Origin of the sequence: Serratia sp. root2, assembly GCF_031931805.1 — a bacterium.
Taxonomy (GTDB): Bacteria; Pseudomonadota; Gammaproteobacteria; order Enterobacterales; family Enterobacteriaceae; genus Serratia; species Serratia inhibens.
Genome location: NZ_JAUJXB010000001.1, coordinates 1 through 112,813 on the forward strand (window position 1 = coordinate 1; position 112,813 = coordinate 112,813).

Sequence of the window (112,813 nt, forward strand, 5' to 3'; positions counted from 1 at the left end):
GAGTTGCTTACGAGAGGACATTGATAACTCCAAAATAATTACAGTTCAGCGGCCAGCATGTCTTCCAGCTTTTGCTGGTCGACGGCGAACAGACGGATACCTTCGGCCAGTTTTTCAACCGCCATGGCGTCCTGATTATGCAGCCAGCGGAATTCGGCTTCGGCCAGTGGGGCGGGCTGATGGAAACCTTCGGTGGACGGCGTCAGTTTGCGCTCGACCGGTTGCTCGCTGTGTTTGAGCTGTTCCAGCAGGTTCGGCGCTATGGTCAGGCGATCGCAGCCGGCCAGGGCCAGGATTTGCTCCACCTTGCGGAAGCTGGCGCCCATGATCACCGTCTGGTAGCGGTGCTGCTTATAGTATTCATAAATGGTGCGCACCGATTTCACGCCCGGATCCTGCTCGGCGTCGTACTCGGCGGCAGGCTGTTTGGCCTGATACCAGTCATAGATACGGCCCACAAACGGGGAAATCAGGTACACGCCGGCTTCGGCGCAGGCGCGGGCCTGGGCGAAGGAGAACAGCAGCGTCAGGTTGGTGTTGATGCCTTCTTTTTCCAGTTCCTCGGCGGCTTTGATGCCTTCCCAGGTTGATGCCAGTTTGATCAGGATGCGGGACTTGTCGATGCCCTGTTCCTGATACAGGCCAATCAGTTTGCGCGCCTTGGCCACGCACATGCCGCGATCGAACGACAAACGGGCGTCCACTTCGGTGGAAATGCGGCCCGGCACGCTTTTGAGAATTTCGACGCCGATGTTGACCGCCAGTTTATCGCTGGCGTTGATCAGTTGGGTTTCTTTGCTGCCGCCCTGTTGGCGGGCATAGTTCAGCGCTTCGACGATCAGTGGCTTATATTGCGGCAGCGCCGCGGCTTTCAGGATCAGTGAAGGGTTGGTGGTGGCGTCCTGGGGTTCGAACTGGCGGATGGATTCGATATCGCCGCTGTCGGCCACAACCGTGGTTAGCTGCTTGAGTGCATCTAATTGGTTCATTTATAAGCTCCTTGATCAGTGCCAAACATGTAGGGAAATGAGAACCTTTTTCATCGTAGGCTGAACACACTGCATCAGAAGCCCGATGATTAAAATGCGCTTTTTCTGATTGTTGCGATGGATAAGAACAATGGATCCTGCCCCGAACCAGGCCGGCTGCGGGTTGCACCCGCGAGAATAGGGTTTTTGGCTTGGGGTATGCGGCGAGTAGAATAGGGGGGACAGCGATAAAAAAAGGGTTCAGCACCCGGCTGAACCCTGTGGTATTCCCCTCCTTATTATTTGCTCAAGTTAACGTCAATCGCCTGGTAGAAGGCATTGGTCGTATCTGCTACATCCCACACGGCGAGGATGACGTGCGAACCACTGCGGTCTGCCGGTATGTTGCACTGGTGGGTGACCTGCGCGGCTGGGATCGCGCCGCCGTCGTTGTATTGGCAGAATGGCGTCAGATCAAAGGAGGCCCGAGTCAGCGGCTGCGACGCATCCCAGTTTGGTTTGGTAATGAAATAGCGCCAGCCGGTGGTGCTGTGACGGGCGGTCAGCCTCCAGGTAAAGGAGTTGGCGCCGGTATGCAGGTTGAGCTTGTTCCAGCGGGTTGGCGTTTGCTGATCCAGTTCGAAGAAGGTGCTCTTATCGGCGCTGGCGATATGACCGTCCGCCGGACCGTTTTGCGGGAAACCCTTCAGACCTTCGACGCTTTGCGGCTCGTACTGCACGCTGCCGCACTGGGTATTGAGCTGCAGTTTGCACTGGTAGGAACGGCTGGCCGGTGTCTCGACATAGCCGTGGGCGTTAGCCTGTTGGGATATGCCAAACAGGGCGGCGCTCAGCAAACCGAAAGACATAAGGGTACGAGAAGTATTGTTCATGAGTCACTCCTGACTGAAGTTATATTGTAAGTTGAGTGTATTTTCACCACTGAAATGAGAGGTCATTAACGAAATTAAAAAACATCATTATGGGTGGCTTGTTTTATTTTTATCATTCGTGTCAGGGATTGGGATGGAATGTTTTATAGGCTATTAACTGAAATTATTATGATGAATGTCTTTTATTCTTTGATTGAATTTATTTAAACGCTGCTGTCTAACGTCGCAGCATCATGATGAATTTTACTTAATGGATTGATGAATACTCTTTCAGATGATGCTCTCCGATATGGAGTATATTGCTTGTGGTTTTGCTTACTCTTGTATGACTTGAACGTTTTTTACGCGCCAGTTACCTGGGAATTTAGTGTCAATTTTTCTTATTTTATGTCAAAGAGGAATTAGTATGACTAGATTATCCCTGGATGCGATTAAAATAATCAGCACCATAAAAAGTACCGGTTCTTTCTCTATGGCGGCGGAGGCGCTGCATAAAACGCCTTCGGCGATATCTTATCGGGTTTCCAATATTGAAAGTAAACTCTGCGTGAAATTATTTCATCGAAATGGCCCGATGATTACCCTAACGGATGAAGGGGAATTCCTGCTGCAAGAGGGCAGCTGGATTTTAAATGCGGTGCAGGATCTCGAGAGCCGAGTGAGGAATATCCCGAAACTCGATAATAATATCCGTATCGTCGTCGATAAGTTCTTTCCGTTGGAAACCATCACCCAGGATATACGCGACTATATTCAGCACAGCCCGAACGCCAACATTTCGGTACAGCGGGAAGCGCTGAACGGCACCTGGGATGCGCTGAAGAACAATCGGGCGGATTTGATTATCGCCATTGGCCAGATCCCGGACAGCGTGCAGGCCAAGACACTGATGCTCGGCAAGCTGAATTTCGTGCTATGCGTTTCGCCTTCGCATCCCTTTGCGGCACAGAAAAAACCGGTGGATAAAAATCAGCGGTTGAATGACATCGTGGTGGTGATCGCCGACAGCAGCCATGAGCTGCCAAAGCGCAACCACGGCACGATGCCGTTGCAGCGCCAACTGGTGGTTTGCGACGTCGAGAGCAAGCTGGCGCTGTTGAAACGCGGTATCGGCCACGGTTTTCTGCCACCTTCGCTGATCGAAAAAGAGCTGGCGAGCGGCGAACTGGTGACGGTACCGGTCGATATGCAAAAAGGTGACGAAATGATTTGGCTGGCCTGGCACCCGGCCAGCAAGGGAACCGGTTTTACCTGGTGGCATGAACGTCTGACGCGTAAAAGCGACGTTTTCAGCCTGATGGGGCGCGAAGTGGTGCGGGATGGGGGTTACCCTTGGTGTAACAACTGAGGGAATAACAACGAAGGGATGCGAAAATTAAACGTTTAAAGCAGTAAAAACCCCGCAGCGCGAGCCACGGGGTTTTTTTATGCCGTTAAACGACACGGCCCACTTTCAGCCAGGCGCTGTCGGAGCCTGGTACGGAAGTGATAAAGCCCCACTTGGTCTGCCAGACGTAGCCCTGATAAGACACCAGCGCGCCCTGTGGGTAGGTCGTGCCCGCCACGTACGCCGGTGCGCTCATGATCGGCAGATTGCCGGGGCCGACGCCGGTATAGCGCAGGCCGGTGCCCATATCCAACTGGCTATCGTCATAATCGGCCGCGTTGAAATAGCGGTCCAGCGAGGCCAGCAGATCGCCGTTGCGGTTGTCCTGCCCCAGGTGCCAGAACATTACCCCGCCCAGTTGCTGCTGCTTGATATATTTTGCCTTGTACTTGAAGCTTTCGACGTCGTCATAAGTCACGAACAGGCCGTTGGCCGCGTGGTACAGGTACGGCGTTTTGGTTTTGTCGTTCCACAGGCGCTGATAGCCGTAGTTGCCGAGCAGCATCTGTTCCAGTTGGCGGTAAGAGGCGATGCGTGGGTCCTTGTCGCGGATGCACTCTTCGCAGCCCACCAGCCAGTAATCGGTGCCTGGGAACGGATCTTCCCCCGGCGTGCTGTGGCTGCTGTATTGGCCGCCGTTGCTGCCGCTGACCCCCTTGAACGCACGGCCGTAGAACGGCACGCCCATCACGATCTTGCTGCTTGGCACGCCTTCCAGCATCAGGTGTTGCTGTACGGCAGCGTCCACCGTCAGGCTGAACGGGCTCGGGAAGGCGCGGGTCAGCTCTTCCCAACTCCAGCCCAGATTGGCTTCGCGCAGCGCGTTATAGAAGGTCGGCCCGGCGCTATCGCCAAACAGCGCCGCCTGATGGTTGGTGATTTTCTCCCATGGGCCGGCCAGATCGTAAGTCATCAGGTTGATGTAATCGAGTGAGGCGACGATCTGCGGCAGCTTGCTGTAGTAGCGCGACAGGAAGAACGCGCCGCCGGCCCCGGCGATGGTCAGTTGGTATGGCAGCGCCTGGCGGCCATCGGTCTGGGTCTGTTGATCCAGCAGGGTGCGGATCTCCTGCAGCGCGGCGACAAAACCGTCCACCTCGCTGCTCTGCGGGTATTCCCAGTCGATATCTACGCCGTCAAAGCCATAGTCTTTCATGATGCGCACGCAGGATTGCGCGAATTTGGTACGCGCAGCCGGGGTTTTCACCGCGTTGACGTAATTGGCATGGGAAACGCCCAGGTCGTTGGAATAATACCAGCCGCCAATGGAGAACATGATACGCAGGCTGGGGTTGTGCGCTTTCAGCGCGGTCAACCGACCGACCACATCGCGTGCCTTGGCATCTATCGTTGCCGGATCCCAGGCACATTCCAGATTGCTGTTAATGTCGAGGAACGAGAAATTAATGTGGGTCAGCTGTTTGGCCTTGGCCGGCGTGATATTGGACACCGGGAAAGGCACGATTGAGGTATCGGATTCGGTATAGTTATTAATTTGGTTGGTCGGAATGAAATAATAACCAATGACCGCTTTACGTACAGACATAGTGTTTCTCCAGAGTTAAGGTTTTTGTCATCGAGAGTGATTCTCTCGGTGCTATTAAATGTTTATTTCTCTGGTAAAGAAAAGTCGAAATAAATCACAGTAAAGATGAGTTTTTTATTCGATGCCCGCCGTTATTCACGGGAGTTGTTGTGCCAGTATTGAGCGTGAATGAATTTGACCATAGACGCTATTTTTATTCATTTGCTTTGTTATAGCATCCTTAACTAGATTCTGACTGTACCGATATCCTGCCGGCGGTGATTGGCATTTAATTAAAATTAAAAATAGGAGAGTAGCTATGTCCAGCTTAGAGCCAGACGCTGTTGGCTTAATTATTCAGCGAGCCTGTGAATACCTTCAGCCGGCAATGAATGCCATTTTGGCCGGCATCATGGCACTTTTGCATGGTGCCTATCGCAACGTAGGGATGCGACGCCGGTTATTAAATGCAGGTATGTGCGCGTTATTGGCCTGGACGGTGCGTGATGCATTGGCGCTGGCAGGCCTGGAATTAAAATGGGCGAATCTTGCCAGCGTGCTGATTGGCTTTCTGGGTGCTGATTATATTAGCGCATTAATTAAAAAAATCATTGGCAAGAAGACGGGGTTAAAAAATGTTAAATGAAATTCAGGAAATGCGCTTTACCGCACGCAGTGAGGACAATTTAATTGGCGTGCATCCGGATCTGGTACGGGTGATGCGGTTGGCGTTGAATTATTCGCTGGTGCCCTTTTCCATCAGCGAAGGCGTGCGCAGCATGGCGCGGCAGCGTGACATGCTGCGCACCGGCAAAAGCCAGACGCTGAGGAGCCGGCATCTGACCGGGCACGCGGTGGACGTGGTGGCGATGCCGGCGGGCGTGGTGTCCTGGGAGTGGGATTACTACGCGCAAATTGCCGTGGCGGTACGCCGCGCAGCGCGTGAATGCGCAGTCAGCGTCGAGTGGGGCGGCGAGTGGCGCACGCTGAAGGACGGGCCGCATTTTCAGCTCTCCTTCAGGGATTACCCGGCATGAGCGGTTGGCTGAACAAGATCATGCAGGGCGGGTTGCTGCTGCTGTTGGCGGTGGCGATTTGCCTCGGCGGTTACAGCTCGCTGCTGTCGCACCGGCTGGAGCTGGCGCGGCGGCAGGCGGCCGAACAGCAAAAGACCTTGGCGCAGCAGGCCGGGCTTATCGCCACGCTGCAAACCCAGGATGCGCAGAACCGTGCGCTGATGGCCGCTCAGCAGCAGCAGGAACAGCAGTTGCGCCGACATAGCGACGTTTACCAGAGGAAATACCGTGAAGCGATTAAAAATGATACCTGCGCTGGGCAGCCTATTCCTGGCGCTGTGCTTGAGCTCCTGCGCCCGGCCGCCGGCGGCGCCGACGCCCATGGTGCTGCTGCCCCCTGAATCCGTCTTCACGCCCTGCGAGCAACCCCGCTTGCAGGGCGACACCTGGGGCGATGCCGTCAGCTATACGCTGGCATTGCAAACCGCATTGCAAATTTGCGCGGGCCGGGTGGCGACGCTCAACGCCTGGCGAGCAAAACTGCCGTTGCATTGACGGCAGTATTCTTATTCCCCGTCCTGTGGGACTTTTTTTTACTTTTATAAAATTATTTCGATCAAGGTTATGGCCCGCTTCAAAGTTTGTGACGTTTCTCTCACTATACTGGTCTAGCCTAAAAGCCTTACCTCAACATAAAAGCAAAAAGCAAAGGAACCCATAATGGACGAACAGCTCAAACAGAGTGCCCTTGATTTCCATCAGTTTCCGGTCCCAGGGAAGATCCAGGTCTCTCCAACCAAACCCCTGGCGACGCAACGCGATCTGGCGCTGGCCTATTCACCGGGCGTTGCCGCCCCTTGCCTGGAAATTGCCGCCGACCCGCTGGCGGCCTACAAATACACCGCCCGCGGTAACCTGGTAGCGGTGATTTCCAACGGCACGGCGGTACTGGGGCTGGGCAATATCGGCGCATTGGCCGGTAAGCCGGTAATGGAAGGTAAAGGCGTTCTGTTCAAGAAGTTTTCCGGTATCGACGTGTTCGATATCGAAGTGGATGAACTTAACCCGGACAAGCTGATCGACATCATTGCTTCCCTCGAGCCGACCTTTGGCGGCATCAACCTGGAAGACATCAAGGCGCCGGAGTGTTTCTACATCGAGCAAAAACTGCGCGAACGCATGAAAATCCCGGTGTTCCATGACGATCAGCACGGCACCGCCATTATTACCACCGCCGCAGTGCTGAACGGCCTGCGGGTAGTGAAAAAGAATATCTCCGACGTGCGGCTGGTGGTTTCCGGTGCCGGTGCGGCGTCGATAGCCTGTCTGAATCTGTTGGTGGCGCTGGGGCTACGCCAGCAAAACATCACCGTTTGCGACTCCAAAGGGGTGATCTACAAGGGGCGCGACGCCAACATGGAGCAAACCAAGGCGGCTTATGCCATTGAAGATAACGGCCAGCGCACGCTGGGGGATGCGATCCCCAATGCCGATATTTTCCTCGGCTGTTCCGGCCCGGGCGTGCTGACCCAGGACATGGTGAAAACCATGGCCAGGGATCCGTTGATCATGGCGTTGGCCAACCCGGAACCGGAAATTCTGCCGCCGCTGGCGAAAGCCGTGCGTCCGGACGCCATTATCTGTACCGGCCGCTCCGACTACCCGAACCAGGTGAACAACGTGCTGTGCTTCCCGTTCATCTTCCGCGGGGCGCTGGACGTGGGCGCCACCACCATTAACGAAGAGATGAAACTGGCCTGCGTGCATGCGATTGCCGATCTGGCGTTGGCGGAACAGAACGACGTGGTGGCTTCCGCCTATGGCGATCAGGACCTGTCGTTTGGCCCTGAATACATCATTCCAAAACCTTTCGACCCGCGCCTGATCGTTAAAATTGCCCCGGCGGTGGCCAGGGCGGCGATGGAGTCCGGCGTGGCGACGCGTCCGATCGAAGACTTCGATGCCTACGTCGAGAAACTGTCCGAGTTCGTCTACAAAACCAACCTGTTCATGAAGCCGATCTTTTCCCTGGCGAAGAAGGACATAAAGCGCGTGGTGCTGGCGGAAGGCGAAGAGGAAAGGGTGCTGCATGCGACCCAAGAGCTGGTGTCGCAGGGCCTGGCCTATCCGATCCTGGTCGGCCGCCCGAGCGTGATTGAAATGCGGTTGCAAAAGCTCGGCCTGCAATTGACGCCGGGCAAAGATTTCGAAGTGGTGAACAACGAGTCCGACCCGCGTTTCAACGAATACTGGGGCGAGTATTACCAGATCATGAAGCGTCGTGGCGTCTCGCAGGAGCAGGCGCGCCGTGCGGTGATTGGCAACCCGACGCTGATTGCCGCCATCATGCTGCATCGCGGCGAGGCGGACGCGATGATCTGCGGCACCATCGGCAGCTACCATGAGCACTACGAAGTAGTGAAAAACGTGTTCGGTTTCCGCGAAGGCGCGCACGTCGCCGGGGCGATGAATGCATTGCTGCTGCCAAGCGGCAACACTTTTATAGCCGACACTTATGTCAACGACGATCCGACGCCGGAACAGCTGGCGGAAATTACCCTGATGGCGGCGGAAACCGTGCGCCGCTTCGGCATTGAGCCGAAAGTCGCGCTGCTGTCCCATTCGAGCTTCGGTTCCTCTGACTGCCCGGCGGCGCGCAAAATGCGCAAAACGCTGGAGTTGGTGAACCAGATGGCGCCAGAACTGGAGATTGACGGCGAGATGCACGGCGACGCCGCGCTGGTTGAAAGTATTCGCCACGATCTGATGCCGGACAGCCCGCTAAAAGGCGCGGCCAATGTGCTGATCATGCCGAATATGGAAGCGGCGCGCATCAGCTACAACCTGCTGCGCGTATCCTCTTCGGAAGGGGTGACCGTGGGGCCGGTGCTGATGGGGGTATCGAAACCGGTACACATCCTGACGCCAATCGCTTCGGTGCGCCGCATCGTCAACATGGTGGCGTTGGCAGTGGTGGAAGCGCAGACTGAACCGCTATAAGCCTTGAGTGACGACAAGCCCCCTGCGTTCCGGCGCAGGGGGCTTTTTTTACGCCTTGCAGCGTGCGGCGATCTGGCGGATATCCTGCGGCGTAGTGCGGCAGCAGCCGCCAATCAGCCGGGCTCCCGTGTTTTGCCATTCCCCAATCTGATCGATAAGGTTGCCATTCTCGCCCCCGCAGGCATGCCAGGTTTTGCTCACCGCGTCGTAATGTTCGCCGGAGTTCGGATAGACCAGCAGCGGTTTGTCGGTAAGTGTAGCCAACTGCCGCAACGCCGGGGTGACGTTTTCCAGCGCAATACAGTTGATGCCGATCGCCAACACCTGCGGATTGCCGTGCAGTGCTGCCAGCACCTGCGTCAGCGGCGTGCCGTCGCTGAGATGTTGGCTGTCGCGCAGGGTGAAGGCGAACCAGGCGCCGAGCGTCGGGAACTCTTGCAACAATGCCAGCAACGCCTGCAGCTCGCTGAACGACGGCAGGGTCTCACAGGCCAGCAAATCGACCCCGGCCTCGGCCAGCGCGGCAATGCGCGGGCGATGGAAGGCGATCATCTCGTCCTGCGGCAGCGAATAATCGCCGCGGTATTCGGAACCGTCGGCGAGGTAGGCACCATACGGCCCCACAGAACCTGCGATCAACAGCGGTGCGGCCTGCGGATGTTGCGCCAGATAGTCGCTGCGTGCCTGTTGCGCCAGTTGTACGCTTTTGGCGATCAGCGCCAGCGATTGCTGCTGGTTCAGACCGCGGCGCAGGAAGCCCAGCGGCGTCGCCTGGTAACTGGCGGTGATGGCGCATTGCGCCCCGGCGTTGAAATAGTCGAGGTGAACCTGATAAATCAGCTCGGGGTTTTCAATCAGCACTTTTGCCGACCACAGCGGATCGCTGAGATCGCAGCCGCGCGCCTCCAGTTCGGTGGCCAGCGCGCCGTCTAAAATCAGCGTGCGGTTAGCGGCCAATAAGGCGGCGACGGTATTGTTAACTGACATGATTCTCTCCCAACGAAGATTTTTGCCCGGCGCGGCGGGTCAGATAATAGGCGAAGTAGCACAGTGCGACAAACGGCAACCCGCAATAAAGCGCGATGCGCTGCGCCGGATCGAAAGCCAGTCCTACGCAGGCCAGCAGGCACAGGACGAAGCCGAGGATCGGCGTCAAGGGGTAACCCGGCGCACGGTATTTCAGGCCCTCGATCGGCTGACCGCTGCGCAGATAATGGCGGCGGAAGGCGTAATGCGCCGCGCAGATGCTCAGCCAGACCGCCACCACAGCAAAGCCGGAAATGGCCGACAGGGCGACAAACACCGTGTCCGGTGCGATAACGCTGGTCAGAAGCGCCAGCACGCCGCCGAGCATGCTGAAGGTCAATGCATTGATCGGGATGCCGCGTTTATTGACGCGGGAAAAATAAGCCGGCAGGGTGCGCTGGTTGGCCAATGACCACAACATGCGGCCCGAGGCGTACAGACCGGAATTGGCGGCCGACAAGATGGCGGTCAGGATCACGAAGTTAAATATATCGGCGGCATAAGGTATGCCAATGCGTTCAAACACCAGCACGAACGGGCTTTTCACAATACCGGCTTGATCCATCGGGATCAGCGCCGCCAGAATAAATACCGTGCCGATAAAGAACAGCATCAGGCGGATCACCGTGGTGCGTATCGCCCAGGGCACCACCTTTTCCGGATTCTCGGTTTCGCCGGCCGCAATGCCGATAAGTTCGGTACCGGAGAAAGCGAAGTTCACCGCCACCATGGTCATCAGGATCGGCAGCGTTCCGTTCGGCAGCCAGCCGGAGGCGGTCAGGTTATGCAGGAAGGGGGCTGGCGTGCCGTCTTTCATCGGCAGCAGGCCGAACATCGCGGCGCCGCCCAGGATGATAAAGGCCAGAATGGTGACGACCTTGATCAGCGAGAACCAGAATTCGCTTTCGGCAAAGAAGCGGGTAGTGATGACGTTGAGCAGGAAAATCGCCGCGCAGAAGATTAAGCACCACAGCCACACCGGCGACTGCGGGAACCAATACTGCATGCAAAAACCGGCGGCGGTCAGGCTGGAGCCCAGCGCCACCGTCCAGGTCAGCCAATACAGCCAGGCGACGGTATAGCCGGTAGCCGGGCCAAGATAACGTGAGGCGTAGACGTGGAAGGCACCGGTTTCCGGCATCGCGACGGCCAGTTCACCCAGGCACAGCATCACCAGATAAACCACCAATGCGCCAATCAGATAGGCCAGCAGAGTCCCGAGAGCGCCGGTAGTAGAAATGATATAGCCGGTGTTGAAGAACAACCCGGTGCCGATCACGCCGCCCAGCGACAGCATCACCAGATGCCGGGCTTTCATGGTGCGTTTGAAGTGCCCTTCGGCGGGTTCAGGTGAGTGCATGGTATTCCATCCGTATAGACGTCTAAGCAGCTAAATGGCTATTGGTTATACCCGTAATACTTTATGAAATCAATGTAAGAGCGGGCGTCATAAACTAAAAAATAGTTGGCGCTGTCTCAGGGCGGGGGGATACACATATGCAAATGATAATTATTATCTATAATGCTTGCACTTTTTATTGCAGGGGGCAGCATGAGAATTCTGATTTTACTGGCCGCGCTGGCACTGGGCGCTTGCAGCCAGACCCCGGTGTCCGTACCGAAAAACACCCTTGACGGCCTGGGGAAAATTACCGATTTACGCAGCGGCGAAACCTTGTCGCCTGACCAGCTTCTTGTCCGCCTGGCCGCCCAACCAAGGGTGATGGTCGGGGAAAAGCACGACAACCCCTACCATCATCGGATTGAACTGTGGTTGGTGCAAAACCTGGTGCAGCAGCGGCCGCAGGGCAGCGTACTGATGGAGATGCTTACCCCGAACCAGCAGGCCAAAGTGGACAAGAGCAAGCAGGCACTGCAGGGCAATCCTGCCATGCGTGATGAGCGCGTGGCGCAGTTGATTGACTGGCAGAAAGGCTGGAAATGGTCGCTGTATGGCGAAGTGGTGATGGCGGCGATGCGGGCGCCATATCCGCTTTGGTCAGCCAATCTGGATCGCGATGAAATCATGGCGTTTTACCGGCAGCCTGTGTTTCCGAAGGGGCAATTGTCGGTACGCCCGGCAGTACAGAAGGCGCTGGAAGACACTATTCGCACTTCGCACGGCGGAAAAATCGAACCCCAACAGCTGCACGCGATGTTGGCAATCCAGCAGCAGCGCGATCGGCGCATGGCCGAGCGCCTGCTGGCTGCCCCAACGCCGGCGTTGTTGATTGCCGGTGGTTATCACGCCTCAAAATGGGTGGGTGTGCCGCTGCATGTGCAGGATCTGCAACCGGGCGCGCAGCCGACGGTGTTGATGTTGGCGGAGCAGGGTGCGCAGGTTGATGGCCAGATGGCGGATTACCTGTGGATCACGCCGTCGGTAAAATGACGGCGTGCCAAGGGAAAGCGGCGCAGTTACTGCGCCCGTTTCGCCTGTTGCAGCCACTTGTCCAGCTCGTTGGCGAACTGCTGACGGTCGCGTTGGTTCAGGGTATTCGGGCCACCTGTCTGGATGCCGCTGGAGCGCAGGGTATCCATAAAATCACGCATGTTCAGGCGTTCGCGGATGGTATCCGGCGTATAGCGTTCACCGCGCGGGTTCAACGCCACTGCGCCTTTTTCTATCACTTCGGCCGCCAGCGGAATATCGGCGGTGATCACCAGATCGCCTTTTTCGCAGCGGCGGACGATTTCGTTATCCGCCACGTCAAAACCGGCCGCCACCTGCAGGGTGTGGATGTGTTTTGACGGCGGCGTTCTCAGCGGTTGGTTGGCCACCAGCGTCACCGACATGGCGGTGCGCTCGGCGGCGCGGAACAGCACTTCTTTGATCACGTTCGGACAGGCGTCCGCATCGACCCAAATCTGCATTACTCAGGCTCCTTCAGCCAGTCGCGCACCGGCAGAAAATCACGGTACAACGCCGCTTCCGGGCTGCCTTCCGCCGGTTGATAGTTATATTCCCAGCGCACCAGCGGTGGCATCGACATCAAGATGGATTCAGTGCGGCCACCGGTTTGCAGGCCGAACAGCGTGCCCCGATCCCACACCAGATTGAATTCGACATAGCGGCCGCGGCGATAGAGCTGGAACTGACGTTCGTTGTCGCCCCAGCTCAGCGCTTTGCGTTTTTCCACGATCGGCAGGTAGGCCTCGAGGAAACCTTCGCCCACCGCGCGGGTGAAAGCGAAGCAGCTGTCAAAGTCCGGGGTGTTGAGATCGTCAAAAAACAGGCCACCGATGCCGCGCGCTTCGTTGCGGTGCTTGATAAAGAAGTAGTCGTCGCACCACTTTTTGTATTTGGGGTAGACCTCGTCACCGAAGGGCGCACAGAGCCGATCGGCGGTACGGTGCCAGTGGACGGCGTCTTCTTCGAAACCGTAGAACGGCGTCAGATCAAAGCCGCCGCCAAACCACCACACCGGCTCTTCGCCCGGTTTTTCCGCAATGAAAAAACGCACGTTGGCGTGGCTGGTGGGGATATAAGGGCTGTGCGGGTGGATCACCAGTGACACGCCCATCGCCTGGAAGCTGCGCCCGGCGAGCTCGGGGCGGTGTGCGGTAGCGGAAGCGGGCAGGGTGGCACCGGAGACGTGCGAGAAGTTTACCCCCGCCTGTTCAAACACCGCACCGCCGGTCAACACGCGGCTGCGGCCACCGCCGCCTTCTTCACGCGTCCAGCGGTCCTCGTTGAAAACGGCGCCGCCGTCTGCCTGTGCCAGTTGCGTGCAGATACTGTCCTGCAGCGACAGCAGGAAGGATTTTACTTCTGCGATGGTCGGTAAGCTCATACGGATAATTCACGCGTCTGACGGAACAAGGCGCAAAGTATACCCGCATTCGCTGCCGCTTATCAGCCGGTTTTTCGTTGGTGCGCGTCGTAGTAGCTGAAGAAACTGATCACGCCGTCGGCGATGGCGCGGGCGATTTTCTCGCGAAACGCGGTAGTGCCGAGCAGGCGTTCTTCCTCCGGGTTGGTGATGAATGAGGTTTCCACCAGCACCGAAGGAATGGACGGGGATTTGAGCACCGCAAACGCCGCCTGCTCGGTGCTGTCGCTGTGCAGGTGATGCACCGGGCGGATCTGGCCAAGCACGTGGCGACCGAGCGTCAGGCTATTGTTGATGGTATCGGTCTGCACCAGATCGAACAGTACCTGTTGCAGGTAGTTATCCTGATTTTTATATTTGCCGCCGGCCACGTCATCGGCGGCGTTCTCGCGGTTGGAGAGATAACGAGCCATGGCGCTGCTGGCGCCGCGGTTGGACAGGGCGAAGACCGATGCACCCGAGGCGTCGGGGCTGGTAAACCCGTCGGCGTGAATCGAAATAAACAGGTCGGCTTGATGCTGGTGGGCAATTTCAACCCGCTGGAACAGCGGGATAAATTCGTCTTCTTCCCGCGTCAGCCGGGCTTCGACGTGATCGTGCTCATGCAGAATGCGGCGTACGTGGTTGGCGATCTCCAGCACCACGTGTTTCTCTTGCGAACCTTCGCTGCCGATCGCGCCGGAATCGATGCCGCCATGGCCGGGATCGATCATCACCAGCCGTTTGCTGCCGGTCGGTTTCGCTGCCGGTTTGGCGTGTTGATTGCGCAGCATGCCGCCGGACTCCGCTTTGGCTGGTTGACTTTTGCAGCCGAGCAGCGCCAGCGCCAGGCCGGAGAGCAGTAACTGACGTCGCGTGGAGGAGGCGGAGAGCGGTTTAAAATTGAGGAATTGTTTAACCTGTTTTTTCATAACGCGACGCTCCATCGAAAAATTCTATTTTGCGATGTTATATCGTATTGATAATCATTAATCGAACGGTTAACTATGTCCATTTATTACGCGAGTTACCGCAGTTTTCTGCCTGTTTGGCGTGGGAAATCGCAGTTTGATATTGCTTAAGTGAATAATCCCGCGATAATCAGATAAACACTTTAATTAACAGCGGCGAACATCGATGGAAATTCGCGTATTTCGACAAGACGACTTTGAAGAAGTCATTACCCTGTGGGAGCGCTGCGATCTGTTGCGGCCGTGGAACGATCCTGAGATGGATATCGAGCGCAAACTGAATCACGATCCGGACCTGTTTCTGGTCGCGGAAGTGGGCGGTGAAGTGGTCGGTTCGGTGATGGGGGGCTACGATGGCCACCGTGGTTCGGCGTATTACCTGGGCGTGCACCCGGATTATCGTGGGCGCGGCATCGCCAATGCGTTGATTAGCCGTCTGGAGAAAAAGTTGGTCGCGCGCGGTTGCCCGAAGATCCAACTGATGGTGCGCGAAGACAACGATACGGTGATCGAGATGTACGAAAAACTCGGTTACGAGATCCAGAGCATCACCAGCCTGGGCAAGCGGCTGATCGAAGACCAGGAATATTGAGTCAATAAGGCGGTGAACCTTCACCGCCCGTCAGTGAGCGTTACGGCAGCTTTTTGATGTTTTTCACATCGACTTCCACGCTGCTCCAGTCTTTATCCACTTTCCCTTCCAACTGCACTTTATCTTTCGGGGTAATGGTCTGGCCGTTCCAGCGTTTTCTGTCGATCTCCACCGTCAAGGTGCCGCTGGCGTCGCGGAAGGTATAGGTATCGTCGCCGACGCGCTGCTCAATGTTGCCTTGCAGCATGACCCAGGTGTCGTCGCTCATCGACTTCACCTTATCCACAGTGGTCAGTGCGGCGCTGGGGCCGGAGAAGCCGCCCTGCGGAGCGGTTTGCGTCTGCGGAGCGGAAGGGTCAAGGAATCCGCCTTGTTGTGCCAGAACCGGTGCGCTGCACAGCGCGATCAAAGCGGCCAGGGTATATTTTTTCATGTGAAGCTTCCTTATCTCAATCGAGAATCAAAGCCCTGCCAATCAGGACTGCTGTGTTGATGAAGTAAGTAAAACATAAAGATCTTAAGAGCTTCTTAAGCGGGTGTATTGAAAACCATCATTAGGGCTCCCATTTGTAGGAGTAATGATAAAACAGGCAAGGAACCGACCTTGAAGCCGCATCCACACCGATTTTCCCCCGACGATTATGATCATCATGGCGTGCTGCGCCTGCCGCTGTGGTTTTGGGGCGTACTGGTTTTGCAGGCCCGCACCTGGATCCTGTTTGTGATGGCCGGCGTCTCGCAGCAACAGGGGGGAGGACTGTTGCAACTGTTTTACCCGGATACCCAAAGGTTCTGGTATGGCATCCTGCTGGGGTTGCCGGCCGCGCTGGCTTTTTTGATTGGCCCGCGTCGGCATTTGTGGCCACGGTTGTGGCGGGCCTGGCGTTGGGTACTCAGCGCCTCGGTGCTGGCGGCGTTGGGCGGCTCCCTGCTCAACCTGTGGCAGCAGGACAGCAATCTGCCGGCGCTGGATAGCGTTTTAGCGTTGCTCGATGCTTTGGCGCTGGCCTACCTGCTGTGGAACGCGCGGCTGAAGGCTTGCTTCACGCCACAGGAAGAGGCGGCTTAATTGCCGCGCGGTGCGGCACTTTTCTCATTTTCCGCACTCCAATCTCGCAACCGATGGCGTAGCGCGGGCAGTTGTGAGAGGCTGGCACGCAGCCTGACTGACCCATGCCTTTGATGTTAAGGAGCTATAAATGAATATTCGCCCACTGCTGTTAGGGCTCCCGCTGTTACTGACCGGCTGTTCGACGATGTCCAACTTCTCCTGGTCGAGCCTGTCGCCGTTTAACTGGTTCGGCAGCAGCCTTGAGGTCAGCGCCAAGGGCGTTGGCGATCTCAACGCCGGCACGCCGATGTCGGAAAGCGCGATCAACGACGGGCTGAACGGCGATTACCGTCTGCGCGGCGGCATGGCGACCAACAAGGGCCAGATCGTTTCTTACTACCAGGCAATGGACGGCAATGACGTGAAACTGGTGATCACCGGTGAACCGAAGGGCCACGTGCAGCGTGTGGACGTGATGGACAACAAAGTGGCGACCGAGTGGGGCAACAAGCTTGGCACACCGTTCAGCGACATGTACAGCAAGGCGTTTGGCGCTTGCAAACCGGCCGATGGCGACGATGCCGGCAAGGTAGAGTGCGTGGCGGAGCAGAGCAAATACGTCACCTATATCTTCAGCGGCAAGTGGGCGGGCCCGCAGGACATCATTCCGCCGGACGACACGCTGAAAAGCTGGACGGTCAGCAAGATTATCTGGCACGCCAAACCGCAGTAAGCCGCTTTCGGGCGCTCTGCCTGGAGCGCTCGTGATTAACCCTGTTTTCTTTGCGTTGCGCTAAGGCAATCTGGCACGCATGCGTTATTATACCGCGCGTTTGTAACAGGAAATCCAAGTGTAAACAGCGGCCTGTTACCCTATTTTGCTATTGAGGATAACGACATGACACAGGTTCAGAGCGGCATTTTGCTGGAGCACTGCCGTTTCGCCATTTTTATGGAAGCTACCGTACAGGGCGAATTCGCTGATTTGCGTCAGGGCTGCAAGCATTTTTGCCAGACGCTTACCGAGCTGCAGCAACAGTTCCCTGATGCGCGCCTGGGGGCGGTCATCGCCTTTGGTTACGACGTCTGGCACGATCTGTCCAGCGGCCAGGGGGCAAATGAGCTGAAGCCGTTTACCCCACTGGGTAAAGGACTGGCGCCGGCCACCCAACGCGATCTGTTGATCCATATCCAATCCCTGCGTCATGACGTTAACTTCTCGCTGGCGCAGGCGGCGCTGGCGGCGTTCGGCAACGCCATCAAGATTGAAGAGGAGACCCACGGCTTCCGTTGGGTGGAGGAGCGCGATCTGAGCGGCTTTATCGACGGCACCGAAAACCCGCAGGGCAACCAACGCCCGGAAGTGGCGGTGATCGCGGAAGGCGAAGAAGACGCGGGCGGCAGCTATGTGTTGGTACAGCGTTACGAACACAATCTGCGTCAATGGCAGCGCTTTACCACCGAGCAGCAAGAGCAGATTATCGGCCGCACCAAGCACGACAGCGAAGAGCTGCCGTCGGATCAGCGGCCAGAGACGTCGCACGTCAGCCGGGTTGATCTGAAAGAAGACGGCAAGGGCCTGAAAATTCTGCGCCAGAGCCTGCCTTACGGCACCGCCAGCGGCAAGCACGGGCTCTATTTTATCGCCTACTGTGCGCGTCTGCATAATATCGAAAAACAGCTGCTGAGCATGTTTGGCGATCTGGACGGCAAACGCGATGCCATGCTGCGTTTTAGCCGTCCGGTGACCGGCAGTTATTACTTTGCTCCTTCGTTGACGCGCCTGATGTCGCTTTGATGCATCCACCGGGGTCGGCCATGTCGCCCCGGTACGCTTTCCCGCCCCAGCGAAACCGCTCCGCTCCTGCCTTATAGCGTTTGATGCTTGAAAATCACTAAACGGTATATAAAAGCGTTACAGCTCCGCACCTAGTTATAAATACACTGGTCAACATCAGGGCGAAAGCCCGACGGATTGACTCAGTTAGCTAAGGTGCAGAATGAAACAAACCCGGGTTAAAAATATCGTGCTGAAAGGATGGTTGGCTGCGGCTCTGTTAGCCAGCGGCACCGTCTCGGCAACTGAATTGCTGAACAGCTCCTATGACGTTTCCCGTGAATTGTTTACCGCGCTGAATCCTGGTTTTGAACAGCAGTGGAACCAGCAGCACCCGGGCGACAAGCTGACCATCAAGCAGTCCCACGCCGGTTCTTCCAAGCAGGCGTTGGCGATCCTGCAGGGGTTGCGTGCCGACGTGGTGACTTACAACCAGGTGACCGACGTGCAGATCCTGCATGACCGCGGCCAACTGATCCCGGCCGACTGGCAAGCCCGTTTACCGAACAACAGTTCACCCTTCTATTCCACCATGGCTTTCCTGGTGCGCAAGGATAACCCGAAGGGTATCCACGACTGGAACGATCTGGTCCGTGACGACGTGAAACTGGTGTTCCCGAACCCGAAAACCTCCGGCAACGGCCGTTACACCTATTTGGCCGCCTGGGGCGCCGCCAGCCAGGCCGACGGCAACGATCAGGCCAAAACCCGTGCCTTCATGACCCGTTTCCTGAAAAACGTGTTGGTGTTTGACACCGGCGGGCGCGGCGCGACCACCACCTTTGTGGAACGAGGCCTGGGCGACGTGCTGATCAGCTTTGAATCGGAAGTGAACAACATCCGCAAACAGTACGGTGAAGACAAATACCAGGTCATCGTGCCGCCGGTCGATATTCTGGCGGAGTTCCCGGTGGCCTGGGTAGACAAAAACGTCGAGAAAAACGGCACCGAACAGGCAGCCAAAGACTACCTCAATTATCTCTACAGCCCGGCGGCCCAACAGGTGATCACCAGCTACTACTATCGCGTTTACGACAAAAAGGCGATGGAAGCGGCTAAGGGCCAGTTCCCGGACACCAAGCTGTTCCGGGTGGAAGATCAATTTGGCGGCTGGCCGCAAGTGATGAAAACGCATTTCTCCACCGGCGGCGAGTTGGATCAACTGTTAGCAGCAGGACATAAGTAATGTTGTCGTTGTCCAGTAAACGGGTTCTGCCCGGATTCGGCCTTAGTCTGGGGAGCAGCCTGTTTTACACCTGCCTGATTTTGCTGCTGCCGCTCAGCGCGCTGGTGATGCAATTGGCGCAGATGAGCCTGGCTCAATACTGGGAAGTGATTTCCAATCCGCAGGTGGTGGCGGCCTATAAGGTGACGCTGCTGTCGGCGGGCGTTGCCAGCCTGTTTAACGCGGTGTTCGGCATGCTGATGGCCTGGATCCTGACCCGCTACCGTTTTCCTGGCCGCACGCTGTTGGACGGCCTGATCGATCTGCCGTTCGCGTTGCCGACGGCGGTGGCCGGCCTGACACTGGCCGGGTTGTTTTCCACCACCGGCTGGTATGGCCAATGGCTGGCGCATTTCGACATCAAGGTGACCTTCACCTGGCTTGGGATCGCGGTGGCGATGGCGTTTACCAGCCTGCCGTTCGTGGTGCGCACCGTTCAACCGGTGCTGGAAGAGTTAGGGCCGGAATATGAAGAAGCGGCCGAAACCCTGGGCGCAACCCGCTGGCAGAGTTTCCGCCGTGTGGTGATCCCTGAGCTTGCACCGGCGCTGCTGGCCGGCACGGCGATTTCCTTTACCCGTAGCCTGGGTGAGTTTGGCGCAGTGATTTTTATCGCCGGCAATATCGCCTGGAAGACCGAGGTGACGTCTCTGATGATTTTTGTACGCTTGCAGGAGTTCGACTATCCGGCGGCCAGCGCGATTGCTTCGGTGATCCTGGCGGCGTCGCTGCTGCTGCTGTTTAGCATTAACGTACTGCAGAGCCGCTTCGGCCGACGCATCGGGGGGCACTGATGGCGGATATCTCTGAGTTCAATGGCGTCGAACGCCCGCGCGTCAATTGGGGTAAATGGACGCTGATCGGCATCGGCGTGCTGTTCTCGGTGCTGCTGCTGGTGGTACCGATAATTTCGATTTTCGCCGAAGCCTTTTCCAAAGGCGTTGGTGCGATGTGGAGTAACCTGGTCGATCGCGACATGCTGCACGCCATCTGGCTGACGGTGTTGATAGCGTTGATCACCGTGCCGTTCAACCTGATTTTCGGCACGCTGCTGGCGTGGCTGGTGACGCGTTTCACCTTCCCGGGTCGTCAGTTGCTGCTGACGTTGGTCGACATTCCGTTCGCCGTTTCACCGGTGGTGGCGGGGCTGATTTATCTGCTGTTTTACGGCAGCAATGGCCTGCTGGGCGGTTGGCTGGATGCGCACAATATCCAGGTGATGTTCTCCTGGCCGGGCATGGTGCTGGTGACCATTTTCGTGACCTGTCCGTTCGTGGTGCGTGAGCTGGTGCCGATGATGCTCAGCCAGGGCAGCCAGGAAGACGAGGCCGCCATTTTGCTGGGGGCGTCCGGTTGGCAGATGTTCCGCCGCGTCACGCTGCCTAACATCCGCTGGGCGTTGTTGTACGGCGTGGTGCTGACCAACGCGCGCGCCATCGGCGAGTTCGGTGCCGTCTCTGTGGTGTCCGGTTCTATTCGCGGCGAAACCTTCAGCCTGCCGCTGCAGGTGGAGTTGCTGCAACAGGATTACAACACCGTCGGCTCCTTTACCGCCGCCGGGCTGTTGACCCTGATGGCGATCATTACCTTATTTTTGAAGAGTGGCCTGCAATGGCGTCTGGAACGCCAAAATGCGCGCCTCGAGCGGGAGGAAAATCATGAGCATTGAGATTAGCGGCATCAATAAATTTTTCGGTCGTACCAAGGTATTGAACGATATCTCGCTCGATATTGCCTCCGGTGAGATGGTAGCGCTGCTGGGGCCGTCCGGTTCCGGTAAAACTACGCTGCTGCGCATTATCGCCGGGCTGGAAAGCCAGAGCGGCGGCAGGCTGGGCTTCCACGGCACCGACGTCAGCCATGTGCACGCACGCGATCGCCGCGTAGGCTTCGTGTTCCAGCATTACGCGCTGTTCCGCCATATGACGGTGTTCGACAATATCGCTTTTGGCCTGAGTGTGCTGCCGCGCCGTGAGCGCCCGAACGCTGCGGCGATTAAACAGAAAGTGACCCAACTGCTGGAAATGGTGCAGCTCGGTCATTTGGCCAACCGTTACCCGTCGCAGCTTTCCGGCGGCCAGAAGCAGCGTGTGGCGTTGGCGCGTGCGCTGGCGGTAGAGCCGCAAATCCTGCTGCTGGACGAACCCTTCGGCGCGCTGGATGCGCAGGTGCGCAAAGAACTGCGCCGCTGGCTGCGTCAGTTGCACGAAGAGCTGAAATTCACCAGCGTGTTCGTGACCCACGATCAGGAAGAGGCGATGGAAGTGGCCGACCGCATCGTGGTGATGAGCCAGGGCAATATTGAACAGGTGGGCTCACCGAACGAAATCATGCGTGAGCCGGCCAGCCGTTTCGTGCTGGAGTTTATGGGCGAAGTGAACCGCCTGAGCGGCGAAATCCGCGGCTCGCAGCTGTTTGTCGGCGCGCACCAGTGGCCGCTGTCGTTCCAGCCGATGCATCAGGGCAGCGTAGATCTGTTCCTGCGTCCGTGGGAAATGGAAGTGGCCACCGAGAGCAGCGAGCGCTGCCCGCTACCTGTGCAGGTGCTGGAAGCCAGCCCGCGCGGCCACTTCTGGCAGTTGATCGTACAACCGATCGGCTGGCATCAGGAACCCATCAGCGTGGTGCTGCCGGAGGGCAACCAACCCCCGGTACGCGGCGGCCGTTACTACGTTGGCAGCCTGAATGCGCGTCTGTACGCCGGCGATCAACTGCTGCAACCTGTTGCGTTAGCCAAAAGCGCCTGATAGTTTTTAGCGGCCAATATTATTTTAAAGGCAACCCCAGGGTTGCCTTTTTACATTACGCACTTCAACACACAGGCAAAGATCGTGACAACGCTCGAACAATGCATCGGCAATACCCCGCTGGTAAAGGTACAACGTCTGGCCGCAGGACTGGGCAGCGAAGTCTGGCTCAAGCTGGAAGGCAACAACCCGGCGGGATCGGTAAAGGATCGCGCCGCGCTGGCGATGATTCAGCAGGCGGAGCTGCGCGGCGAAATAAAACCCGGCGACAAGCTGATCGAAGCCACCAGCGGCAACACCGGCATTGCGCTGGCCATGATCGCGGCGCTGAAAGGCTATTCTCTTAAGCTGCTGATGCCGGAAAACATGAGCCAGGAACGCCAGGCGGCGATGCGCGCCTATGGCGCCGAACTGATTTTGGTCAGCCGTGAACTGGGGATGGAAGGCGCGCGCGATCTGGCGCTGGAAATGCAGCGCGAAGGGCAGGGCAAGGTGCTGGATCAATTCAATAATCTGGATAATCCTTACGCCCACTTTACCACCACCGGCCCGGAAATCTGGCAACAGACCCACCAGCGCATTACGCATTTCGTCTCCAGCATGGGCACCACCGGCACCATTACCGGCGTAGGCGGTTACCTCAAAAGCCAAAATCCGCAGGTGCAAATCATTGGCCTGCAGCCGGCGGAAGGCAGCAGCATCCCCGGCATCCGCCGTTGGTCACCGGCCTATCTGCCGGGCATATTCCGCCCGGAGCTGGTGGATCAGGTACTGGATATCCAGCAAACCGACGCCGAGCAGACCATGCGCCAGTTGGCTCAGCGCGAAGGCATTTTCTGTGGCGTCAGCTCCGGCGGTGCGGTGGCCGGTGCGTTGCGCATTGCTGCGGCGAACCCGGGGAGCGTGATTGTGGCGATTATCTGCGATCGCGGCGATCGTTATCTCTCCACCGGCGTTTTTGACTGAACGCTATTCCCTTTCCAATGCATGTATCGGATCCATCCCGGCGGCGCGTTTCGCCGGGAAAAAGCCGAAAATGATCCCGATCAGCGTCGAACAGACAAACGCGGCGACGATCGAGGCCCCGGAATAGATCATGGTGAAGTTGCTGCTGAATTGGCTGAACAACACGCCGATCCCCAGTGATAACGCCACCCCCAATGCACCGCCCAGCAAGCACACCAGCACGGCCTCGATCAAAAACTGCTGCATGATGTCCCCGGCGCGGGCGCCTACCGCCATGCGCACGCCAATTTCACGCGTGCGCTCGGTGACCGACACCAGCATGATATTCATCACCCCAATACCGCCCACCACCAGCGAGATCAACGCGATCATCGATACCAGTAGCGTCAGGGTGGCTGTGGTCTTCTCAATGGTTTGGCGGATGCTGTCGGTGTTCATGACGAAGAAATCCTTGGTGCCGTGGCGCTGGCTCAGCAAACGGGTGACGCCGTCCTCGGCGCTGCCGAGATCGACATCGTCGTTGACCCGTACGGTAATGCTCTTCAGGTAACTCTGGCCCAGCATGCGTTTCATGACGGTGGTGTAGGGGAGCCAGACGTTCAGGTTTTCATCGCTGCCGAAGCCGCTCTGCTTTTTTGCGGCGACGCCGATAATCCGGCACGGCAGCGAACCGAGCAGGATCACTTCGCCGAGCGGATTGGCGCCGTTGGGGAACAGCTTATTGCGGGTATTCTCGTCGATCACCGCTTCCTGCATCAGGTTGTCGACGCTATGGCGGTTAAACGCCATGCCGCTGTCGATGCTGTAGCCGCGTACCAGAAAATATTGCTCGCCAACGCCATTGACCGTACCGCTGACCGACTGATTGCCATAGCGAAAGGTGGTGCTGCTTGAGAGGGTCGGCGTCACGCTATGGACGTATCCCTGCTGCGCCAGCGCGTCGGCGTCGGTGGAGCGCAACGTTTGGATCGCCGCAGAGCGCATATCGCCGAAATCCTTGCCCGGGTAGATTTCCAGTGTGCTGGTGCCCATGGCGCTGATGTTCGCCAGCACCTGCTGCTGCGAACCTTTGCCCAGCGCCACCACCGACACCACCGAAGCGATGCCGATGATAATGCCGAGCATGGTCAATAGGGTGCGCAGACGCTGTGACGCCATCGCCAGCAACGCCATTTTGAAGGCTTCGTAAAAGCGGTCGCGCTGCGATTGCCAGCGGCTGCCGGCACTTTCCGGCACCTTCGGCAGCAGTGCCTTGGTCTCGACGGTTTTTTGCCGATCGGCGACAACTTCGCCGTCGCGCAGCTCAATAATGCGCTGGGCATGTTCGGCGATCTGCATGTCATGGGTGACGATCACCACCGTATGACCGCGTGCATGCAGGTCTTTCAGAATGTTCAGCACTTCTTGTCCGCTGTGGCTGTCCAGCGCGCCGGTCGGTTCGTCCGCCAGGATCACTTCACCGCCGTTCATCAACGCGCGTGCGATGCTGACGCGTTGCTGCTGGCCGCCGGAGAGCTGACTGGGTCGGTAGTTCAGACGGTCCGCCAGCCCGAGCCGCTGCAACAGATCGGCGGCACGCTGGCGGCGTGCGGTGCGCTGATGCCCGGCGTAGACCGCCGGCACCTCGACGTTGTCTTGCGCAGTGAGTTCCGCCAGCAGGTGATAGCGTTGGAAGATAAAACCGAAATGCTCACGGCGCAGTTCGGCCAGATTATCGCGATCCAACTGCCCGGTGCTGCGCCCGGCGACCTGATAATCCCCTTCGCTGGGGCGATCCAGGCAACCAAGAATGTTCATCAGCGTCGATTTGCCGGAGCCGGAAGCGCCGACGATCGCCACCATTTCGCCCTGGCCGATGGTGAGATTGATATTGTCCAGCACCGTCACGCTTTGTTCGCCGGTCTGAAAATGACGGCTGATGCCGCGCAGTTGCAAAAGAGGGGGATGGTTCATCGTTACATCCCCATCGGCGGCGGACCCATGCGCCGCGTGCCGCTTTGCGTCGCCGCGTTGACCTGGCTGACAATGACTTTTTCGCCGGCCAGCACGCCGCTGATGATCTGCGCGTCGACGTTATTATTGATGCCGACCTTCACCGGGCGGCGGGCGATATTGCCCTGTTCGTCCACCACTTGTACCCAGTCGCCCTGCAGCGCGGTGGCGGGGATCACGACCGCGCCTTTCGCCTTGGCCAGCACGATATACACCTGCGCGGTCATGGAGATGCGCAGCGCGCCGTCCGGGTTTGCCACGTCGAACAGGCCGTTGTAGTAAATCGCGGTGCTGGAGGTGGAAGAACTGCTGGAACTGGAGCTGCTGGAGCTGGAGGTGGTGGTCTCATCATTGATCGAGTCGGGCGCCGGCTCTATCGCCCGCAAGGTGGCGCGGTAGTGCTTGCCCGGTTCGCCGAGAATGGTGAAATAGACCGGCATGCCGGTTTTCACCTTTACCACGTCGGCTTCGGAAATCTGCGCCTCAATGGTCATGGTGTCCAACCGGGCGACTTTGACGAGAGTCGGGGCGCTTTGCACCGCATTCACCGTCTGCCCTTCTTCAACCGGCAGCGCGACTATGGTGCCGTCTATCGGTGAAGTGATTTTGGTATAGCCGAGGTTGACCTGCGCGGTATTCACCGCGATCTGCGCTTGCACGATTTGTGCGTCCAGCGCGCTGATATCGGCGCGGGTGGCATCCAGCGTGGCTCTGGCACTGTCAAAATCCGCCTGCACGCCGACGCCGCGCGCCACTATGATCTGCTGGCGTTGATAGGCAAGCTGATTGTTGCGCAGCGCCGCCAGTTTGGAGGTGCGCTGCGCCTGTACGTTCTTCAACGCCGCTTCCGCGTCCCTCAGCGAGTTCTGCTGGGTTAAATCGTCTATCTCGGCCACCAGTTGCCCTTTATGCACCTTATCGCCCAGCGCTACGCGCAGGGCTTTTATCTGGCCGGAGACCTGCGCGCCGACGCTGACCTGTTTTTGCGCTTCGATGGTGCCATCGGCCAGCACGGTTTGTTCCAGATCGCGCGTTTGCGCTACCGCAGTGATATAACGGGGCGTTTCGGCGGTGCCTTGCGCTCTGAAGTAGAGAAATAAGGCGATAGCGGCCACAATAACAGTGGGCAACAGATAGCGTTTTGAGCGTTGAAACGATGGCATGACGAAGTGGTTCCCTGGCATAAAAGCGCGGCAAAAATCTATTTGCACTAATTTAGCGCGCCGCTGGCCGGGCTGCGGTTAAGTGGCGTTCAGGAATGTGTAAGGATTGAGTAAAACAGGCTGCGAAGCAGGCTAATAGGCGTGAAAATGGCGAAAATCCGCGAAGGAGCAAGGCATGAAAATTTTATTGGTCGATGATGACCTGGAGCTTGGCACCATGCTGAGCGAATACCTGACCGGCGAAGGGTTTAACGCCACGCTCGTGCTGACCGGCAGGGCGGGGGTGGAAGGTGCGCTTTCGGGCGAGTATACCGCGATGATCCTCGACATCATGCTGCCGGACATGAGCGGCATTGATGTGCTGCGCGACGTGCGTAAAAAAAGCCGTATGCCGATCATCATGCTGACGGCCAAAGGCGACAATATCGATCGGGTCATCGGCCTGGAAATGGGCGCCGACGACTACATGCCCAAGCCGTGCTATCCGCGTGAACTGGTGGCGCGTCTGCGTGCGGTGTTGCGTCGCTTCGACGAACGCCCGGATGAGGTGGACGACGAGATTGCCATCAGCTTCGGTGAGCTGACGCTTAACCCGTCCACCCGCAGCAGCGAATGGCGCGGCAAGGCGTTTGATCTGACCGCTTCGGAGTTCAATCTGCTGGAGCTGCTGTTGCGCGCGCCGGAGCGCGTGGTGTCCAAGGACGAGCTGTCAGAAAAAGGGTTGGGGCGCCCGCGTGAGGCCTATGACCGTAGCGTTGACGTTCATATCAGCAACATCCGCCAGAAGCTGGGCGCGCTGACCGACAATGCGCTCAGCATCGAAACGGTGCGCAGCATCGGCTATCGCATCAGGTAATGCCCATGCGCGGAAGACTATTCTGGAAAATCCTGCTGGGTTTCTGGCTCACGTTTATCATTATGACCCAGGCGCTGTGGGTCGCTTTTTCCCTGTACGGCGATCGCTATGAGCCACCGGAAAACGCCATGACCCGGCGGCTGATCAATCTGCAGTTGGCAACGGCCGGCACTTTGCTGCGCAGCGGCGGCGTACCTGCCCTGGAAACCATGATGAAAGATTGGTCGGACGATGACCGTCGCTTTTTGTCGGTAACCCCGATGGCGCATCCGCCTGCGCCTGCGGAGGGGCCTTTCGAGGTTCGCCGCATGCCGGAAAATATCTCCGCATGGGTGCAAACGGGGGACAACAGCGGCTACCTGTTGAATTATGACGTGCGCACTCTGCGCGAACAATATCGCCCCAACAAGCGTTCGCATTTCTTCAATATTCCGGCGCCGATGCTGTGGGTAGGCGGGCTGGGTGGGCTGTTGTTCAGCGCCGTGCTGGCGTGGAATCTGACCCGGCCAATGCGCAAGTTGAGTGCCGGTTTTGATCGCGTAGCGCAGGGGGATTTGTCCGTGCGGTTGTTCCCGGCGATGCGCCGGCGTCACGATGAACTTTCTGAAGTGGCGCGCGATTTCGATACCATGGCCGAAAGGCTGGAACTGCTGGTCAGCGCTCGTGAGCAGTTACTGCACGATGTTTCGCATGAATTGCGTTCACCGCTTGCCCGGTTGCAACTAGCCATTGGTCTGGCCCGGCAGAATGACGGCAACGTCGAGAACTCGTTGCAGCGCATACAGCACGAAGCGGGGCGGCTGGATAAAATGATTGGCGAGTTGCTGGCGCTGTCGCGCGCCGAGAGCAATAACCTGCCGGACGAGGAGTATTTCGATCTTTACGGGCTGGTGGATGCGGTGGTGAACGACGCGCGCTACGAAGCGCAGGTCCCTGGCGTCGAGATTGTGCTGCGGGCCAGTTCGGACGTGGAGTACACCGTGAAGGGCAATGCCGAGCTGATGCGGCGCGCCGTGGATAACATCGTGCGCAACGCGTTGCGTTTCTCCAGCTACGGGCAGCGGGTGACGGTAGTGCTGACGCGTATCGACCAACTGTTTCAGATCGAAGTGAGCGATCAGGGGCCGGGAGTGGAAGAGTCAAAGCTCTCCAGCATTTTTGATCCGTTCGTCCGGGTGAAATCGGCAATGTCGGGCAAGGGTTACGGGCTGGGGTTGGCGATCACCCGCAAGGTGGTGCTGGCGCATGGTGGTCAGGTTGATGCGCGTAACGGCGATCAAGAGGGGCTAATCATTACCCTCCGGATACCGCGCTGGGGGTAATAGACTATCTTACTTGCCATTTTGAACTAGGGCAGTGCTCACCCTCGTCACGTACTGCGTGTACGCTCCGAGGGCTGTGCGCTGTCCATGTTCAAACTGCCTGCGCCGATAACGTCTATTACCAGCGGTATACCCAAAGGATTTTGAATTGCAGCTTGCTGCGGCCCCGATAGGGGCGTGGCCCAAGGATGGGCTACGTAACTAGGAGCGGCCAACAACGCTGCAGTTTGAAAGACGAAGGGGATAAAAAAACGGCGCACTGGGCGCCGTTTGTCTTGCACATTCGCAATTACTTCTTGATGCGGATGATCGGGGTTTCACCAACGATCACGGTGCCGGACAGTTTGATCAGTTCTTTGATCTCGTCCATGTTGGAGATAACAACCGGCGTCAGGATAGACTTGGCTTTCTCTTCCAGCAGTGCCAGGTTGAACTCGATAACCACGTCGCCTTTCTTGACGCGCTGGCCTTCTTCGGCGATGCGTTTGAAGCCTTCGCCTTTCAGTTCAACGGTGTCGATACCGAAGTGGACAAACAGCTCGATGCCGCTGTCGGATTCGATAGAGAAAGCATGATTGGTTTCGAAAATTTTACCGATAGTACCGTCGACCGGGGCAACCATTTTGTTGCCTGTCGGTTTGATGGCAATACCGTCGCCAACGATTTTTTCAGCGAAAACTACGTCAGGTACATCTTCGATATTAACGATTTCGCCAGAAAGTGGAGCAACGATCTCGATAGTGCCCGTGTCTTTCTTGTCATCAGAAACCAGAGATTTCAGTTTATCGAACAAACCCATGATCTTCTCCTAAGCATTAAATTGGGCGGCGTTCCAGTGTCGTGGAAGTTTAGCAGAGCGTTTTTTCTTCGATGAATTTATTCACGCAATTCATCAGATCTTGCGCCGTTGGCTGTGCCAAGGCTTGCGCTGCCAACGCCTTCACATCTTCGAAATTCGTATTACGAATAATTTTCTTGATGCGCGGGATTGAAATCGCACTCATGCTGAACTCATCCAGCCCCATGCCCAATAACAACAGTGTAGCACGCTCATCGCCAGCCAGTTCACCGCACATGCCGGTCCACTTGCCTTCTGCGTGAGATGCGTCAATGACCTGTTTGATCAGGCCAAGCACTGATGGGGACATCGGGTTATAGAGATGAGAAATCAGCTCGTTGCCGCGATCTACCGCCAGAGTATACTGGGTTAGATCGTTTGTCCCAATACTAAAGAAGTCGACTTCTTTCGCCAGATGGTGAGCAATCACCGCCGCAGCCGGTGTTTCCACCATTACGCCTACTTCGATTGTTTCGTCAAACGCCTTGCCTTCTTCACGCAGCTGCGCTTTCAGCGTCTCGAGTTCGCCTTTCAGATCGCGCACTTCTTCGACGGAAATGATCATCGGGAACATGATGCGCAGTTTGCCGAACGCGGAGGCACGCAAAATGGCGCGCAGCTGGGCGTGCAGGATTTCTCTGCGGTCCATGGCGATGCGGATGGCGCGCCATCCGAGGAACGGGTTCTCTTCTTTCGGCAGGTTCATGTACGGCAGGTCTTTGTCGCCGCCGATGTCCATGGTACGTACGATCACGGCCTGTGCGCCGACGGCTTCAGCAACGGCTTTATAGGCCTGGAATTGCTCGTCTTCGGTTGGCAGCGAGTCGCGGTCCATGAACAGGAATTCTGTACGATACAGGCCGACACCTTCAGCGCCGTTGCGCTCTGCACCTGCGACGTCGCGCACGGTGCCGATGTTGGCGCAGACTTCAACCTGATGACCGTCCAGCGTAATCGCCGGCAGATCTTTCAGCTTGGCCAGATCGTTTTTCTCGGTAACGTACTGGTTCTGTGCGGCTTTCAGCTGATCGATAACGTCAGCAGTTGGGTTAACGTAAATTTTATTGTTAACCGCGTCCAGAATCAGGTAATCGTCGTTCTTCACCTGCTTGGTTACGTCGCTGGTGCCTACGATTGCCGGCAGTTCCAGGGAGCGCGCCATGATGGAGGTATGCGAAGTACGGCCGCCGAGATCGGTGATGAAGCCCAGCACTTTGTCCAGGTTCAGCTGCGCGGTCTCAGACGGGGTCAAATCGGTAGCAACCAGAATGACTTCGTCCTGGATGGAGCTCAGATCGACGATAGCCAAGCCCAGTATGTTCTGCAGCAGGCGCTTACCGATATCGCGTACGTCGGCCGCACGTTCTTTCAGGTATTCATCGTCCAGCTCTTCCAGCGCTTTCGCCTGGCCTTCGATGATGGTGTAGGCTGCCGCGTCGGCGGAAGCCAGATCGTCTTTGATTAGGGCTATGATTTCCTGCTCAAGCTCTTCGTCTTCCAGCAGCATGATGTGGCCTTCGAAGATAGCTTCTTTTTCTTCGCCGAAGGTTTCGCCAGCTTTGGTCTTGATCGCTTCCAGCTGTTCGGACGCTTTGGCGCGGCCAGCCAGAAAACGCGAGACTTCCTGCTCTACATGGTCTGCAGAGATTTTCTTCCGGTTGATGACAATTTCATCTTCTTTCAGTAGGAGAGCCTTACCAAAAGCGATACCCGGTGATACTAAAATGCCTGAAATCATAACCCTACCTTACTCTTGACTGGTGTTAACTAAAAAGACGGGCCGATTACTCAAGCTCTGCCATCAGTTTTACCAAGTGCTCAACGGCTTTCTGGTCGTCTTCACCTTCAGCAGAGATGGTCACTACGGTCCCTTGGGTCAGCCCCAGAGTTTGCAGTTTGAACAGGCTCTTGGCGCTGGCGCTTTTACCGTTGGAAGTCACGGTGATGTCAGATGTGAAGCCTTTGGCTTCTTTAACGAACTGAGCGGCAGGGCGAGTGTGCAGACCATTCGGAGCGGTAATAGTAACTTCTTGCTGGAACATTGATGTTTCCCCAACTTATTGGTGTGTTGTGGAGCTAAAGTTTAGCCCAAGGGTATGACTTTAGCTTGTCTGGTTAGCGCCTGACTATGGTACAGGGGCGAGCATTGATGCAACAGAAAACGACGAATTTGGCCCTTCAGATCAAAAAAATTTGGCTTCTGCCGTCGTTTCAATCAGCTCTCCATTATGCCGTGTTTAACGCCGCTGCGACAAATGAGTAAATCGATTCAGCTTAAACAAGGGATGGAGGGTGATTAATTTTGCGCATCGAAATAATGCACCGTTAAATACTAAAGCTGGCGGGTAAAATCAATCTTCAACTGCTATAAACTTTGATCCAGTCCACAAAAAAGCACCCCGCAAGGTGCTTTTTTAGCTATTTGTGCACAGGTGGCACTACTGTTGCAATTCTTGCTCGGTGAACAAATCGGCAAACAGCGCGGTGCTCAGATAGCGTTCCCCGGAGGAGGGCAGAATCACAACGATGGTTTTGTCGGCGAAGTCGGCTTCTTCTGCGATTTTCACCGCCGCCGCCACGGCCGCACCGGAGGAAATACCCGCCAAAATGCCTTCTTCGTCCATCAGACGGCGCGCCATGCTAATGGCTTCATCGTTGGTGATCTGTTCTACACGGTCCACCAGATCGAGATCCAGGTTACCGGGGATAAAACCGGCGCCGATGCCCTGAATCTTGTGCGGGCCTGGTTTGATTTCTTCACCGGCCAACGCCTGCGTGATCACCGGAGAATCGGTAGGTTCTACCGCCACGGTGGTAATCGCTTTGCCTTTGGTGTTTTTGATATAGCGGCTGACGCCGGTCAGCGTACCGCCGGTACCGACGCCGGAGATGAAAACGTCGACCTCGCCATCGGTGTCTTCCCAGATTTCCGGGCCGGTGGTTTTCTCGTGAATGGCCGGGTTAGCCGGGTTGCTGAACTGCTGCAATATGAGGTAACGATCCGGATCGGTGGCGACAATTTCTTCCGCCTTGGCGATGGCGCCTTTCATGCCTTTTGCGCCTTCGGTCAGCACCAGATTGGCGCCCAGCGCTTTAAGCAGCTTGCGGCGTTCGATGCTCATGGTTTCCGGCATGGTCAGCGTCAGTTTATAGCCGCGTGCGGCGGCGACGAAGGCCAGAGCGATGCCGGTGTTGCCGCTGGTCGGTTCCACCAGTTCTTTGCCGGCGACCAGGATGCCGCGTTTTTCTGCGTCCCAAATCATATTGGCACCGATGCGGCATTTAACGCTGAAGCTTGGGTTGCGTGATTCAACCTTGGCCAAAATGCGTCCGTTGCCGATACGGTTCAGACGAACCAGCGGCGTATGGCCGATCGTTAATGAGTTGTCTTCATATATCTTGCTCATAGCCCGTCCTTTAACTCTATGAAAATGTGGGGAACATCGAAAGCATACGCTAACAGTACCGGCAGGGAAGTAAAGAATTGGTATATCGATATGTTATTAGGAAATAAGTTTTAAGCACAACGATAAGGGCGCAAATTGCGCGCCCTGTCGAAGAATTAATCGTAATGCGGGGAGTGAAACGGCTCAGGAACGAACGAATTGCGTGCGATAACGGTCAACCCACATGGCTGTGGCACCGCAAACCGCGACCGGCAAGATCACCAGATTAAGGATGGGGATCATGGTGAACAGGCTGACCATTGCGCCAAACTGCAGGTTATCGGTTTTATGCTGACGCAGCGCACGGCGCATATCGGCAAAGCTCACCTTATGGTTATCGAACGGGTAGTCGCAATACTGGATCGCCAGCATCCAGGCGCTGAACAGAAACCACAATACCGGCGCCACCGTTTGGCCAATCCCCGGAATGAAATAGAGTATCAACAACAGCAGCGCACGCGGCAGGTAGTACGCCAGCTTGCGCCATTCACGCGCCATGATGCGCGGCAGGTCTTTCACAATGCCGAAGATGCCGGTGTCCGGCAGCGGCTTGCCGGTCAGGCTGCCCTCCAGATGTTCGGCCAGCAGGCCGCAGAACGGCGCGGCAATCAGGTTGGTGATGGTGCTGAACAAATAGCTGAATACCAGCAGGACGGAAACGACCGCCAGCGGCCACAACAAATAGCTCAGCCACTGCAGCCAGTTAGGCACATGGCTCATCATGCCGGGGATCCAATCGCCGAGCCGGCTGAACAGCCACCAGAAAGCGGAGCCCATCAGCAGCACGTTGACCAGCAACGGCAGGACGACGTAGCGTTTAATCCCCGGGCGCGAAATCAGGCGCCAACCTTCGGCAAAATAATGAAAGCCGCTGGTGGAGTGAGAAGCTGACTGCGTATAGGACATATCTTAAGTTATCTCTTTGTCTGAACAGGCATCGCTATCATATCGGGATGATTTTCTGCTGGCTAGGGTGGCATTGGCTGAAAAAACAGCAAAAAAAGGCAGTATAATCATCTTTATTGGCATAAAGTTCAGCACGGACTTGCACTTGTGTGCTCGGGCAAATAGAGTTAAAGAGTGAATGTTTGCCGCGGTGGCAATGTATTGGAACAACAGAGATAGCAATGATGCAGGATTTGCGTCTGATATTAATCGTTGTTGGCGCGATCGCCATAATAGCGTTGTTATTGCACGGTCTGTGGACCAGTCGCAAAGAACGCTCATCGCTTTTCCGCGATCGCCCAGCCAAGCGTTCTAAAAAAGAACGTGAACAATCCCCGATCGACGATCTCGATGAAGGCGTGGGAGAGGTGCGTGTACGCGCCGCTAACCCGCACGATGAGCCGTCTTTTGATCATTTTGATGCCGCACGCGAAGAACCCGTGGTTGCGCCCAAGCCTGCTCCGGCGGCCGAGCCAACGCCACGTGCCGTTCAACCGGCTGCTCATCAGTCTCCGCCACCGCTGTCTCAGCGGCCGGATTATGATGACATCCTGCTGGACACCTACGCGCAGGACGAAAAAGACGACGAGCCGCAGCAGCCTGCGCCGCGCCGTGAACCGCGCGTTGACGATCTGCCGCCTGTGGCGCCTGCAGCAGAGCCGGCGTTCCGCGCCGAACCTGCGCATCAGCCGCAGCCGGAAGTGAAACCAGCGGCGGTGGAACCTCAGCCTGCTCCGGCAGCCATTAAACCGGCAAAACTGAAAGAAACCGTACTGGTGCTGCATGTTACCGCACATCAGGGTGGCGTGATCGGCGGCGAAGTTCTGCTGCAGAGCGTGCTGCAAGCGGGCTTCCAGTTTGGCGCAATGGGAATTTTCCATCGCCATATCAGCCCGGCAGGCAGTGGCCCTGTGCTGTTCAGCTTGGCGAATATGGTCAAGCCGGGATCTTTTGATCCTGACATGATGTCCGATTTCTCCACGCCGGGCGTGTCGATGTTCATGATGGTGCCGTCTTATGGCGACGCCAATCAGAACTTCAAGCTGATGCTGCAGTCGGCACAGCGAATCGCCGACGACGTGGGCGGTGTGGTGCTGGACGATGAGCGCCGCATGATGACCCCACAGAAGCTGGAAACCTACAAAGCGCGCATCCGTGAAGTGTTGGAAAACAACGCCTGACCGGTAGCGACGCGCACTGAACATCCGTAACAACAAAGCCCCCGCTTGCCGGGGGTTTTTTATCTTTGATGGTGAGCCATGGAATCGATAATCCAACAAATCAATCAACTACGAACCTCACTGCGCCATCATGAATACCAATATCATGTGCTTGATGCGCCGGAAGTGCCGGATGCGGAATACGATCGCCTGATGCGCGAACTGCGCGAGCTGGAAAGCGCGCACCCGGAGCTGATCACCGCCGATTCACCGACCCAGCGCGTTGGCGCTGCTCCGCTGGCGGCGTTCGATCAGGTGCGCCATGAAGTGCCGATGCTGTCGCTGGATAACGTATTCGACGAAGAAAGCTTCCTGGCGTTCTACAAACGCGTGCAGGATCGCCTGAAGAGCAGCGACCCGCTCACCTTTTGTTGCGAGCTGAAGCTGGACGGCCTGGCGGTCAGCCTGCTGTATGAAGACGGCGAACTGGTGCGTGCGGCCACGCGCGGCGACGGCACCACCGGCGAGAATATTACTTCCAACGTGCGCACTATCCGCGCTATCCCGCTGCGTCTCAGCGGAGACAATATCCCGCGCCGACTGGAAGTACGCGGTGAAGTGTTCATGCCGCAGGCCGGTTTTGAACAGATGAACGAAGAGGCGCGTCGCAAGGACGGCAAGATATTTGCCAACCCACGCAACGCCGCCGCCGGTTCTATCCGCCAGCTAGATCCGCGCATTACCGCCAAACGCCCGCTGACCTTTTTCTGCTACGGCGTTGGGCTGCTGGAAGGCGGTGAGCTGCCGCGCAGCCACTGGCAGCGCCTGACGCAGTTCAAAGACTGGGGGTTGCCGGTCAGCGATCGCGCCAAACGCTGCACCGGCAGCGACGAAGTATTGGCTTTCTACCGCCAGGTGGAGCAGGACCGCGCGCAGCTCGGGTTCGATATCGACGGCGTGGTGATCAAAATCGATGATATCGACCTGCAGGAAACGCTTGGCTTTGTGGCGCGCGCGCCGCGTTGGGCGACGGCATTCAAGTTCCCGGCGCAGGAACAAATTACTGTGGTGCGCGAAGTGGAATTCCAGGTTGGGCGCACCGGGGCGATAACGCCGGTGGCGCGGCTGGAGCCGGTACAGGTTGCCGGCGTGATTGTCAGTAACGCCACGCTGCACAACGCCGACGAGATCGAACGTTTGGGCCTGCGCATCGGCGATACGGTGATCGTGCGCCGTGCCGGTGACGTGATCCCGAAGGTGGTCGGAGTGATTGAAGATCGCCGACCGCCGGACGCGCGTGAAATAGTGTTCCCGCTGCATTGCCCGGTGTGCGGTTCCGATGTGGAGCGGGTAGAGGGCGAGGCGGTAACGCGTTGCACCGGTGGGCTGATCTGCGCCGCGCAGCGTAAGGAAGCGCTGAAGCACTTCGTTTCCCGCCGTGCGATGGACGTCGACGGCATGGGCGACAAGATCATCGAGCAACTGGTAGAAAAAGAGTATGTGAAGAATCCGGCCGATTTATTCCGCCTGTCGGCAGGTATTCTGACCGGGTTGGATCGCATGGGGCCGAAGTCGGCGCAGAACCTGGTCAACGCACTGGAGAAATCCAAGCGGACCACCTTTGCCCGTTTCCTGTATGCGCTCGGCATCCGCGAAGTGGGCGAGGCCACGGCCGCAAACCTGGCGGCGTACTTCGGCGAGCTGCAAAAACTGTATGCCGCCGATATCGACACGTTGAAAAAAGTGCCGGACGTCGGCGAGGTAGTCGCGAAACATGTGCGCCATTTCCTTGATGAAGAGCTGAACCAGAAGGTGATCGACGAACTGATTGGCGCCGAGATCGGCATCAATTGGCCGGAGGTGGTGGTGATAGCGGCGGAAGAGATCGACAGCCCGTTCGCCGGTAAAACCGTGGTGTTGACCGGTTCGCTGAGCCAACTTTCACGCGATGAGGCCAAAGATCGCCTGACGGCGCTGGGCGCCAAGGTCAGCGGCAGCGTCTCGAAAAAGACCGATCTGGTGATTGCCGGTGAAGCGGCCGGCTCCAAGCTGGTGAAGGCGCAGGAACTGGGCATTGCAGTGATCGATGAAGCGGAAATGATCCGCCTGCTGGGTGTCTGATGGAAAAAGAGAATCTGATCGAGATCGCCAACACCCTGATGCCGTTTGGCAAGTATCAAGGGCGGGCGCTGATTGACCTGCCTGAAGAGTACTTGCTGTGGTTCGCCCGCAAGGGCGAGTTTCCCAACGGCAAACTCGGCATGCTGATGGAAATGACGCTGGCGATTAAAATCGAAGGGCTTGACCACCTGGTCAAGCCGTTAAAAAAGGGTTGAACGGGCGGGCGAAAGCCCGTTTCGTTTATCCGCGCGACGCCTCTGCGTCAAGCACCGCCTGTTTTTCCTGTTTTTCCTGTTGTTTCTTCTGATAACGTCTCGCCAACACGGCGCAGGTCATCAATTGCACCTGATGGAACACCATCAGTGGCAAAACCATAATCCCCACGGTTGAAGCCGGGAACAGGATATTGGCCATCGGGATGCCGTTCGCCAGGCTTTTTTTCGAGCCGCAGAACACGATGGTAATTTCGTCGGCTTTGCTAAAGCCCATCCAGCGCGCCATGTAAGTGTTCACCACCAGCACGATCGTCAGCAGGACGATGCTGCCCGCCACGATAAACACCAGCGAACCCATGCCTACCTGATGCCAGATGCCGTGCGTAACCGCCTCGCTGAAGGCGGCATAGACCACCAGCAGAATCGAAGTCTGGTCGGTTTTGCCGATAAGCTTGCGGTTGCGTTCGATCCACTTGCCGATCAGCGGTCGTGACAAATGGCCGGCGACGAACGGCACCAACAGTTGCAGCACAATCGAGCCGACCTGTTGCAGGTTGCCGGTTTCACCATGGACGTTCATCAGCAGCCCGACCAACAGCGGTGAAACGAAGATCCCCAGCAGGCTTGAGGCAGACGCGCTGCAAACCGCAGCGGCGACGTTGCCCCCCGCCAGTGAGGTAAAGGCGATGGCCGATTGCACGGTGGCGGGCAGAATGCACAGGTAGATAAAGCCGGAATACAGCTCGGGGCTGACGTCGATCGGCGACCACCATTTAAACAGCACACCGAGTGCCGGAAAAATGATAAAGGTGCTGAACATCACCCACAGATGCAGCCGCCAGTTGTTGCTGCCGGCCAGAATGGCCTCGCGCGACAGCTTGGCGCCGTGCATAAAAAACAGCAAGGCGATGGCGGCGATGGTCAGCACGTTTAGCCAGCCGACGAATTCGCCCCGCGCAGGCAGGAAAGAAGCCAGCAAGACGGTGGCGATCAGCGTCAGGGTAAAGCGATCGGGCAAGAATCTCATGGTGGCGTACTCGAATAAAAATGATGCGCTTATTGTGGCGCTGCGGGATATAATAATTAAATTGATTTATTTAATTTATATATGAAAAAAATACATGAATTATTCCATCAAACAGCTCAGAGTTTTTGTCGCCATTGCCCGGCACCGCAGCTTCAGCCGGGCTGGTGAGGCTATTGGCCTGACCCAGTCGGCGGTCAGCCACAGCGTGAAAGAACTGGAAGCGGAGATTGGCGTGCGGCTGCTGGACCGTACCACGCGCGAAGTGGTGTTGACCGACGCCGGGCAGCGGCTGGCCAACCGCGTTGAACGCCTGCTGGATGAACTGCAAACCTCGCTGCTGGATGCACGCAGCTTTGGCGTGCAACGCAGCGGTACGGTGCGCGTGGCGTCCAGCCAGACTATCTCGGCCCATTTGATGCCGCAATGCATCGCCGCCGGGGAACAGCAGTATCCGGATATTCGCATCATGCTGCGTGACCAGGCGCAACAGCAGGTGTTGCACAGCATCCGTAATGCCGAAGTGGATTTTGGCATCGTGGTGGACCCGGTCCAGGCGGTGGATCTGGACTGCGAGCCGATTCTGCATGAACCCTTCCTGCTGTTGTGCCGCCGCGATCACCCGTTCGCCGCGCTACCCGAGGTGCACTGGTCGGCCCTGAACGGCAGCCGTTTGGTGTTGCAGGATTATGCTTCGGGCAGCCGACCATTGATTGACAGCGCCCTGCGCCAGCAGGGAGTGGAAGCGTCGGTGGTGCAGGAAATCGGTCACCCGGCGACGCTGTTTCCGATGGTGGCGGCGGGTATCGGCATCAGCATTTTCCCGGCGCTGGCGTTACCGCTGCCGGAAGGCGGGCAATTGAAAGTGTGTCGGTTGGTACCGGAAATTAATCGTGCGCTGATGCTGGTGCGGCGTAAAAACCGCTCGCTGACGCCGGCGGCGGAGGTAATTTGGCAGGTCGTTGGGCAGCAGGCGGCGTTGCTGCAACAGCAACGCCGACAACAGGCGGGTTATTGAGTCAGATATAAACATCCACGGCATTCAGCGCGGTGGGGCGATTGACGCCGTCGCCCTTGACCGGGGGATTGCCGGAGGCGGCTTTCGCCATCTGCTCCTGCTGTTGCTTTTCCATTTCTTCTTTCTGAATACGTTCGATTTCAGCTTGCAGCATTTTGATCTGCGCCTGGATCAACTGCTTTTGTTTTTCGATCTGTTTGGGATCGTCGCCGGAGTCTTTGAGATCCAGCAGTTTTTGTTGCAGATCCTGAATTTGTTTATTCAGCGCCTTGATGCGTGCCGAGGCGCTGCTGTCCGAGACATTGACCTGTTCGCCGCCGCCGGCACCTTCGGTTCCTTTCGGTTTACCGCCTTCAGGCTGCTGATTGACAGGCTTGGCCATCAGCACCTGGCCCTGTTTACCGGGGGCGCTGAAGACGTTGCTGACGCCGGGTACGGTGTTTTTTACCGGTACGACCATGGTAATGCTGATGGACATAATGCTCTCCCTGAGTCTTGATGTTGCTCAGGGTATCGGCAGCGGCGGGTAAAACTTTACCCGCGAACTTGCCGTAGCCGCGGCCAGCGCTGCAGCCAGCCTTTGTCGGCCACCCGTTGCTCGAATGCCTGGACATCGCCGTTTTTGGCATTGAAGGTAATGGTGCCATCGAACAACCGTTCCAGGCCGAAAGGCGCTATCAGCTGGATGCTGTCATCGGCGTTCAGACGTGCGCCGACCGCCGTTTCAAGCTCGGTCCAAAAGCTGATGGCATCCTCGCTGTTGAGGTAGGGAGTCCGTCCGCTGCGCAGGTGCATGCGGGCCTGATTTTTCACCGACCACGGCTGCGGCAGCCACTGTTGCAGCCGCGCTTCCAGCATCCGATCGCGTTCCGCATCCGCACGTTGAGGATCGAAATGAATCACGTCGATGTCGTTGAGCGGTGTCGGGGAGGCATAACCCTGGAGCCGGTCCCACACCAGATTGCGCACAAATCCTGCCCCCAGGCACCAGTCATTCAGACCGAGCCGCCGTGCGGTACGCAATGCCGTCATTCTTTCGTTATCTTGCTGTAACCACTGGATAATTTGCTGTTGCCGGTTCATTACCTCTCCTTTGCTGCGGCTACTGTAACCCGAAGTGCTTGCCGGCGGAATGCAATGCATGATTTTAGTGCAGGCTCACGCTGCCCGGAGTCTGGCGGTAAACGGCATTAACTCCATGATTTTCGGTAAAAAATAAATTCATCTGTCGACTGACTACACTTGGTACAGGGTTTGCAGCTTCAGATGATCACTTCGGGCAAAACAGGGGGCGCTATGTATCAGGCAACGCTTAGCCGGCGCAGCTACCGTTTCAATGATTTACGCCAACTGATGGCAAAGGCGTCACCGGCCCGTTCCGGCGACTATCTGGCGGAGGTGGCGGCGGAGAGCGCGGAGGAACGCATGGCGGCGCGCATTGCGCTGGCGGAGGTACCGCTGAAAACGTTTTTGCAGCAGTTGCTGGTGCCTTACGAAGAGGACGAGGTCACGCGGCTGATTATCGACAGCCATGATGCCGTGGCCTTCGCGCCGATCTCCCACCTGACGGTGGGGGATTTCCGTGACTGGTTGCTGAGCGAGCAGGCGGACAGCGCAATGCTGGCGCAGGTCGCCGCCGGGATCACGCCAGAAATGGCGGCAGCGGTGAGCAAGCTTATGCGCAATCAGGATCTGATCCTGGTGGCGAAAAAGTGCCGGGTGGTGACGCGATTTCGCAATACTCTCGGCCTGCCAGGCCGCATCAGCGTGCGGTTGCAGCCTAATCATCCGACCGACAGCCTGCAGGGCATCGCCGCCAGCATGCTCGACGGCCTGCTGTACGGCAGCGGCGACGCGGTGGTCGGCATCAACCCGGCCAGCGACAGCCTGCCGCTGCTGGAAAAGCTCAATTACATGCTGGATGACGTGATCCAGCGTTTCGCCATTCCCACACAGTCCTGCGTGCTGACGCACGTCACCAACACGCTGCGGCTGATGGAACGCGGTGCGCCGGTGGATCTGGTGTTCCAGTCGATCGCCGGCACAGAGGCCGCCAACAGCGGCTTCGGCATTAATCTGGCGCTGCTGGCGGAGGCGCAGCAGGCGGCGTTGAGCCTCAATCGCGGCACGCTGGGCAATAATGTGATGTATTTCGAAACCGGGCAGGGCAGCTGTCTGTCGGCCAATGCGCATCACGGCGTCGATCAGCAAACCTGCGAGGCGCGTGCTTATGCGGTGGCGCGCCATTTCTCTCCGTTGTTGATCAATACCGTGGTCGGGTTTATCGGCCCGGAGTATCTGTATGACGGTAAACAGATTATTCGCGCCGGGCTGGAGGATCACTTCTGCGGCAAGCTGCTCGGCCTGCCGTTGGGGTGCGACGTGTGTTACACCAATCATGCGGAGGCGGATCAGGATGACATGGACACTTTGCTGACACTGTTGGCCACCGCCGGATTAACCTTTCTGATTGGCGTGCCGGGAGCGGATGACATCATGCTCAATTATCAGAGCACCTCTTTCCACGACGCGTTGTATATCCGCGAACTGCTGGGGCTCAAACACGCACCGGAGTTTGCCGACTGGTTGGTGAAAATGCACATAACCGACGACCTGGGGCGGTTGCGCGATACGGCCTCCAACCATCCGTTGTTGCTGGCGCTGCAGGGAGAGAGTTGATGAACAAACCGGTTCACGTCAACAGCTGGGATGCGCTGCGCGCCTTTACCGATGCGCGCATCGCTTTGGGTCGTACCGGCGCCAGCCTGCCCACCGGGGAGCTGCTCAAATTCGGTCTGGCGCATGCGCAGGCGCGCGATGCGGTACACCAGCCGTTCGACAGCGATACGCTGGCCGGGGCGTTGCAGGAGAGTGGCTGGCAAACGCTGACAGTGCACAGCCAGGCCGTTGACCGCACCGCCTACCTGAGCCGGCCGGATCTGGGGCGGCGGTTGGCGGCGGACAGCCGCAGTCTGTTGTTGGGCCTGCCGGACAAGGCGGCCGATCTGCTGCTGGTGGTGGCGGACGGTCTGTCCTCCAAGGCGGTGCACCGTCAGGCGTTACCCTTGTTGCAGGCGCTGCGGCCTTATCTCGATCTGTTGGGGCTTTCCGTAGCGCCCGTGGTGCTGGCGCATCAGTCGCGGGTAGCGCTGGGGGATGATATCGGCGAGTGTCTGCGGGCAAAAGCGGTGGCGATATTGATTGGCGAGCGACCGGGGCTGTCGTCGCCGGACAGCCTGGGCATTTACCTCACCTGGGGGCCGAACACCCGGCGGCGCGAGTCGGAGCGTAACTGTATCTCCAACGTTCGTCCGGAAGGGTTGGATTACCCGCAGGCGGCGTTCAAGCTGGCGTGGTTGCTGGAACAGGCGTTCCAGCGGGGTCTGACCGGGGTTGAACTGAAAGACGAAAGCGATAACCCGGCGCTGTATGGCCGGGTATTGCCGCTTCATTCCCAACTGGGGGGCTGACCGATACTTTGCTGCAGCAGGGTGGCGAAGACGTTTAAGCGGGCGGAGATCTTGGCCACCGGCCGCAGCAGGTAGATGCCCTGCTGTTCCTGGCGCGGGTCCTCCAGCACTTGCTGCAGGCTACCGGCCTGGATATCCGGGCCAACCACCCAGTTGGGTAAAAAGGTGATCCCCATTCCAAGCAGCGCCGCCTGGCGCTGGGCGGTAAAGTCATTGCAGCGCAGTACCATACGGCAACGGTTCAGCAGTTGTCCGCTGAGGATTTGCGTCCAGCAGGCCGGCTGCTGTTTATTATACCGGGCGATCAACCGATGTTCCGGCAGCGCGTTCAGGTCATCAGGGCGTCCGTAGCGGGCGATATAGCCGGGGCTGGCGCACATGACCCAACGCTGAGTGGCTATTCGGGTGGCATACAGCCCGCTGTCTTTCTGTTCGCCGATGCGGATGGCGGCGTCCAATAACTCCTGCGTCGGATCGGTCTGGCGTTCCGTCAGGTCCAGGTCAACAAACAGCTGCGGATAGCGTTCAGCCAGTGTCGGTAACAGCGGCAGGATGTAGGTTTTGCCAAAGGTCGGCAGGCAACTGACGCGCAACGTTCCCTGCGGCATATCACTTAGCGAGGCCAGTTCGGCGCGGATGTCGGTGATGTCCGACAGCAGCGCCGCCGCCCGCGCCTTCAGCATTTCCCCGGCATCCGTCAGCATCAGGCCGCGCGTCGAGCGGATAAACAGCGTGGTGCCCAGGGCGCTTTCCAGTGCGTCGATGTGGCGAACCAGCGAAGAGGGCACCATGCCCAGCTTGCGGGCGACGGCAGAGAAGCTGCCCAACAGGGCCACTTCGAGAAATATCGGCAGGTGTTCAACATAGCGGGCGTCATTCATCTTTGCATTATATGCAAAAGCGTTTCTTATGAATACCGGGTTCTCTGCCCATCGCATTGCGGTTACTCTTTTTTTGGGGCTTACGGACGCCAAGAGCGAATCGGGATCCCGCCGCAAAGAGAAAAACAGATAAATCCAGCGGATTTTAGACCTTAAAACAACCCCATTCTCCCAGGCACCGCCATGCGCCTGCGACAGTGATTGCTGCTTCAATACCAGAGTAAACGTTCAATTTGACGCCGTGCCTGCCAACAATGATTAGTGAATCTAAACCGTTGTTGAGGTTGGGCGTCGCCGGCCTGCCGTGCCGGTTTTTTTGTCGCCGCTGGCTGAATCGTTCCACCTGAACGCGTCGCCGGCGACATCTTTGCTTACTTTTCAGGTGAGCATTTTTGAACGCGCGGGGGCATTTCGCACCGTGCTGGTGGAGGAGTACGTAATGAACGAAAAACAGGGTTGTTCCTGTGCGCACCATTTGGTGCAGGGTTTCACCAGGCAGTCGGTGAGTGCCGGGGAGGGTGAAATCTATCAAATCTCGCTGATGAGCGCGTTAATCAGTGGCGTTTACGAAGGCGAAGTGACCATTGCCGACTTGCTGCGGCACGGCAACTTTGGCCTGGGCACTTTCAACCACCTTGATGGCGAATTGATCGCCTTTGATGATGAAATTCATCAGTTGCGCGCCGACGGCAGCGCTCGGCCGGCCAGCCATGATCAGAAAACCCCCTTTGCCGTTGTCACCTTTTTCCAACCGAGCGTTACCCAAAGCTTCGATCGTCCTATTACCAAAGCGCAGTTGCATCAGTGCATCGATGAGCAGGTGGCTTCGCCGAACCTGTTCTGCGCGGTGCGCGTCGACGGTGTATTCAGCCATGTGGAAACCCGCACCGTGCCGCGTCAGGAGCGGCCCTATCGCCCGATGCTGGAGGCAATCGAGGAGCAACCGACCTTTGCCTTTCTCAAGCGGCAGGGAACCCTGGTTGGCTTCCGCTCGCCGGACTATATGCAGGGAATCGGCGTAGCCGGCTATCACGAACACTTTGTTACCGACGATCGCAGCGGCGGCGGCCACGTGCTGGATTACCAGCTCGACCAGGGGCGCCTGCAATTTGGCGTGATCACCCGTCTCAATCTTCAATTGCCGCATGATGCGGATTTTCTGCGCGCCGACCTCTGCCCAGAGGATTTGGACCGCGCGATTCGTTCTGCCGAGGGTTAATTCCGCGACAGCCGTTGGTATATTTTCAGGAGGTGTGTTCCATGAACAAGGCAAAAACAGACAATAACTGGGCCTGCGGCGCAGATTTAGTGGTGAAAAATCTGGAAGCGCAAGGCGTCAAATACGTGTTCGGCATTCCGGGGGCGAAAATCGACCGGGTATTCGATTCGCTGGAAGACGCGCCGTCGATAGAAACGGTGGTGGTGCGGCACGAGGCCAACGCGGCGTTTATGGCGGCGGCGGTGGGGCGGCTGACCGGCAAGGCGGGGGTAGCGCTGGTTACCTCCGGGCCAGGCAGTTCCAACCTGATCACCGGGCTGGCGACCGCCACCTCGGAAGGGGATGCGGTGGTGGCGATTGGCGGGGCGGTGAAGCGCGCCGATAACCTCAAACAGACCCACCAGAGCATGGATACCGTCAGCATGTTCCGGCCGGTGACCAAATATTGCGCCGAAGTGCATGCCGGCGTGGCGATTTCCGAAGTGATCGCCAATGCCTTCCGCCATGCCGAGTTCGGCCGGCCTGGGGCGTCGTTCATCAGTTTACCGATGGATATCGTTAATGAGCCGGTCAGTGCGCCGGTGCTGGCGGGTTGCCGCCTGCCACGCATGGGGGCTGCCGCCGCCGATGACATTCGCACGGCGGTAACATTGATCCAGCAGGCGAAGTGCCCGGTGCTGCTGCTTGGCTTGCAGGCCAGCCGCCCGGAAAACAGCGAGGCGGTGCGTCATTTGCTGCACCGCACCCATATGCCGGTGGTGGGGACCTATCAGGCGGCGGGGGTGATCGACGTTAATCATTTCGCCCGGTTTGCCGGCCGCGTCGGGTTGTTCAACAACCAGCCGGCCGATCAACTGTTGCAGAAAGCCGATCTGGTGGTCAGCGTCGGCTACGGCCCGATCGAATACGATCCCTGCATGTGGAACAGCCAGGGCAGACTGAAGCTGGTGCATATCGACGTGCTGCCGGCGGATATAGATACCTGTTACCGCCCGGACGTGGAGCTGGTGGGCAATATCAGCGCGACCCTCGACATGATGACCGAAGCCTTCGGCGGTGTGGTGAGCGTGCCGGCAGACGTTGAGCTGATCCTCAGCGATCTCGGGCGGCAACGCACCGAGTTGGCCGAACGCGCCGCACGCCGTGGGGGCATGCCGATCCATCCGCTGCGTATCGTGAAAGAGCTGCAGGATATCGTCAGCGACGACGTAACGCTGTGCGTGGATATGGGCAGTTTTCACATCTGGATCGCGCGCTATCTCTATAGCTTCCGTGCAAGACAACTGCTGATCTCCAACGGCCAGCAGACCATGGGGGTAGCGCTGCCGTGGGCGATTGGCGCGGCGCTGGTGCGCCCGGGGGACAAAGTGGTATCGATCTCCGGCGACGGCGGTTTCATGCAGTCGAGCATGGAGCTGGAAACCGCGGTGCGGCTGAAAAATAACATCGTGCACGTGATTTGGGTGGATAACGCCTACAACATGGTGGAAATGCAGGAGGTGAGTAAGTACCGCCGCAAATCCGGCGTGGAATTTGGCCCGATCGATTTTAAAGCCTATGCGGAATCCTGCGGCGCGGTGGGGTTTGCCGTGCAGTCGGTAGAAGACCTGCGGCCGATGCTGCGCAAAGCGATGGACATTGAGGGGCCGGTGGTGGTGGCGATCCCGGTCGACTATGCCGACAACTACAAACTGATGGCGCAGATGAACTTCAGCCAGATGATTTAATTTCATTATGTCGGTTAACCACGGGGAGCGGCCTTTGCGGCGCACCCCGTTTTTTATGCTCGAAATTTGTGCTTTACAACCCTAACTGCATGATTTATTGGTATCCGTCGGGTCCGTTTTCTCTACCCTATGCATGTCGAGTTACGGCCAGGCGACGGGTATAACCACTGGGGATGGCAGGATGAAAAGAAAAGCGATAACAATGACGCTGGGATTGTTGGCTCTGGCGACGATGGGCGGCGCATGCGCCAGTACGCTGGTTTATTGTTCCGAAAGCTCGCCTGAAGGGTTCAACCCGCAGCTGTTCACCTCGGGCCCTACCGTAGACGCCAGTTCTGCGACGATTTACAACCGGCTGGTGGATTTCAAAACCGGCACCGTCGAGCTGCAACCCAGCCTGGCGGAACGCTGGGAAGTGAGCGAGGACGGCAAGCAGTATACTTTCCATCTGCGCAAGGGCGTGAAATTCCAGAGTAACAAGTATTTTACGCCAACCCGCGATTTCAACGCCGACGACGTGATCTTCTCCTTCATGCGGCAAAAAGACGCCAATAATCCGTATCACAAGGTCTCCAACGGCGCTTACACCAACTTCGAATCCATGGAGTTCGGCACGCTGATCGACAAGATTGTCAAAGTGGACGACAACACAGTGCGCTTCGAGCTTTCGCGCGCCGAAGCGCCGTTCGTGGCCGATCTCGGCATGTATTTCGCCACCATTTTATCGGCGGAATATGCCGATGCGATGCTGAAGGCCGGCACGCCGCAGCGGGTGGATAACGATCCGATCGGTACCGGGCCGTTCCAACTGGTGCAGTATCAAAAAGACGCGAAGATCCTCTACAAAGCGTTCGACCACTACTGGGAGGGCAAGCCTGAGATTGACCGCCTGGTGTTCTCGATAACCCCGGACGCCGCGGTGCGCTATGCCAAACTGCAAAAAAATGAATGCCAGGTGATGCCATTCCCCAACCCGGCGGATTTGGCGAGGATGCGGCAGGACCCGAACATTCGGGTGATGGAGAAATCCGGGTTGAATATCGGCTTCCTGGCGTTTAATACCCGGAAAAAACCGCTGGATAACGTCAAGGTGCGCCAGGCGCTGGCGATGGCGGTGAATAAACCGGCGATTATCGAAGCGGTGTTCCACGGCGCGGGCCAACAGGCGAAGAACCTGCTGCCGCCGACCCAGTGGGGCAGCAACGACAAGATTGAGGATTACCCGTATGCGCCGGAGAAAGCCAGGCAACTGCTGCAGGAAGCCGGTTTGGGCCAGGGTTTTGCGATTGACCTGTGGGCGATGCCGGTGCAGCGGCCTTACAACCCTAACGCCAAACGCATGGCGGAGATGATCCAGTCCGATTGGGCGAAGATTGGCGTGAAGGCTAAAATTGTCACTTTCGAGTGGGGCGAGTACTTGCAGCGGCTCAAAAATGGCGAACACCAGACCGCGTTGGTAGGGTGGACTACCGCCAACGGCGATCCGGATAACTTCTTCGGCCCGTTGTTTACCTGCGTTTCGGCCAACGGCGGTTCAAACTCGGCCAAATGGTGCTATCCGCCGTTTGATAAGCTGATCCTGCAGGCGCGTGAAGAGAACGATCACGCCAAACGGGTGGCGATGTATGAGCAGGCGCAGGTGATGATGCATGAACAGATGCCGGCGTTGATGATTGCCCACTCGACCATTTTTGAACCGGTGCGCAAGGAAGTGAAAGGCTACGAGATCGACCCGTTCGGCAAGCACATCTTCAAACAGGTATCGCTGGAGAAATAATAAAAAAAGGGGGCTGCGCGGCAGCCCCCGGTCTTTCTCAACACCTATCAGAAATGCGTGTTGATGCTCATATAATAAGTGCGGCCCGGTTCGTTGTAGGTTGCAGCACCCGCTCCGGCGATGTTGATGGCACCGGTGTTGGGATCGCCAACGTTTTGCGCGTTGCCGGCACGGAACTGGCGTTTGTCGAACAGGTTGTCGATACCGGCGGTGACGCTGACGTTTTTGGTGACGTCATAGGTCGCGCTGGCACCGACGATGGCGTAAGGGCTGACCTCGCGGGTTTCGCTGCCGGTCGCCGGTTTACCCTGATAATTGTACTTCTTCGGCTTCTGACGGCCATACCAGGTCAGGGTCGATTGCATTGACAGTTCCTGGGTCGCCTGCCAGCTCAGCGTCGAGTTGATCGTGAATTTAGGGATCACCGACAGATAATCGCCGGTGCTCTTGTTCTTGTTCTCGATCATGTAGGTGGCGTTGTTGCTCCAGGAAATGCTCTCGCTGACCGGTACGTTCAGTGTACCTTCCAGGCCCTGAACGACCGCTTTCGGCACATTCTCCCACTGATAAACCGCCGTACCCGTGCTGCTGGTGGCGATTTTGCTGTTGCCCGCTTCGATCTTGTTGCGGTAATCGTTGCGGAAGTAGGTCACCCCGGCCAGCCAGCCTTCATTATGGAACTCCAGCCCGATCTCTTTATTGATGCTGTTTTCCGCCTTCAGGTCGTCGTTGCCGAGCAGGTAGCAGCCATTTTTGGTATCGCTGGCCGCACAACCTTGCCCCTTGCTGTACAGCAAATAGTTTTGGTTGGTCTGGAACAGCGTCGGCGCTTTATAGGCGCGGGCGATGCCCATTTTCAGCGTAAAGTTGTCGCCCAATTCCTGCGACAGGTTCAACGCCGGACTCCAGTTGTTGCCCGCTTCGGAGTGCAAGTCGTAACGCAGGCCAGGCGTCAGCATAGTGCTGTCGGTCAGCTCGATATTGTCTTCGGCGAACAGCGAGAAGATATTCGCCGAAGCGTAAGGGCTGCGGGTACCGGTCTCTGTACCTGGGATGGTTCCGCCCATCAACGTTTGGCTGGTTGACGTGCCATCCTTCATGCGCTGCTGGTTCCACTCGGTGCCCAGAGTGGCGGTTTGCGTGACGCCCAATTCAAACGGCACGCTGACTTCGCTGTGCGCCAGAAAATCGTCCAGTTTGGTGGTGCCGAAGCCTTCATTTTTCGTGTCGAAAATACCTTCGGTGCCGCCGGCCAAACCTTCGTTCAGACGCGTATTACGCGTGCGCTCGAACCGAATGTAATTGTTGGTGCTGACTCCGTTGTCCCAGGCGCCGCGATGGTTCAGGCCGAAGGTTTCGCGGTAGATGCGGTTGGTCTCTTCGCCGTAGTTGCTTTGCACCAGCGCGTTGGTGTTGGTGTTCTGCGTGTCGCCTGCGTACAGGTTGCCCTGGCGACCGTAGGAATATTCAAACTCCAGCGACTGCAAGTGAGCGAAATCCCAGTGCAGCAGGGCGTCGATGTTTTTGTCGACCACCCCTTCGCGCCCAGAGGGAATGCTGCTGGCATAAGCACCTACGCGTTCGGATTTGTGCGATTCGTTAATATCCCAGGCATCTGCCTGCGTTTTGCTGTAGCCGCCGAACAGGCGGAAGCTCAATTGGTCGTTCAGCGGCCCGGACAGGCTGAAATCTGTGCGTTTGGTGGAGCCTTCCTGCTTATGCTGCGGCACGTTGAAATAGGTATTCAGCGAGCCGTGCAAATCTTTGGTGCTCTTTTTAGTGATGATATTGACCACACCGCCGGCGGCGCCGTTGCCATAGCGTGCAGCCGCGGGGCCGCGCAGCACTTCGATGCGTTCGATCATCTCTGGCGGCACCCAGGCGGTATCGCCGCGGGTGTCACGTTCGCCGCGCCAACCCTGGCGCACCGAGTTGCGGCTGCTGGCCGGGATGCCGTCGATCAGAATCAGGGTATTTTCCGGGCCCATGCCGCGAATATCGATCTGGCGATTGTTGCCGCGCTGGCCGCTGGTGGAGTTGCCGGTCAGGTTAACGCCGGGCATGGTGCGGATCAGTTCGCTGATATCGCGCGCCGGAGGGCGTTTTTTGATTTCGTCGGCGGTGATGGTGGACACCCCCGGCGCTTGCAGGTTCTGCCTGGCTGCGGTGACGACAATGGTGTCCTCGGCGGCTTCTTTTTTGCTTTTGGCGGCGGTATCGGTTTCTGCGGTGGTATCAGTTTGCTGTGCGGCGTGCGCAAAGGCGGACGCGCCTAACCCTAACCCGATGAGTGTGGCTAAGGAATAACGTGAGAGTTTGTGATTCATGTGAGTATTCCTACCTTGCTGCCTTTCCCGGGGCACCGAAGCGGTAGCTCTCCGGCTATAAGAAAGGCGGTTGTAGTTTTTTGTTTTCGGAAATAGAAACCCAATCGGCCGAGACGCAACGGCATTGGATTCAGCGCTAAAAAGCGGTATCCGTCCCTGTTGAAGAATACCTGCTCTGTTTACGAGCCTTAACACACTATTGCAAACGCAAATAATTATCAATAGTATTCGGTTTACCGTTTTTAGGCAGCGCCTCGCGCCGCGAATGTGCCGGCGTTCTTGAAGCTGCCAGCTAAAAGTGAATAGGCGTTTTGAAAACAAAATCCGAGTCAGAAAGCAGCAGATTATTATCGAGCAAGCACGCCGGGCGTCATGGATGGTGGTTGAATATCGCCAAACGCGGCACGCCACTGGTGGAGCTGCAAGACGATGGGCGAGGGAAGGTCACATTTTTATGGCGCGATCCTCAGGGATGTGAGCTCACTTCAGCCTATCAACGCGTCTGGATCCACATCAACTGCCTCACCGATCATCATCAGGCGTCGCCACCGCAGAGCTTGCAACGGCTGGAAGGTACCGACGTCTGGTATTGGCAAACCGAGCTGAGCGCCGACTGGCGCGGCAGTTACTGCTTTATACCCTGCATGGACGATCGGCCACTGACGCTCAGTGATAACGATGCGCATGCCAATATGCATTCGGTCCGTCACTGGTGGCATCAGGTGTTTGCCAGCGCCACCCATGACCTGCTTAACCCTTATCGATCCTGGCCCGGTGCCAACGGCAACGTCCTGTCCGGCCTGCATATGCCGGCGGCGCTGCCGCAGCCGGCCTGGCAGGATTTCGATCGCTATGCGTCGGCCTGCGGGCGCTGTACCCCGGCTCCGCCGGCCAGGCTGCAACGCCACAGCTGGCACAGTGCGCGGCTGGGCAATACCCGTAACGTTTGGGTTTACACCACCGGCGACAGCAACCCGGCGCAGCGGCCGCTGGCCCTGCTGCTGGACGGCCAGTTCTGGTCGAACAATATGCCGGTCTGGGATCCGCTGATGCAACTGACTCGTGAGGGCAAACTGCCGGAGGCGGTTTATCTGTTGATTGACGCCATCGATCAAAAACAGCGTGCGCATGAGTTGGCCTGCAATGAAGATTTTTGGCTGGCGGTGCAGGAAGAACTGCTGCCGCAATTGGCTGAATGGGCACCGCATAACGGCAACCCTGCAAGCACGCTGGTGTGTGGCCAGAGCTTCGGCGGGCTGTCCTCGCTGTATGCCGGCCTCCACTGGCCGCAGCGTTTTGGCGGCGTGATTGCTCAGTCCGGCTCTTTCTGGTGGCCGCGTCGCGACATGTATCAACAATCTGCCGTGCCGGCCGATGCCGGTTGGTTGCTGCAACAGGCCGAACAGGGCGTTGGCCGCAAGGGCGGATTGAAGGTGTTTATGGAAGCCGGCACCCACGAACAGGTGGCGCACAGGGTGAATGACCGGATGGCGGATGTGTTGCGTGATGCCGGCCATCAGGTGCAATACCGGGTGGTGGAAGGCGGGCACGACTCCCTGTGCTGGCGCGGTGGGTTGATCGACGGGCTTCAGGCGTTATGGGCGGATCAGTCCGCTGCGCCATTCGCCAAGCTAACTTTCAAAGCCGAAGGAGTCCGTGATGGAAACTCAGAACCCGTTCGATGATGAGCACCAAGTTTGCCTGATTCTGCAAAACGATGAGCAGCAATACAGCCTGTGGCCTGATTTCAGCGCAGTACCGGCGGGGTGGACGCCGGTTTTCGGCCCGGCGGCACGCTCGCTGTGCGTGAGCTGGCTGGAACAGCATTGGCAGGATATGCGGCCCGCATCACTGCGTAAGGCGTGATGGCGCCATTACCGTTAACAGGAGTCAGTCCCTTGTCAGACCCTATTTTATTACCGACCGAAGAGCAGTCTGCCACTGAATTGCCGCTGGTCGCCGCGCAACCTGGCATCTGGGTTGCCGATCAAATCTCGCCGTACGCAAATGCCTACGCGGTTTCCCACTATATCGAGCTCAGCGGCCCACTGAACGAAGCGCTGCTGTTGCAGGCGATTGCGCAGGGGGTGTCCGAAGTCGACACGCTCAAGCTCCGCTTTGAAGAGCGGGACGGGGTGCCGATACAGTGGCATGACGCCGAACTGGCGATCCTGCCGGTGGAATACATTGATCTCAGTGAGTCTCCCGATGCCGCTGCGGCGGCGTGTGCACTCATGCAGCTGGATATGTCCGGTGATTTGCGCATCGGCAGCGGCAATGCACTGTACCGCCATATGCTGATCCGCCTGTCGGACCGGCGTTGGTTCTGGTATCAGCGTTATCACCATATTCTGGTCGATGGCTTCAGTTTTACCGCCATTGCCCGCAGAATCGCCCATATTTACAGCCGCATACTGAACAATGAACAGCCCGATTCTACGCCGTTTACCCCGTTCAGCGAGGTGGTGGCGGAATATCAGCGCTACCAGCAGTCGGCAACCTGCCAGCGTGACGCCGCTTTTTGGCTGAACAAGGCGCAGCAACTGCCGGCGCCGGCGACGCTTTGCCCTCAGCCGCTGGCCGGACAGACGCCAACCACCCGCATCCACCGGTTATCGCAGCTGTGCGATCGCCAGGATTTTGCCCAACTGGTGAGCGCCAGCCGGCAGCAGTTCAGCGTGGCGGATATGGCGTTGGCGCTGGTGGCGCTGTGGGTGTCTCGCCTGAGCGGCCACGGCAGCTTCAGCGCCGGTTTTATCTTTATGCGCCGCACCGGCTCTGCTGCGCTGTGCGCCAACGGACCGGTGATCAACGTATTACCGATCGAAATGCACCTCGATCCCCAGGCCACGCTGTGCGAGATCGCCGGCGGTATCGGTCGTGAATTGAAAACCGTCCGTCGTCATCAGCGTTACGAGGCCGAACAGATCCAGCGTGATTTGGGGCGGATTGGCGATGCCCAGCCGCTGTACGGCACCGTTTTCAACTTTAAAATGTTCGATTTCCAGCTGGATTTCGGCGGTATCGAAGGCATTACTCACGAGCTGGCGTCGGGGCCGGTACGGGATCTGGAGATCGCGCTGTATCTCGACGAGGCCGGCACGCTGAAGGTGGATCTGCTGGCCAATGCCGAACGTTATCAGCGCGATGAGCTGGCGGCGCATTTACAGCGCCTGCCGCTGTTGCTGCGTCAGTTTGCCGCCCAGCCGCAAATGCCGATTGGCGAAGCCGATTTGCTGACCGAACAGGACCGCCAATTGCTGACCCGGGTTAACGACACCGCTCATCCGGTGGCGGCGCAAACCCTCAGTGGCCTGCTGGCCGAACAGGCGCAGAAAACCCCGGACGCCCCGGCGCTGGCGGACGCGCAATACCGGTTCAGCTATCGCGAAACCCGCGAACAGGTCACCGCACTGGCGCGACAACTGACGGTACAGGGTGTACGGCCCGGCGATATCGTTGCCGTTGCGCTGCCGCGCTCGGTGTTTCTGTCGCTGGCGCTGATGGCGATTGTCGAGGCGGGGGCCGCCTACTTGCCGCTGGACACCGGCTACCCTGACGAACGTCTCGGTATGATGCTGGAAGATGCCGCACCGCGACTGATCATCACCGAACCTACCCAGCAGGCGCGTTTTGCCGGCAAGGGAGAGATCCTGCTGTTTGATGCGCCTCTGGCCGCCGACTGCGCGGCAGAGGTGGAGCTCAACGGGCCAACGCCGCATCATCCGGCTTACATCATCTTTACTTCCGGTTCTACCGGGCGGCCGAAAGGCGTGCTGGTGGGGCATCAGGCGATCGTCAACCGTTTGCTGTGGATGCAGCATCAGTATCCACTGGCGGCGAACGATGTGGTGCTGCAGAAAACGCCATGCAGCTTTGACGTCTCGGTGTGGGAGTTTTTCTGGCCGTTGATGGTGGGGGCCCAGTTGGTGATGGCGCCGCCGGAAGCGCACCGCGATCCGCAACAGCTGTTGGCGTTGATTGACCAGCATCGGGTTACCACGCTGCATTTCGTACCTTCGATGCTGGCGGCCTTTGTCGGCGCGCTGGACAATCCGCCGGCGGTGGCCTGCTGTGCGCCGTTGCGGCAGGTGTTCTGCAGCGGCGAAGCGCTGCCGGCTGAGCTGTGCCGCCTGTGGCAAAGCCGCACCGGCGTACCCTTGCATAACCTGTACGGCCCGACCGAAGCGGCGGTGGATGTCAGCTGGCACCCGGCCTGGGGCGAGGCGCTGGCGGCAGTCACCGGTGCCAATGTACCTATCGGCCTGCCGGTGTGGAATACCGGGCTGCGCATCCTGGATGGGCGTCTGCGGCCGGTGCCGCCAGGCGTGGCCGGCGATTTGTATCTTACCGGTGTGCAGTTGGCGCAGGGTTATCTTGGCCGGCCGGAACTGACCGCCAGCCGTTTTGTGGCCGATCCGGAAGGCAACGGCGGGCGGATGTATCGTACCGGCGACGTTGCGCGCTGGCTGCCGGGGGGGGAAGTGGAATACCTCGGCCGTAGCGACGATCAGCTAAAAATTCGTGGTCAGCGCATTGAACTTAGCGAAATAGACCATGCGTTGCTGTCGCTGCCGGGCATTAAGCAGGCGGTGACTCATGCGCTGGTGCTGGACAATACGCCAACCGACCCTGGCGGCGGCGATGCCCGCCAACTGGTGGGCTACCTGGTGGCCCAGCCCGGCGTGCGCCTGGATCTCGACGGCCTGCGTGCCGCGTTGGGCGATCGCCTGCCGCCGCACATGGTGCCGGTGGCGCTGGTCGAGATGGATTCTCTGCCGCTGAGCGCTAACGGCAAGCTGGATCGCAAAGCGCTGCCGCAGCCGCAAAACGGCGTCAGGGCTGAGGGTCGTGAACCTGAACCCGGGCTGGAGACGGCGATCGCTGCGGTGTTCGCGCGCTTGCTGCAACGCGAAACCGTATTTGCCGACGATGATTTCTTCGCTCTCGGCGGCCACTCGCTGCTGGCCATGCGGCTGGCGGCGGAGCTGCGGCGCGAGTTGGGCAAGGCGGTTTCGGTAGGGCAGGTGATGGTCGCTTCCCGGGTGGAGCAGCTGGCGCAACTGCTAACGCAAGAGCGCACGCAGGAAGAAGCAGACCAAACCGGTTTCGACAGCGTATTGCCGCTGCGTACCACTGATGGCCCGACGTTGTTCTGCCTGCATCCGGCTTCCGGATTCTCTTGGCAATTCAGCGTGCTGCCGCGTTATATCGATCAACATTGGTCACTGGTGGGCATTCAGTCGCCACGTCCGAATGGCCCGTTGGCGCTCAGCGAGAATATGGATCAGGTTTGCGAGGCGCATCTGGCGACGGTATTGCAGGTCCAGCCAGAGGGTCCTTACCACTTTATCGGTTATTCGCTGGGTGGCACGCTGGCGCAGGGTATCGCCGCCCGGCTACAGGCGCGGGGCGAAGAGGTGGCCTTCCTCGGCTTGCTGGATACCTATCCGCCGGAAACGCAAAACTGGGACGTGATGCTGGATGACAATGTACTGAAAGAAGTGCAGCGCGAACGCCAGCAGTTCCTGGCGGTATCTGAAGATGCGCTGGATCCGGCTCTGGGCGAAACTCGCGTGGCGATGTTCGATAATATCGAAGCCAACTACGCCGACTCGGTGCGTTTGCTTTCCGCGACTCATACTGCGAATTTCAGCGGGCAGGCGACGCTGTTTGTCGCGCGTCAGACGTTGCAGGAAGGGATGGACGTGCAGCAGACCTGGTCGCAATATGTGGACGCGCTGCAGGTTCATGAACTGGACTGCGCTCATGTGGATATCGTGTCACCGACGTCGTTCAAGGTATTGGGGCCGTTGTTGAACCGCATTCTAAGAGCGCTGTAATACCCGTCGTCTTTCAAGCTGTAGCGTTGACAAGGCCCATTCATGGGCCTTGTTCTTTTAGGACTGCAGCGCGCCGCGTTCAAATCTATTGGGAATCACTTCCCTGTGATTTCCCCAGCGGCACGACCAACGGCGTGTGCGAGACCGGATCGTCAATGATCATGCAGCGCAGGCCGTACACTTCTTCGATCAACGCAGGCGTCACGATATCCTTCGGCGCACCTTCGGCCACGACTTTGCCGCCGCGCATGGCGATCAGATGGGTGGCGTAACGGCAGGCGTGGTTGAGATCGTGCAGCACCACCACCAGCGTGTGGCCGTTTTCGCGGTTTAACTGACGCATCAACTCCAGCAGGTCGATCTGATGGCTAATGTCCAGCCAGGTGGTTGGCTCATCCAGCAGCAGCAGCGGCGTTTGCTGCGCCAGCACCATCGCAATCCAGACCCGCTGACGCTGCCCACCGGAAAGCGTATCCACCGGCTGTTCGGCCAGTTCAAACACGCCGGTGGAGCGCATTGCCTGCTCCACCGCTTGCTGGTCTTCCTCGCGCCAGCGGCTGAACAGGCGCTGATGCGGGTAGCGCCCGCGGGCGACCAGATCAAACACGGTGATGTCGCCGGGAGCGGTCGAACTTTGCGGCAGCAGGCCTAACTGGCGCGCCACCTCTTTGGTGGCGTATTCGCTGATGTGCTTGCCGTTCAGCCAGACCGTACCGGCTTGCGGTTGCATCAGGCGGCTAAGGGTGCGCAGCAGGGTAGATTTACCGCAGGCGTTCGGCCCGATGATTACCGTCAGTTCGCCTTGTGGGATGGAGACGGAAAGATCGTTCGCTACGATTTTCTTGTCATAACTTAGCGTCAGGTGTTCAGCGCGCAGCGGCGCGGGCAGCAGGGGTTCAGCATTCATTTTTTTCGTGACTCACGGATTAACAGCCAAATCAGATAAATGCCGCCGAGGCTGACGGTCAGTACGCCTACCGGCAATTGATAAGGCATAAACAGGCGCTGGGCGGCGACATCGGCGATCAGCAGCAACAGCGCGCCGGTCAGGGCGGTCAGCAACAGGACGCTGCGGTTGGCGCACAGGCGTCGGGCAATCTGGGGGGCCACCAGCGCAATAAAGGAGATCGGCCCGGCCACGGCGGTGGCGGCAGCGGTCAGAGTTACGCCGATAAGCAGCAACAGCACACGCGAACGTTCCACCGGCACACCGAGCGCGCAGGCGATGTCGTCTCCCATTTCCAGCAGCCGCATGCGGCGTGACAGCGTCAGCAACAGCAGGCAGCACAGTGCGATCACCGCCAGCACCGGCAGGCTTTTCGCCCAGCTTATGCCGTTAAGAGACCCGGCGCTCCACAGCCCGGCGGTCATGGCGGATTCCAGCGAGGCGCTGATGATAAGCCAGGTATTGCCGGCCACCAGCAGGGCGCGCACGGCGATGCCGACGATAATCAAACGGAAAGACTCTACGCCGTTGCGCCACGCCAGCAGATAAACCAGCGCGGCGGTCAGCAGGCCACCGGCCAGCGCCCCGGAGGTGATGCCGACAACGCCGCCATTAAACAGCACTATGGCGACCAATACGCCGCTGTAGGCTCCGGTATTGAAGCCGATCACGTCCGGGCTGCCGAGCGGGTTGCGCAGCAGCGACTGGAAAATGGCGCCGCTGATCCCGAGCGCTGCGCCCAACAGCAACGCCATAGTGACGCGTGGCAGACGCCACTGGGTCACTATCACCGTCAGGTTTGCCGGGCCTTTGCCCAGGAGAGCGTCGATCACCTGCGTGGCGCTAAGCGAAAGGGAACCGGAACCGAGGGCGTAAATCGCCAGTACCCCGCAGGCAAGCGCCAGCATCGACGCGGTCAGCGCCGGCCGCGACAGGGCACGTAATTTTTGATCGGTCATCAGACGGGTAGCCAGAATCGACATTAGCGTTGCCTCCTGAACATATGGCGTTGGCGCACCAGCATGATCAGCAGCGGTGCGCCAATCAGCGCGGTCACGATGGAAACGCGCAGCTCGCCGGCCACCAGGAAGCGGCCAATCAGATCGGCGCTCAGCAGCAGGATGGGGGTCAAGACCAGCGTCCACGGCAGCATCCAGTGCAGCTCGGAGCCCGCCAAACGCCGGGCAATGTGCGGCATCATCAGACCGACGAAGGCAATCGGGCCGACGGCGGCGGTGGCGCCGCCGCACAGCAGGGTAATCGCCAGCAGGCCCAGCAATTGGGTGCGGACGATACCGGTGCCCAGCGCAGTGGCCAATTCGTTGCCCATGCTCAGGCTGTTAAGCGATTTGCTCATCCACAGTGTAATTAGCGTGCCCAGCAGGATCGGTAGGGTGACGGTGCGCACCACCTGCATATTTTGAATATCCAGCGAACCGGCCTGCCAAAACCGTAGTTGATCGAATACCAGCGGATTCAGCAGAGAAATTCCCGAGGTCATTCCCTCCAGCACCGCAGCCAGCGCGACACCGGCCAACGTCAGGCGGACCGGATTCAGGCTGCTGCCGCCCAGCGCGCCGATCAACGCGACCAGCAGTGCAGCGAACATCGCCCCGGCAAAGGCGAACCACAGGTATTGGCTAACCTCGGCGGCACCAAAGAAGGTGATGCCCAGCACTACGGCAAATCCCGCCCCGGCGTTCACGCCGAGAATGCCTGGGTCGGCCAGTGGATTGCGGGTGAGGGTTTGCATCAATACGCCGGACAAACCCAGCGCAATACCGGCCAAGACGCCCACAAGCGTACGCGGCAGCCTGGCTTCGGTAATGATAGTGCAGTCTGCCCCGCGGCATTGACCGTTCAGCGCCTGGATAACCGTGTCAAAAGGAATGGACTTGGCGCCGAGCGACAGGCTGAGCAGCATGACTGCCAACAGGGCGCAAACGGCAACCAGCAGACCACATAGTTTGCGACGAAATGAGTGGGGAGTGCCGCTAATTAGGCGATTCCTGGGGGTCGGAATGGACGGTGTGCAATTGCGTGTAATCCGTAACATAACAATCCATTATTTGATTGAATATAAATGATATTTATTATCATTATTGATTGCTTTCATCTATGTTACCATGACTCCCTTCGCTATTGCAGCACAGACGCTGCCCCTTTTCCTACGTTGTGGTGAGAAAGCTGATGAGTAAGCCCTCTATTTTGCTTGATTTTGGCCTGCTTAAGACCAATGGTGCGTTTCGTGCCGTATTTTGCGCGCGTTTTATTTCCATTTTAGCGCTGGGATTGATGGCTATTGCGATCCCGGTCCAGATCCAGGCATTGACCGGGTCGACCCTGTTGGTCGGGCTGTCCGTGACGCTGGCGGGCAGCGGTATGTTTGCCGGTTTGCTGATGGGGGGCGTATTGGCCGATCGCTATGAGCGCCGCCGCTTGATTCTGTTTGCTCGCTCCACCTGCGGCATTGGCTTTATCGGTCTGTGCCTGAATGCCGCCTTGCCGGCCCCTTCGTTGACGGCGATTTATTTGCTGGCCGTGTGGGACGGTTTCTTCGGTGCGGTTGGGGTTACGGCGCTATTGGCCGCCACGCCGGCGTTGGTGGGGCGTGAAAATATCGTCCAGGCCGGTGCCATCAGTATGCTGACGGTGCGTTTTGGCTCGATCCTGTCGCCGGCGATAGGGGGCCTGGTGATCGCTCACTCGGGCGTGATGTGGAACTACGGCCTGGCAGCGTTGGGCACTTTATTGACATTGATCCCCTTGCTGCGCCTGCCGCAGTTGCCGCCACCGCCACAACCGCGTGAACACCCGCTGCGCGCATTGGCCGGCGGTTTCGGTTTCCTGTTCCGCAACCGGGTGATCGGCATGGTGGCGCTGATAGGCGCGCTGCTGACCATGGCCAGCGCGGTGCGGGTGTTATATCCGGCGATGTCCGGAATGTGGCACGTCAGCGCTGCGCAATTGGGCTTTATGTATTCCGCAGTTCCGCTCGGCGCGGCGATTGGCGCGTTCACCAGCGGCCGGGTCGCTCACGTAGCGCGGCCGGGCTGGATGATGCTGACGACGGCGATAGGTGCGTTCGTTGCCATTGGTTTGTTCGGTCTGATGCCGTGGTACGGTTTGGCGCTGTTTTTCCTGGTAATTTTTGGTTATCTGAGCGCGGTGAACTCGTTGCTGCAATACGGGCTGATTCAGAACCTGACGCCGGACGCCTTCCTGGGGCGCATCAATGGCCTGTGGACGGCGCAAAACGTCGTGGGCGATGCGCTGGGGGCGTTACTGCTGGGGGCGATGGGGGCATTTATGCTGCCGGCGATGACATCGACCAGCTTTGGTTTTGGGGTGGCGGTGCTTGGTGTGGTGCTGGCTTTCGCCATGCGCGGTTTGCGCCAGGTGGGCAGCGGCGGGCAGGAAGAAAGGCTCCAGCCCGCCAGTGAGACTAGCGAGAAATAAACTGTTTTTCCAACAGCGTCAGCAAGTTGCCGGCGCTGTAATAATCCAGCCGGAAGGTATCGTTGCCCAGCGCGTAAACCCGTTTGTGCTGCACTGCCGGCAGATGAGCGAGAAAAGGATTGGCCAGCAGGCGTTGCGCGTCGGCGTCGCCGTTGGCGAACAGCATCAGCGTCTGGCCGTTCAGGCCTTCCGCCAGGTTTTCACCGCTCAATTGAATAATGTCCTTACGCACGCCCATGCTGCGGCTGTTGTTCAATTTGGCGGGCGGTACCGCCAGGGTGAAACCGAGCTGTTTAAGCATTTGCCCCTGAGATGAGTCGGCGGTCCACAGATTGGCAGTTTTGCCGTCAGAACCGAACACCAGCGCGGAGACCGGCTGTTCAGGCAGCGTCATGCGCTGTTTCAGCGCTTTTTCACGCGCATCGAAATCGCCAATGACCTTATGCGCCTGGGCTTCATGCCCGGTGGCCTGGCCCAGTTCTGCGGCCAGTTCTTGCCAGCTTTTGTCGTCGTAATTGACCACCAGCACCGGGGCGATGGCAGAGAGCTGATCGTACAGGCGCAGGGCGGAATCGGCGCCGGTGGCCGAGATGATAATCAGATCGGGCGCAACACCGGCGATAGCTTCCGCATTGGGTTCGCCGATGTACAGGCGTTTAACGCCGCGCTGCGCGGCGATGTCACTCCATTGACGGAAGAATCCCTGTTTGTCCGCCAGACGGCTGCCGGGCGTGGTTGCCCCACTGGCGACGACCGGTGCGTCGATGGCCAGCAGGGTGCCGGTGACGGTAACGCTGGTAGAAACGATGCGGGCAGGAGGCTGTTTGAGGGTGATCACGCCGCGTGAGGTTTCAATGTTACGCGGCCAGCCGGCATCGGCGGCGTGAACGGCGCTGATTGCCGCTAGCCCGAACAGCGCCAGGCCGAAGATCAGGTTCTTCTTCATAAAGAAAGTCCTTAGGTTTTAAATAGTAATACTTATCATTTATACCCGTCGTCTTTCAAGCTGCAGCGTTGTTGGCTGCGCTCACTCCCCCCAGTTACTTACTTAAGTAAGCGCCTGGGGACTCCTGAGCTGGCCGCCTAGCTGCAACTTGAAAGCCATAGGATATATGCAGTTATGTCGCTGATTTTCTACCACGATGAAGAGGAGAAGAGCTGTTTACAATTATTGACATGGCAAATTTCCAAGGGTACTTTAACGCGGTCAAACATAAATGATAATCATTATTATGTTTGTTATCATTCACGAAGAGAAATGGAGTACCGATGAGCGTGACTGTAAAGGGTGCCGGCCAAAAGAAACCGCAAAGCAAGGAGAGCGAACTGAATACTGCAGACGTTTCGCCCACCTCGGGCTTCTTCTTTACCTCTCCTTTCCGTAGCCTGAGTACGCAAGGCTGCTTCGCCAAAATCACGCTGCCCGCAGTGGGCGGGGACCAGGTGAATGGGGAGTTCCAGCGAGAAGTACGGCACGCTTTCGCCGAAGCGAAACTGGCCGGGGTGAAGAACCCGGTACTCTGTGGCGCCATTCCTTTTGATACTCATCAACCTTCCGCGTTGTTTATTCCCCAGCAAACTCAGTGGTTTGAGCGCGATGCCTTTTTGGCCGGCGTAACGTCGCCGCAGGATACCTTGCCGGAAATTACCCGGCAAACCGAAGTGCCTGCCCAGCAGCCCTTCATGCAGATGGTTGCCGATGCGGTGCAGGCTACCCGTGGCGACCGGTTGGATAAAGTGGTGCTGTCGCGCCTGCTGGAGATTGAAACCCGCGAACCTGTTGATCGCCAGGCGCTGATGGCGCGTATCATCGCCCAGAACCCTAACGGTTTCCACTTCCACGTACCGCTGGAGCAGGGGGCGCTGGTGGGCGCCAGTCCGGAATTGCTGTTGCGCAAATCCGGCGCGCAGTTCCATTCCAATCCGCTGGCCGGCTCTGCCCGCCGCGATGCCGATCCGCAGCGGGACCGTGAAATCAGCCAACAGCTATTGGTGTCGGACAAAGACCTTTATGAGCACAAGTTCGTCACCGAAGGCATGCGCCAGGTATTGGCCGACCGCTGTCGCCACTTGAACATCCCGTCATCCCCTGAATTATTGAGCACCACCACGTTGTGGCACCTGTCTACGCCTATTGATGGCGAAGCCGCCAGCCGGGCGGAAAATGCGCTTTCGCTGGCCTGCCTGTTGCACCCGACTCCGGCATTGTGCGGCACGCCAACCCGGCTTGCGCATCAGGTGATCAAGCAGCTTGAACCCTTTGATCGCGGCCTGTTCGGCGGCATTGTCGGCTGGTGTGATGCCGAAGGCAACGGCGAGTGGGTCGTGACCATTCGTTGCGGCACCGTGCAGGGCAATCAGGTGCGGCTGTTTGCCGGCGCCGGCATCGTACAAGACTCTTCGCCGGAATCCGAATGGCGTGAAACCGGCACCAAACTCAGTACCATTTCGCGGGCGTTTGGCCTGAACCAAGGATAGGCATACCCATGAGCATTGATTTTACTCCCTGGCCTGAGGCGTTGGCCCGTCGTTATCGCGAACGCGGTTATTGGACCGATCGGCCATTGACCGACATTATCACCCGCCAGGCCAAAAATGACGCCGTGGCGTTAATCGACCCGCAATGCAGCCTGAGTTATCGCCGGCTTAATCAACTTTCTGACCGGCTGGCCGCTGCGCTGCAACGCCGAGGTTTGCACAGTGGCGATACCGCTCTGGTGCAGTTGGGCAACGTGGTCGAGTTCTATGTGGCCTTCTTTGCGCTGCTGAAAATTGGCGTGGTGCCGGTGAATGCGCTGTTCAGCCATCAACGCAACGAACTCAAGGCTTATGCCGCACAAATCAAGCCTGCGCTGCTGATTGCCGATCGCCAGCATGGCCTGTTCGGCAACGACGAATTCCTCACGGCGTTTCGCGCCGACAATCCGTCATTGCGCGTAGTGGGGTTGCGCAGCCAGGCGGAAGGCGAGCAGTCGCTGGCGGCCTGGCTGGAAGAGGATGCCGGTGATTTTGTCGCCGCGCCGACCCCGGCTGACCAGGTGGCGTTCTTCCAGCTTTCCGGTGGCAGTACCGGCACGCCAAAGCTGATCCCGCGTACCCACAATGATTACTACTACAGCATTCGTCGCAGCGTGGAAATTTGCCATTTCGACGCGCATACCCGCTACCTGTGCGCGCTGCCGGTGGCGCATAACTACCCAATGAGTTCTCCGGGCGTGCTCGGCGTGTTTTGCGGCGCCGGCCTGGTGGTGTTCGCCAGCGATCCGGATGCCGGGCAATGCTTCCGTTTGATCGAGCAGCACCAGATTAACGTGACGGCGCTGGTGCCGCCGGCGGTGACGCTGTGGCTGAAGGCAATCGAAGAGTGGGGCGGTGGTCAACCATTGGCCAGCCTTAAGCTGTTGCAGGTGGGGGGCGCCAAGCTGAGTGAAACCCTGGCCGCGCGCATTCCGGCGGAGATCGGCTGCCAACTGCAGCAGGTCTTCGGCATGGCGGAAGGCCTGGTGAATTACACCCGGTTGGACGATGACGACCTGCATATACTGACTACTCAGGGCTGCCCGATGTCGCCGGACGACGAACTGTGGGTGGCCGATGACGAGGGTAACCCGCTGCCGGTGGGGCAAACCGGGCGCCTGATGACCCGTGGCCCTTACACCTTCCGCGGTTATTACCGAAGCCCGGAGCATAACGCCGCCGCCTTTGATAAAGACGGTTTTTACTGTTCCGGGGACCTGATCAGCCTGACTGAAGACGGTTATGTGAAGGTGGAAGGGCGTCAGAAAGATCAGATCAACCGCGGTGGGGAGAAGATCGCAGCAGAGGAGATCGAAAACCTGCTGTTGCGCCACCCGGAGGTGATCAATGCGGCACTGGTTTCAATGCCGGATGAACTGATGGGTGAGAAGAGCTGCGCCTTTATTATCGCCACCAGCGCGTTGAAGCCAGTGGTACTGCGCCGCCATTTGCGTGCAGAGGGCGTGGCCGAATTTAAATTGCCGGACCGCTTTATACAGGTCGATACGCTGCCGCTCACCCCGGTAGGCAAAGTGGATAAAAAACGGTTGCGCCAACGTCTGGAGGCGCAACCACTGACTCAGGCCCAGGGAGAATAAGTCATGGCCATTCCTAAACTTAATGATTACGCGCTGCCGACGCAGGCTGAACTGCCGACCAACAAAGTAAGCTGGACGGTAGAACCGCAGCGAGCTGCGTTATTGATCCACGATATGCAGCAGTATTTCCTGAATTTCTGGGGTGAAGACAGCCCGCTGATTAGGCAGGTGGTAGAGAACATTGCCAATCTCCGCCGTTACTGCAAATCACAGGGCATCCCGGTGTTTTATACCGCGCAGCCTAATCAGCAAAGCGACGAAGACCGCGCGTTGCTGAACGATATGTGGGGGCCTGGGCTGAATAAGCACCCCGAACAGCAGGCGGTGGTTCAGGCTCTGGCACCGGAAGACGACGATACGGTTCTGGTGAAGTGGCGTTACAGCGCCTTCCACCGCTCGCCGTTGCAGGAAATTCTGCAGGAATCGGGGCGCGATCAGCTGATCATTTGCGGCGTGTATGCCCATATCGGCTGTATGACTACCGCTATCGATGCCTTTATGCGCAATATCCAGCCGTTTATGGTGGCTGACGGCCTGGCGGATTTCTCCCGTGACGAACACCTGATGGCGCTGCGTTACACCGCCGGCCGCTGTGGACGCGTGGTGACGACTGCCGAACTGCTGCCGGGTATCGCCAGCAAAGCTGCGTTGCGCCAGCAAATCATGCCGTTCCTCGATGAGGACAGCGAAGACATGGGCGACGATGAGAACCTGATCGACTACGGCCTGGATTCGGTGCGTATCATGGAGCTGGCTGCGCGCTGGCGTAAAATCCGCAGCGACATTGATTTTATCGCGTTGGCCAAAAACCCGACCATTGACAGCTGGTGGGCGATGTTGTCGCAGGAGAAGTCTTGATGGACAAAGAGGGCGATTTTGCCGGTAAGCGGGTCTGGGTTACCGGCGCAGGTGCCGGTATCGGTCTGGAGACGGCGCTGGCGTTTGTAAGAGCCGGTGCCGAGGTGATTGGCTTCGATCTGCGTTTCGACGAACCGGAATACCCGTTTCGCACTGAAGTGCTGGATGTCGCGGATAGCGATGCGGTAGACAGCTTGTGCGGGCGTTTGCTGACGGCGCAGCCAGAGCTGGACGTACTGGTGAACGGCGCGGGCATTTTGCGGATGGGGTTGGCAGATGAGACCAGCACCGCAGACTGGTTGGCCTGTATGGCGGTCAATGCCGGCGGGGCGTTCAATATGTTCCGCCATGCCTTGCCGGTGTTCCGTCGCCAACGGCGCGGCGCGGTGGTTAGCGTGGCCTCAAATGCGGCCCATGTACCGCGTGTCGGCATGGCCGCCTATTGCGCTTCCAAGGCGGCGTTGCGCAGCCTGTGCCAAACCGTAGGGTTGGAAATGGCGCCTTATGGCGTGCGTTGCAATCTGGTTTCGCCTGGTTCAACCAATACGCCGATGCAGCGCGGCATGTGGCAGGATGAAAGCGGTGAACAGAACACCATTAACGGCTTCCCGGAGCAGTTCAAGCTGGGTATTCCACTGGGCAAGATCGCTCAGCCGCAGGAAATTGCCGATGCCATTTTGTTCCTGGCTTCCGATCGCGCCAGCCATATCACCCTGCAGGATATTGTGATTGACGGCGGAGCGACGTTGGCGGCCTGATATACCCGTCATATTTCAAGCTGTAGCGGTGCTGACGGCAACTCGAATTATTTAGGGTATATGGTTACTCGTTATTTATGACTATAGAGCGCTGCTTGCAGCGCCTTTTTTATGGGCGGTAAAGGGGAGCAAGTAATAGAGGTGGTGGTGATTTCCGGGCTACAGATGCGAAAAAAGCGCCAAAAGGCGCTTTTTTCTGTATTGGTGGGTCGTGCGGGATTCGAACCTGCGACCAATTGATTAAAAGTCAACTGCTCTACCAACTGAGCTAACGACCCGCAGAAGTGGTGGGTGATGACGGGCTCGAACCGCCGACCCCCTCCGTGTAAAGGAGATGCTCTACCAACTGAGCTAATCACCCACTTCAGAACTTCCGGGTACTGCCAAACAAGAGAATGAGTGGTGGGTGATGACGGGCTCGAACCGCCGACCCCCTCCGTGTAAAGGAGATGCTCTACCAACTGAGCTAATCACCCTCATTCTTCTCATTTCTTACTGCTTTACTGCTCAACAAGATGGTGGGCGATGACGGGCTCGAACCGCCGACCCCCTCCGTGTAAAGGAGATGCTCTACCAACTGAGCTAATCGCCCCGTCTTGTTGGAGTCGCATTATAGGGATAGTTGAAAGTGAGTCAACGGTTTTTAAAATGATTTCAATCGTTCGCCGCAAATTTAAACAGGATGCGATATTTATCACCGTCAATGATGATTCTTTGCACATTGTTATGCGAAATGCGCTGCAGCGATAACGAAAACAGGTGCGGCAATATCGTGTCGGCGTTGAGGAATTAGCGGGGGGTGGTACAATGTTGCCCACTTTTTTCAATTCCGAGCAATCGTCGGCAACCGCCGACCCGCGTTGCGTAATAAGGCAGTGAAACCAATGAAAATCAAAACCCGTTTTGCACCGAGCCCAACCGGCTATCTTCACGTCGGTGGCGCCCGTACTGCGCTTTACTCCTGGTTGTTCAGCCGCCATTCGGGCGGTGAGTTCGTTCTGCGTATCGAAGATACCGATCTGGAACGTTCCTCGCAGGACGCTATCGACGCAATTATGGATGGCATGAACTGGTTAAACCTGGATTGGAACGAAGGTCCGTACTTCCAGACCAAACGTTTTGACCGTTATAACGCGGTGATTGACGACATGCTGGTGCAGGATACCGCCTATAAATGCTATTGCTCGAAGGAACGCCTGGAAGCGCTGCGTGAAAAGCAGATGGAAAACGGTGAAAAACCGCGTTACGACGGCCACTGCCGCGACAGCCAGGACAGCCACACCGATGACGAGCCGTGCGTGGTGCGTTTCCGTAACCCGCAGGAAGGTTCGGTTATCTTCGATGACAAGATCCGCGGTCCGATCGAATTCAGCAACCAGGAGCTGGACGATCTGATTATCCGCCGTACCGACGGTTCGCCAACCTATAACTTCTGCGTCGTGGTGGACGACTGGGATATGGAAATCAGCCACGTGATCCGCGGCGAAGACCACATCAACAACACCCCGCGCCAGATCAACATTCTGAAAGCGCTGGGTGCACCGGTGCCGGAATATGCGCACGTTTCCATGATCCTGGGCGACGACGGCAAAAAGTTGTCAAAACGCCACGGCGCAGTGGGCGTGATGCAGTACCGAGATGACGGCTACCTGCCGCAGGCGCTGCTGAACTATTTGGTGCGTCTGGGGTGGTCCCACGGCGACCAGGAAATCTTCTCTATTGATGAGATGAAAGAGTTCTTCACCCTGGAAGCGATCAACAAATCCGCCAGCGCCTTCAATACCGAAAAGTTACAATGGCTGAATCACCATTACATTAACCATATGCCGGCGGAAGAAGTTGCGGTGTATCTGGCGTGGCATGTTGAGCAGCTTGGCATTGAGACTCGCAACGGCCCTGAGCTGAAAGATATCGTCAAACTGCTGGGCGAGCGTTGCAAGACGCTGAAGGAAATGGCCGAGTCCTGCCGTTACTTCTATGAAGACTTCAGCGAATTCGACGCCGACGCCGCCAAGAAGCACCTGCGTCCGGTGGCACGCCAGCCGCTGGAAGCGGTACGCGCCAAACTGGCTGCTGTCAGTGCCTGGACGCCGGAGAACGTGCATGACGCCATTCAGGGCACCGCTGATGAGTTGGGTGTGGGCATGGGCAAGGTTGGCATGCCGCTGCGCGTAGCGGTGACCGGCGCCGGTCAGTCACCGGGTATGGATGTTACCGTGCATGCTATCGGGCAGGCGCGTTCTTTGCAGCGCATCGACCTGGCGCTGGCCTACATCGCCGGGCGTGAAGCTCAGGCCTGATGGATTTACCCCGTGCCTTCTGCCTGTAAGCGGGGGGCGGCAACAAGATGACGCGGTAACTGATAAAGCCTTGTGGAGCGATCCGCAGGGCTTTTTTTATTCCTGGCTGATTTTTATCCGCAATGGCGATTTTTTAGCGCTAAACGCGCTGATTTGGCGGCTTTTTCAGCGCTTGATCGACTAATTCAATTTAGCCGTTGACAGTGTTTCGGGGGTTTCATATTATGCGCCCCGTTCACAGGATTTTGTGATTGTGGATTGGGGCTATAGCTCAGCTGGGAGAGCGCTTGCATGGCATGCAAGAGGTCGACGGTTCGATCCCGTCTAGCTCCACCAACCTTTATCTCAGTAAGGTTGGGGATTACCGTAACGCCGGTTAAAGCGTACCACTTTTGTGGGGCTATAGCTCAGCTGGGAGAGCGCTTGCATGGCATGCAAGAGGTCGACGGTTCGATCCCGTCTAGCTCCACCACCATTTAAAAAGCCGACCTTAGGGTCGGCTTTTTGCTTTCTGTCTTTCCTGCTTTCTAAACTGCGGGCAATAAAAAAGGCCGCCGAAGCGACCTTTTCGTTGTTGCCGTTTCGGCTTAGCCCAGAACCAGGCCCGCGATGGACGCAGACAGAAGGCTGACCAGCGTAGAACCGTAAACCAGCTTCAGACCAAAGCGTGAAACTACGTTGCCCTGATGCTCATTCAGCCCTTTAATCGCACCGGCCACAATACCGATGGAAGAGAAGTTGGCGAAGGAAACCAGGAACACCGACAGAATGCCCAGGCTGCGTGGCGACAGCTCGGCAGAGACTTTCTGCAGCTCCATCATGGCCACGAACTCATTGGAGACCAGCTTGGTCGCCATGATGCTGCCAACCTGCAAGGCTTCGTGCTTAGGAATGCCCATAATCCAGGCGAATGGATAGAAGAAGTAGCCCAGAATATCCTGGAAGCTCAGGCCGAAGATGGCGCTGAACAGGCCGTTGAGCGCAGCGATCAGGGCAATAAAGCCGATCAGCATAGCAGCAACGATAATGGCTACTTTGAAACCTGCCAGAATGTATTCACCCAGCATTTCGAAGAAGCTCTGGCCTTCGTGCAGATTGCCCAGATGCAGTTCTTCTTCTTTACTGGTGTCGTACGGGTTGACCAATGACAGTACGATAAAGGTGCTGAACATGTTCAGTACCAGCGCCGCCACCACAAACTTGGCGTCCAGCATGGTCATGTAGGCACCCACGATGGACATGGAAACCGTAGACATCGCGGTTGCCGCCATGGTGTACATGCGTTTTTCCGACATCTTGCCCAGAATATCTTTATAGGCAATGAAGTTTTCGGACTGGCCCAGGATCAACGAGCTGACAGCGTTAAACGACTCCAGCTTGCCCATGCCGTTTACTTTTGACAGCACGGTACCAATAATCCGGATGATAAACGGCAACACTTTGATGTATTGCAGAATACCGATCAGCGCAGAGATGAAGACGATCGGGCACAGTACTTTCAGGAAGAAGAAGGCCAGACCTTTATCACCCATACCGCCGAATACAAAATCAGTCCCTTGCCCAGCAAACCCGAGCAGCTTGTCGAACAGCGCCGCGAATCCTTTTACAAAACCTAAACCCGCTTCCGAATGCAGGAAAAAATAGGCCAGCAGTACTTCAATAACCAACAGTTGAATAACGTAGCGAATGCGGATGCTTTTACGATCGCGGCACACTAACAGTGCCAGGATCGCAACCACCACCAACGCTAACGCAAAGTGCGCAATATGGGACATGTTTGCTCCAAACTTGAGGCAGGCTGAATTTCGGATGTCATTTTATGTAACGCCACGTTTAAAAACGAGAGGTCCATTGCAAATATGGAAATTCATAGTGGGAAACATCCTAAATTATTACGATAAACCATAAAAAATCAAGAGGTTACTGAATCCATACGAAATTCCTATTCTTGTGCTAATTTGATTATCAGGCGTACTTCGTTTGGAATATGGCTTAGTGAAGGGCAGAAAAGTGTAAGCTGTACGTTACACCCTTCGTTAAAACCAGAGTTATTCCCGATTTCAGAGATAAGTTTAACCGCTACAAATGCGCTTGATAATTATTATCATTTACATAAGATAACCCTTAGTTTATTAGACGTAAGGGTTCAGGGTATGCCAAACAGTCGCGTGGTTGAGAACACCCGTCGCCCATCCAGAAAAATCAAACTGTCGCTGATGGGGCCGGCATTTATTGCGGCCATCGGCTATATCGATCCCGGCAACTTCGCCACCAACATCCAGTCCGGCGCCTCTTTGGGTTACAGCCTGCTGTGGGTCGTGGTCTGGGCCAACGTCATGGCCATGCTTATCCAACTGCTGTCCGCCAAACTCGGTATCGCCACCGGCAAAAACCTGGCGGAACACATCCGCGATCGCTTTCCGCGCCCGGCCGTATGGGCCTATTGGGTGCAGGCGGAAATTATTGCGATGGCCACGGATCTGGCGGAGTTTATCGGCGCGGCAATAGGTTTCAAACTGTTGTTGGGGGTTACTCTGCTTGAAGGCGCCATCCTGACGGGTATCGCCACTTTTCTGATCCTGATGCTGCAAAAGTGCGGGCAAAAACCGCTGGAGATGGCGATTGGCGGGCTGCTGCTGTTTGTTGCTGCTGCCTATATGGTGGAACTGGTGTTTTCCCAACCGCAGCTTGGTCCGCTGTTAAAAGGTATGGCGATCCCGGATCTGCCGAATGGCGATGCGGTATATCTGGCCGCCGGCGTACTGGGCGCGACCATCATGCCGCACGTGATTTATTTGCATTCATCCCTAACCCAGGCTGTCGGGGAGAACTCAAAGGCGGAGCGTTATGCATCCACCAAGGTCGATGTCGCCATTGCCATGACCATTGCCGGTTTTGTTAACCTGGCAATGATGGCTACCGCTGCCGCAACCTTCCACTTCAATGGGCACAGTGGCGTGGCCGATCTTGATCTGGCCTATCTGACACTGCAGCCGGTGCTGGGCCAGGCGGCGGCGACGCTCTTCGGGCTGAGCCTGGTGGCCGCCGGTCTGTCTTCCACCGTAGTGGGGACGCTGGCGGGGCAGGTGGTGATGCAGGGATTTGTGCGCTTTTACATTCCGCTGTGGGTACGCCGGGTGGTCACTATGCTGCCGTCGTTTATCGTCATTATGCTGGGGATGGATGCCACGCATATTCTGGTGTTGAGCCAGGTGCTGTTGAGCTTCGGCATTGCGTTGGCGCTGGTGCCGCTGCTCTCTTTTACCGGTAACCGGGAACTGATGGGGGAAATGGTGAACAGCCGATCCGTACAGACGTTGGGCAAGTTGATTGTGTTGGTGGTCGTCGGCCTGAACGGCTATCTGCTGGTCAGCAACATGTCGTGATCGAAAAGGCCAGCGTTGCGCTGGCCTTTTGGCATCAATCATCGTCGTGATGGCGACGACCGCGATCGTCATCATGGTGTTTTTTCTTCCAATGATGTTTTTCGTGGTGCTTGTAGTAATGCTTATCGAATTTACGATAGCGGCCATCATGATAGTAATAATTTTTGCGCCAGTAATCGTTATCGCGCCAGCGATAACCATCCCAGTAATAGCCCCGGCGACTGCGATCGCCCAGATAGCGGCCCTGATGGCCTTGCCACCAGTCGCGATCGCGCCAGTCGTAGCCGTCCCAATAACGGCCGCGATTATCTTCTTCGCCAATGCGCAGCGATACGCCCGGCATCAGATTGATACTGAGGCCTTCCGCATGCGCCTGCTGGATGGCGGGCACCGTAGACGCCACCAACAGGGCGGCCAATAACAGAGGTTTAAACATGGCTTCTCCTTTCCGCCGCAGCGGGTTGGCCGGTAATGAAGCGCGTTCATCATTAACCGACCTTATAATCTTTTTTACTGCAATATCGGCATATTAGCGCCTGCGGATAGGGTTGAATCTTAGTGGGATTCTGAAAAGCGGCGATAAGATGAGGATTTAAGATTTGTCTGGCACTGTGGAGGATATCGCCGGCCACCTGCACCGGCGATAATTGTAAGCGATTACATTAATATCCGTTCGATGTGGGCGATTTCGTCGCTGCTGAAGGTGCGGTTGGCCAACATGCCGACGGCATCTTCAATCTGGCTGGTCTTGCTGGCGCCAATCAGTACCGAAGTCACGCGATCGCCGCGCAATACCCAGGCCAGCGCCATCTGCGACAGTTTCTGCCCGCGCTGTTGCGCCAGGGCATTAAGTTGACGCACCTTTTCCAGTTTTGCATCGGTGAGTTGATTGGGTTGCAGGAATTGGCTGCCGCTGGCTGCGCGTGAATCTTGCGGAATACCGTGCAGGTAACGATCGGTCAGCAGGCCGCCGGCCAGCGGAGAGAATGCAATAGAGCCGACGCCATGTTCTTCAAGCGTATCCAGCAACTCCGGCTCAACCCAGCGTTCGAACAGGGAGTATTTCGGTTGATGGATCACGCAAGGCGTGCCGAGCCGTTGCAGAATCTCGAACGCCTGGCGCGCTCGGTCGGCCGGGTAGTTGGATAGCCCGACGTACAGCGCCTTGCCCTGGCGCACCAGCAGATCCAGTGCGCCCATGGTTTCCTCCAGCGGCGTATCCGGATCCGGGCGATGGTGATAGAAGATATCCACATATTCCAGCCCCATGCGTTGCAGGCTTTGATCCAGGCTGGCGACCAGATACTTCTTCGAACCCCAGTCGCCGTAAGGGCCAGGCCACATGGTGTAACCGGCCTTCGAGGCGATGATCAGTTCATCGCGCCAGGGTTTCAGATCTGCGCTGAGGATGCGGCCAAAGTTTTCCTCGGCGGAACCGGGTGGCGGGCCATAGTTATTGGCCAGATCGAAGTGGGTAATACCGCGATCGAACGCGCAATGAATCAATTTGCGCGCATTGTCATACAACGTGGTGTCGCCAAAGTTGTGCCATAAGCCGAGCGAAACCGCGGGCAATTTCAGCCCGCTGCGTCCGCAGCGGCGATATTCCATATTTTGATAACGCGAAGAATCAGCCTGGTAAAGCATACGAACCCTTTTCGGCAAGGTGAAAGTGAGTTTTAGTGTATGCGTTTTCACTCCCGTTGTCAGAGCCCAGGATCACGCTAAATCACCGTCAATTTTTAAATGCTGCCTATCTGGCGGGTAAATGCTTGCGGCGAGTGCGTAGATGTAACGCAGGGTTTCCATCCGCTTTTTAAATACATTGCTCGACATTTGCACAACATATTTGATACTTAAAACTAACAATTGCAACCTTTGGCAGGTGATGATCATGAGTAAAAGCTATACGGTGGCCGATTACCTACTCGATCGTTTAGCCCAGATCGGCATCCGGCACTTCTTTGGCGTGCCTGGAGACTACAACCTGCAGTTTCTCGATCACGTGATTGCTCACCCGCAGATCACCTGGGTGGGGTGCGCCAACGAACTCAATGCCGCTTATGCCGCAGACGGTTACGCCCGCTGCAAACCAGCGGCCGCCTTACTGACCACTTTTGGCGTGGGCGAACTGAGCGCGGTAAATGGTATTGCCGGCAGCTACGCTGAATATTTACCGGTGATCCACGTGGTTGGCACACCGGCGCTGCGCGCGCAGCGGGCCGGCGATTTACTGCACCACTCGTTGGGGGACGGGGATTTTAGCCACTTTGCCCGCATGGCCAAAGAAGTGACCGTCGCGCAGGCCAACCTCACCGCGGCCAACGCCGAGGCGGAAATCGATCGCCTGCTGACCACCGCGCTGTTTGAACGCCGCCCGGTTTACCTGATGTTGCCGAGTGACGTGGCGGAGGCGCCGCTGGCGTCACGGCCGGCGCCGCTGATGCTGCGACAGGCCCATCTCTCGCAGGCATCGTTGCAGGCGTTTATCGCAGCAGCGCGGGAAATGCTGTTGCCGGCGCGGCGGGTTTCTCTGCTGGCCGATTTTCTGGCCGAACGCTTTGGTGCCGAAAGGGTACTGGAACAGTGGATGAATGAGGTAGACATGCCGCATTCGACGCTGCTGCTCGGCAAGAGCGTATTGGATGAAACTCATGCCTGCTTTACCGGCACCTACGCCGGAGCGGCCAGCGATCTGCAGGTGAAGCAGCTGATTGAGAACGCCGATGTGGTGATTACCGTCGGCGTGCGGTTTACCGATACCATTACCGCCGGCTTCAGCCATCACTTGCCGGCGGAGAAGTGTATCGATATTCAACCCTTTGAGGCACGGGTCGGGCAACAGGTATTCAGCCAGATCCCGATGCGTGACGCGGTAAAAGCGTTGCACCAGTTGACGTTGTCGCCGGCGTTGCAATGGCAGTTGCCGGTTATCAAACGGCCGGAATTGCCGGCGTCGAACGGCAGCGGCCTGGACCAACATGGCTTCTGGCAGCAGATCCAGGACTTCTTGCGGCCGGGCGACCTGGTGATTGCCGAGCAGGGCACGGCCTGTTTTGGCGCTGCGGCGCTGAGCTTGCCGCAGGGCTGCCGGTTTATCGTTCAGTCGCTGTGGGGATCTATCGGCTACACCCTGCCGGCGGCGTTCGGCGCGCAGACGGCGGAGCCGGATCGCCGGGTGCTGCTTTTGATCGGCGACGGCGCAGCGCAACTCACCGTGCAGGAGATTGGCTCGATGCTGCGCGACGGGCTGAAACCGGTGATCTTCCTGCTGAATAATGAGGGATACACCGTCGAACGAGCGATCCACGGGCCGGAACAGCGCTACAACGACATCGCCCAGTGGAACTGGACGCAGCTGCCGCAGGCGCTGGCCGGCGAGCATCAGGTTAAAACGCTGCGGGTTACCGAACCTGAGCAACTGCGCCAGGCATTGCGCGAAGTGGGCGACAGCCAGCAGTTGGCTTTCGTTGAGGTCGTACTGCCGAAGATGGATATCCCCGAACTGCTGGATACCATTTCGCGCGCGATTCAATCACGCAACGCGGCGGCCTGATCTTCCGCGCTTTCCAGCAAGCGCTCCAGCAACCAATACCCCGCCGGCCCCGGCGGGGTGAGCTTAGACCATACCGCATCCACGGAGATCAGTTTCGGCCAACCGCGCGGCTTCAGCTCGGTTAATTTGTCGTGGCCATACTGTTTCACCAGCCAGTTTGGCAAAGCGGCCCAGCCAAAGCCCTGCTCCGCCATTTCCAGCAGCATCAGATAGCTCGGCGCGGACCACACCAACCCCTGGGGGCGCGCCGTGCCTGCGCCGGTGTAGGTATTCAAATACAGCTGGCGGGTGCTGGACAACTGCTCATGCGTTGGCGAGGTCGTTTGCGCCAGCGGATGCGAGCGTGCGACGAACAACCCCATTTCAGTTTGTTCCGGCAGCCGCGCGAAGGCGATATCCGGCGGATAACCGGGCTGTACTTCCACCATGCCAAGGTGCGCGCGGCCGCTTTGCAGCAGATCGAGCACGTCCCCGTCCTCGGCAATCATGCATTCCAGTTCAATATCCTGATAGCGCCGTTCAAAGTGCAGCATCAGCCAGTCGTGATGGTTCGGCTGGTAGGTATCGGAAAATACGATAGTTAGCCGGGGTTCTATCTTGTCCGCGAGGCGGATGCTCAGCGCATCAAGCCGTTCGCTGGCGGCGAGGATTTCCTGCACATGACCGAGCACTTTAAGGCCGGCAGCGGTCAATACCGGCTGCCGCGCCTGGCGATCGAATAAGATCAAGCCGAGATCGGCCTCCAGATTGGCGATGGCGGTACTGATGGTCGATTGGCTTTTGCGCAGCTTGCGCGCGGCGGCAGAAAAAGAACCGAGGGCGGCGGCTTCGACAAATGCCTGCAGGGCTTCAGGTGAATAGCGCATGATGTATCTACTTTATCGATGGAACCTATTTTTAATCTACCCAAAAAATCGATGATAATCACCTGACTTTAGTAGGGAGCGAATAAATCAGCTCCGATTGATGCGGGGCGGCTTGCCGCTCCCCTACGGATTCACAGGGTAAAAAACAGGTGATGTATGCAACTGCAAAACAAGTCTTTCATTGAACGTATCGTCCATGCCGTCGGTTTTGAAGCCATTGCCGTGATGATTTGCGCCCCGTTGGGCGCCTGGTTGCTCAACCGTTCTATGGTACAGATCGGTGCGTTGGCGGTGATGCTGTCGACCGTAGCCATGGTGTGGAACATGATTTATAACACGGTGTTTGACCGCCTGTGGCCGGTGGGCCGTGTTGCGCGTAATCTTAAAGTGCGGGTGTTTCACGCCCTGGGCTTCGAGGCCGGGTTTGTCCTGATCGGTGTGCCGATTGCTGCCTGGATGCTGAATATTTCTTTCGTACAGGCCTTTATGCTGGAGATCGGTTTCTTCCTGTTCTTCCTGCCGTACACCATGCTCTATAACTGGGTGTACGACACGCTGCGCCAACGCTGGTTCGAAGCACGCCAACCAGTCCGTTCAGGGGTGAAATAAGGCATCGTCATTACCGAGATTCTCCGGTAGTGTCGGAGAGATACGGCAACGAAGCGGAGAAAAAACGATGAAAGTGTTGGGTCTGTTGGGCGGCATGAGCTGGGAATCAACCATCCCTTACTACCGCATGATCAATGAGCAGGTTAAGGCGCATCTTGGCGGTCTGCATTCGGCAAAAATCGTTCTCTACAGCGTCGATTTCCACGAGATTGAACGCCTGCAGCATCAGGGCGATTGGGACGGCGCGGGGCGTCTGCTGGCAGCGGCAGCAGAATCGTTGCGTGCTGCAGGTGCAGAGGCCATCGTCATCTGCACCAACACCATGCACAAGGTGGCGGATGCGGTTGAGAAGGCCAGCGGCCTGCCGCTGATCCATATCGCCGACGCCACCGCGTTGCAGGTGCGCCAGCAGGGCATCCGACGCATTGGGTTGCTCGGTACGCGTTTTACCATGGAGCAGGATTTTTATCGCGGGCGGCTGCAAGAGCAGCACGGCATAGAGGTGGTTACCCCCACCGCGGCCGATCGCGACATCGTGCATCGCATTATTTATGAAGAGCTGTGCCTGGGGAAAATTCGCGACGCGTCACGCGATGAGTATCGCCGCATTATTGCGGACCTGGAGCTGCAGGGCGCGCAGGGCATTATTTTCGGCTGTACCGAGATTGGCCTGCTGGTCAGTGCGCAGGATGCTTCGGTGCCGGTGTTCGACACTACCGCTATCCATGCGCGCGCCGCCGCGGAATACGCGCTGGCCTAATCGTCGTGCGGCGGTTGGCGTTTGCCCACCAGCATCAAGGGTTTGCCCGCCAGCACCAGCCAGGCGGGCAGCATCACAATGCACAGCACCGGCAGCAGGTGCAGCTCCGGCACCACCGCGACGGCCATAAACAGGCTGAGCCAGCCGTCACGCGTGACCACCAGCACCAGCCCCATAATGGCGCAGGAGACGGTGATGGCAGCCGGTACAGCCGGGACGTGCTGATGCAGCATCAGGCCCAACGCCACGCCGACGAACACCGCCGGGAAGATACGCCCACCGCGAAAACCGCTGGCGGCGGCAATCACCAGCGCCGCCAGTTTGGTCAGGGTAATCAGCAGCAGCTCCGTGACCGAGAAGTTCTCCCCGGCAGCCAGCCGCTTCATTTCGTCCAACCCCTTAAATAGCGTGATCTCCCCGCCGATTAGCGCCAGCACTCCGAGCGCAAAGCCGCCCAGCCCCAGCATCAGCACCGGATTTTTCAGCGAATGGAACAGGCGGTGGAGATGGGGGAAGCTCCACAGCGCGACCATACCCAGCGCGATGGCGATCAGGGCGACGATGGAGCCACTGAAAATATCCGTCAGCCGGGTGGCGGCATAGGCGTCTATTTGCAGCGCGAAGTTCGGCGTGAAAAACAGCTGAGTGGTCACCGCGCCGGCCGCTGCCGCCATCAGCGGGGCAAACAACCGATCCCACAGCGGCACGTCGTTATTGCCGGCCAACGTTTGCGAAAAGATCAGCGCGGCGGCAACCGGGGTACCGAACAGCGCGCCGATGGTGCCGGCGGCGGCGAGAATAATCCAGTCCATGCGCGGTACTCTCGGCAGCAGCCGCGAGCCTACAGCGACGACCAGCGCAATATTGATGGCAGTGATGGGGTTTTCCGGCCCCAGGCTCACGCCGCCCGCCAGACCAATGATTAACGCCAGCCCGAGGCCGGGCACGGCAGAAAGTGGCAACGGCATGCCGATCAGCGATTCGGTTGCCGGATCCGGTCCTGCGTGACCGGGCATGTAGCGGATAATCAGCCCGACGGCGACACCGGCCAGCGTCAGGATGCTGAGCAGCCACCAGGGCGAGTGGGTATCGATATTCAAGGCTGCGGGCATGTTCACCCAAAGCAGCCGTTGCAGCGCGTCGGCGAACTTCATCACCAGAATGAGCACCAGGCTTGAGGCTGAACCGATAACGAGAGCGGGCAGGGCGAAAGCCAACATGGCATTGGCGCGCGGGTGCAGCATGCAAGGATCCCTTGTCAATGCCCCCCTGAGCGGCAGGGAGAACGGGTAATTGGGCTGTGCCTCAGCTTGCCAGACAAACTGGGAAGACGGCACGCAAAGCGATGACCGACAGGCAAAGGGCGCCGGCTGATTAATAGTGCCTCTCTGTTATGACGGTTAACAGCCGCCACGGCACGTTTTTTTGCCGAAATTTGTTTCAAATTGCGGCATAACCGCCGAGCTGAAACGTTTTTTGTGATCTGGATCGCTAATGGATGGCAGCGCGAAGGATGGTGATTGTTGTTTTTGCGGCGGGATTTTACAGTGTGGGCAGCTTTCTATTATTCATTTTGCGGAGAAGATACTGATGACCTATGCCCTCGTAGGTGATGTTGGCGGGACGAATGCCCGCCTGGCGTTGTGCACTGTGGCGACGGGTGAAATTACCCAGGCAAAAACCTATTCCGGCCTGGAGTTCGACAGCCTGGAGGCGGTTATCCGCCAATATCTGAAGGAGCTGGATATCCAGGTGCAGGACGCCTGCATCGCGATTGCCTGTCCGGTCACCGAAGATTGGGTGGCGATGACCAACCACACCTGGGCGTTCTCGATCAAAGAGATGCAAGCCAATTTGGGGCTTAGCCATCTGGAAGTGATCAACGACTTTACCGCCGTGTCGATGGCGATCCCGATGTTGACGCCAGACGATGTGTTGCAGTTCGGCGGCGGCAGCGCGCAGAAAGACAAACCGATTGCGGTGTACGGCGCCGGCACCGGCCTGGGGGTGGCGCACCTGGTGCACGTTAACCGCCGCTGGGTGAGCCTGCCGGGTGAGGGCGGTCACGTTGATTTTGCGCCGAACAGCGAAGAGGAAGATAGCATTCTGGAGGTGCTGCGGGCAGAAGTGGGGCACGTATCCGCCGAGCGCGTGCTGTCCGGCCCGGGGTTGGTCAACCTCTACCGCGCTATCGTCAAGTCCGATCAACGCCTGCCGGAAAAACTTGAACCAAAGGACATCACCGAGCGCGCGCTGGCCGACAGCTGCATTGACTGCCGCCGTGCCTTGTCGCTGTTCTGCGTTATCTTAGGGCGCTTTGGCGGCAACCTGGCGCTGAATCTCGGCACTTTCGGCGGCGTTTACATCGCCGGCGGCATCGTGCCGCGCTTTATGGAGTTCTTCAAGGCATCCGGTTTCCGCGCGGCGTTTGAAGATAAAGGGCGTTTCAAGGATTACGTGCATGATATCCCGGTCTTCATGATCACCCATGGGCAGCCGGGGTTGTTGGGCGCCGGTGCCCATCTGCGCCAGACGTTGGGTATACATTTGTAATCCACATCAGCGATAAAAAAAGGGGCGTAACCCATTGGGTTGCGCCCCTTTTTGCTATTTAAAACTCAGGCTTTGACCAAGTCTGCCGGCTCGCGGCGGTCTTCTTCCTGTTCGACCGCTTTTGGCGCCTTGATGAACAGGGTGATCAAAAGGGAAGCGATGGAGAGCACGCCAATGACCATGAATGTGGCATGAAAACCGCCGAAGTATTTGGCGACGAACGAGCCGGCCAGCGCACCCAGACCGAAGCCCTGATAGATGATGCCGTAGTTCTTGCTGTGGTTTTTCAGGCCGAAGAAGTCGCCGACAATCGCCGGGAACACGGTGATGTTGCCACCGAAGCAGAAGGCGACCGCGCCGACGCAGATAAAGAACAGCGTATGGTTCAGGGTGAGGAAACTCAGAGAGACAATCGCCAGCACGGTAACCAGCATGGTGAAGCTGATGACGCGCATGCGGCCCACTTTATCCGACAGCGTACCCAGAATGATGCGGCCTGCGGTGTTGAAAATCGCTACGGCGGAAACGGTGTTGGCGGCGGTGGCTAAATCCATCCCGGCCAGTTGTACGCCCATGTCCTTCACGATGCCAATCAGGTACAGGCCACTCATGCAGGCGGCGAAGAAAATGATGAACAACAGGTAGGCCTCTTTGGTCGCCAACATCTGGCGCACGCTGAAGTCGTTACCCAAAGTACCGGCCTTTTGCTGCGCAGCCTGGCTGGTCAGCACCGGCTCTTTCAACAGCAGCGAACCCAGCACAATCAGCGCCATCACAATCGCCCCCCAATAGAAGAAGGCAGCGGACACGCCGACGTCGGCAATCAGCGCGGCGTTAACGTATTTGAACAGCAGGCTGCCGCTGCCGAATGCACCGACGGAGATGCCGGAGATCAGCCCTTTATTGGCCGGGAACCACTTGATCAGGTTGGACAGGGTGGAGATGTAGGCGATACCCACCGCGAACCCAACCACTACGCCGGCCAACAGATAAATCATATCCAATGAACTGACGTGGGCGCTGGCGATAAGACCCAGTCCGACCAGAATGCCCGAGCACAGCGTCAGGTTGCGGATGCCGAAGCGTTCCTGCAGTTTGCCGGCAAACAGCGTGGCGAAGGCCAGGAAGAAACTGGTGATGGAGAAGGTGGTGGCAACGTCACCGAGGCCCCAATGGAATTTGTCGACCAGCGGCTGGTTGAACAGGCTCCAGGTATAGATAGTGCCGAGCCCCATCTGGCAGATGATGGTGCCCAGAACGATTAAGCTGCGATTTGCCGGTTTGGTGTTCATGGCCGGTCTCCTTCTCTGTATGTGCGTTGCCGGGCGGTCAGCCGTTGGCGGAAATTTGCGGAGAACCTCAGAGGCCCCGCGGTATGGGCATATTATAGGGCTGGTAATACCACTCGACGGCAGATCGGGAATGAGTTGCACGGAGGAAGGAATGAAATGCATCTGGTGGCGCATGAGTTGCCGTTTTAGCGGTTAAAAGGGGATGAAATGCCGCTGACGCCACGTGATCTACATCAAAGATAGGCACGATTTTTCGTCTGCCCGGTGTCCAGGATTGTGCTCAAATTGTGAAGGAAATGTCTGGAACGGGTAAATGAGCATTGTTCCTATAGAGCGGCGATGGTGGGGGGACTATGTTATCTGCGAACGGACGGGTTCCGCTCTGCAGGAGTCATGAGATGAAAAAAACACTGTTGCTGTTGGCCGCGCTGCTGTCGCTGCCGTTGGTAAGCCAGGCGGATGTATCCATTGGCGTGAACGTGCCGGGTATTTCATTGCACATTGGCGATCGCGATGATCGCGGCCATTACTGGGACGGCGGCCGCTGGCGCGATCCGCGCTGGTGGTCTGAACACCGGGTTTATGAGCGCCCACGAGAGTATTACTACGGCCCGCCGCCACGAGTGATCTATTACGAGGAGCCGCGGCACGAATGGCGCGATCGCCCGCATTATCGCCGCATGCCGCCACCTCCGCCGCCGGGCTATTACTACGGCCCCGGGCCACGCTGGTAAGGCGGTGCGGTTATAAACGCATTAATTTGCGGAACTCTTTAACCTTGCTGCGGCTGACCGGCACTTCAAACTCCAGGTCGCTCAGCCGCAGAATATAGGTGTTGTTGAACCAGGGCACGATCTCGCGGATTTTCGACAGATTGACGCAGTAAGAACGGTGACAGCGGAAGAAATGCTCTTCCGGCAAGCGGCCGTAAAACTCGGTGAGGTTCATCGACATCACAAACTCTTCGCGGCGGGTATAGACCCGCGTCACTTTTTCGTCGGCAGCGGCATAGTAGATGTCGTTGATGTCGGTGACGATAATCCGCTCGTCTTTGATCAGGTTAATGCTGTGGCTGCTGCGGTTTGGCGCGCTGGGTTGTTCCGGGGCGTTAGCGGGCCGGTTATGCAGCGCCTCCAGTTTTTGCAACATGGTGACGATACGCGCTTCGTGATAGGGCTTGAGGATGTAGTCGAACGCTTCGATTTCGAACGCTTCCACCGCATGTTCTTTATAAGCGGTGATGAAAATAATTGAAGGCCGGTACGCGAACTTGCTGATGTTCTGCGCCAGCAACACGCCGTCCAGCGACGGAATGTTGATATCGAGAAAAATGGCGTCGACCTGATGATTCTGCAGGTATTTCAGTACGTCCAGCCCGTCTTCGAAGGTGGCTTCGATAACGATGTTGCTGTGCTTTTTAATCAGGTAACTGAGCTCCTCCTGGGCGAGGAACTCGTCTTCAACGATAATGGCTTTCATGATGGCTCCCCGGCCGGCAGTACGCTGTTTTCCATCTGCAGTTTGCCGCCGTTTTTGCTGATGTAAAAGGCAATTTCGGTGCCCGGCTCCAACCGACGGATGCGCAGTCCTTCGCCATACAGCAGCGACACCCGGTGATGCACGTTCAACAGACCGATATTGTGGCCCGGCATTTCGTTGCGAGCCACCCGGTCGATGACCTCTTGATTGATGCCGTTACCGGTGTCTTTTACCGAAATCTTGACCCGATCGCCCTGATCCTTCACCGCAATGACCACCACGCCTTTGCCTTTGCACGGCTGAATGCCGTGCACGATGGCATTCTCCACCAGCGGTTGAATCAACAGGCTGGGAATACGCACCGAAATATCGTCGTCGATGTCGTAAATTACCGTCAGTTTGGCACCGAATCGTGCCTGTTCGATGGCGATATAATCCTGGATTTGGTGCAGTTCCTTGCGGATATCGATCAGTTCGTCATTCAGCTCCAGGTTATAGCGCAGGTAGCGTGACAGGTTGATTATCAGCTGGCGCGCGGTGTCCGGATTGATGCGGATCGACGAAGAAATGGCGTTCAGGGCATTGAACAGGAAGTGCGGGTTGATTTTGCTCTGCAGCGCGCGCATTTCCGCTTTGTCCGCCATTTGGCGCAGATGCTCAATGCGCGAGACCTCCATTTGGGTGGAGATAATCTGCGACAGGCCCACCGCCATGACCTTTAGCGTATTGGTGATCTGATGGGCATGGCAGTAGTAAATTTTCAGCGCGCCGGTCACTTCGCCTTTTTCCCACAGCGGGATCACCAACTGCGAGTGAATTTGCGGCGTGGCCGGGTTTTCCAGGTTGTTTTTGATGATGATCTTGCCGTGGCGGATGCTCTCGCGGGTCACGCGGCTCAGCCCTTCGCGGCCAATCGGATAAGCCTCTTCCCCCACGCCGACATAAGCCATCACCTGGTGAGTATCGGTGATCGCCACCGCGTCGGCCTTGATGTCCTGGCGAATGATGTCGCAGATGGTCGCCAGGGTTTCGCTGTTGATATTGCGAAAGTAGGGCAGGGTTTTACGGGCAATATCCAGCGCGAGCTTGGCCTGCCGGGCGGCGATCACTTCTTTTTCGTCTTCTACGCTTTGCACCAGCAGCACAATCAGGCCGATACACACCGTACCGAGGATCATCGGCAGCGCAATTTGGGAGACGATATCCAGCCCCAACGCGGTCGGCTTGGCCCACAGCACGATCAACAGCATGGTCAGGGATTCGCACAGCATGCCGCCGAGGATGCCGGCGCGCCAGCGCTGCTCTTTTTTCACTTTAAGATTGATATAACCGGCGCTGATGCCGGCAATGATGCTGGTGATCAGGCAGGGAATGGAGGTGATGCCATCGATATCGATCAGATAGCGGTGCACCCCGGCGATGATGCCGGTGATGATACCCACCCAGGGGCCGAACAGAATGCCGCCGGCCATAATGGCAATGACCCGGACGTTGACCAGCGAACCTTCGACGTTGATGCCGGAATAGGTGCTGAACAGCGCGAACAGCGAAAAGATCGCCGTGACCATGGCCAGCTCAAGCGGCGTGTGGTCCTCTTTTTGCAGCAGTTGGCGGAACAACCGGGTACGGGTGAGGAAGAACAGGCAGATTAACATCAGTGCGGCGCGATCAAACACCGCTAACAGCATTTCAAAAAAAGGGTGCACGACGGGCTCTCGCTGCGGCGGACAGATGCGCAGGAGTATACCACAGCGCAGTGGTCCCGTGGCGGCCGGGCGGCGTACCACGGGACCCGGGGTTATTTAATGCCGAGCTGTTCCTTGCCGAGCGGTGTCAGCAGATCGACAGTGGCGCGGCCGTTGAAATCCACTTCGAAATCGTCGGGCGCGAAATCCGGCGGCGTTTTGCCGGCGATAAAACTGGGCAGCTGGCGTTGCAGATAGGCATCGTTTTTCTCGCAGCCCGGCGCTGCAGCGATGTACATCACGTTGCTGTCGAACTCGCCGTTATGCTCGTTTTCCACCGCGTGAATCACATCGCAGTGCCAGAACACAGTGTCGCCCGGCTCTAAATCGGGAATAGGGGAAATCCCACTGATTAAAAGGGGATGCCATTTTTCCGAGATTGACAGCGCGCGCCCTGGGGCGGCATCGCACAAATCGTCTTCGGCGACGTCATCTTGCAATGCGCGCAACAGAACGTAGGCCATGGCGTTGGCTATCGGCACCAGGTTCAGCGTGCCGGCGTTGGTACGTTGCGGCGTCAGCGCCGTCCAACCCTGGAAGGTACGGAACATAGAGCAGACTGCCGGCGATGCGATTTCGCGCACTTCGGTGCGGCCATCGGCGGCGAACGGATCGTAAGCTTGCCAGTCGCCGGAGAACACGTGGCGGTAGACATAGCGGAAATTCTCATCCAGCCAGCGTTCAATGGTGCCGCTGTCCACGTGCGGCGACAGGCCCAGCGAAGACGAGTTCGGCGGGCGACGGCGGGTGCGATCGGCATAGGTGGCGACCCGAGTCGGGTCAAAATGCTGTTTGCCGTTACTCTCTGTTTCCCACAGGCTGTTGAGAAACACTTGCACGGCATGCATGCGGGCGTCCTGACGGGCTTCAACCTGCGGTTTTGACCAGTAAATACCGTAGATTTGCGGTTTGCCGGCGGCCAGTTTGCCGAAGTAGTTGTCTTCGGCGGCATTTTTCAGGCGTTCGACGAAGTTGTTGCGATCGAGATAGTCGCCGATTTCCCGGTTCCAGGCTTCGGCCTTATTGCGGGGGAATACGCCGCGAATGGCGCAGGCACCGCGCTGTTTGATCAACGCCTTTTGCTGCTCGCTGACCCGTTGCTGCAAAATATCCTCCGCATCGATTTGCGGCACCGGGTTTTGGCCGGCGGCCAACTCCCGGCGGATTTGCTCGACCTGTCGGCGAATGTTGTCTTCCAGCGCCAGAAACACCTCGCGGTAGTTGGGCAGGGCCTGACGTAGCTGTTGTTTGACGGTTTTAATGGCGGTAGGGATATCGTCAATGAGTAATGAAGCCATGGTGTACTCCTCATGCCGTTCGATAACGGCGGCGACGGGCGGTTGTAGGGGACTGAGTAAGACGTTATGGTTTTGTTGTTTTAACGTGAACGATTATCTGGATTTAATAGAGGAAAATAAAGGGATAACTTTCATTCGTAAGTTCCCTATTTTCGTTTTTCGGAGATTAGCGCAATGAAATTGGTCACTGAGCGTTTGACCCTGCAGTCGATAACCGCCGATGATTGGCCGCTGTTTTTACGGCTGTATCAGGATCCTGAAGTGATTCGCTATATCGCCGATCCCTTGACCGAAGCGGAAATCCGCACGCGCTTTGAGACGCGGTTGCCGGCCTGGGATAAGCATGGGGAGCAATGGCTGTGCCTGGTGATGCGTGAAAAGGCCGGAGGCGAGGCCGTGGGCATCACAGGTTTTCGTCCGATGTGGCTGCCTTGCCAACAGGCGGAGGTAGGGTACGGCATTTTGCCGTCCGGGCATGGCAAGGGCTACGGCAAGGAGTCGCTGCGGGCGGTGCTGGATTTTGGCTTCAACGCCTGCGGCTTCCACAAGCTGACGGCCACCGTTACCGCAGGCAATATCGCCTCACGCCGGTTACTGGAGTCGTGCGGTTTTCAGCTGGAGGGCACATTGCGCGATAATTTCCGCCTGGCCGGGCAGTGGCACGCTGACTGGATGTTCGGGCTGTTGGCGGCGGAGTTTCAGGCGGGAAATTAAAAATATTGCGGCGGGTATCGACAATCCCGTCGCCGCTGCGATATGTTCAATATCCGACCACAAGGCTGGTCAGCGTCGCTCGGACGGTCCGGGCGCTAACGTCTCTTCGAGGAATCTATGGCTGATAACAGTCCACAACGCCGTTTTACGCGTATTGAACGCCTTCCCCCTTACGTATTCAACATCACCGCCGAACTGAAGATGGCTGCTCGTCGTCGCGGCGAAGATATTATCGATTTCAGCATGGGTAACCCGGACGGCCCGACGCCGCCGCACATTGTGGAAAAACTCTGTGCCGTCGCGCAGCGTGACGATACCCACGGTTATTCAACCTCGCGTGGCATCCCGCGTTTGCGCCGCGCCATTTCACGCTGGTACGCCGATCGCTACCAGGTGGAGATTGATCCCGAAAGCGAAGCCATTGTGACCATCGGGTCGAAAGAAGGGCTGGCGCACCTGATGCTGGCGACGCTCGATCACGGCGACACCGTATTGGTGCCCAACCCAAGTTACCCGATCCATATTTACGGTGCGGTGATTGCCGGCGCGCAGGTGCGTTCAGTGCCGCTGGTGGACGGCGTGGATTTCTTTGGTGAGTTGGAACGCGCCATTCGTGAAACCATCCCTCGTCCGAAAATGATGATCCTCGGCTTCCCTTCCAACCCGACCGCCCAATGCGTTGAGCTGGATTTTTTCGAACGGGTGGTGGCGCTGGCCAAACAGTACAACGTGCTGGTGATCCACGATCTGGCTTATGCCGACATCGTGTATGACGGCTGGAAAGCGCCGTCGATTATGCAGGTGCCGGGCGCCAAGGACATCGCGGTGGAGTTTTTCACCCTGTCGAAAAGTTACAACATGGCGGGTTGGCGCATCGGTTTTATGGTCGGTAACCCTGAGTTGGTCAGCGCGCTGGCGCGTATCAAGAGCTATCACGATTACGGCACCTTCACGCCGTTGCAGGTGGCGGCCATCGCCGCGCTGGAAGGCGACCAGCAGTGCGTACGGGATATCGCAGAGCAGTACCGCCAGCGCCGCAATGTACTGGTGAAAGGGTTGCATGAAGCCGGCTGGATGGTCGATAACCCGAAAGCGGCGATGTACGTATGGGCCAAAATACCGGAGCCTTATGCGCATCTCGGCTCGCTGGAGTTCGCCAAACTCCTGTTGGCGGAAGCCAAGGTCTGCGTATCGCCGGGCATTGGTTTTGGCGACTACGGCGACACCCACGTACGTTTCGCACTGATAGAAAATCAGGATCGCATCCGCCAGGCGGTACGCGGCATCAAAGCCATGTTCCGTGCCGACGGCTTGATCAAACCCGCCAAGAGCACTGCCCCCACCGCAAAATAATCGCTTCAGGCCGGCGCATTCGCGCCGGTTTTTTTCGCAACGCTAAGGTTTTCTTCATCATTTTCCCACTATGCTCGATTAATCTTTTTTAATTAATCAGGAAGAGTGTATGGGCAACCGCTACGCGATATCGCAAATTATGTTGCACTGGCTGACGCTGTTGATGGTGATCCTGACCTATGCGGCGATGCTGCTGAAGGATTCGGTGCCGGATGACATGGCGTCACTGGTGAAAAATCTGCATTTTAATTTTGGTCTGTCGGTATTTTTGCTGATGTTTATCCGGCTGGGGTTGCGTCATCGTCACGCCACACCGGCTACCACGCCGCCGCTGGAAGAATGGCAGGAGTGGGGCGCCAGGATTTTCCACGTGCTGCTCTATGCGCTGTTTCTGGCGTTGCCGGTGTTGGGTGTGCTGACGCTGGCCTACGGAGGAAAGGAGTGGGTGTTGCTGGGCTGGCAGGTGCCGCAGTTTGTCACGCCGGATCCGGCGATGCGGCGCATTATCAAGAGCACGCATGAAACGCTCGCCAACACCGGCTACTTTATCATCGGCGGCCACGCGCTGGCGGCGCTGTATCACCATTATCTGCGTAAGGATGACACCTTGCGCCGCATGATGCCGGGCAAATAACCGTCGTCAGAAACAACAAAGGGGCGCTTCTGCGCCCCTTTATCTGTGTTCCTGGTCATGCTGAGGTTATGCAACCATCAGCATAAAGGTGCCAATCCACGCTACCAGCATGAACGAAACGCCCATAACAAAATATTTCATTGAACAACTCCCATCTGGAGTTTCTCGCAAGCCAATGATCCCGATTGTTGTGCTGAGTATTTTGTGGATAACCTGCGGTGTATTGGCGGGTTCTTCAATCAGGAAGAACAACGTCCTTGACCGCGGATTACCCGGTTGTCGTGCTTCAACGTCCGTGAGGTAAAACATGAACCACGACAGGATCGGCGCTAATGTACTCCCAATGCCAGCCTGATTACAATACTGTGTTTTTGATCACACTTTTTGACGCTTTTTTACTCAACCCTGACTGTTTTTAAACGATTTTTATTTACGTTTTTAGCGGGAAAAAAGCGGAATAGCCCGCTGGTGCGGGCTTTATCATTATGTTTGCTGTGATGTTATGAAAAAGGGGTCAGACGACGGCGTTTGCGCCCGTCAGCAGGATAGCCCAGAAGACAAGGCACGACAGCAGAATAACGGTCCAGATATTACGGCGACTCCACTCCATTTTTAGCCTTCACTTTTTTGCTCTTGGTGATTCGGTAACGAACACATCGGCAAAAAAGGGAGAATATTTAGTCCCCGACGATAATATTTTTCTTACTGTTGCCGAATCTCTGCTACCGAGACCTGCACCTCATATCCCAACAGGTAAAGAGCCTGTTCCAGCGCTTCCACTTTTGAGGCATAGGCAACGTCCAGCAGACGATCCATTTGGCCGCCGTTAAAGCCCAGTTTGCGCGCCAGATCGGCTTTGGACGTTGCGCCGGCCAGCATGATGTTATGCAACTCGAGTTTGAGTTTGACCAGCACCGGCACGTGGATCTCCAGGTCTTCCGGCAGGGCGTGGGAGGGCGGCGGCACCGGGCGGCCTTCTTCCATTTCCGTGGCGATGGCGATCAGCAGGCTTTCCTGCGCCTCCAGTTCGATATCTTCACGTTTATAGCAGGCGGCCTGTTGTTCAGGAAAATCGCGAAAATGAATCTGCCAGGCGTCGCTTTCGTTATCAAAGGCGTAATGGGCGGGGTAGTGGCTAGACATGGTGTTTCCTGTGTGGCGCGTGGAGTATGCGGCATTGTGACCGCTCGGCTTGCAGATAGCCAGTACCGGGTTTCGCTAGCCGGCCTGCCCGGGCTTGCCCGCTCGGCCACTCGATGGGAGCGCCATCGCGCACAGGACGCCAATCAGGCTGATGACGATCAGCCAGCGCTCAACCGGGCCGGGGTGGTAGTTATTCACCACGCTGAGCGCATACAGCGCTAACGCCAGCGGCCAGCCGGGCGTGCCGACGTCATTGAGCCGGAATGCGGTGCGAGCGACAAACCACAGCGTCAGGCCGATCCAACCCAGCGACCACAGCATGATGCACAACAGGTAGACAAACACCGAAAAAAACGCGGCGATGTCGCTGTGCGCATAGGCGCGGAACAGGTTTTTATCCAGATAGGGTGACAGGAATGACAGCAACGTCAGGCCGCCGGCGAAAATAATCAGCGAGAAAACATAGGCTTTGCGCTGAATGCGACGTTTAAAGACGTTTTTAGCGATCTGTCCGAGGGAGTCCAAAATAACATTCCGTTGTATCAACCATCGCTGGCCGTACCGTCAGCCAAAGGGGGACACTATTCTAGTGGCATCTGGCGGTGTGGCAATAGGCTAACTCATTTTCATTTAATTCAGGTTTAGGATCCTGCTTGATTGGCCTTCCTACCCTAAGTGGTTTCTGTTTTCTGTGCGACTTGTCACAATTTTAAAGATATTAGCTTCCACTACTGAGATGAGCGGCATAATCCGGTTTGTTCGCACCTGACAATGGATTAACATAACGCTCACTTATCACTGGCCTGGCTTATATGGATATCCGATGCGTCATTTAGTTGCTCTTCTCCCTCTGCTTACCTTACTGACAGCCTGTAGCAGCGGGCCGAAGCCTACCCCAGCAGCTCCTCAGGCTAACGCCGTAAAAGGCGGTTTCCTGCTGACGCCGGCACATAGCGGCCAGCCGTTGGGCGGTGATTTTGCTTTCAATCCAAACACTGCCCGTTTTATCGATAAAATGGTGCAGGAACACGGGTTCGATCGTCAGCAGTTGCATGACGTGCTGGCCCAGGCAAAACGACTGGATTCGGTGCTGCGGTTGATGGATCGTCAGGCGCCGACCCCCACCACCACTCAGGCACCGTCCGTGCCGAACGGTTCCTGGTTGCGCTACCGCAACAAGTTCATTACGCCGGATAACGTGCAAAACGGCGTGCAGTTCTGGAACCAATATCAGGAAGCCCTGCAGCGCGCCCAGCAAGTATACGGCGTGCCGCCGGAGATCATTGTCGGTATTATCGGCGTTGAAACCCGCTGGGGCCGCGTGATGGGTAAAACCCGCATTATCGATGCCTTGTCCACGCTGGCCTTTGACTATCCTCGCCGCGCCGATTACTTTGCCGGCGAGCTGGAAACCTTCTTGTTGATGTCGCGGGCCGAAGGGGATGACCCGCTGGAGCTGCGCGGCTCCTTTGCCGGTGCCATGGGCTACGGCCAGTTTATGCCTTCTTCGTTCAAGAGCTACGCGGTTGATTTCAACGGTGACGGCCACATCAACCTGTGGGATCCGGTGGATGCGATCGGCAGCGTCGCCAACTACTTTAAAGAACATGGCTGGATCAGCGGCGAGGCCGTGGCGGTACCGGCCAGCGGCCAGGCACCGGGGCTGGATAACGGCTTTAAAACTCGCTACTCGATTGCCACCCTCGCGGCGGCCGGCCTGACCCCGCAAGGCTCGCTAGGCAATGAGCAGGAAGCCAGCCTGCTGCGGCTGGATATGGGTACCAGCTACCAATACTGGTACGGGTTGCCGAACTTCTACGCCATTACCCGCTATAACCACAGCACCCATTACGCCATGGCGGTGTGGCAATTGGGCGAAGCGGTGGGTCGTTCGGCGCGCGGCGGGTTCTGATACGCTGATAACAATGGAAAAGGCCGTGAAAACGGCCTTTTTTACGTCTATACCGATCAGAAATCGTAACGCAGACGCACCAATGTCATATCACCGAGGTTATCGGTGCTTGACGTTAACACGTGTTCCACATCGACGCGGAAACCGTAATCAAACTGCACCGTAACCCCCAGGCCGTTATCGATGCGCTGATAGTTGCGGCCGCTCACGTACTCCAGACGATCGCCCATAAAGTAAGGCATTACGGATTTCACCGCATATTGGCCCACCGGCACGGTATAACCGGCCAGATACTCGATACCCCAGGCGTCGCCGGCGAAGTAGTTGTCAACGTCGGCTTTTTTGGTGGTCAGGAAGTTGTTGTACCAACCGCCGCCAAAGGTCAGAGTCCAGCTGTCCGGCTTCCAGCTCAGCGCGGTGCCCACAATGTTCTGATCGTAGTCTTTCGAGCCGCTGGTGGAAGGATTACGCATTTCGGCGCGGGTATAGTTCCATGCGGTGCCCCAGGTCAGATCCGGCGTCAGGTGATAATCCACGCCCAGCGAGCCGCCGCCTTTGCGCTTGTAGCGCAGGCCGTTGCCCGGCAGATAGTCGTTATCGCTGAACAGATAAGAGGCGTAAACGTCCGCATCGCCAAAGGTGTTTTTATACTTCAGCATTTTGCGCGAGCGGTAAGAGCCGTCGTAGTCGCCGTTGATACCGTTGCCCGGAGCCTGGGCCAGCATGTCGTAATCCCAGATATCGGTTTTGGCACCCACCACATCGTAATACACGCTATTTTGCTGGCCAAAGGTCAGCTGACCCCAGGTTTTGCTTTTCAGACCGGTATACAGCATGCGGCGGCTGGTGTTATTGGCGCCGTCGGCATAGTGGTGATCCCAGTCGAACAGGGCAGGGATATTCACCCCCAGCTCGTAGTAGCTGATCCAACTGATGTCGTCGAACAGATAGTAGTCCGCGGCAAAGCGGAAACGGGTGCCGCCGTCGAAGCCGTTGCGTTTATAGGAGCCTTTATCGCCATCGCCGGTCATGTTGTTGAACTGCGGGCGGATGCTGCCGCCGACGGTAAAGTTGAGGCGGCTCAGCGGATCGCCCGCCTGCGGATCCTGCTTCAGCAGAGTGATTTCAGCCTGGGCTGCGAAGGAAGCGGTGCCCATCACCAGCCCCAAAGCGACCGCCCGAGTCAATGTGCGCAATGTGAAAGTCATGTGTTTTATCCCTGTTATTGATTGCCAACATCACAGATGCATCGGCATCAGTGATTTGCTCAGGTTTTTTCTGAGCGTTTTCATTGTTTTTTGGCGTGGTTGAAGCGAAGCGCATATGTAACACGATGTGCGTCACAAAAAGTTACTTTTCTTGCTAATTATTTGATTGGATATTAATCGTTGACGGGAAAGAGGGCGGCGGGGTCTGACGCGGAGTCATGTTCAGCGTAGTGGCAGAGCCATGACGACAATACTCGGATGAACTCATCTAACGCATAGCCTTATATTTTTCACTTGTCAGTGAATGGCGGATACCGTGTAATTTAATCGACATGAGAGCATTAAATAAGCCGGTGGGTAGCGGAATTAATTTTGCCGATATCGGTTGGACGGATTGCATTAATAAGGGATCGGGAGATGACTATGAAAGCTTTGTTGGCATTATTTATCGGTTTGTTTTCATTACCGCTGATGGCGGCAGAATCGCACGTGTGCCAGTCTCAAGCTTATGATTATGCTAGCATTGGTAAGCTCAGGCTGAGTGATGACACGGTATTTACCTGCCGTGACGTTGGCCGCGTCACTATTCCTGATTTGGCTAAGCGGGGTTGGAAGGTCATTCATGTAGCGCAACAAACCGAATATACCGGCGACACCGATAGCGATGATGAAGTCATTAAGATGTACCAGGAAATAGTGGTTTATAAAGAGTAGTCTTTAGATATTCCTGCGATTTTATTCTCCATCACCGCTTATATTCGCGGCGAGGGGTAATTGTATTTTGAGCAGAGCGGTTTGCGGGAGGTATGATGATTTCCAGAAACAACATAGACAGCAAAGCGGCTACCGCCATGACGCTGATATGCGCCATATGGGGGCTGCAACAGGTCGCGATCAAGGCGGCCGAACCGGACATCTCCGCCGTACTGCAAATCGCCATCAGATCAGGCGTGGCCGCTTTGGCGGTCTACCTTTTGGCGCGCTACAAAAGGGAAAGATTCTTATTCGATCGCCCCACGTTGTTAGCCGGTTTGTGCGTTGGTTTATTGTTCGCGTTAGAGTTCTTTTTCGTCTCTGAAGGTTTAGGCTATACCAGCGCGTCGCATATGGCGGTCTTTTTGTACACCGCTCCCTTATTCTCCGCCATCGGACTGCATTTTTTTATCCGGCACGAGCGCTTGTCGGTCGTGCAGTGGGCCGGTATTGCTCTGGCCTTTGGCGGCGTGGTGCTCGCCATCTCGGGGATGGGCGACAGTTCGGGCGGTGAGCAGCAGCTCCGCGGCGATATTTATGGCCTGTTGGCAGGCATGTCCTGGGGTGGCTCGACGATAGTCATTCGCACCACGCGCCTGGCGAGTTGTTCGTCCAAACAGACGCTGTTGTTCCAGCTTACAGGGGCCTGCCTTCTGTTATCTCTGCTGGCGCTGACCATGGAGAACCTTCATTTCAACCTGAGTTCTGTGGCCTGGACCAGCCTGATATTCCAAACGGTTATCGTCTCTTTCCTCAGCTATCTGATTTGGTTTTCTCTGCTGCGTGATTATCAGGCCTCTTCGTTGGGCATTCTGACCTTTATGACCCCCATTTTTGGCATTTTGGCCGGTGTGGTGATTTTGGGCGAACCGCTGCAAATTGAATTCGTACTGGGTTCTGTACTGATCGTCTTCGGGCTTATTGTCGTTAGCTGTTCTTACTTATTTTATGTCAATAGAGGAATTGCACCAAAAATATAATCCATGGATGTTAATATTCATAACTACCAAATAAGCTGTGAAAGCCAATTCACCCTCACCGTACAAATATCCAGGTATGCCTGGGGGTATCCTTTGATAACGCTCTATGATAATGGTGATTTTTCCGTGGTGAAAAGCACCAGACGGATGCGATTATCCAATCAGATGCCGGTTGAAGTCATCACCTTTGCCAATAACTATGCTGTGGTCTGGGATAATAGCCGCAAGCATATTTATTATTCAAAGGCCGGAAGGTTATATAACTGCGCGCTGGATTTCTCTTATACCCCAAAGAAATGGCGCTGATTTCAAGAAAACCTGCCAATGCCTCCGGCTATCAGGCCAGAGGCGCTATCTTCATCAACCACTCTTTGAAAGCGAGGATCTTCGGCCACTGACGTTCAGAGATGGTCGACATAAAATAGCAGTGTTCGCAAGGCAAGGTCATGTTGCTGAACGGGATAATCAGTTCGCCGCTTTTGATCCAGTCTTGCACCAGATTAAGCCGCCCCATGGCGACGCCGAGGTGTTTGGTCGCCGCCAGCACGGCCAGATCCGAGCGATCGAACTCCATGCTTTTGCTTTCTGTATCCAACGCCAAATCAAAATGTTGCGACCAGGTCAACCATTCGTCTTCGCCGGAGTTGTATCTGTCATGCAGCAGGGTGCAATGTGCCAGGTTTTGCGGTGCATCGTAGAGGTTATGCGTCTTGGCGTACTGCGGGGTACAGATCGGCACTATAGATTCCTGCATAAAAGCTTCGTCTATTTGTTTCCCGGACGGCAGCTTGCCAAAGTACATGGCTAAATCAACACCCCTATTGGCCAGGCTGATGATTTCCTGCCCGGTGACTATGCTCAAATGAATGGTGGGGTGCTGGGCAATAAAATCGCCGATCCGCGGTATCAGTAAGCACTGCACGATGGAAGGGTGCGAATAAATAGTCAGGTTGCCCGTCAACTCACGATTTTTAATATCAAGAATTTCCTGATTCAGCGTATTGAAGGAGCGGCTTAACGCCCATTGCATGCGCTCGCCTTCCGGTGTCAGCATAATTCTGCGGTGGAAGCGTTGAAATAAAAGAAAGCCCAACTCTTTTTCCAGCAGATTAATTCTGTGGCTTACGGCGCTGGGCGTAATAGACAGTTCTTCTGCCGCCAGTGAAAAGGATAAATTACGGGCGACGCATTCAAAAGTATGCAGGCGTGAAAATTGATAGCTGGTCAGCGGGCTTGCGCGTTGAAAATATTTTTTGTCGGGGAACATGTCATGCCTCCATGCTTATGATTAAGCAATATTAGCATTTTATTTAACGGGGCTAAAACGCGATTTCTCTTATTTACAAATAACGGCTGTGATTAATGAGGTTATCTACCTGACCGTTCAGCTAATTAGGTTTGGGTTCAGGATTCGCTATTAAATATGGGCCAGGTGTCTTGCTGAGTACTGAGTGGGGAAGACGCGCTGTCGTATAGGTGTTTTTTGCGTGGTAATGGTGTCCCCGACTGGAATCGAACCAGTAACTAGCCCTTAGGAGGGGCTTGTTATATCCGTTTAACTACGGGGACCCTGCGGGCCGGCAACCTGAGCTGCCGGGGCAGTATACCTTTTTTTACCCGCAGAATAAGCGCTTAGCGGTGCGTTTGCTCATTCCCTCGCCAATATGCGGTGAATTTTGTACGCAGTGCTGGCTGCGATCACGGTTTTTCCGTCTTGGCGGCCCCTTTTTCCGCCTCCAGCTTCGCCGCCTTGCTTTTAATGCTCATATCGTTACGGATCTGAGCGTGGCTGATGAGTGCGAAGATAAAGGTGCCGCCGATAATGTTGCCCGCCAGCGTCGGAATGGCGAACGGATAGAAAAATTCCTGCCAGGGGAGAGCGCCGCTAAACACCAGATACAGGATCTCGACCGAACCGACCACGATGTGGGTCAGGTCGCAAATCGCCACCAGGTAGGTCATCAGCACAATGATCCAAATCTTGGCCGCCCCGGCGGAAGGGAACATCCACACCATGGTGGCGATGATCCACCCGGCCAGAATGCCGTTGGCGAACATTTCTGACGGCGAGTTTTTCATCACCTCTTCCGACAGGCTGACGAAGGCGCTGCGGGTATTGTCGTCGAAAATCGGCATATGGATAAACGCCAGCGATGCCAGCCCGGTGCCAATCAGGTTACCGAGCAGCACCACGCCCCACAGGCGGAACAGGATCAGGAAGTTTTTCGGCGTCGGTTTGTGCATGATCGGCAGTACGGCGGTGACGGTGTTTTCGGTAAACAGCTGCTGGCGGGCCATAATCACAATGATAAAGCCGAAGGTGTAGCCAATATTCTCGATAAAGAAACGGCTGGGATCGTCCGGCAAGCGGGCGTGAAAAATGCCTTTCGCCGCCAGTGACGCGCCCATCGACAGCCCGGCGGCCACGGCGGACCACAGCAGTGCCACCCAGTCGCGTTCCAGCTCTTTTTCGCCCTCCATGCGGATCAGCTCATGCACCGCCGCCGCGCGTGAGGGCAGGTTCTCTTCCTTTACTTCTATTTCTGATTTGCCCTGTTCGTGCTCTTTGCTCTCCACTTTCAGAGGGTCATCGGCATTCGCTTTTGTGCGTGGTTGTTCGTCGCTCATTGTTAACTCTCCATCAAATGTTGCCAGGGCCACTCATTAAGCGTAGTTGGCTTACGGGCGGTGCGACAGGAGTGCGGAAAATGGCGGAAAAAAGTAACAAGAGTTTAATGCCGTCGGTTTTTCCTGCGCATTATTGATCTGGGTCGCCATATTACCCCTATTGGAGTAGCCGAGCGGCCGGAGGCGGGCTGCGTGCCGCAGGTGCCTTATGCTATGATTCGCTATCCCAAAGAAAAATATGAGTTCTCCCGATGCTGGAAGCTAAAAGTCTGAGCTGCGTTCGTGATGAACGCATCCTGTTTAGCGAATTAAGCTTTACGGTGAAGCCAGGCGAGATTATTCAGGTGGAAGGGCCTAACGGCGCGGGCAAGACCAGCCTGTTGCGCATTCTGGCCGGGCTGGCGCAGCCGGAAAACGGCGAAGTGTGCTGGCGTGGGCAAAATACGCTGCGTCACCGTGAGAATTATCATCAGGACTTGCTGTTTCTCGGCCATCAGCCGGGGATTAAAACCATGCTGACGCCCTTCGAGAATCTGCAATTTTACCAGGCGGTACGCGCCGCGCCCGATCGTCAGGCCATCTGGCGGGCACTGGAGCAGGTGGGGTTGGTCGGTTATGAGGATTTGCCGGTAGCGCAGCTTTCCGCCGGCCAGCAGCGCCGGGTGGCGCTGGCGCGTTTATGGCTAAGTGAGTGCCCACTGTGGATCCTGGATGAACCGCTGACGGCGATCGATAAACAGGGCGTGGCTGAATTGATTAGCCTTTTTGAGCAACATGCGCAGCAAGGCGGCATGGTATTGTTGACCACGCACCAGGATCTGGCCGGCGCGACGCAGGCGGTAGGTAAAATCAGCCTGGCGGAGAGTTTTTGATGTTTTTGACTGTATTGCGCCGCGAGCTGAAAATTGCCTTTCGCAAAGGGTCGGAAATCGTTAACCCGCTGTGGTTCTTCCTGATCGTTATCACGTTGTTTCCGTTGGGCATTGGGCCAGAACCGCAATTGCTGGCGCGCATTGCGCCGGGGATTATCTGGGTGGCGGCGCTGCTGGCTTCGCTGTTGTCGCTGGAGCGTTTGTTTCGCGACGATTTTCTCGATGGGTCGCTGGAGCAACTGCTGCTGTTGCCGACGCCGCTGCCGATGACGGTGTTAGGCAAAGTGTGTGCTCACTGGGTCGTGACGGGGTTACCGCTGTTAATCCTGTCGCCATTGGTGGCGCTGCTGCTGTCGCTGGATGTGCATACCTGGCTGGCGGTGGCGTTTACGCTGCTGTTGGGCACCCCGACGCTGAGCCTGGTCGGTGCCATCGGTGTGGCGCTCACCGTCGGGTTGCGCAAAGGGGGTGTGCTGCTCAGCCTGCTGGTGCTGCCGCTGTACATTCCGGTGCTGATATTTTCCACCGCCGCTATCGACGCCGCTTCCATGGACATGCCGATAGCGGGGTATCTGGCGATTCTGGGCGCAATGCTGGCGGGCAGCATAACGCTGGCCCCCTTTGCCACCGCCGCCGCTCTGCGAGTGAGCGTGCACTAGCATCACTGATTTACATGCGGGTTAACGCCGTTAAGAGCGTGTTCCACCGCGAAAGCTATTTTCGTCGCCCCACAATAGGGGGGCCACCTTAAAACATTTACCGTGAGCAATGACGACAATGTGGAAATGGTTACATCAATTCGCGCAGCCTGAACGGCTGTATCGTGTCTGCGGCCGTTTTGTCCCGTGGTTGGGGCTGGCCGGCGCCCTCTGCCTGGCTATCGGCTGGGTATGGGGCTTTGGTTTTGCGCCGAAGGATTATCAACAGGGCGACAGCTTCCGCATCATGTATATCCACGTGCCGGCCGCCATGTGGTCAATGGGCATCTACGCTTCGATGGCGGTGGCGGCGTTTATCGGCCTGGTATGGCAGATGAAAATGTCCGATTCCGTGGTGGCGGCGATGGCGCCGGTCGGCGCGGTATTTACCTTTATCGCACTGGTTACGGGGGCAGCTTGGGGTAAACCCATGTGGGGCACCTGGTGGGTGTGGGACGCGCGGCTGACCTCTGAACTGGTGCTGCTGTTCCTTTATATGGGCATTATTGCGCTGTATAACGCCTTTGAAGACCGCCGCCTGGCCGGCCGCGCCGCCGGTATTCTGGTGCTGGTGGGGGTGGTGAACATCCCGATTATTCATTTCTCTGTCGAATGGTGGAACACGTTGCACCAGGGCTCCACCAATATGCAACAGAGCATCGCGCCCAGCATGCGCACCCCGCTGCGTTGGGCGATCCTCGGCTATCTGCTGTTCTTCATTACGCTGACCCTGATGCGGTTGCGCAATCTGATCCTGGCCCAGGAGCGTCAGCGCCCGTGGGTTGCCGGGCTGGTCAATAAGGAGCGCCAACCATGAATGCCGCATTTACCTCCTGGTCGGCGTTTTTCGCCATGGGTGGCTACGCCTTTTACGTTTGGCTGGCGGTGGCCGTCACGCTGTTATCCTTGTTGGGCCTGGTGGCTCACACCTGCTGGCAGCGCAGGCAACTGCTGGATGAAGTCAGCCGCCGCCAGGCGCGCGAACGACGCATTCGTCAGTCGCAGCAGTCGAAACAAAAATCCGCCGATCCGCGGGAGAAATCATTGTGAATCCACGTCGTAAAAGCCGCCTGTATCTGGCGATTGTCGTGCTGATCGGCGTGGCGCTGACCGCCACCCTGACGCTGTACGCGCTGCGCTCCAACATCGATCTGTTTTATACCCCGAGTGAAATTTTGCAGGGCAAGGGAGAGGATCACGAAAAGCCGGAGGTAGGCCAACGTCTGCGCATTGGCGGCATGGTGATGCCCGGCTCGGTGAAGCGCGATCAGAAAACCCTGCAGGTCAACTTCAAGATTTATGATGCGCGCGGCGTGATTGATGTCACCTATACCGGCATTCTGCCGGATCTGTTCCGCGAAGGGCAGGGTGTGGTGGCGCAAGGCGTACTGGGTGAAGGCAACGTGGTTAACGCGCGTGAAGTGCTGGCGAAACACGATGAAAAATACACCCCGCCGGAAGTGGCTGACGCAATGAAAGAAAACCATAAGGGGCCGGCTTCGGCCTATACCGCCCCGCAAAATGAGGGCGGCAAGTCATGATGCCGGAAACGGGAAGTTTTCTGCTGTGCCTGGCATTGGCGATTTCGCTGCTGTTGAGCATTTATCCGCAGTGGGGCGCGGCGCGTCAGGATCGCCGCATGATGGCGGTGGCGCGTCCGCTGACCTACGGCATGTTCGCCGCCATTGCACTGGCGTTCATCTGCCTGGTGCACGCCTTTGTCGTGAATGATTTTACCGTGGCCTATGTGGCCGCCAACTCCAACAGCCAACTGCCGGTGTATTACCGCATCGCCGCCACCTGGGGGGCGCATGAGGGATCGCTGCTGCTGTGGGTGCTGTTGCTCAGTTGCTGGTCATTGGCGGTGGCGCTGTGCAGCCGTTCGATGCCGCAGGATGCGGTGGCGCGCGTGCTGTCGGTGATGGGCATGATCACCGCAGGCTTCCTGCTGTTCATCATCATGACCTCCAACCCGTTCACCCGCACGCTGCCGAACTTCCCGATCGACGGCAGCGACCTCAATCCGTTGCTGCAGGATATCGGCCTGATTTTCCATCCGCCGCTGTTGTACATGGGTTATGTCGGCTTCTCGGTGGCTTTTGCTTTCGCCATCGCTTCACTGATGGCCGGCCGGCTGGATACCGCCTGGGCGCGCTGGTCACGGCCCTGGACCACGGCGGCCTGGGTGTTCCTCACTATGGGGATCGTGCTGGGTTCCGCCTGGGCCTATTACGAGCTGGGTTGGGGCGGCTGGTGGTTCTGGGATCCGGTGGAAAACGCGTCCTTTATGCCCTGGCTGGCCGGTACTGCGCTGATGCACTCGCTGGCGGTGACCGAAAAACGCGGCACTTTCAAGGCCTGGACGGTGCTGCTGGCCATTACCGCCTTCTCGCTGTGCCTGCTGGGCACCTTCCTGGTACGTTCCGGCGTGCTGGTTTCGGTGCACTCTTTTGCTTCCGACCCGGCGCGCGGGATGTTTATCCTCGCCTATCTGGTGATCGTGATCGGCGGTTCTCTGCTGCTTTACGCGGTCAAGGGCGGGCAGGTACGCAGCCGGGTGCAGCATGAAACCTTCTCGCGCGAAACTTTCCTGCTGGGCAATAACGTGCTGTTGATTGCCGCCATGCTGGTCGTGCTGCTGGGCACGTTGCTGCCGCTGGTGCACAAACAGCTGGGCATGGGCAGTATTTCTATCGGCGAGCCGTTCTTCAACACCATGTTCACCTGGCTGATGGCGCCGATGGCGCTGCTGATGGGTATCGGCCCGCTGGTACGCTGGCGTCGCGATGAACCGACCAAGCTGTGGCGCCGTTTGAGCGTGGCGCTGGCGATCACGCTGGTGCTGTCGATCCTGCTGCCGTGGTTGTTGCAAGACAGCATCGCCGGCATGACGGTGGTCGGGCTGATCATGGCGGTGTGGGTGATTATCCTGACGCTGATGGAATTGCATGAGCGCGCTACCCATCGCCACGGTTTCTGGCGCGGCCTGAGCCACCTTTCCCGCAGTCACTGGGGCATGGTGCTGGGCCACCTCGGGGTCGCGGTGACGGTGATCGGCATTGCGTTCAGCCAAAACTACAGCGTGGAACGCGATGTGCGCATGAAGGCCGGCGACAGCGTGGACATTCACAGCTACCACTTTGTGTTCCGCGACGTGCACGATATTCGCGGCCCGAACTACAGCGGCGGCGTCGGTATTATCGACGTCACGCGCAACGGCAAGCCGGAAGCCACGCTGCACGCGGAGAAACGTTACTACAGCGTGGCGCGCAGCATGATGACCGAAGCGGCTATCGACGGCGGTTTCAGCCGCGATCTGTATGCGGCGCTGGGGGAGGAACTGGACGACGGCTCCTGGGCGGTGCGGCTGTATTACAAACCCTTCGTGCGCTGGATCTGGTTCGGCGGGGTATTTATGGCGATTGGCGGCATCCTGTGCATTCTCGATCCGCGCTATCGGATGAGTAAAAAGCTCAAGCGCGAAGGCAAGCTGGAGGAGCAGGCATGAACCGTAAGCTGCTGTTTATCCCGTTAATCCTGTTCCTGCTGCTGGTGGCGGCCTTTATGGTGCAGTTGACGCGCAATGCCGGTGGCGAGGATCCGACCATGCTGGAGTCTGCGCTTATCGGTAAACCGGTACCCACTTTTAAGCTGGAGTCGCTCGACCAGCCCGGAAAAACGTTCGATCAGGCGGTGCTGCGGACCGGCAAGCCGATGCTGTTGAACGTTTGGGCAACCTGGTGCCCAACCTGCCGCGCCGAGCATCAATACCTCAATACCCTGGCGGCACGCGGCATTCGCGTGGTGGGGCTGAATTATAAGGACGACCGCAGCAAAGCGGTCACCTGGCTGAATTCATTGGGCAATCCCTATGCGCTCAGCCTGTATGACGGCGACGGCATGCTGGGGTTGGATCTTGGCGTGTACGGCGCGCCGGAGACGTTTTTGATCGACGGGCAGGGCATTATTCGCTACCGCCATGCCGGGGATATGAACGAGCGAGTCTGGCAGCAGGAAGTGTTGCCGCTGTACAAAAAGTACGGAGGTGAAGCATGAGGCTGATTGCCCTGATGTTTGCCGCGCTGCTGAGCTGGAGCGCGGCGGCGGCTATCGATACCTATAAGTTCAATTCGGTTGAGCAGGAACAGCAATACCGCGAGTTGACCGAACAGCTGCGCTGCCCGAAATGCCAGAACAACAGCATCGCAGATTCCAACGCCATCATCGCCGCCGACATGCGCACCAAGGTGTACGAGCTGATGATGCAGGGGCAGAACAAACAGCAGATCATCGACTATATGGTGGCGCGCTACGGCAATTTCGTCACCTATGAACCGCCGGTGACCCCGGCGACGTTGATCCTGTGGGTTGGCCCGTTGTTGTTTGTGCTGATCGGCGGTGCGGTGGTGATATTGCGCACTCGCCGCCGCGCCGGCGCTGTTAACGATGAATTCTCCGAGCAGGAGCAACAGCGCTTGGCGGCGCTGCTGAAAGAGACTGACAGGAAGAAACCCTAATGGCATTTTGGCTGATTATTATTGTGCTGTTGGCCGGCGCTGCGGCGCTGCTGGTAGTGCCTGCGATGCGCCAGGGCAAGCAGGGTGCGGCCACCAGCCGTGACGCGTTGAACAAGGCGTTTTATCAAGATCGCCTGAACGAGCTGGAACAGGATGAAGAGCAGGGCGTGGTTGCCGAACGCCCGGAACTGGTGAAAGAACTGCAACAGAATCTGCTGAACGACATTCCCGGCCAACAGGACGTGCAGACGAAACCGATCAACCGTTGGATGCTGGTGCCCGGTGTGCTGTTGCTGGTGGTGGTCACCCTGGGGTTTTATCTGAAAACCGGCGGGTTGGCGCAGGTAATGGACTGGCAGCAGGTGCAAGCCCAAATGCCGGAACTGCGCGCGCGCGTCGCCAATGAGCGCGCTCAGCCGCTGAGCATGGAGGAGATAGCTCGCCTTGGGCTGGGGCTGCGCACCGCGCTGCAACAAGACGATCGCAACATCAACGACTGGATGATGCTGGGCCGTGTCGGTATGGCGCTGAATAACGCGACCACCGCAACGCAGGCATTTGCTCATGCTTATCAATTGGATCCGAATAATCTGGAAGTGCGCCTCGGCTATGCGGAGGTGTTGACGCGCTCCAACGATCCGGAGGATAACAAGCAGGCCACGCAGATGCTGCGCAAGATGATCGCCGACGATCATACCAACCTGCGCGTATTGAGCTTGCTGGCGTTCAATGCCTTTGAACAGGGTGATTTCAAACAGGCGATCGGCGCCTGGCAGGTGATGTTGAAACTGCTGCCGGCCAACGATCAACGCACCGAGGTGTTAAAGCGCAGCATTGCACAAGCAAAATCACAGGCGGGCGAAGAAACTGTTAAACTGAATGTAAACGTGACGTTATCGCCCGAGGCGACTAACGCTTTACCGCAGCAGGGGACGCTGGTAATTTCGGTGACCGATGGCGCCAACCCGGTGCCGGTTGCGGTAAAACAACTGCCCTTAAGCCGTTTCCCACTGTCATTCTCTTTGGATGACAGCAACGCCATGATGCCAGAACGCCTGCTTTCGGCGCAGCATCAGGTGAAGGTGAGGGTACGGATTTCTCACGACGGTTTGGCCACGCCGCAGGCGGGCGACTGGTTCGGTGAGAGCGAGCTGCAGAATTTCAGCGGTAAAGAGCAGGTTAGCGTTCAGATTAACAAGCAGGTTCCCTGAATAAAAAGACCGAACATGTTTTCATGGAGAAAAATATGAACTTTCGCCTGACTGGGCTGGCTTTCGCAACTGTGTTATTGGTGGGCTGTGCCAGCGCGCCGCAAGATGAACCACAAGGGCGATCCGATCCTCTGGAAGGATTTAACCGGACGATGTTCGACTTTAACTATAACGTCCTGGATCCGTACGTATTGCGTCCGGTGGCCGTGGCCTGGCGCGACTATGTGCCCATGCCGGCGCGTAACGGTTTAAGTAACTTCACGTCGAACCTGGAAGAGCCGGCCAGCATGGTCAACGCCTTCCTGAAGGGCGACCCGTATCGCGGGATGATTCACTTCAACCGCTTCTTCCTCAATACCCTGCTGGGGATGGGCGGCCTGATCGACGTGGCGGGAATGGCGAACCCGAAACTGGCGCGCGAAGAACCTAACCGTTTCGGCAGCACGCTGGGGCATTACGATGTCGGCTACGGCCCTTATGTCATGTTGCCGGGTTATGGCAGCTTCACCCTGCGTGAAGACGGCGGCGACTGGGCGGATACGGTCTATCCGGTCCTGAGCTACCTGACCTTCTGGATGTCGGCGGGTAAATGGGTGGTTGAAGGTATTGAAACCCGCGCCCAACTGCTGGATTCCGACGGCCTGCTGCATAACTCTTCCGATCCTTACGTGATGGTGCGCGAAGCCTACTTCCAGCGTCATGACTTCCTGGCGCGTGGGGGCTCACTGAAAGCGGAAGAAAATCCGAACGCCAAGGCGATCCAGGGCGATCTGGACGATATCGACTCGGCGAAATAAGCCCCGGAAACAAGCATCTAAAACCGCCCTGTGGCGTGAATGCCAGTCAGTCAAGCTGACTGGCATTTTTGTTTTTACCTCCCCCCGCAAGCGCCTTTGTCCTCAGTTAATCAGCCTCAAACTTGTGATGCCGATTCCGATTTAATAAAAATGGCCACATTTTTCTTTAAAGTTAAAATAGTGTTTTATTAAATTGAGTGATTGATCGGCACATTCCTCCCGTTGACACCAACATCCGCCGGAAGGTGGCAAAAGAGCCAAGGTTTTTTGATCGTCAGAAATCTACTTTTACCCAAAGTTTTCTACAACGCATCGGACTACCACACTCAGCGTCATCAGGAGGGGAGCTATGAAAACGCGTAATGGCCAGGCGATGGCGATCTTGTGTCTGGCCGAGTATCTACGGGTTTATTTATAACGATGATGAATGAAAAAAGCGCCCCGTGGGGCGCTTGAGCTTCTTGAAAAACAAGATTAGAAGCGGTAGTTGAAGTTGGCGCCGTACAGCCAGGCTTTGCCCACCGACTCGAAGGTGTAAGGGCCTTCTTTGACGGTGACTTTCTGGCCGTGCATGTAGGAAACACCGACGTCAACCGAAGCGTCTTTGTTGAACGCATAGGTGGTACCGGCGCTCAGCCAGAAACGGTCTTGGTCCGGGATCGAGATAGAGCGGTTCTGGGCAGGGACCGGGCTGTCATCGAACGCGATACCGGTGCGGAAGGTCCAGTTATCGTCGTAGAAGTAAGTGGTACCCAGTGCGATGCGGTAAGCGTCTTTAAAGCCTTCGTGTTTCTCGAACAGCGTCTGGCCGTTGTTGCCGGTGGCTTTCAGCTCCTGGAACTGGCTCCAACTGGTGTAAGCCAGGCTGTAGTGGACGGCCCATTGCGGCGCAACCTTGTTGTAGCCCGAGATTTCCCACATTTCCGGCAGGTTCAGGGTCAGCGAGCCTGGAATGGTGTTGCCGTTGGTGCCGTAAGGCAGGCCGGCCGCGCTCAGGATCGGGTTATAAGCGGATGGCAGGCTGCTCTTGTAATCGCCGTCGAAGTCGATTTTCACTTCGGAACGGTAGCTCAGGCCATAACGGTTGTTTTCGTCCACTTCATACAGAATACCGGCGTTCCAGCCAAAGCCCCATTCGTCACCCTTCAGGTGAGAGATCTGGGTATCGGCCGGAATTTGTGCGACCTGGCCGGCTAACTGAGGCGGCAACTGCCCAGAGCCTGCGAGCAGTTTCGGCAATTCGCCCGCATAACGCTCAAGTTTGGCTTTAGCGTAAACCGCGTCAAAGCCCAGGCCGAAGCTGAATTGTTGGTTCAGGCGATAAGCGGCGCTCAGGTTCAGGTTCAGGGTTTCGAGGTCGGTTTTGCCGCCGTAAGCGCCGGCGGTGTAACCGTCGTTGAATTCGGTGGCCAGACCATAGTTGCTGGTGACCGAGCCGCCCACGGCAAATTGATCGTTAATCGGGTGAACATAGTGCAGGTTCGGCACCCAGGCGGTTGGCGCGATGTTTTTGGAATCCAGGCTCGCACCCGACGGGGACTTGCCGGTAATGTCCACGTCCGGATCGATAAAGACCGCGCCGAAGGAGAGTTCTGGGCGGGTATACATCATCAAAAGGGCCGGGTTGCGGCTTGCAGAGGCTGCGGTATCCGCCATGGCGCCTTCGCCAGAATACGAACGTCCTAAACCAGCTGATGAAAACTCATTCAGCTGGAATCCTGCGGCAGACACGTTTGAAGAAATAATTGCCACTGCAGCTGCGAGAGCTGATTTAGTAAATAGGTTTTTCTGGCTCATGACCAAAACCTCATTATGTGTTTATTATTTAAACTATGTTACACAAGGTAACAAGGAGCGCGGGATTGTAGGGTCCGTTATCATTCAGACAAATCAGACCAGTGGCTGAATTATAGGTCCGACCTGTGAGAATGTTGCAACTTTGTTTTTGAGATATTTCAAGATTGGTATCAAAAAAGAGATCTGCTTAACAAAAAACCAGCAGTGAATAACAAACTTCTTACCATTCCTTAGCAGACATCGATTTTTATTTGTGATTTCCATCACTTAAAACACCTATAAAAAGTAAGTGCTAGCGATGGGGTTCGCTGCGGGGTAAAATAAACGCAGAATCTTGCGTCTTTGCGCCAGAAAGTTAATGGCAGTTTGGACTCGCGTAATGGCGGTCCCTGAGGAGAATTAATCATGTCAGATGCAATTAATAAATGCAGCGCCCAGGAAACCGCAGCTTGTTGCTGTGTCGATGTCGGTACCGTGATGGACAACACCGATTGCACCGCATCCTACAGCCAGGTATTTGCCAATCAACAGGATGCCGAACAAACGCTGGCGGCGCTGACGGAAAAAGCCCGTGGCGTGGAGTCTGACCCTTGTGACATCAGCAGTAGCATTAAACCGGTTGACGGTGGTGTGCAACTGGTGGCGGATTTCACCTTTGCCTGCCAGGCGGAAACCCTGATTTTCCAGCTCGGCCTGCGTTAATTCCTGCCCAAAACGGTGCGGGATAACCCCGCGCCGCGGCCTCGCCGTTTTCCCCCAATAGAAAGTTGCTCCTGCTCTCAGTTTTCACTTCTGGCGGTTTGCCAAATGTAAACATTTGGTTAACAATGACCTCATCAGGTCAGACCTCTTTTTGCCCGTTGCGCTGACGTTATTTTTTTCAGGAGCGTTTATGAGTAAGGCACTGCCGTTGGTGACCCGTCACGGTGACCGTATCGCGATTGTAAATGGACTGCGTACCCCCTTTGCCAAGCAGGCAACCGCTTATCACGGTATTCCGGCGGTGGAGCTGGGGAAAATGGCGGTGAGCGAACTCTTGGCCCGTAGCGGCATTGATCCGGCGCTTATCGAACAGCTGGTATTTGGCCAGGTAGTGCAAATGCCAGAGGCACCGAATATTGCGCGTGAAATTGTCCTGGGCACCGGCATGAGCGTCCATACCGATGCGTACAGCGTGTCGCGTGCTTGCGCCACCAGCTTCCAGGCGATCGCCAACGTGGCGGAAAGCATCATGGCGGGCAGCATCAGTATCGGCATTGCCGGCGGCGCCGATTCCTCCTCGGTGTTGCCGATCGGCGTCAGCAAAGCGCTGGCGCGAACGTTGGTCGATGTCAACAAGGCGCGCACCCTGCCGCAACGTCTCAAACTTTTTAGCCGGCTGAAACTCCGGGATCTGCTGCCGGTGCCACCGGCGGTGGCGGAATACTCGACCGGCCTGCGTATGGGCGATACGGCCGAACAAATGGCGAAAAGCCACGGCATCACCCGCGAAGAGCAGGATGCGCTGGCGCACCGCTCTCACCAGTTGGCGGCCAAGGCCTGGGAACAGGGGCTGTTGCACGATGAAGTCATGACCGCTTACGTCCCGCCGTACCGTGCGCAACTCACCGAAGACAACAACGTCCGCAAAGACTCCAGCCTGGCGTCATACGCTAAACTGAAACCGGCATTTGACCGCAAACATGGCAGCGTCACCGCGGCCAACAGTACGCCGCTGACCGACGGTGCGGCGGCGGTGTTGATGATGAGCGAATCGCGCGCGAAAGAGCTGGGGCTGCAGCCGCTGGGTTACCTGCGCAGCTTTGCTTTTTCCGCCATCGACGTGTGGGAAGACATGCTGTTGGGGCCATCATACGCCACGCCGCTGGCACTGGATCGCGCCGGCATTGGCCTGGCAGACCTGGCCCTGATAGACATGCATGAAGCTTTCGCCGCGCAGACGCTGGCAAACCTGAAAATGTTCGCCAGCGATGAGTTCGCCCAACAAAAACTGGGGCGCAGCAGGGCGATTGGCACAGTGGATATGGATAAATTTAACGTCTTGGGTGGCTCGATCGCCTATGGCCACCCGTTTGCCGCTACCGGCGCGCGTATGATCACCCAGACGTTGCACGAGCTGAAACGCCGTGGCGGCGGGTTTGGGCTGACTACAGCCTGCGCGGCCGGAGGGTTAGGGGCCGCAATGATTGTAGAGGTGGAATAATGAGTTTTGAAAACGCATTGCATGAACAGCGGGCCAAACCCTCGGCCTTTCAACTGACGCTGCGTCCGGACAACATCGGCGTGATTACCATCGACGTCCCGGGCGACAAGGTGAACACGCTGAAAGCCGAGTTCGTCGATCAGGTGAATGACGTGCTGATCCGTGCGCAGCAGCACACCGCGCTGGAAGGGCTGGTGATTATTTCCGGTAAGCCGGATTCGTTTATTGCCGGGGCGGACATCACCATGATCGCCGCCTGCACCAGCGCCAAAGAGGCCGAAACGCTGGCGAAAAAAGGGCAAAGTACGCTGGCGCAGATCGCCGCTTTCCCGGTGCCGGTCGTGGCGGCTATTCACGGCGCTTGCCTGGGGGGCGGGCTGGAACTGGCTCTGGCCTGCCATGGTCGCATCTGTTCGCTGGATGACAAAACCGCTCTCGGCCTGCCGGAAGTTCAGCTTGGCCTGCTGCCCGGTTCCGGCGGCACTCAGCGATTGCCGCGCTTGATCGGTGCCAGCAAGGCGCTGGACATGATGCTGACCGGCAAACATATCCGCGCGCGTCAGGCGCTGCGTATGGGATTGGTGGACGACGCGGTGCCGCAGGCGATTTTGTTGCAGACCGCCATTGAACGGGTCAAGCAGGGTTGGCAAAGCCGGCGTGAACTGCCGTGGCAGGAGCGCTTGCTCAACGGCCCTCTGGGGAAAAGCCTGTTGTTCAGCATCGTGCGCAAAAAAACGCTGGAGAAAACCCACGGCAACTATCCGGCGGCGGAAAAAATCATTCAGGTGGTGCGTACCGGCCTGGACAGTGGCAGCACCAGCGGTTATGAAGCCGAAGCGCGAGCCTTTGGCGAACTGGCCATGACGCCGCAGTCGGCGGCGTTACGCAGCCTGTTCTTTGCCTCTACCGCCTTGAAAAAAGAGCGCGGCGGCAATGCGCAACCCCATGTGTTGCACCGCGTCGGTATTCTGGGCGGTGGCCTGATGGGCGGCGGAATTGCCTGCGTGACCGCCACGCGCGGCGGCCTGCCGGTGCGAATTAAAGATGTCAATGAAACCGGCATCAACCACGCGCTGAAATACAGCTGGGATGTGCTCGGCAAGCGCGTGCGCAGCAAACGCATGCGCCCGGCGGAACGGCAAAAACAGATGATGCTGATTTCCGGCTCGACCGATTACACGGGCTTTGAGCGCGTGGATATCGTGGTGGAAGCGGTGTTTGAGGATCTGGCTCTGAAGCAGAAAATGGTGGCCGAGATTGAACAGCACGCCGCACCTCATACCATTTTCGCCTCCAATACCTCGTCGTTGCCGATTGGTCAGATTGCCGCCAACGCGCAGCGGCCGCAGCAGGTGATCGGCCTGCATTATTTCAGCCCGGTCGACAAAATGCCGTTGGTAGAGGTGATCCCCCATGCTTCCACCAGTGAGGAAACCATTGCCACCACCGTGGCGTTGGCGCACAAACAAGGCAAGACGGCGATCGTGGTTGCCGATCGCGCCGGTTTCTACGTCAACCGCATTCTGGCGCCTTATATAAATGAAGCGACGCGTTGCCTGCTGGAAGGCGAGCCCGTCGAATCGCTGGACAAGGCGCTGGTGGATTTTGGCTTCCCGGTGGGGCCGATTACCCTGCTCGATGAAGTGGGCATTGATGTGGGCACCAAGATTATCCCGGTGCTGGTGGAACAGCTCGGCCCGCGTTTTGCCGCGCCGGCCGCCTTCGATGCGGTGCTGAAAGACGGGCGCAAAGGGCGCAAAAACGGCCGGGGTTTCTACCTGTATCCAAGCGAAGGTCAGCAACGCCAGCGGGGTAAACGCGCCGATACCTCGGTATATCTTCTGTTGGGCATTACGCCGAAGTCGCATTTGCAGCCGGCGGTCATCGCCCAGCGCTGCGTAATGATGATGTTGAATGAAGCGGCGCGTTGCCTGGACGAAGGCGTGATCCGCAGCGCGCGTGATGGGGATATCGGCGCGGTATTCGGCATTGGTTTCCCGCCATTCCTCGGGGGGCCGTTCCGTTATATGGATGAACTCGGCGCTGAGAAGGTGGTTAAAACGCTGCACTACCTGCAGCAGCAATACGGCGAAAACTTTGCCCCCTGCGAACGCTTGCAGCGCATGGCGCAGCAGGGCGAACGCTTTTATCCGCAAGGGGAGTGAGCGGCATGGCGCCCTGATTTGTACTAGAGTTGGATCAGGGCCGCAGTGTGATCGTCATCACTCCTTGCAATACCTGCAATCCCGGATCCTATACAGGGAGATAGTGACGGAGTAACGTAACCCGATGACGCCGAAAACCCGATCGTCATCAATAACTTTCATGATGGAGTGGTTGAATTTTAACCCGTTGAATTGGTTGTTATGTGAGCGCCATATTCACGCCGGGACGATGTTGATGTAAAAAACAGCATTTTCTTTACGTGAACTTTCAGGCAAAATGCCCGGCCGCCATAAAAGAGACGGCGCGTTATCGTTTCAAAGCTTTTGCTTTGGGGTTGTAAAACTCGGCGATACAGCACGCTCGGCGTTTCTGTATAGCGTTATTTTGTCAACAACAGCGGTGCAATATGCAAGTTTTGATTATGCGTCACGGAGAGGCGGCACTTGATGCGGCCAGCGATTCGGTAAGACCTCTTACTGTTTGTGGCCGTGATGAGTCACGTCAGATGGCGGCCTGGTTAAACACCAAGTCTGTGGATATTGAACGAGTGCTGGTCAGCCCTTATCTGCGGGCTGAACAGACGCTGGAAACGGTGCGCGAAGCTTTAGCGCTGCCGGAAAGCGAAGAAGTGCTGCCTGAGCTGACGCCGGGCGGTGATGCCAGTCTGGTCGGCAGCTATCTGCAGGCGCTGGCGCAGCAGGGGGTCAACTCCGTGCTGATCGTCTCCCACCTGCCGCTGGTGGGCTATTTGGTCGCTGAGCTGTGTCCGGGCGAATGCCCGCCGATGTTCGCGACCTCCGCGATCGCCAATGTCGATCTGGCAACCGACGGCAGCTACGGCAAGTTCGAATGGCAGGTCAGCCCGTCGCAGGTGATGGCTAAAGTTT

Annotated in this window: 105 protein-coding genes and 7 tRNA genes (1 of these 112 cut by a window edge); 66 read left to right on the forward strand and 46 right to left on the reverse strand. The window is 57.3% G+C overall.

Annotated features, from left to right (window positions below):
* Positions 1–38: 38 nt before the first annotated feature.
* Positions 39–989, reverse strand: a complete 951-nt coding sequence (tal, locus tag QZQ97_RS00005; protein WP_311991707.1) for a transaldolase — start codon at positions 987–989, stop codon at positions 39–41.
* 278 nt (positions 990–1,267) lie between these two features.
* Positions 1,268–1,861 carry a lytic polysaccharide monooxygenase gene (locus QZQ97_RS00010; RefSeq protein ID WP_311991708.1) on the reverse strand — a complete coding sequence of 198 codons (594 nt, stop codon included), beginning with the start codon at positions 1,859–1,861 and terminating at the stop codon, positions 1,268–1,270.
* Positions 1,862–2,267: 406 nt separating this feature from the next.
* On the opposite strand from QZQ97_RS00010, the gene QZQ97_RS00015 reads away from it, so the two are divergent.
* Complete coding sequence (locus tag QZQ97_RS00015; RefSeq protein ID WP_311991709.1) at positions 2,268–3,209, forward strand: LysR family transcriptional regulator; 942 nt, start codon at positions 2,268–2,270, stop codon at positions 3,207–3,209.
* Between the two features lie 85 nt (positions 3,210–3,294).
* On the opposite strand, the gene QZQ97_RS00020 is transcribed toward QZQ97_RS00015, so the two are convergent.
* Complete coding sequence (locus QZQ97_RS00020; RefSeq protein WP_311991710.1) at positions 3,295–4,794, reverse strand: glycosyl hydrolase family 18 protein; 1,500 nt, start codon at positions 4,792–4,794, stop codon at positions 3,295–3,297.
* Between the two features lie 298 nt (positions 4,795–5,092).
* On the opposite strand from QZQ97_RS00020, the gene QZQ97_RS00025 reads away from it, so the two are divergent.
* From QZQ97_RS00025 to maeB, 5 genes are all read left to right on the forward strand, one after another.
* The gene (locus QZQ97_RS00025; RefSeq protein ID WP_013814027.1) at positions 5,093–5,419 is read left to right on the forward strand and encodes a phage holin, lambda family; all 327 of its coding nucleotides are present in this window, start codon (positions 5,093–5,095) and stop codon (positions 5,417–5,419) included.
* Complete coding sequence (locus QZQ97_RS00030; protein WP_006317308.1) at positions 5,409–5,810, forward strand: M15 family metallopeptidase; 402 nt, start codon at positions 5,409–5,411, stop codon at positions 5,808–5,810. Before QZQ97_RS00025 ends, QZQ97_RS00030 begins: the two co-directional genes overlap by 11 nt.
* Entirely contained in the window at positions 5,807–6,190 is a 384-nt protein-coding gene (locus QZQ97_RS00035) for a hypothetical protein (protein WP_311991711.1), read from the forward strand. Before QZQ97_RS00030 ends, QZQ97_RS00035 begins: the two co-directional genes overlap by 4 nt.
* Positions 6,171–6,344 (forward strand): Rz1-like lysis system protein LysC, encoded by a 174-nt coding sequence (gene lysC, locus QZQ97_RS00040; RefSeq protein WP_311991712.1) that lies wholly within the window; start codon positions 6,171–6,173, stop codon positions 6,342–6,344. Before QZQ97_RS00035 ends, lysC begins: the two co-directional genes overlap by 20 nt.
* Positions 6,345–6,509: 165 nt before the next feature.
* Positions 6,510–8,789 (forward strand): NADP-dependent oxaloacetate-decarboxylating malate dehydrogenase, encoded by a 2,280-nt coding sequence (gene maeB / locus QZQ97_RS00045; protein ID WP_311991713.1) that lies wholly within the window; start codon positions 6,510–6,512, stop codon positions 8,787–8,789.
* 48 nt (positions 8,790–8,837) lie between these two features.
* On the opposite strand, the gene mmuM is transcribed toward maeB, so the two are convergent.
* Positions 8,838–9,776, reverse strand: coding sequence for a homocysteine S-methyltransferase (mmuM, locus tag QZQ97_RS00050; RefSeq protein WP_311991714.1), 939 nt, complete (start codon positions 9,774–9,776; stop codon positions 8,838–8,840).
* The gene (mmuP, locus tag QZQ97_RS00055; RefSeq protein WP_311991715.1) at positions 9,766–11,175 is read right to left on the reverse strand and encodes an S-methylmethionine permease; all 1,410 of its coding nucleotides are present in this window, start codon (positions 11,173–11,175) and stop codon (positions 9,766–9,768) included. Before mmuP ends, mmuM begins: the two co-directional genes overlap by 11 nt.
* Positions 11,176–11,367: 192 nt before the next feature.
* Here mmuP and QZQ97_RS00060 point away from each other — a divergent pair, with 192 nt between their 5' ends.
* Positions 11,368–12,207, forward strand: coding sequence for a ChaN family lipoprotein (locus tag QZQ97_RS00060; protein WP_311991716.1), 840 nt, complete (start codon positions 11,368–11,370; stop codon positions 12,205–12,207).
* Between the two features lie 26 nt (positions 12,208–12,233).
* Here QZQ97_RS00060 and QZQ97_RS00065 read toward each other — a convergent pair whose 3' ends face one another.
* From QZQ97_RS00065 to amiA, 3 genes are all read right to left on the reverse strand, one after another.
* On the reverse strand, positions 12,234–12,689 hold the full coding sequence (locus QZQ97_RS00065) for a YaiI/YqxD family protein (protein WP_004947732.1): 456 nt from the start codon (positions 12,687–12,689) through the stop codon (positions 12,234–12,236).
* The gene (gene hemF / locus QZQ97_RS00070) at positions 12,689–13,609 is read right to left on the reverse strand and encodes an oxygen-dependent coproporphyrinogen oxidase (RefSeq protein WP_311991717.1); all 921 of its coding nucleotides are present in this window, start codon (positions 13,607–13,609) and stop codon (positions 12,689–12,691) included. Before hemF ends, QZQ97_RS00065 begins: the two co-directional genes overlap by 1 nt.
* Positions 13,610–13,671: 62 nt before the next feature.
* A complete protein-coding gene (gene amiA, locus QZQ97_RS00075) occupies positions 13,672–14,559 on the reverse strand; it encodes an N-acetylmuramoyl-L-alanine amidase AmiA (protein ID WP_311991718.1) in 888 nt (295 codons plus the stop codon).
* 205 nt (positions 14,560–14,764) lie between these two features.
* On the opposite strand from amiA, the gene QZQ97_RS00080 reads away from it, so the two are divergent.
* The gene (locus tag QZQ97_RS00080; RefSeq protein WP_006317161.1) at positions 14,765–15,190 is read left to right on the forward strand and encodes a GNAT family acetyltransferase; all 426 of its coding nucleotides are present in this window, start codon (positions 14,765–14,767) and stop codon (positions 15,188–15,190) included.
* A 40-nt stretch (positions 15,191–15,230) separates the two neighbouring features.
* Here QZQ97_RS00080 and QZQ97_RS00085 read toward each other — a convergent pair whose 3' ends face one another.
* Positions 15,231–15,623: a YgiW/YdeI family stress tolerance OB fold protein gene (locus QZQ97_RS00085; RefSeq protein WP_311991719.1), complete on the reverse strand. Its 393-nt coding sequence runs from the start codon at positions 15,621–15,623 to the stop codon at positions 15,231–15,233.
* A gap of 171 nt (positions 15,624–15,794) precedes the next feature.
* Here QZQ97_RS00085 and QZQ97_RS00090 point away from each other — a divergent pair, with 171 nt between their 5' ends.
* The 8 genes from QZQ97_RS00090 (at position 15,795) to cysM (ending at position 23,016) form a co-directional block, all read left to right on the forward strand.
* A complete protein-coding gene (locus QZQ97_RS00090; protein ID WP_311991720.1) occupies positions 15,795–16,259 on the forward strand; it encodes a DUF2919 family protein in 465 nt (154 codons plus the stop codon).
* A gap of 130 nt (positions 16,260–16,389) precedes the next feature.
* Complete coding sequence (locus QZQ97_RS00095; RefSeq protein ID WP_311991721.1) at positions 16,390–16,974, forward strand: RpoE-regulated lipoprotein; 585 nt, start codon at positions 16,390–16,392, stop codon at positions 16,972–16,974.
* Between the two features lie 165 nt (positions 16,975–17,139).
* A complete protein-coding gene (locus tag QZQ97_RS00100) occupies positions 17,140–18,039 on the forward strand; it encodes a Dyp-type peroxidase (protein ID WP_311991722.1) in 900 nt (299 codons plus the stop codon).
* A gap of 202 nt (positions 18,040–18,241) precedes the next feature.
* Entirely contained in the window at positions 18,242–19,264 is a 1,023-nt protein-coding gene (locus tag QZQ97_RS00105; protein ID WP_311991723.1) for a sulfate ABC transporter substrate-binding protein, read from the forward strand.
* A complete protein-coding gene (gene cysT, locus QZQ97_RS00110; protein ID WP_062868195.1) occupies positions 19,264–20,097 on the forward strand; it encodes a sulfate/thiosulfate ABC transporter permease CysT in 834 nt (277 codons plus the stop codon). Before QZQ97_RS00105 ends, cysT begins: the two co-directional genes overlap by 1 nt.
* Positions 20,097–20,972: a sulfate/thiosulfate ABC transporter permease CysW gene (gene cysW, locus QZQ97_RS00115; RefSeq protein ID WP_311991724.1), complete on the forward strand. Its 876-nt coding sequence runs from the start codon at positions 20,097–20,099 to the stop codon at positions 20,970–20,972. The genes cysT and cysW overlap by 1 nt, the downstream gene beginning before the upstream one ends.
* Positions 20,962–22,050 carry a sulfate/thiosulfate ABC transporter ATP-binding protein CysA gene (gene cysA, locus QZQ97_RS00120; RefSeq protein ID WP_311991725.1) on the forward strand — a complete coding sequence of 363 codons (1,089 nt, stop codon included), beginning with the start codon at positions 20,962–20,964 and terminating at the stop codon, positions 22,048–22,050. The genes cysW and cysA overlap by 11 nt, the downstream gene beginning before the upstream one ends.
* 84 nt (positions 22,051–22,134) lie before the next feature.
* Positions 22,135–23,016 carry a cysteine synthase CysM gene (gene cysM / locus QZQ97_RS00125; protein WP_006317176.1) on the forward strand — a complete coding sequence of 294 codons (882 nt, stop codon included), beginning with the start codon at positions 22,135–22,137 and terminating at the stop codon, positions 23,014–23,016.
* A gap of 3 nt (positions 23,017–23,019) precedes the next feature.
* Here cysM and QZQ97_RS00130 read toward each other — a convergent pair whose 3' ends face one another.
* Together QZQ97_RS00130 and QZQ97_RS00135 are read right to left on the reverse strand one after the other, a co-directional pair.
* A complete protein-coding gene (locus tag QZQ97_RS00130) occupies positions 23,020–24,969 on the reverse strand; it encodes a MacB family efflux pump subunit (RefSeq protein ID WP_311991726.1) in 1,950 nt (649 codons plus the stop codon).
* Between the two features lie 2 nt (positions 24,970–24,971).
* Positions 24,972–26,171, reverse strand: coding sequence for an efflux RND transporter periplasmic adaptor subunit (locus QZQ97_RS00135; protein WP_311991727.1), 1,200 nt, complete (start codon positions 26,169–26,171; stop codon positions 24,972–24,974).
* A gap of 175 nt (positions 26,172–26,346) precedes the next feature.
* On the opposite strand from QZQ97_RS00135, the gene QZQ97_RS00140 reads away from it, so the two are divergent.
* Together QZQ97_RS00140 and QZQ97_RS00145 are read left to right on the forward strand one after the other, a co-directional pair.
* Complete coding sequence (locus QZQ97_RS00140) at positions 26,347–27,027, forward strand: response regulator transcription factor (protein WP_311991728.1); 681 nt, start codon at positions 26,347–26,349, stop codon at positions 27,025–27,027.
* Positions 27,028–27,032: 5 nt separating this feature from the next.
* Positions 27,033–28,349 (forward strand): ATP-binding protein, encoded by a 1,317-nt coding sequence (locus tag QZQ97_RS00145; protein WP_311991729.1) that lies wholly within the window; start codon positions 27,033–27,035, stop codon positions 28,347–28,349.
* Positions 28,350–28,638: 289 nt separating this feature from the next.
* Here QZQ97_RS00145 and crr read toward each other — a convergent pair whose 3' ends face one another.
* The 5 genes from crr to cysZ form a co-directional block, all read right to left on the reverse strand.
* Entirely contained in the window at positions 28,639–29,148 is a 510-nt protein-coding gene (gene crr / locus QZQ97_RS00150; protein ID WP_004947686.1) for a PTS glucose transporter subunit IIA, read from the reverse strand.
* Between the two features lie 49 nt (positions 29,149–29,197).
* Positions 29,198–30,925, reverse strand: a complete 1,728-nt coding sequence (gene ptsI / locus QZQ97_RS00155; protein ID WP_311991730.1) for a phosphoenolpyruvate-protein phosphotransferase PtsI — start codon at positions 30,923–30,925, stop codon at positions 29,198–29,200.
* Positions 30,926–30,971: 46 nt separating this feature from the next.
* On the reverse strand, positions 30,972–31,229 hold the full coding sequence (gene ptsH, locus QZQ97_RS00160) for a phosphocarrier protein Hpr (protein WP_004947679.1): 258 nt from the start codon (positions 31,227–31,229) through the stop codon (positions 30,972–30,974).
* Positions 31,230–31,625: 396 nt separating this feature from the next.
* Positions 31,626–32,594, reverse strand: a complete 969-nt coding sequence (gene cysK, locus QZQ97_RS00165; RefSeq protein ID WP_311991731.1) for a cysteine synthase A — start codon at positions 32,592–32,594, stop codon at positions 31,626–31,628.
* Between the two features lie 183 nt (positions 32,595–32,777).
* Positions 32,778–33,539, reverse strand: a complete 762-nt coding sequence (gene cysZ / locus QZQ97_RS00170; RefSeq protein ID WP_311991732.1) for a sulfate transporter CysZ — start codon at positions 33,537–33,539, stop codon at positions 32,778–32,780.
* Between the two features lie 221 nt (positions 33,540–33,760).
* On the opposite strand from cysZ, the gene zipA reads away from it, so the two are divergent.
* From zipA to QZQ97_RS00185, 3 genes are all read left to right on the forward strand, one after another.
* The gene (gene zipA, locus QZQ97_RS00175; RefSeq protein ID WP_311991733.1) at positions 33,761–34,759 is read left to right on the forward strand and encodes a cell division protein ZipA; all 999 of its coding nucleotides are present in this window, start codon (positions 33,761–33,763) and stop codon (positions 34,757–34,759) included.
* Positions 34,760–34,837: 78 nt separating this feature from the next.
* Positions 34,838–36,859 (forward strand): NAD-dependent DNA ligase LigA, encoded by a 2,022-nt coding sequence (gene ligA / locus QZQ97_RS00180; protein ID WP_311991734.1) that lies wholly within the window; start codon positions 34,838–34,840, stop codon positions 36,857–36,859.
* Positions 36,859–37,074, forward strand: coding sequence for a DUF3820 family protein (locus QZQ97_RS00185; RefSeq protein WP_199636125.1), 216 nt, complete (start codon positions 36,859–36,861; stop codon positions 37,072–37,074). Before ligA ends, QZQ97_RS00185 begins: the two co-directional genes overlap by 1 nt.
* A gap of 25 nt (positions 37,075–37,099) precedes the next feature.
* Here QZQ97_RS00185 and QZQ97_RS00190 read toward each other — a convergent pair whose 3' ends face one another.
* A complete protein-coding gene (locus QZQ97_RS00190; protein ID WP_311991735.1) occupies positions 37,100–38,101 on the reverse strand; it encodes a bile acid:sodium symporter family protein in 1,002 nt (333 codons plus the stop codon).
* Positions 38,102–38,195: 94 nt separating this feature from the next.
* Here QZQ97_RS00190 and QZQ97_RS00195 point away from each other — a divergent pair, with 94 nt between their 5' ends.
* The gene (locus QZQ97_RS00195) at positions 38,196–39,116 is read left to right on the forward strand and encodes a LysR family transcriptional regulator (RefSeq protein ID WP_311991736.1); all 921 of its coding nucleotides are present in this window, start codon (positions 38,196–38,198) and stop codon (positions 39,114–39,116) included.
* A gap of 1 nt (position 39,117) precedes the next feature.
* On the opposite strand, the gene QZQ97_RS00200 is transcribed toward QZQ97_RS00195, so the two are convergent.
* The gene (locus QZQ97_RS00200; RefSeq protein WP_311991737.1) at positions 39,118–39,594 is read right to left on the reverse strand and encodes a FlxA-like family protein; all 477 of its coding nucleotides are present in this window, start codon (positions 39,592–39,594) and stop codon (positions 39,118–39,120) included.
* Positions 39,595–39,650: 56 nt separating this feature from the next.
* Entirely contained in the window at positions 39,651–40,199 is a 549-nt protein-coding gene (locus QZQ97_RS00205; RefSeq protein ID WP_311991738.1) for a nucleotidyltransferase family protein, read from the reverse strand.
* Positions 40,200–40,412: 213 nt separating this feature from the next.
* Between QZQ97_RS00205 and QZQ97_RS00210 the strand changes: the two genes are divergently transcribed.
* Positions 40,413–41,795, forward strand: coding sequence for an ethanolamine ammonia-lyase subunit EutB (locus QZQ97_RS00210; protein WP_311991739.1), 1,383 nt, complete (start codon positions 40,413–40,415; stop codon positions 41,793–41,795).
* Positions 41,795–42,586 (forward strand): ethanolamine ammonia-lyase subunit EutC, encoded by a 792-nt coding sequence (gene eutC, locus QZQ97_RS00215; RefSeq protein ID WP_311991740.1) that lies wholly within the window; start codon positions 41,795–41,797, stop codon positions 42,584–42,586. The genes QZQ97_RS00210 and eutC overlap by 1 nt, the downstream gene beginning before the upstream one ends.
* Here eutC and QZQ97_RS00220 read toward each other — a convergent pair.
* On the reverse strand, positions 42,565–43,524 hold the full coding sequence (locus tag QZQ97_RS00220; protein WP_311991741.1) for a LysR family transcriptional regulator: 960 nt from the start codon (positions 43,522–43,524) through the stop codon (positions 42,565–42,567). The two genes, eutC and QZQ97_RS00220, sit on opposite strands and share 22 nt — an antisense overlap.
* 382 nt (positions 43,525–43,906) lie before the next feature.
* On the opposite strand from QZQ97_RS00220, the gene budA reads away from it, so the two are divergent.
* From budA to QZQ97_RS00235, 3 genes are all read left to right on the forward strand, one after another.
* Entirely contained in the window at positions 43,907–44,686 is a 780-nt protein-coding gene (gene budA / locus QZQ97_RS00225) for an acetolactate decarboxylase (RefSeq protein WP_311991742.1), read from the forward strand.
* Positions 44,687–44,727: 41 nt separating this feature from the next.
* On the forward strand, positions 44,728–46,413 hold the full coding sequence (alsS, locus tag QZQ97_RS00230; protein ID WP_311991743.1) for an acetolactate synthase AlsS: 1,686 nt from the start codon (positions 44,728–44,730) through the stop codon (positions 46,411–46,413).
* Between the two features lie 181 nt (positions 46,414–46,594).
* Entirely contained in the window at positions 46,595–48,190 is a 1,596-nt protein-coding gene (locus QZQ97_RS00235) for an ABC transporter substrate-binding protein (protein ID WP_311991744.1), read from the forward strand.
* 47 nt (positions 48,191–48,237) lie between these two features.
* On the opposite strand, the gene QZQ97_RS00240 is transcribed toward QZQ97_RS00235, so the two are convergent.
* Positions 48,238–50,517 carry a TonB-dependent siderophore receptor gene (locus QZQ97_RS00240; protein WP_311991745.1) on the reverse strand — a complete coding sequence of 760 codons (2,280 nt, stop codon included), beginning with the start codon at positions 50,515–50,517 and terminating at the stop codon, positions 48,238–48,240.
* Between the two features lie 311 nt (positions 50,518–50,828).
* Here QZQ97_RS00240 and fes point away from each other — a divergent pair, with 311 nt between their 5' ends.
* Genes fes through QZQ97_RS00255 form a run of 3 tightly spaced genes read left to right on the forward strand, consistent with a single transcriptional unit; the run spans position 50,829 to position 56,360 of the window.
* Positions 50,829–52,202, forward strand: coding sequence for an enterochelin esterase (gene fes / locus QZQ97_RS00245; RefSeq protein ID WP_311991746.1), 1,374 nt, complete (start codon positions 50,829–50,831; stop codon positions 52,200–52,202).
* Complete coding sequence (locus QZQ97_RS00250) at positions 52,177–52,383, forward strand: MbtH family protein (RefSeq protein WP_311991747.1); 207 nt, start codon at positions 52,177–52,179, stop codon at positions 52,381–52,383. Before fes ends, QZQ97_RS00250 begins: the two co-directional genes overlap by 26 nt.
* A 32-nt stretch (positions 52,384–52,415) precedes the next feature.
* Positions 52,416–56,360 carry an enterobactin synthase subunit F gene (locus QZQ97_RS00255; protein ID WP_311991748.1) on the forward strand — a complete coding sequence of 1,315 codons (3,945 nt, stop codon included), beginning with the start codon at positions 52,416–52,418 and terminating at the stop codon, positions 56,358–56,360.
* 85 nt (positions 56,361–56,445) lie between these two features.
* Here the strand turns inward: QZQ97_RS00255 and QZQ97_RS00260 are convergent, their stop codons facing one another.
* Genes QZQ97_RS00260 through fepD form a run of 3 tightly spaced genes read right to left on the reverse strand, consistent with a single transcriptional unit; the run spans position 56,446 to position 59,362 of the window.
* Complete coding sequence (locus QZQ97_RS00260; protein ID WP_311991749.1) at positions 56,446–57,267, reverse strand: ATP-binding cassette domain-containing protein; 822 nt, start codon at positions 57,265–57,267, stop codon at positions 56,446–56,448.
* Positions 57,264–58,289 (reverse strand): iron-enterobactin ABC transporter permease, encoded by a 1,026-nt coding sequence (fepG, locus tag QZQ97_RS00265; protein WP_311991750.1) that lies wholly within the window; start codon positions 58,287–58,289, stop codon positions 57,264–57,266. Before fepG ends, QZQ97_RS00260 begins: the two co-directional genes overlap by 4 nt.
* Positions 58,289–59,362, reverse strand: coding sequence for a Fe(3+)-siderophore ABC transporter permease (gene fepD, locus QZQ97_RS00270; protein WP_311991751.1), 1,074 nt, complete (start codon positions 59,360–59,362; stop codon positions 58,289–58,291). Before fepD ends, fepG begins: the two co-directional genes overlap by 1 nt.
* Positions 59,363–59,496: 134 nt before the next feature.
* On the opposite strand from fepD, the gene entS reads away from it, so the two are divergent.
* Entirely contained in the window at positions 59,497–60,765 is a 1,269-nt protein-coding gene (gene entS, locus QZQ97_RS00275) for an enterobactin transporter EntS (protein WP_311991752.1), read from the forward strand.
* Here the strand turns inward: entS and fepB are convergent.
* Positions 60,752–61,711: a Fe2+-enterobactin ABC transporter substrate-binding protein gene (gene fepB, locus QZQ97_RS00280; protein ID WP_311991753.1), complete on the reverse strand. Its 960-nt coding sequence runs from the start codon at positions 61,709–61,711 to the stop codon at positions 60,752–60,754. The two genes, entS and fepB, sit on opposite strands and share 14 nt — an antisense overlap.
* Positions 61,712–62,034: 323 nt before the next feature.
* Here fepB and QZQ97_RS00285 point away from each other — a divergent pair, with 323 nt between their 5' ends.
* Genes QZQ97_RS00285 through dhbA form a run of 4 tightly spaced genes read left to right on the forward strand, consistent with a single transcriptional unit; the run spans position 62,035 to position 66,496 of the window.
* On the forward strand, positions 62,035–63,243 hold the full coding sequence (locus tag QZQ97_RS00285; protein WP_311991754.1) for an isochorismate synthase: 1,209 nt from the start codon (positions 62,035–62,037) through the stop codon (positions 63,241–63,243).
* An 8-nt stretch (positions 63,244–63,251) separates the two neighbouring features.
* Positions 63,252–64,880, forward strand: coding sequence for a (2,3-dihydroxybenzoyl)adenylate synthase (locus QZQ97_RS00290; RefSeq protein ID WP_311991755.1), 1,629 nt, complete (start codon positions 63,252–63,254; stop codon positions 64,878–64,880).
* Positions 64,881–64,883: 3 nt separating this feature from the next.
* Positions 64,884–65,738, forward strand: a complete 855-nt coding sequence (locus QZQ97_RS00295; RefSeq protein ID WP_311991756.1) for an isochorismatase — start codon at positions 64,884–64,886, stop codon at positions 65,736–65,738.
* Entirely contained in the window at positions 65,738–66,496 is a 759-nt protein-coding gene (gene dhbA, locus QZQ97_RS00300; protein WP_311991757.1) for a 2,3-dihydro-2,3-dihydroxybenzoate dehydrogenase, read from the forward strand. Before QZQ97_RS00295 ends, dhbA begins: the two co-directional genes overlap by 1 nt.
* A 202-nt stretch (positions 66,497–66,698) precedes the next feature.
* On the opposite strand, the gene QZQ97_RS00305 is transcribed toward dhbA, so the two are convergent.
* The 4 genes from QZQ97_RS00305 to QZQ97_RS00320 form a co-directional block, all read right to left on the reverse strand.
* A tRNA-Lys gene (locus QZQ97_RS00305) sits at positions 66,699–66,774 on the reverse strand.
* A 7-nt stretch (positions 66,775–66,781) separates the two neighbouring features.
* Positions 66,782–66,857: transfer RNA gene (locus tag QZQ97_RS00310), tRNA-Val, on the reverse strand.
* Between the two features lie 39 nt (positions 66,858–66,896).
* A tRNA-Val gene (locus QZQ97_RS00315) sits at positions 66,897–66,972 on the reverse strand.
* 40 nt (positions 66,973–67,012) lie between these two features.
* Positions 67,013–67,088, reverse strand: a tRNA-Val gene (locus QZQ97_RS00320).
* A 292-nt stretch (positions 67,089–67,380) separates the two neighbouring features.
* Between QZQ97_RS00320 and gltX the strand changes: the two genes are divergently transcribed.
* The 3 genes from gltX to QZQ97_RS00335 all read left to right on the forward strand — a co-directional run bounded on the left by gltX (position 67,381) and on the right by QZQ97_RS00335 (position 69,268).
* Entirely contained in the window at positions 67,381–68,796 is a 1,416-nt protein-coding gene (gene gltX / locus QZQ97_RS00325) for a glutamate--tRNA ligase (RefSeq protein ID WP_311991758.1), read from the forward strand.
* A 260-nt stretch (positions 68,797–69,056) separates the two neighbouring features.
* A tRNA-Ala gene (locus QZQ97_RS00330) sits at positions 69,057–69,132 on the forward strand.
* Positions 69,133–69,192: 60 nt separating this feature from the next.
* Positions 69,193–69,268 (forward strand) — tRNA-Ala (locus tag QZQ97_RS00335).
* Positions 69,269–69,383: 115 nt separating this feature from the next.
* Here QZQ97_RS00335 and QZQ97_RS00340 read toward each other — a convergent pair.
* Positions 69,384–70,571, reverse strand: a complete 1,188-nt coding sequence (locus QZQ97_RS00340) for a NupC/NupG family nucleoside CNT transporter (protein ID WP_311991759.1) — start codon at positions 70,569–70,571, stop codon at positions 69,384–69,386.
* 378 nt (positions 70,572–70,949) lie between these two features.
* Here QZQ97_RS00340 and QZQ97_RS00345 point away from each other — a divergent pair, with 378 nt between their 5' ends.
* Positions 70,950–72,182, forward strand: coding sequence for an Nramp family divalent metal transporter (locus tag QZQ97_RS00345; RefSeq protein ID WP_311991760.1), 1,233 nt, complete (start codon positions 70,950–70,952; stop codon positions 72,180–72,182).
* Positions 72,183–72,216: 34 nt separating this feature from the next.
* On the opposite strand, the gene QZQ97_RS00350 is transcribed toward QZQ97_RS00345, so the two are convergent.
* Together QZQ97_RS00350 and mgrA are read right to left on the reverse strand one after the other, a co-directional pair.
* On the reverse strand, positions 72,217–72,618 hold the full coding sequence (locus QZQ97_RS00350; RefSeq protein WP_311991761.1) for a DUF2502 domain-containing protein: 402 nt from the start codon (positions 72,616–72,618) through the stop codon (positions 72,217–72,219).
* Between the two features lie 221 nt (positions 72,619–72,839).
* Complete coding sequence (mgrA, locus tag QZQ97_RS00355; protein ID WP_311991762.1) at positions 72,840–73,829, reverse strand: L-glyceraldehyde 3-phosphate reductase; 990 nt, start codon at positions 73,827–73,829, stop codon at positions 72,840–72,842.
* 247 nt (positions 73,830–74,076) lie between these two features.
* On the opposite strand from mgrA, the gene QZQ97_RS00360 reads away from it, so the two are divergent.
* Positions 74,077–75,738, forward strand: a complete 1,662-nt coding sequence (locus QZQ97_RS00360) for an alpha-keto acid decarboxylase family protein (protein WP_311991763.1) — start codon at positions 74,077–74,079, stop codon at positions 75,736–75,738.
* Here the strand turns inward: QZQ97_RS00360 and QZQ97_RS00365 are convergent.
* Complete coding sequence (locus tag QZQ97_RS00365) at positions 75,714–76,604, reverse strand: LysR family transcriptional regulator (protein ID WP_311991764.1); 891 nt, start codon at positions 76,602–76,604, stop codon at positions 75,714–75,716. The two genes, QZQ97_RS00360 and QZQ97_RS00365, sit on opposite strands and share 25 nt — an antisense overlap.
* A 156-nt stretch (positions 76,605–76,760) precedes the next feature.
* Between QZQ97_RS00365 and QZQ97_RS00370 the strand changes: the two genes are divergently transcribed.
* On the forward strand, positions 76,761–77,213 hold the full coding sequence (locus QZQ97_RS00370; protein ID WP_311991765.1) for a multidrug/biocide efflux PACE transporter: 453 nt from the start codon (positions 76,761–76,763) through the stop codon (positions 77,211–77,213).
* Between the two features lie 67 nt (positions 77,214–77,280).
* Complete coding sequence (locus tag QZQ97_RS00375) at positions 77,281–77,973, forward strand: aspartate/glutamate racemase family protein (protein ID WP_311991766.1); 693 nt, start codon at positions 77,281–77,283, stop codon at positions 77,971–77,973.
* Here QZQ97_RS00375 and QZQ97_RS00380 read toward each other — a convergent pair.
* Positions 77,970–79,217, reverse strand: coding sequence for an ion channel protein (locus tag QZQ97_RS00380; RefSeq protein WP_311991767.1), 1,248 nt, complete (start codon positions 79,215–79,217; stop codon positions 77,970–77,972). The two genes, QZQ97_RS00375 and QZQ97_RS00380, sit on opposite strands and share 4 nt — an antisense overlap.
* Positions 79,218–79,560: 343 nt before the next feature.
* On the opposite strand from QZQ97_RS00380, the gene glk reads away from it, so the two are divergent.
* Entirely contained in the window at positions 79,561–80,526 is a 966-nt protein-coding gene (gene glk, locus QZQ97_RS00385) for a glucokinase (protein ID WP_311993847.1), read from the forward strand.
* 65 nt (positions 80,527–80,591) lie between these two features.
* Here the strand turns inward: glk and QZQ97_RS00390 are convergent, their stop codons facing one another.
* Positions 80,592–81,818: an L-lactate MFS transporter gene (locus tag QZQ97_RS00390; RefSeq protein ID WP_311991768.1), complete on the reverse strand. Its 1,227-nt coding sequence runs from the start codon at positions 81,816–81,818 to the stop codon at positions 80,592–80,594.
* A gap of 398 nt (positions 81,819–82,216) precedes the next feature.
* On the opposite strand from QZQ97_RS00390, the gene QZQ97_RS00395 reads away from it, so the two are divergent.
* Positions 82,217–82,552: a DUF2502 domain-containing protein gene (locus tag QZQ97_RS00395; protein ID WP_311991769.1), complete on the forward strand. Its 336-nt coding sequence runs from the start codon at positions 82,217–82,219 to the stop codon at positions 82,550–82,552.
* A gap of 10 nt (positions 82,553–82,562) precedes the next feature.
* On the opposite strand, the gene QZQ97_RS00400 is transcribed toward QZQ97_RS00395, so the two are convergent.
* The 3 genes from QZQ97_RS00400 to QZQ97_RS00410 form a co-directional block, all read right to left on the reverse strand.
* Positions 82,563–83,297: a LytR/AlgR family response regulator transcription factor gene (locus QZQ97_RS00400; RefSeq protein ID WP_311991770.1), complete on the reverse strand. Its 735-nt coding sequence runs from the start codon at positions 83,295–83,297 to the stop codon at positions 82,563–82,565.
* Positions 83,294–84,985 carry a sensor histidine kinase gene (locus QZQ97_RS00405; RefSeq protein ID WP_311993848.1) on the reverse strand — a complete coding sequence of 564 codons (1,692 nt, stop codon included), beginning with the start codon at positions 84,983–84,985 and terminating at the stop codon, positions 83,294–83,296. Before QZQ97_RS00405 ends, QZQ97_RS00400 begins: the two co-directional genes overlap by 4 nt.
* Positions 84,986–85,095: 110 nt before the next feature.
* Positions 85,096–86,340: a DUF1479 domain-containing protein gene (locus QZQ97_RS00410; protein WP_311991771.1), complete on the reverse strand. Its 1,245-nt coding sequence runs from the start codon at positions 86,338–86,340 to the stop codon at positions 85,096–85,098.
* A gap of 174 nt (positions 86,341–86,514) precedes the next feature.
* Between QZQ97_RS00410 and QZQ97_RS00415 the strand changes: the two genes are divergently transcribed.
* From QZQ97_RS00415 to QZQ97_RS00425, 3 genes are all read left to right on the forward strand, one after another.
* Positions 86,515–87,054, forward strand: coding sequence for a GNAT family N-acetyltransferase (locus QZQ97_RS00415; protein ID WP_311991772.1), 540 nt, complete (start codon positions 86,515–86,517; stop codon positions 87,052–87,054).
* A 117-nt stretch (positions 87,055–87,171) separates the two neighbouring features.
* Positions 87,172–88,407 (forward strand): alanine transaminase, encoded by a 1,236-nt coding sequence (gene alaC / locus QZQ97_RS00420; RefSeq protein ID WP_311991773.1) that lies wholly within the window; start codon positions 87,172–87,174, stop codon positions 88,405–88,407.
* A gap of 109 nt (positions 88,408–88,516) precedes the next feature.
* Positions 88,517–89,041, forward strand: coding sequence for a cytochrome b (locus tag QZQ97_RS00425; RefSeq protein WP_311991774.1), 525 nt, complete (start codon positions 88,517–88,519; stop codon positions 89,039–89,041).
* A 66-nt stretch (positions 89,042–89,107) separates the two neighbouring features.
* Here the strand turns inward: QZQ97_RS00425 and ypdK are convergent, their stop codons facing one another.
* The 3 genes from ypdK to QZQ97_RS00440 form a co-directional block, all read right to left on the reverse strand.
* A complete protein-coding gene (gene ypdK / locus QZQ97_RS00430) occupies positions 89,108–89,182 on the reverse strand; it encodes a membrane protein YpdK (RefSeq protein WP_086012885.1) in 75 nt (24 codons plus the stop codon).
* A gap of 561 nt (positions 89,183–89,743) precedes the next feature.
* Positions 89,744–90,184 (reverse strand): hypothetical protein, encoded by a 441-nt coding sequence (locus QZQ97_RS00435; RefSeq protein ID WP_311991775.1) that lies wholly within the window; start codon positions 90,182–90,184, stop codon positions 89,744–89,746.
* 75 nt (positions 90,185–90,259) lie between these two features.
* Positions 90,260–90,709, reverse strand: a complete 450-nt coding sequence (locus QZQ97_RS00440; RefSeq protein ID WP_311991776.1) for a DUF805 domain-containing protein — start codon at positions 90,707–90,709, stop codon at positions 90,260–90,262.
* 298 nt (positions 90,710–91,007) lie between these two features.
* Between QZQ97_RS00440 and mltB the strand changes: the two genes are divergently transcribed.
* Positions 91,008–92,096, forward strand: a complete 1,089-nt coding sequence (gene mltB, locus QZQ97_RS00445) for a lytic murein transglycosylase B (protein ID WP_311991777.1) — start codon at positions 91,008–91,010, stop codon at positions 92,094–92,096.
* Positions 92,097–92,152: 56 nt separating this feature from the next.
* On the opposite strand, the gene QZQ97_RS00450 is transcribed toward mltB, so the two are convergent.
* Positions 92,153–93,253: a porin gene (locus QZQ97_RS00450; RefSeq protein ID WP_442995182.1), complete on the reverse strand. Its 1,101-nt coding sequence runs from the start codon at positions 93,251–93,253 to the stop codon at positions 92,153–92,155.
* Positions 93,254–93,727: 474 nt separating this feature from the next.
* On the opposite strand from QZQ97_RS00450, the gene QZQ97_RS00455 reads away from it, so the two are divergent.
* From QZQ97_RS00455 to QZQ97_RS00465, 3 genes are all read left to right on the forward strand, one after another.
* Positions 93,728–94,018, forward strand: a complete 291-nt coding sequence (locus tag QZQ97_RS00455) for a hypothetical protein (RefSeq protein ID WP_311991779.1) — start codon at positions 93,728–93,730, stop codon at positions 94,016–94,018.
* A gap of 95 nt (positions 94,019–94,113) precedes the next feature.
* On the forward strand, positions 94,114–95,037 hold the full coding sequence (locus QZQ97_RS00460; protein WP_311993849.1) for a DMT family transporter: 924 nt from the start codon (positions 94,114–94,116) through the stop codon (positions 95,035–95,037).
* A gap of 3 nt (positions 95,038–95,040) precedes the next feature.
* On the forward strand, positions 95,041–95,343 hold the full coding sequence (locus tag QZQ97_RS00465) for a hypothetical protein (protein ID WP_311991780.1): 303 nt from the start codon (positions 95,041–95,043) through the stop codon (positions 95,341–95,343).
* Positions 95,344–95,374: 31 nt separating this feature from the next.
* On the opposite strand, the gene dsdC is transcribed toward QZQ97_RS00465, so the two are convergent.
* The 3 genes from dsdC to QZQ97_RS00480 all read right to left on the reverse strand — a co-directional run bounded on the left by dsdC (position 95,375) and on the right by QZQ97_RS00480 (position 97,665).
* Complete coding sequence (gene dsdC / locus QZQ97_RS00470) at positions 95,375–96,304, reverse strand: DNA-binding transcriptional regulator DsdC (protein WP_311991781.1); 930 nt, start codon at positions 96,302–96,304, stop codon at positions 95,375–95,377.
* Positions 96,305–96,531: 227 nt separating this feature from the next.
* A tRNA-Arg gene (locus QZQ97_RS00475) sits at positions 96,532–96,606 on the reverse strand.
* Between the two features lie 129 nt (positions 96,607–96,735).
* Positions 96,736–97,665, reverse strand: coding sequence for a formate/nitrite transporter family protein (locus QZQ97_RS00480; RefSeq protein WP_311991782.1), 930 nt, complete (start codon positions 97,663–97,665; stop codon positions 96,736–96,738).
* Positions 97,666–97,916: 251 nt separating this feature from the next.
* On the opposite strand from QZQ97_RS00480, the gene ccmA reads away from it, so the two are divergent.
* The 10 genes from ccmA (at position 97,917) to mlaA (ending at position 105,760) form a co-directional block, all read left to right on the forward strand.
* The gene (gene ccmA, locus QZQ97_RS00485; protein WP_311991783.1) at positions 97,917–98,537 is read left to right on the forward strand and encodes a cytochrome c biogenesis heme-transporting ATPase CcmA; all 621 of its coding nucleotides are present in this window, start codon (positions 97,917–97,919) and stop codon (positions 98,535–98,537) included.
* Positions 98,537–99,196 carry a heme exporter protein CcmB gene (gene ccmB / locus QZQ97_RS00490; RefSeq protein ID WP_311991784.1) on the forward strand — a complete coding sequence of 220 codons (660 nt, stop codon included), beginning with the start codon at positions 98,537–98,539 and terminating at the stop codon, positions 99,194–99,196. Before ccmA ends, ccmB begins: the two co-directional genes overlap by 1 nt.
* A 118-nt stretch (positions 99,197–99,314) precedes the next feature.
* Entirely contained in the window at positions 99,315–100,052 is a 738-nt protein-coding gene (locus QZQ97_RS00495) for a heme ABC transporter permease (RefSeq protein ID WP_013813954.1), read from the forward strand.
* Positions 100,049–100,285 (forward strand): heme exporter protein CcmD, encoded by a 237-nt coding sequence (ccmD, locus tag QZQ97_RS00500; protein ID WP_004947521.1) that lies wholly within the window; start codon positions 100,049–100,051, stop codon positions 100,283–100,285. Before QZQ97_RS00495 ends, ccmD begins: the two co-directional genes overlap by 4 nt.
* Complete coding sequence (gene ccmE, locus QZQ97_RS00505; protein WP_004947520.1) at positions 100,282–100,776, forward strand: cytochrome c maturation protein CcmE; 495 nt, start codon at positions 100,282–100,284, stop codon at positions 100,774–100,776. Before ccmD ends, ccmE begins: the two co-directional genes overlap by 4 nt.
* Positions 100,773–102,743, forward strand: a complete 1,971-nt coding sequence (locus tag QZQ97_RS00510) for a heme lyase CcmF/NrfE family subunit (protein ID WP_311991785.1) — start codon at positions 100,773–100,775, stop codon at positions 102,741–102,743. Before ccmE ends, QZQ97_RS00510 begins: the two co-directional genes overlap by 4 nt.
* Positions 102,740–103,291 (forward strand): DsbE family thiol:disulfide interchange protein, encoded by a 552-nt coding sequence (locus QZQ97_RS00515; RefSeq protein WP_013813951.1) that lies wholly within the window; start codon positions 102,740–102,742, stop codon positions 103,289–103,291. Before QZQ97_RS00510 ends, QZQ97_RS00515 begins: the two co-directional genes overlap by 4 nt.
* Positions 103,288–103,752 (forward strand): cytochrome c-type biogenesis protein, encoded by a 465-nt coding sequence (locus QZQ97_RS00520; RefSeq protein ID WP_311991786.1) that lies wholly within the window; start codon positions 103,288–103,290, stop codon positions 103,750–103,752. The genes QZQ97_RS00515 and QZQ97_RS00520 overlap by 4 nt, the downstream gene beginning before the upstream one ends.
* Positions 103,752–104,963, forward strand: coding sequence for a c-type cytochrome biogenesis protein CcmI (gene ccmI, locus QZQ97_RS00525; protein WP_311991787.1), 1,212 nt, complete (start codon positions 103,752–103,754; stop codon positions 104,961–104,963). Before QZQ97_RS00520 ends, ccmI begins: the two co-directional genes overlap by 1 nt.
* Positions 104,964–104,998: 35 nt before the next feature.
* Positions 104,999–105,760 (forward strand): phospholipid-binding lipoprotein MlaA, encoded by a 762-nt coding sequence (gene mlaA, locus QZQ97_RS00530; RefSeq protein WP_311991788.1) that lies wholly within the window; start codon positions 104,999–105,001, stop codon positions 105,758–105,760.
* A gap of 474 nt (positions 105,761–106,234) precedes the next feature.
* Here the strand turns inward: mlaA and fadL are convergent, their stop codons facing one another.
* Complete coding sequence (gene fadL / locus QZQ97_RS00535) at positions 106,235–107,512, reverse strand: long-chain fatty acid transporter FadL (RefSeq protein ID WP_311991789.1); 1,278 nt, start codon at positions 107,510–107,512, stop codon at positions 106,235–106,237.
* On the opposite strand from fadL, the gene QZQ97_RS00540 reads away from it, so the two are divergent.
* The 5 genes from QZQ97_RS00540 to sixA all read left to right on the forward strand — a co-directional run.
* Positions 107,415–107,666, forward strand: coding sequence for a hypothetical protein (locus QZQ97_RS00540; RefSeq protein ID WP_311993936.1), 252 nt, complete (start codon positions 107,415–107,417; stop codon positions 107,664–107,666). The two genes, fadL and QZQ97_RS00540, sit on opposite strands and share 98 nt — an antisense overlap.
* A gap of 296 nt (positions 107,667–107,962) precedes the next feature.
* Complete coding sequence (locus tag QZQ97_RS00545) at positions 107,963–108,259, forward strand: YfcZ/YiiS family protein (protein WP_081304031.1); 297 nt, start codon at positions 107,963–107,965, stop codon at positions 108,257–108,259.
* Positions 108,260–108,449: 190 nt separating this feature from the next.
* Positions 108,450–109,760 (forward strand): acetyl-CoA C-acyltransferase FadI, encoded by a 1,311-nt coding sequence (gene fadI / locus QZQ97_RS00550; protein ID WP_311991790.1) that lies wholly within the window; start codon positions 108,450–108,452, stop codon positions 109,758–109,760.
* Positions 109,760–111,925, forward strand: coding sequence for a fatty acid oxidation complex subunit alpha FadJ (gene fadJ, locus QZQ97_RS00555; protein WP_311991791.1), 2,166 nt, complete (start codon positions 109,760–109,762; stop codon positions 111,923–111,925). The genes fadI and fadJ overlap by 1 nt, the downstream gene beginning before the upstream one ends.
* Before the next feature lie 407 nt (positions 111,926–112,332).
* Positions 112,333–112,813 carry the 5' portion of a phosphohistidine phosphatase SixA gene (gene sixA / locus QZQ97_RS00560; protein WP_065506402.1) on the forward strand. It continues 2 nt past the right edge of the window, so only the first 481 of its 483 coding nucleotides appear in the window; its start codon is at positions 112,333–112,335; only part of the stop codon is in view: it crosses the right edge, with 1 base visible at position 112,813.

What these genes read in the sequence shown, in the direction of transcription:
- budA (WP_311991742.1), top strand. Translation starts at nt 43,907, where the DNA reads ATGAACGAAAAACAGGGTTGTTCCTGTGCGCACCATTTGGTGCAGGGT.
- QZQ97_RS00360 (WP_311991763.1), top strand. Translation starts at nt 74,077, where the DNA reads ATGAGTAAAAGCTATACGGTGGCCGATTACCTACTCGATCGTTTAGCC.
- ptsI (WP_311991730.1), bottom strand. Translation starts at nt 30,925, where the DNA reads ATGATTTCAGGCATTTTAGTATCACCGGGTATCGCTTTTGGTAAGGCT.
- ptsH (WP_004947679.1), bottom strand. Translation starts at nt 31,229, where the DNA reads ATGTTCCAGCAAGAAGTTACTATTACCGCTCCGAATGGTCTGCACACT.
- ccmA (WP_311991783.1), top strand. Translation starts at nt 97,917, where the DNA reads ATGCTGGAAGCTAAAAGTCTGAGCTGCGTTCGTGATGAACGCATCCTG.
- QZQ97_RS00020 (WP_311991710.1), bottom strand. Translation starts at nt 4,794, where the DNA reads ATGTCTGTACGTAAAGCGGTCATTGGTTATTATTTCATTCCGACCAAC.
- alsS (WP_311991743.1), top strand. Translation starts at nt 44,728, where the DNA reads ATGAACAAGGCAAAAACAGACAATAACTGGGCCTGCGGCGCAGATTTA.
- tal (WP_311991707.1), bottom strand. Translation starts at nt 989, where the DNA reads ATGAACCAATTAGATGCACTCAAGCAGCTAACCACGGTTGTGGCCGAC.
- cysZ (WP_311991732.1), bottom strand. Translation starts at nt 33,539, where the DNA reads ATGTCCTATACGCAGTCAGCTTCTCACTCCACCAGCGGCTTTCATTAT.
- QZQ97_RS00290 (WP_311991755.1), top strand. Translation starts at nt 63,252, where the DNA reads ATGAGCATTGATTTTACTCCCTGGCCTGAGGCGTTGGCCCGTCGTTAT.
- QZQ97_RS00540 (WP_311993936.1), top strand. Translation starts at nt 107,415, where the DNA reads ATGGCGCCTTCGCCAGAATACGAACGTCCTAAACCAGCTGATGAAAAC.
- QZQ97_RS00460 (WP_311993849.1), top strand. Translation starts at nt 94,114, where the DNA reads ATGATTTCCAGAAACAACATAGACAGCAAAGCGGCTACCGCCATGACG.
- QZQ97_RS00210 (WP_311991739.1), top strand. Translation starts at nt 40,413, where the DNA reads ATGTATCAGGCAACGCTTAGCCGGCGCAGCTACCGTTTCAATGATTTA.
- QZQ97_RS00260 (WP_311991749.1), bottom strand. Translation starts at nt 57,267, where the DNA reads ATGAATGCTGAACCCCTGCTGCCCGCGCCGCTGCGCGCTGAACACCTG.
- QZQ97_RS00100 (WP_311991722.1), top strand. Translation starts at nt 17,140, where the DNA reads ATGACACAGGTTCAGAGCGGCATTTTGCTGGAGCACTGCCGTTTCGCC.
- mmuM (WP_311991714.1), bottom strand. Translation starts at nt 9,776, where the DNA reads ATGTCAGTTAACAATACCGTCGCCGCCTTATTGGCCGCTAACCGCACG.
- QZQ97_RS00015 (WP_311991709.1), top strand. Translation starts at nt 2,268, where the DNA reads ATGACTAGATTATCCCTGGATGCGATTAAAATAATCAGCACCATAAAA.
- lysC (WP_311991712.1), top strand. Translation starts at nt 6,171, where the DNA reads ATGGTGCTGCTGCCCCCTGAATCCGTCTTCACGCCCTGCGAGCAACCC.
- QZQ97_RS00130 (WP_311991726.1), bottom strand. Translation starts at nt 24,969, where the DNA reads ATGAACCATCCCCCTCTTTTGCAACTGCGCGGCATCAGCCGTCATTTT.
- QZQ97_RS00240 (WP_311991745.1), bottom strand. Translation starts at nt 50,517, where the DNA reads ATGAATCACAAACTCTCACGTTATTCCTTAGCCACACTCATCGGGTTA.
- fepG (WP_311991750.1), bottom strand. Translation starts at nt 58,289, where the DNA reads ATGTCGATTCTGGCTACCCGTCTGATGACCGATCAAAAATTACGTGCC.
- QZQ97_RS00135 (WP_311991727.1), bottom strand. Translation starts at nt 26,171, where the DNA reads ATGCCATCGTTTCAACGCTCAAAACGCTATCTGTTGCCCACTGTTATT.
- QZQ97_RS00515 (WP_013813951.1), top strand. Translation starts at nt 102,740, where the DNA reads ATGAACCGTAAGCTGCTGTTTATCCCGTTAATCCTGTTCCTGCTGCTG.
- QZQ97_RS00025 (WP_013814027.1), top strand. Translation starts at nt 5,093, where the DNA reads ATGTCCAGCTTAGAGCCAGACGCTGTTGGCTTAATTATTCAGCGAGCC.
- QZQ97_RS00425 (WP_311991774.1), top strand. Translation starts at nt 88,517, where the DNA reads ATGGGCAACCGCTACGCGATATCGCAAATTATGTTGCACTGGCTGACG.
- QZQ97_RS00400 (WP_311991770.1), bottom strand. Translation starts at nt 83,297, where the DNA reads ATGAAAGCCATTATCGTTGAAGACGAGTTCCTCGCCCAGGAGGAGCTC.
- fepD (WP_311991751.1), bottom strand. Translation starts at nt 59,362, where the DNA reads ATGTTACGGATTACACGCAATTGCACACCGTCCATTCCGACCCCCAGG.
- ligA (WP_311991734.1), top strand. Translation starts at nt 34,838, where the DNA reads ATGGAATCGATAATCCAACAAATCAATCAACTACGAACCTCACTGCGC.
- QZQ97_RS00085 (WP_311991719.1), bottom strand. Translation starts at nt 15,623, where the DNA reads ATGAAAAAATATACCCTGGCCGCTTTGATCGCGCTGTGCAGCGCACCG.
- mgrA (WP_311991762.1), bottom strand. Translation starts at nt 73,829, where the DNA reads ATGCTTTACCAGGCTGATTCTTCGCGTTATCAAAATATGGAATATCGC.
- cysA (WP_311991725.1), top strand. Translation starts at nt 20,962, where the DNA reads ATGAGCATTGAGATTAGCGGCATCAATAAATTTTTCGGTCGTACCAAG.
- gltX (WP_311991758.1), top strand. Translation starts at nt 67,381, where the DNA reads ATGAAAATCAAAACCCGTTTTGCACCGAGCCCAACCGGCTATCTTCAC.
- QZQ97_RS00200 (WP_311991737.1), bottom strand. Translation starts at nt 39,594, where the DNA reads ATGTCCATCAGCATTACCATGGTCGTACCGGTAAAAAACACCGTACCC.
- cysK (WP_311991731.1), bottom strand. Translation starts at nt 32,594, where the DNA reads ATGAGCAAGATATATGAAGACAACTCATTAACGATCGGCCATACGCCG.
- QZQ97_RS00545 (WP_081304031.1), top strand. Translation starts at nt 107,963, where the DNA reads ATGTCAGATGCAATTAATAAATGCAGCGCCCAGGAAACCGCAGCTTGT.
- QZQ97_RS00250 (WP_311991747.1), top strand. Translation starts at nt 52,177, where the DNA reads ATGGAAACTCAGAACCCGTTCGATGATGAGCACCAAGTTTGCCTGATT.
- eutC (WP_311991740.1), top strand. Translation starts at nt 41,795, where the DNA reads ATGAACAAACCGGTTCACGTCAACAGCTGGGATGCGCTGCGCGCCTTT.
- mlaA (WP_311991788.1), top strand. Translation starts at nt 104,999, where the DNA reads ATGAACTTTCGCCTGACTGGGCTGGCTTTCGCAACTGTGTTATTGGTG.
- QZQ97_RS00395 (WP_311991769.1), top strand. Translation starts at nt 82,217, where the DNA reads ATGAAAAAAACACTGTTGCTGTTGGCCGCGCTGCTGTCGCTGCCGTTG.
- QZQ97_RS00295 (WP_311991756.1), top strand. Translation starts at nt 64,884, where the DNA reads ATGGCCATTCCTAAACTTAATGATTACGCGCTGCCGACGCAGGCTGAA.
- ccmB (WP_311991784.1), top strand. Translation starts at nt 98,537, where the DNA reads ATGTTTTTGACTGTATTGCGCCGCGAGCTGAAAATTGCCTTTCGCAAA.
- QZQ97_RS00390 (WP_311991768.1), bottom strand. Translation starts at nt 81,818, where the DNA reads ATGAACACCAAACCGGCAAATCGCAGCTTAATCGTTCTGGGCACCATC.
- QZQ97_RS00035 (WP_311991711.1), top strand. Translation starts at nt 5,807, where the DNA reads ATGAGCGGTTGGCTGAACAAGATCATGCAGGGCGGGTTGCTGCTGCTG.
- ccmD (WP_004947521.1), top strand. Translation starts at nt 100,049, where the DNA reads ATGAATGCCGCATTTACCTCCTGGTCGGCGTTTTTCGCCATGGGTGGC.
- QZQ97_RS00380 (WP_311991767.1), bottom strand. Translation starts at nt 79,217, where the DNA reads ATGCTGCACCCGCGCGCCAATGCCATGTTGGCTTTCGCCCTGCCCGCT.
- QZQ97_RS00080 (WP_006317161.1), top strand. Translation starts at nt 14,765, where the DNA reads ATGGAAATTCGCGTATTTCGACAAGACGACTTTGAAGAAGTCATTACC.
- QZQ97_RS00195 (WP_311991736.1), top strand. Translation starts at nt 38,196, where the DNA reads ATGAATTATTCCATCAAACAGCTCAGAGTTTTTGTCGCCATTGCCCGG.
- QZQ97_RS00105 (WP_311991723.1), top strand. Translation starts at nt 18,242, where the DNA reads ATGAAACAAACCCGGGTTAAAAATATCGTGCTGAAAGGATGGTTGGCT.
- QZQ97_RS00495 (WP_013813954.1), top strand. Translation starts at nt 99,315, where the DNA reads ATGTGGAAATGGTTACATCAATTCGCGCAGCCTGAACGGCTGTATCGT.
- QZQ97_RS00465 (WP_311991780.1), top strand. Translation starts at nt 95,041, where the DNA reads ATGGATGTTAATATTCATAACTACCAAATAAGCTGTGAAAGCCAATTC.
- QZQ97_RS00205 (WP_311991738.1), bottom strand. Translation starts at nt 40,199, where the DNA reads ATGAACCGGCAACAGCAAATTATCCAGTGGTTACAGCAAGATAACGAA.
- QZQ97_RS00345 (WP_311991760.1), top strand. Translation starts at nt 70,950, where the DNA reads ATGCCAAACAGTCGCGTGGTTGAGAACACCCGTCGCCCATCCAGAAAA.
- QZQ97_RS00455 (WP_311991779.1), top strand. Translation starts at nt 93,728, where the DNA reads ATGAAAGCTTTGTTGGCATTATTTATCGGTTTGTTTTCATTACCGCTG.
- QZQ97_RS00450 (WP_442995182.1), bottom strand. Translation starts at nt 93,253, where the DNA reads ATGGGCACCGCTTCCTTCGCAGCCCAGGCTGAAATCACTCTGCTGAAG.
- dsdC (WP_311991781.1), bottom strand. Translation starts at nt 96,304, where the DNA reads ATGTTCCCCGACAAAAAATATTTTCAACGCGCAAGCCCGCTGACCAGC.
- QZQ97_RS00065 (WP_004947732.1), bottom strand. Translation starts at nt 12,689, where the DNA reads ATGCAGATTTGGGTCGATGCGGACGCCTGTCCGAACGTGATCAAAGAA.
- crr (WP_004947686.1), bottom strand. Translation starts at nt 29,148, where the DNA reads ATGGGTTTGTTCGATAAACTGAAATCTCTGGTTTCTGATGACAAGAAA.
- QZQ97_RS00435 (WP_311991775.1), bottom strand. Translation starts at nt 90,184, where the DNA reads ATGTCTAGCCACTACCCCGCCCATTACGCCTTTGATAACGAAAGCGAC.
- QZQ97_RS00415 (WP_311991772.1), top strand. Translation starts at nt 86,515, where the DNA reads ATGAAATTGGTCACTGAGCGTTTGACCCTGCAGTCGATAACCGCCGAT.
- QZQ97_RS00220 (WP_311991741.1), bottom strand. Translation starts at nt 43,524, where the DNA reads ATGCGATGGGCAGAGAACCCGGTATTCATAAGAAACGCTTTTGCATAT.
- QZQ97_RS00365 (WP_311991764.1), bottom strand. Translation starts at nt 76,604, where the DNA reads ATGCGCTATTCACCTGAAGCCCTGCAGGCATTTGTCGAAGCCGCCGCC.
- QZQ97_RS00235 (WP_311991744.1), top strand. Translation starts at nt 46,595, where the DNA reads ATGAAAAGAAAAGCGATAACAATGACGCTGGGATTGTTGGCTCTGGCG.
- fadI (WP_311991790.1), top strand. Translation starts at nt 108,450, where the DNA reads ATGAGTAAGGCACTGCCGTTGGTGACCCGTCACGGTGACCGTATCGCG.
- alaC (WP_311991773.1), top strand. Translation starts at nt 87,172, where the DNA reads ATGGCTGATAACAGTCCACAACGCCGTTTTACGCGTATTGAACGCCTT.
- QZQ97_RS00375 (WP_311991766.1), top strand. Translation starts at nt 77,281, where the DNA reads ATGAAAGTGTTGGGTCTGTTGGGCGGCATGAGCTGGGAATCAACCATC.
- QZQ97_RS00370 (WP_311991765.1), top strand. Translation starts at nt 76,761, where the DNA reads ATGCAACTGCAAAACAAGTCTTTCATTGAACGTATCGTCCATGCCGTC.
- mmuP (WP_311991715.1), bottom strand. Translation starts at nt 11,175, where the DNA reads ATGCACTCACCTGAACCCGCCGAAGGGCACTTCAAACGCACCATGAAA.
- zipA (WP_311991733.1), top strand. Translation starts at nt 33,761, where the DNA reads ATGATGCAGGATTTGCGTCTGATATTAATCGTTGTTGGCGCGATCGCC.
- amiA (WP_311991718.1), bottom strand. Translation starts at nt 14,559, where the DNA reads ATGAAAAAACAGGTTAAACAATTCCTCAATTTTAAACCGCTCTCCGCC.
- cysW (WP_311991724.1), top strand. Translation starts at nt 20,097, where the DNA reads ATGGCGGATATCTCTGAGTTCAATGGCGTCGAACGCCCGCGCGTCAAT.
- QZQ97_RS00140 (WP_311991728.1), top strand. Translation starts at nt 26,347, where the DNA reads ATGAAAATTTTATTGGTCGATGATGACCTGGAGCTTGGCACCATGCTG.
- QZQ97_RS00520 (WP_311991786.1), top strand. Translation starts at nt 103,288, where the DNA reads ATGAGGCTGATTGCCCTGATGTTTGCCGCGCTGCTGAGCTGGAGCGCG.
- QZQ97_RS00010 (WP_311991708.1), bottom strand. Translation starts at nt 1,861, where the DNA reads ATGAACAATACTTCTCGTACCCTTATGTCTTTCGGTTTGCTGAGCGCC.
- QZQ97_RS00480 (WP_311991782.1), bottom strand. Translation starts at nt 97,665, where the DNA reads ATGAGCGACGAACAACCACGCACAAAAGCGAATGCCGATGACCCTCTG.
- QZQ97_RS00285 (WP_311991754.1), top strand. Translation starts at nt 62,035, where the DNA reads ATGAGCGTGACTGTAAAGGGTGCCGGCCAAAAGAAACCGCAAAGCAAG.
- QZQ97_RS00350 (WP_311991761.1), bottom strand. Translation starts at nt 72,618, where the DNA reads ATGTTTAAACCTCTGTTATTGGCCGCCCTGTTGGTGGCGTCTACGGTG.
- QZQ97_RS00190 (WP_311991735.1), bottom strand. Translation starts at nt 38,101, where the DNA reads ATGAGATTCTTGCCCGATCGCTTTACCCTGACGCTGATCGCCACCGTC.
- QZQ97_RS00060 (WP_311991716.1), top strand. Translation starts at nt 11,368, where the DNA reads ATGAGAATTCTGATTTTACTGGCCGCGCTGGCACTGGGCGCTTGCAGC.
- QZQ97_RS00145 (WP_311991729.1), top strand. Translation starts at nt 27,033, where the DNA reads ATGCGCGGAAGACTATTCTGGAAAATCCTGCTGGGTTTCTGGCTCACG.
- maeB (WP_311991713.1), top strand. Translation starts at nt 6,510, where the DNA reads ATGGACGAACAGCTCAAACAGAGTGCCCTTGATTTCCATCAGTTTCCG.
- dhbA (WP_311991757.1), top strand. Translation starts at nt 65,738, where the DNA reads ATGGACAAAGAGGGCGATTTTGCCGGTAAGCGGGTCTGGGTTACCGGC.
- QZQ97_RS00410 (WP_311991771.1), bottom strand. Translation starts at nt 86,340, where the DNA reads ATGGCTTCATTACTCATTGACGATATCCCTACCGCCATTAAAACCGTC.
- ccmI (WP_311991787.1), top strand. Translation starts at nt 103,752, where the DNA reads ATGGCATTTTGGCTGATTATTATTGTGCTGTTGGCCGGCGCTGCGGCG.
- entS (WP_311991752.1), top strand. Translation starts at nt 59,497, where the DNA reads ATGAGTAAGCCCTCTATTTTGCTTGATTTTGGCCTGCTTAAGACCAAT.
- hemF (WP_311991717.1), bottom strand. Translation starts at nt 13,609, where the DNA reads ATGAGCTTACCGACCATCGCAGAAGTAAAATCCTTCCTGCTGTCGCTG.
- QZQ97_RS00095 (WP_311991721.1), top strand. Translation starts at nt 16,390, where the DNA reads ATGAATATTCGCCCACTGCTGTTAGGGCTCCCGCTGTTACTGACCGGC.
- fepB (WP_311991753.1), bottom strand. Translation starts at nt 61,711, where the DNA reads ATGAAGAAGAACCTGATCTTCGGCCTGGCGCTGTTCGGGCTAGCGGCA.
- QZQ97_RS00185 (WP_199636125.1), top strand. Translation starts at nt 36,859, where the DNA reads ATGGAAAAAGAGAATCTGATCGAGATCGCCAACACCCTGATGCCGTTT.
- mltB (WP_311991777.1), top strand. Translation starts at nt 91,008, where the DNA reads ATGCGTCATTTAGTTGCTCTTCTCCCTCTGCTTACCTTACTGACAGCC.
- cysT (WP_062868195.1), top strand. Translation starts at nt 19,264, where the DNA reads ATGTTGTCGTTGTCCAGTAAACGGGTTCTGCCCGGATTCGGCCTTAGT.
- QZQ97_RS00030 (WP_006317308.1), top strand. Translation starts at nt 5,409, where the DNA reads ATGTTAAATGAAATTCAGGAAATGCGCTTTACCGCACGCAGTGAGGAC.
- QZQ97_RS00405 (WP_311993848.1), bottom strand. Translation starts at nt 84,985, where the DNA reads ATGCTGTTAGCGGTGTTTGATCGCGCCGCACTGATGTTAATCTGCCTG.
- QZQ97_RS00340 (WP_311991759.1), bottom strand. Translation starts at nt 70,571, where the DNA reads ATGTCCCATATTGCGCACTTTGCGTTAGCGTTGGTGGTGGTTGCGATC.
- fadJ (WP_311991791.1), top strand. Translation starts at nt 109,760, where the DNA reads ATGAGTTTTGAAAACGCATTGCATGAACAGCGGGCCAAACCCTCGGCC.
- QZQ97_RS00510 (WP_311991785.1), top strand. Translation starts at nt 100,773, where the DNA reads ATGATGCCGGAAACGGGAAGTTTTCTGCTGTGCCTGGCATTGGCGATT.